This window comes from Lysobacter sp. HA35 (assembly GCF_054061195.1).
In genome coordinates, this window is sequence record NZ_JBSSDY010000001.1 from 1010171 (window position 1) to 1123176 (window position 113006).

105 protein-coding genes, 4 tRNA genes and 1 pseudogene (2 of these 110 running past the window's edge) are annotated in these 113006 nt (G+C 66.9%); 47 read left to right on the plus strand and 63 right to left on the minus strand.

Going from position 1 to position 113006, the window contains the following annotated elements; all coding sequences use genetic code 11:
- The 10 genes from ACVWZN_RS04970 to ACVWZN_RS05015 form a co-directional block, all read right to left on the minus strand.
- A protein-coding gene (locus ACVWZN_RS04970; protein ID WP_456952857.1) for a patatin-like phospholipase family protein crosses the window boundary here: on the minus strand, positions 1-152 show its beginning. It extends 2119 nt beyond the left edge of the window; the window shows 152 of its 2271 coding nt (coding positions 1-152); its start codon is at positions 150-152; its stop codon lies beyond the left edge, outside the window.
- An 18-nt stretch (positions 153-170) separates the two neighbouring features.
- On the minus strand, positions 171-686 hold the full coding sequence (locus ACVWZN_RS04975; RefSeq protein ID WP_456952858.1) for a hypothetical protein: 516 nt from the start codon (positions 684-686) through the stop codon (positions 171-173).
- Complete coding sequence (locus ACVWZN_RS04980; protein ID WP_456952859.1) at positions 683-1492, minus strand: DUF2092 domain-containing protein; 810 nt, start codon at positions 1490-1492, stop codon at positions 683-685. The genes ACVWZN_RS04975 and ACVWZN_RS04980 overlap by 4 nt, the downstream gene beginning before the upstream one ends.
- 52 nt (positions 1493-1544) lie before the next feature.
- Positions 1545-2297, minus strand: coding sequence for a hypothetical protein (locus tag ACVWZN_RS04985; protein WP_456952860.1), 753 nt, complete (start codon positions 2295-2297; stop codon positions 1545-1547).
- A 115-nt stretch (positions 2298-2412) separates the two neighbouring features.
- Positions 2413-3690, minus strand: coding sequence for a hypothetical protein (locus ACVWZN_RS04990; protein ID WP_456952861.1), 1278 nt, complete (start codon positions 3688-3690; stop codon positions 2413-2415).
- Positions 3691-3694: 4 nt separating this feature from the next.
- The gene (locus ACVWZN_RS04995) at positions 3695-4666 is read right to left on the minus strand and encodes a formylglycine-generating enzyme family protein (protein ID WP_456952862.1); all 972 of its coding nucleotides are present in this window, start codon (positions 4664-4666) and stop codon (positions 3695-3697) included.
- Positions 4667-4896: 230 nt separating this feature from the next.
- Complete coding sequence (locus ACVWZN_RS05000) at positions 4897-5358, minus strand: response regulator (RefSeq protein WP_456952863.1); 462 nt, start codon at positions 5356-5358, stop codon at positions 4897-4899.
- Positions 5359-5477: 119 nt separating this feature from the next.
- Positions 5478-6146: a response regulator transcription factor gene (locus tag ACVWZN_RS05005; protein WP_456952864.1), complete on the minus strand. Its 669-nt coding sequence runs from the start codon at positions 6144-6146 to the stop codon at positions 5478-5480.
- Between the two features lie 169 nt (positions 6147-6315).
- On the minus strand, positions 6316-7326 hold the full coding sequence (locus ACVWZN_RS05010) for a sensor histidine kinase (RefSeq protein WP_456952865.1): 1011 nt from the start codon (positions 7324-7326) through the stop codon (positions 6316-6318).
- Between the two features lie 438 nt (positions 7327-7764).
- Entirely contained in the window at positions 7765-8556 is a 792-nt protein-coding gene (locus ACVWZN_RS05015; protein WP_051234835.1) for a hypothetical protein, read from the minus strand.
- A gap of 124 nt (positions 8557-8680) precedes the next feature.
- On the opposite strand from ACVWZN_RS05015, the gene metX reads away from it, so the two are divergent.
- The 8 genes from metX (at position 8681) to ppk2 (ending at position 15011) form a co-directional block, all read left to right on the plus strand.
- Complete coding sequence (metX, locus tag ACVWZN_RS05020) at positions 8681-9850, plus strand: homoserine O-acetyltransferase MetX (protein WP_456952866.1); 1170 nt, start codon at positions 8681-8683, stop codon at positions 9848-9850.
- Positions 9847-10446, plus strand: a complete 600-nt coding sequence (locus ACVWZN_RS05025) for a cysteine dioxygenase (protein ID WP_456952867.1) — start codon at positions 9847-9849, stop codon at positions 10444-10446. Before metX ends, ACVWZN_RS05025 begins: the two co-directional genes overlap by 4 nt.
- Positions 10447-10448: 2 nt before the next feature.
- A complete protein-coding gene (locus ACVWZN_RS05030) occupies positions 10449-10901 on the plus strand; it encodes a DUF2214 family protein (RefSeq protein ID WP_456952868.1) in 453 nt (150 codons plus the stop codon).
- A gap of 24 nt (positions 10902-10925) precedes the next feature.
- A tRNA-Leu gene (locus ACVWZN_RS05035) sits at positions 10926-11012 on the plus strand.
- Positions 11013-11167: 155 nt separating this feature from the next.
- The gene (locus ACVWZN_RS05040; protein ID WP_456952869.1) at positions 11168-11881 is read left to right on the plus strand and encodes a hypothetical protein; all 714 of its coding nucleotides are present in this window, start codon (positions 11168-11170) and stop codon (positions 11879-11881) included.
- A 306-nt stretch (positions 11882-12187) separates the two neighbouring features.
- Positions 12188-12466: a hypothetical protein gene (locus tag ACVWZN_RS05045; RefSeq protein ID WP_456952870.1), complete on the plus strand. Its 279-nt coding sequence runs from the start codon at positions 12188-12190 to the stop codon at positions 12464-12466.
- Entirely contained in the window at positions 12463-14148 is a 1686-nt protein-coding gene (locus tag ACVWZN_RS05050) for a SulP family inorganic anion transporter (RefSeq protein WP_456952871.1), read from the plus strand. Before ACVWZN_RS05045 ends, ACVWZN_RS05050 begins: the two co-directional genes overlap by 4 nt.
- Positions 14145-15011 carry a polyphosphate kinase 2 gene (gene ppk2 / locus ACVWZN_RS05055; RefSeq protein WP_456952872.1) on the plus strand — a complete coding sequence of 289 codons (867 nt, stop codon included), beginning with the start codon at positions 14145-14147 and terminating at the stop codon, positions 15009-15011. The genes ACVWZN_RS05050 and ppk2 overlap by 4 nt, the downstream gene beginning before the upstream one ends.
- Before the next feature lie 41 nt (positions 15012-15052).
- Here ppk2 and ACVWZN_RS05060 read toward each other — a convergent pair whose 3' ends face one another.
- The 6 genes from ACVWZN_RS05060 to smc all read right to left on the minus strand — a co-directional run bounded on the left by ACVWZN_RS05060 (position 15053) and on the right by smc (position 20731).
- A complete protein-coding gene (locus tag ACVWZN_RS05060) occupies positions 15053-15268 on the minus strand; it encodes a hypothetical protein (RefSeq protein WP_456952873.1) in 216 nt (71 codons plus the stop codon).
- 71 nt (positions 15269-15339) lie between these two features.
- Positions 15340-15591: a hypothetical protein gene (locus ACVWZN_RS05065; protein ID WP_027082220.1), complete on the minus strand. Its 252-nt coding sequence runs from the start codon at positions 15589-15591 to the stop codon at positions 15340-15342.
- Between the two features lie 90 nt (positions 15592-15681).
- Positions 15682-16173, minus strand: coding sequence for a hypothetical protein (locus ACVWZN_RS05070; RefSeq protein ID WP_456954716.1), 492 nt, complete (start codon positions 16171-16173; stop codon positions 15682-15684).
- A 49-nt stretch (positions 16174-16222) separates the two neighbouring features.
- Positions 16223-16420, minus strand: coding sequence for a PspC domain-containing protein (locus ACVWZN_RS05075; RefSeq protein ID WP_456952874.1), 198 nt, complete (start codon positions 16418-16420; stop codon positions 16223-16225).
- 59 nt (positions 16421-16479) lie between these two features.
- Positions 16480-17208, minus strand: a complete 729-nt coding sequence (gene zipA, locus ACVWZN_RS05080) for a cell division protein ZipA (RefSeq protein WP_456952875.1) — start codon at positions 17206-17208, stop codon at positions 16480-16482.
- Between the two features lie 19 nt (positions 17209-17227).
- A complete protein-coding gene (smc, locus tag ACVWZN_RS05085; protein ID WP_456952876.1) occupies positions 17228-20731 on the minus strand; it encodes a chromosome segregation protein SMC in 3504 nt (1167 codons plus the stop codon).
- A 148-nt stretch (positions 20732-20879) separates the two neighbouring features.
- Between smc and ACVWZN_RS05090 the strand changes: the two genes are divergently transcribed.
- A complete protein-coding gene (locus ACVWZN_RS05090) occupies positions 20880-21635 on the plus strand; it encodes a 6-phosphogluconolactonase (RefSeq protein ID WP_456952877.1) in 756 nt (251 codons plus the stop codon).
- A gap of 34 nt (positions 21636-21669) precedes the next feature.
- On the opposite strand, the gene ACVWZN_RS05095 is transcribed toward ACVWZN_RS05090, so the two are convergent.
- The gene (locus ACVWZN_RS05095; protein WP_456952878.1) at positions 21670-21954 is read right to left on the minus strand and encodes a BolA family protein; all 285 of its coding nucleotides are present in this window, start codon (positions 21952-21954) and stop codon (positions 21670-21672) included.
- The gene (locus ACVWZN_RS05100; protein WP_456952879.1) at positions 21951-22250 is read right to left on the minus strand and encodes a YciI family protein; all 300 of its coding nucleotides are present in this window, start codon (positions 22248-22250) and stop codon (positions 21951-21953) included. Before ACVWZN_RS05100 ends, ACVWZN_RS05095 begins: the two co-directional genes overlap by 4 nt.
- 288 nt (positions 22251-22538) lie before the next feature.
- Here ACVWZN_RS05100 and ACVWZN_RS05105 point away from each other — a divergent pair, with 288 nt between their 5' ends.
- The 3 genes from ACVWZN_RS05105 to ACVWZN_RS05115 all read left to right on the plus strand — a co-directional run bounded on the left by ACVWZN_RS05105 (position 22539) and on the right by ACVWZN_RS05115 (position 26330).
- A complete protein-coding gene (locus ACVWZN_RS05105) occupies positions 22539-23456 on the plus strand; it encodes a segregation and condensation protein A (protein WP_456952880.1) in 918 nt (305 codons plus the stop codon).
- A 101-nt stretch (positions 23457-23557) separates the two neighbouring features.
- A complete protein-coding gene (gene scpB / locus ACVWZN_RS05110) occupies positions 23558-24565 on the plus strand; it encodes an SMC-Scp complex subunit ScpB (RefSeq protein WP_456952881.1) in 1008 nt (335 codons plus the stop codon).
- Complete coding sequence (locus ACVWZN_RS05115; protein WP_456952882.1) at positions 24558-26330, plus strand: pseudouridine synthase; 1773 nt, start codon at positions 24558-24560, stop codon at positions 26328-26330. Before scpB ends, ACVWZN_RS05115 begins: the two co-directional genes overlap by 8 nt.
- Positions 26331-26421: 91 nt before the next feature.
- On the opposite strand, the gene ACVWZN_RS05120 is transcribed toward ACVWZN_RS05115, so the two are convergent.
- Positions 26422-28206: a 3-hydroxybutyrate oligomer hydrolase family protein gene (locus tag ACVWZN_RS05120; RefSeq protein ID WP_456952883.1), complete on the minus strand. Its 1785-nt coding sequence runs from the start codon at positions 28204-28206 to the stop codon at positions 26422-26424.
- Positions 28207-28302: 96 nt separating this feature from the next.
- Here ACVWZN_RS05120 and ACVWZN_RS05125 point away from each other — a divergent pair, with 96 nt between their 5' ends.
- Both ACVWZN_RS05125 and ACVWZN_RS05130 read left to right on the plus strand, forming a co-directional pair.
- Entirely contained in the window at positions 28303-29082 is a 780-nt protein-coding gene (locus tag ACVWZN_RS05125; protein ID WP_456952884.1) for a 3-hydroxybutyrate dehydrogenase, read from the plus strand.
- Positions 29082-29747, plus strand: coding sequence for a response regulator transcription factor (locus ACVWZN_RS05130; RefSeq protein WP_027082210.1), 666 nt, complete (start codon positions 29082-29084; stop codon positions 29745-29747). The genes ACVWZN_RS05125 and ACVWZN_RS05130 overlap by 1 nt, the downstream gene beginning before the upstream one ends.
- Here the strand turns inward: ACVWZN_RS05130 and ACVWZN_RS05135 are convergent, their stop codons facing one another.
- Positions 29748-33068: a hybrid sensor histidine kinase/response regulator gene (locus tag ACVWZN_RS05135; RefSeq protein ID WP_456952885.1), complete on the minus strand. Its 3321-nt coding sequence runs from the start codon at positions 33066-33068 to the stop codon at positions 29748-29750.
- 166 nt (positions 33069-33234) lie between these two features.
- On the minus strand, positions 33235-35478 hold the full coding sequence (locus tag ACVWZN_RS05140; RefSeq protein ID WP_456952886.1) for a TonB-dependent receptor: 2244 nt from the start codon (positions 35476-35478) through the stop codon (positions 33235-33237).
- Between the two features lie 165 nt (positions 35479-35643).
- Here ACVWZN_RS05140 and ACVWZN_RS05145 point away from each other — a divergent pair, with 165 nt between their 5' ends.
- Positions 35644-37047: a GntP family permease gene (locus ACVWZN_RS05145; protein WP_456952887.1), complete on the plus strand. Its 1404-nt coding sequence runs from the start codon at positions 35644-35646 to the stop codon at positions 37045-37047.
- 12 nt (positions 37048-37059) lie between these two features.
- Here ACVWZN_RS05145 and ACVWZN_RS05150 read toward each other — a convergent pair whose 3' ends face one another.
- Both ACVWZN_RS05150 and ACVWZN_RS05155 read right to left on the minus strand, forming a co-directional pair.
- Positions 37060-37887 carry an amidohydrolase gene (locus ACVWZN_RS05150; RefSeq protein ID WP_456952888.1) on the minus strand — a complete coding sequence of 276 codons (828 nt, stop codon included), beginning with the start codon at positions 37885-37887 and terminating at the stop codon, positions 37060-37062.
- 7 nt (positions 37888-37894) lie between these two features.
- Positions 37895-39043: a pyridoxal phosphate-dependent aminotransferase gene (locus ACVWZN_RS05155; protein WP_456952889.1), complete on the minus strand. Its 1149-nt coding sequence runs from the start codon at positions 39041-39043 to the stop codon at positions 37895-37897.
- 56 nt (positions 39044-39099) lie between these two features.
- Between ACVWZN_RS05155 and ACVWZN_RS05160 the strand changes: the two genes are divergently transcribed.
- The 10 genes from ACVWZN_RS05160 to ACVWZN_RS05205 all read left to right on the plus strand — a co-directional run bounded on the left by ACVWZN_RS05160 (position 39100) and on the right by ACVWZN_RS05205 (position 46417).
- Entirely contained in the window at positions 39100-39585 is a 486-nt protein-coding gene (locus ACVWZN_RS05160; protein ID WP_456952890.1) for a DUF3293 domain-containing protein, read from the plus strand.
- A gap of 32 nt (positions 39586-39617) precedes the next feature.
- Positions 39618-40256: a heme ABC exporter ATP-binding protein CcmA gene (gene ccmA, locus ACVWZN_RS05165; protein ID WP_456952891.1), complete on the plus strand. Its 639-nt coding sequence runs from the start codon at positions 39618-39620 to the stop codon at positions 40254-40256.
- Positions 40253-40939 (plus strand): heme exporter protein CcmB, encoded by a 687-nt coding sequence (gene ccmB, locus ACVWZN_RS05170; protein ID WP_456952892.1) that lies wholly within the window; start codon positions 40253-40255, stop codon positions 40937-40939. Before ccmA ends, ccmB begins: the two co-directional genes overlap by 4 nt.
- Before the next feature lie 96 nt (positions 40940-41035).
- On the plus strand, positions 41036-41785 hold the full coding sequence (locus ACVWZN_RS05175) for a heme ABC transporter permease (protein ID WP_456952893.1): 750 nt from the start codon (positions 41036-41038) through the stop codon (positions 41783-41785).
- Complete coding sequence (gene ccmD / locus ACVWZN_RS05180) at positions 41782-41952, plus strand: heme exporter protein CcmD (RefSeq protein ID WP_456952894.1); 171 nt, start codon at positions 41782-41784, stop codon at positions 41950-41952. Before ACVWZN_RS05175 ends, ccmD begins: the two co-directional genes overlap by 4 nt.
- Positions 41949-42452, plus strand: coding sequence for a cytochrome c maturation protein CcmE (gene ccmE, locus ACVWZN_RS05185; protein WP_456952895.1), 504 nt, complete (start codon positions 41949-41951; stop codon positions 42450-42452). The genes ccmD and ccmE overlap by 4 nt, the downstream gene beginning before the upstream one ends.
- Before the next feature lie 12 nt (positions 42453-42464).
- Positions 42465-44432, plus strand: coding sequence for a heme lyase CcmF/NrfE family subunit (locus ACVWZN_RS05190; RefSeq protein ID WP_456952896.1), 1968 nt, complete (start codon positions 42465-42467; stop codon positions 44430-44432).
- Positions 44429-44980 (plus strand): DsbE family thiol:disulfide interchange protein, encoded by a 552-nt coding sequence (locus ACVWZN_RS05195; protein ID WP_456952897.1) that lies wholly within the window; start codon positions 44429-44431, stop codon positions 44978-44980. The genes ACVWZN_RS05190 and ACVWZN_RS05195 overlap by 4 nt, the downstream gene beginning before the upstream one ends.
- Positions 44981-44984: 4 nt before the next feature.
- Complete coding sequence (locus ACVWZN_RS05200; protein ID WP_456954717.1) at positions 44985-45422, plus strand: cytochrome c-type biogenesis protein; 438 nt, start codon at positions 44985-44987, stop codon at positions 45420-45422.
- On the plus strand, positions 45422-46417 hold the full coding sequence (locus tag ACVWZN_RS05205) for a tetratricopeptide repeat protein (protein ID WP_456952898.1): 996 nt from the start codon (positions 45422-45424) through the stop codon (positions 46415-46417). The genes ACVWZN_RS05200 and ACVWZN_RS05205 overlap by 1 nt, the downstream gene beginning before the upstream one ends.
- Before the next feature lie 69 nt (positions 46418-46486).
- Here the strand turns inward: ACVWZN_RS05205 and ppsA are convergent, their stop codons facing one another.
- Positions 46487-48862 (minus strand): phosphoenolpyruvate synthase, encoded by a 2376-nt coding sequence (ppsA, locus tag ACVWZN_RS05210; RefSeq protein ID WP_456952899.1) that lies wholly within the window; start codon positions 48860-48862, stop codon positions 46487-46489.
- A 130-nt stretch (positions 48863-48992) separates the two neighbouring features.
- Here ppsA and ppsR point away from each other — a divergent pair, with 130 nt between their 5' ends.
- From ppsR to ACVWZN_RS05230, 4 genes are all read left to right on the plus strand, one after another.
- Entirely contained in the window at positions 48993-49814 is an 822-nt protein-coding gene (ppsR, locus tag ACVWZN_RS05215) for a posphoenolpyruvate synthetase regulatory kinase/phosphorylase PpsR (RefSeq protein ID WP_027082195.1), read from the plus strand.
- 86 nt (positions 49815-49900) lie between these two features.
- Entirely contained in the window at positions 49901-50407 is a 507-nt protein-coding gene (locus ACVWZN_RS05220) for a DUF1249 domain-containing protein (RefSeq protein WP_456952900.1), read from the plus strand.
- Between the two features lie 43 nt (positions 50408-50450).
- Positions 50451-50526 (plus strand) — tRNA-Ala (locus ACVWZN_RS05225).
- A 78-nt stretch (positions 50527-50604) separates the two neighbouring features.
- Positions 50605-50680 (plus strand) — tRNA-Glu (locus ACVWZN_RS05230).
- 36 nt (positions 50681-50716) lie between these two features.
- On the opposite strand, the gene ACVWZN_RS05235 is transcribed toward ACVWZN_RS05230, so the two are convergent.
- A complete protein-coding gene (locus ACVWZN_RS05235) occupies positions 50717-51304 on the minus strand; it encodes a hypothetical protein (RefSeq protein ID WP_456952901.1) in 588 nt (195 codons plus the stop codon).
- A 60-nt stretch (positions 51305-51364) separates the two neighbouring features.
- Positions 51365-51934 (minus strand): oligoribonuclease, encoded by a 570-nt coding sequence (gene orn, locus ACVWZN_RS05240; RefSeq protein ID WP_456952902.1) that lies wholly within the window; start codon positions 51932-51934, stop codon positions 51365-51367.
- Between the two features lie 59 nt (positions 51935-51993).
- Between orn and ACVWZN_RS05245 the strand changes: the two genes are divergently transcribed.
- A complete protein-coding gene (locus ACVWZN_RS05245; protein ID WP_027082191.1) occupies positions 51994-52452 on the plus strand; it encodes a DUF2721 domain-containing protein in 459 nt (152 codons plus the stop codon).
- On the opposite strand, the gene tadA is transcribed toward ACVWZN_RS05245, so the two are convergent.
- From tadA to ndk, 12 genes are all read right to left on the minus strand, one after another.
- Entirely contained in the window at positions 52449-52931 is a 483-nt protein-coding gene (gene tadA, locus ACVWZN_RS05250) for a tRNA adenosine(34) deaminase TadA (protein ID WP_456952903.1), read from the minus strand. The two genes, ACVWZN_RS05245 and tadA, sit on opposite strands and share 4 nt — an antisense overlap.
- Positions 52932-53049: 118 nt before the next feature.
- Positions 53050-54618 (minus strand): glutamine-hydrolyzing GMP synthase, encoded by a 1569-nt coding sequence (guaA, locus tag ACVWZN_RS05255; protein ID WP_456952904.1) that lies wholly within the window; start codon positions 54616-54618, stop codon positions 53050-53052.
- A 94-nt stretch (positions 54619-54712) separates the two neighbouring features.
- A complete protein-coding gene (gene guaB / locus ACVWZN_RS05260; protein ID WP_456954718.1) occupies positions 54713-56170 on the minus strand; it encodes an IMP dehydrogenase in 1458 nt (485 codons plus the stop codon).
- Positions 56171-56302: 132 nt separating this feature from the next.
- A complete protein-coding gene (gene folD, locus ACVWZN_RS05265; RefSeq protein ID WP_456952905.1) occupies positions 56303-57178 on the minus strand; it encodes a bifunctional methylenetetrahydrofolate dehydrogenase/methenyltetrahydrofolate cyclohydrolase FolD in 876 nt (291 codons plus the stop codon).
- Positions 57179-57214: 36 nt separating this feature from the next.
- Positions 57215-58342, minus strand: coding sequence for a molybdopterin-synthase adenylyltransferase MoeB (gene moeB / locus ACVWZN_RS05270; RefSeq protein ID WP_456952906.1), 1128 nt, complete (start codon positions 58340-58342; stop codon positions 57215-57217).
- Positions 58343-58390: 48 nt separating this feature from the next.
- A complete protein-coding gene (gene der / locus ACVWZN_RS05275) occupies positions 58391-59788 on the minus strand; it encodes a ribosome biogenesis GTPase Der (protein WP_456952907.1) in 1398 nt (465 codons plus the stop codon).
- Between the two features lie 77 nt (positions 59789-59865).
- Positions 59866-61065 carry an outer membrane protein assembly factor BamB gene (gene bamB / locus ACVWZN_RS05280; protein WP_456952908.1) on the minus strand — a complete coding sequence of 400 codons (1200 nt, stop codon included), beginning with the start codon at positions 61063-61065 and terminating at the stop codon, positions 59866-59868.
- Between the two features lie 11 nt (positions 61066-61076).
- The gene (locus ACVWZN_RS05285) at positions 61077-61700 is read right to left on the minus strand and encodes a YfgM family protein (RefSeq protein ID WP_456952909.1); all 624 of its coding nucleotides are present in this window, start codon (positions 61698-61700) and stop codon (positions 61077-61079) included.
- Positions 61701-61787: 87 nt separating this feature from the next.
- Positions 61788-62564 (minus strand): helix-turn-helix domain-containing protein, encoded by a 777-nt coding sequence (locus tag ACVWZN_RS05290; RefSeq protein WP_456952910.1) that lies wholly within the window; start codon positions 62562-62564, stop codon positions 61788-61790.
- On the minus strand, positions 62564-63379 hold the full coding sequence (pilW, locus tag ACVWZN_RS05295; protein WP_456952911.1) for a type IV pilus biogenesis/stability protein PilW: 816 nt from the start codon (positions 63377-63379) through the stop codon (positions 62564-62566). Before pilW ends, ACVWZN_RS05290 begins: the two co-directional genes overlap by 1 nt.
- Complete coding sequence (rlmN, locus tag ACVWZN_RS05300) at positions 63366-64610, minus strand: 23S rRNA (adenine(2503)-C(2))-methyltransferase RlmN (protein WP_456952912.1); 1245 nt, start codon at positions 64608-64610, stop codon at positions 63366-63368. Before rlmN ends, pilW begins: the two co-directional genes overlap by 14 nt.
- A gap of 15 nt (positions 64611-64625) precedes the next feature.
- Positions 64626-65051, minus strand: coding sequence for a nucleoside-diphosphate kinase (ndk, locus tag ACVWZN_RS05305; RefSeq protein ID WP_027082179.1), 426 nt, complete (start codon positions 65049-65051; stop codon positions 64626-64628).
- 215 nt (positions 65052-65266) lie between these two features.
- Here ndk and ACVWZN_RS05310 point away from each other — a divergent pair, with 215 nt between their 5' ends.
- From ACVWZN_RS05310 to ACVWZN_RS05320, 3 genes are read left to right on the plus strand one after another with little or no spacing between them, the layout of a single operon-like run.
- Positions 65267-65905 carry a TetR/AcrR family transcriptional regulator gene (locus tag ACVWZN_RS05310; RefSeq protein WP_456952913.1) on the plus strand — a complete coding sequence of 213 codons (639 nt, stop codon included), beginning with the start codon at positions 65267-65269 and terminating at the stop codon, positions 65903-65905.
- A gap of 26 nt (positions 65906-65931) precedes the next feature.
- On the plus strand, positions 65932-68301 hold the full coding sequence (locus ACVWZN_RS05315) for a 3-hydroxyacyl-CoA dehydrogenase/enoyl-CoA hydratase family protein (protein WP_456952914.1): 2370 nt from the start codon (positions 65932-65934) through the stop codon (positions 68299-68301).
- 56 nt (positions 68302-68357) lie between these two features.
- On the plus strand, positions 68358-69569 hold the full coding sequence (locus ACVWZN_RS05320) for an acetyl-CoA C-acyltransferase (RefSeq protein WP_456952915.1): 1212 nt from the start codon (positions 68358-68360) through the stop codon (positions 69567-69569).
- A 76-nt stretch (positions 69570-69645) separates the two neighbouring features.
- On the opposite strand, the gene ACVWZN_RS05325 is transcribed toward ACVWZN_RS05320, so the two are convergent.
- From ACVWZN_RS05325 to cmk, 9 genes are all read right to left on the minus strand, one after another.
- Entirely contained in the window at positions 69646-69939 is a 294-nt protein-coding gene (locus tag ACVWZN_RS05325) for a hypothetical protein (protein ID WP_456952916.1), read from the minus strand.
- A 10-nt stretch (positions 69940-69949) separates the two neighbouring features.
- Entirely contained in the window at positions 69950-71245 is a 1296-nt protein-coding gene (locus ACVWZN_RS05330) for an NAD(P)/FAD-dependent oxidoreductase (protein WP_456952917.1), read from the minus strand.
- Between the two features lie 38 nt (positions 71246-71283).
- Complete coding sequence (galU, locus tag ACVWZN_RS05335) at positions 71284-72195, minus strand: UTP--glucose-1-phosphate uridylyltransferase GalU (protein ID WP_456952918.1); 912 nt, start codon at positions 72193-72195, stop codon at positions 71284-71286.
- A 30-nt stretch (positions 72196-72225) separates the two neighbouring features.
- On the minus strand, positions 72226-74133 hold the full coding sequence (locus ACVWZN_RS05340; RefSeq protein ID WP_456952919.1) for a polysaccharide biosynthesis protein: 1908 nt from the start codon (positions 74131-74133) through the stop codon (positions 72226-72228).
- A gap of 13 nt (positions 74134-74146) precedes the next feature.
- Positions 74147-74905 carry a hypothetical protein gene (locus ACVWZN_RS05345; RefSeq protein ID WP_456952920.1) on the minus strand — a complete coding sequence of 253 codons (759 nt, stop codon included), beginning with the start codon at positions 74903-74905 and terminating at the stop codon, positions 74147-74149.
- A 215-nt stretch (positions 74906-75120) separates the two neighbouring features.
- Complete coding sequence (gene lapB / locus ACVWZN_RS05350) at positions 75121-76296, minus strand: lipopolysaccharide assembly protein LapB (RefSeq protein WP_456952921.1); 1176 nt, start codon at positions 76294-76296, stop codon at positions 75121-75123.
- A gap of 78 nt (positions 76297-76374) precedes the next feature.
- Positions 76375-76677 (minus strand): integration host factor subunit beta, encoded by a 303-nt coding sequence (locus ACVWZN_RS05355; protein ID WP_027082170.1) that lies wholly within the window; start codon positions 76675-76677, stop codon positions 76375-76377.
- A 118-nt stretch (positions 76678-76795) separates the two neighbouring features.
- Positions 76796-78484, minus strand: coding sequence for a 30S ribosomal protein S1 (gene rpsA / locus ACVWZN_RS05360; protein ID WP_027082169.1), 1689 nt, complete (start codon positions 78482-78484; stop codon positions 76796-76798).
- Positions 78485-78672: 188 nt separating this feature from the next.
- On the minus strand, positions 78673-79344 hold the full coding sequence (cmk, locus tag ACVWZN_RS05365) for a (d)CMP kinase (RefSeq protein ID WP_456954719.1): 672 nt from the start codon (positions 79342-79344) through the stop codon (positions 78673-78675).
- Positions 79345-79572: 228 nt separating this feature from the next.
- Here cmk and ykgO point away from each other — a divergent pair, with 228 nt between their 5' ends.
- The 6 genes from ykgO to ACVWZN_RS05395 all read left to right on the plus strand — a co-directional run bounded on the left by ykgO (position 79573) and on the right by ACVWZN_RS05395 (position 83954).
- Positions 79573-79698, plus strand: coding sequence for a type B 50S ribosomal protein L36 (gene ykgO / locus ACVWZN_RS05370; RefSeq protein WP_010342887.1), 126 nt, complete (start codon positions 79573-79575; stop codon positions 79696-79698).
- A 176-nt stretch (positions 79699-79874) separates the two neighbouring features.
- Positions 79875-80198 (plus strand): hypothetical protein, encoded by a 324-nt coding sequence (locus ACVWZN_RS05375; RefSeq protein ID WP_456952922.1) that lies wholly within the window; start codon positions 79875-79877, stop codon positions 80196-80198.
- 11 nt (positions 80199-80209) lie between these two features.
- Entirely contained in the window at positions 80210-81241 is a 1032-nt protein-coding gene (locus ACVWZN_RS05380) for an agmatine deiminase family protein (RefSeq protein ID WP_456952923.1), read from the plus strand.
- Positions 81241-82131 carry a carbon-nitrogen hydrolase gene (locus ACVWZN_RS05385; RefSeq protein ID WP_456952924.1) on the plus strand — a complete coding sequence of 297 codons (891 nt, stop codon included), beginning with the start codon at positions 81241-81243 and terminating at the stop codon, positions 82129-82131. Before ACVWZN_RS05380 ends, ACVWZN_RS05385 begins: the two co-directional genes overlap by 1 nt.
- A 1-nt stretch (position 82132) precedes the next feature.
- On the plus strand, positions 82133-82681 hold the full coding sequence (locus tag ACVWZN_RS05390; RefSeq protein ID WP_456952925.1) for an N-acetyltransferase family protein: 549 nt from the start codon (positions 82133-82135) through the stop codon (positions 82679-82681).
- Positions 82682-82733: 52 nt separating this feature from the next.
- Positions 82734-83954, plus strand: a complete 1221-nt coding sequence (locus tag ACVWZN_RS05395; protein ID WP_456952926.1) for a TraB/GumN family protein — start codon at positions 82734-82736, stop codon at positions 83952-83954.
- 54 nt (positions 83955-84008) lie between these two features.
- On the opposite strand, the gene ACVWZN_RS05400 is transcribed toward ACVWZN_RS05395, so the two are convergent.
- From ACVWZN_RS05400 to ACVWZN_RS05410, 3 genes are read right to left on the minus strand one after another with little or no spacing between them, the layout of a single operon-like run.
- Positions 84009-87116 (minus strand): efflux RND transporter permease subunit, encoded by a 3108-nt coding sequence (locus ACVWZN_RS05400; RefSeq protein WP_456952927.1) that lies wholly within the window; start codon positions 87114-87116, stop codon positions 84009-84011.
- Positions 87113-90805, minus strand: coding sequence for an efflux RND transporter permease subunit (locus tag ACVWZN_RS05405; protein ID WP_456952928.1), 3693 nt, complete (start codon positions 90803-90805; stop codon positions 87113-87115). The genes ACVWZN_RS05400 and ACVWZN_RS05405 overlap by 4 nt, the downstream gene beginning before the upstream one ends.
- An 11-nt stretch (positions 90806-90816) precedes the next feature.
- Entirely contained in the window at positions 90817-91929 is a 1113-nt protein-coding gene (locus tag ACVWZN_RS05410) for an efflux RND transporter periplasmic adaptor subunit (protein ID WP_456952929.1), read from the minus strand.
- 279 nt (positions 91930-92208) lie between these two features.
- Between ACVWZN_RS05410 and ACVWZN_RS05415 the strand changes: the two genes are divergently transcribed.
- A complete protein-coding gene (locus ACVWZN_RS05415; protein ID WP_456952930.1) occupies positions 92209-92586 on the plus strand; it encodes a c-type cytochrome in 378 nt (125 codons plus the stop codon).
- 8 nt (positions 92587-92594) lie between these two features.
- Positions 92595-93044, plus strand: coding sequence for a c-type cytochrome (locus ACVWZN_RS05420; RefSeq protein ID WP_456952931.1), 450 nt, complete (start codon positions 92595-92597; stop codon positions 93042-93044).
- A gap of 406 nt (positions 93045-93450) precedes the next feature.
- On the opposite strand, the gene ACVWZN_RS05425 is transcribed toward ACVWZN_RS05420, so the two are convergent.
- Together ACVWZN_RS05425 and ACVWZN_RS05430 are read right to left on the minus strand one after the other, a co-directional pair.
- A complete protein-coding gene (locus tag ACVWZN_RS05425; protein WP_456952932.1) occupies positions 93451-95190 on the minus strand; it encodes a hypothetical protein in 1740 nt (579 codons plus the stop codon).
- 16 nt (positions 95191-95206) lie between these two features.
- Positions 95207-95803 carry an NfuA family Fe-S biogenesis protein gene (locus ACVWZN_RS05430; protein ID WP_456952933.1) on the minus strand — a complete coding sequence of 199 codons (597 nt, stop codon included), beginning with the start codon at positions 95801-95803 and terminating at the stop codon, positions 95207-95209.
- A 131-nt stretch (positions 95804-95934) separates the two neighbouring features.
- Between ACVWZN_RS05430 and ACVWZN_RS05435 the strand changes: the two genes are divergently transcribed.
- Both ACVWZN_RS05435 and ACVWZN_RS05440 read left to right on the plus strand, forming a co-directional pair.
- The gene (locus ACVWZN_RS05435) at positions 95935-96270 is read left to right on the plus strand and encodes a 4a-hydroxytetrahydrobiopterin dehydratase (RefSeq protein ID WP_456952934.1); all 336 of its coding nucleotides are present in this window, start codon (positions 95935-95937) and stop codon (positions 96268-96270) included.
- Complete coding sequence (locus tag ACVWZN_RS05440) at positions 96254-96691, plus strand: energy transducer TonB (RefSeq protein WP_456952935.1); 438 nt, start codon at positions 96254-96256, stop codon at positions 96689-96691. The genes ACVWZN_RS05435 and ACVWZN_RS05440 overlap by 17 nt, the downstream gene beginning before the upstream one ends.
- A gap of 15 nt (positions 96692-96706) precedes the next feature.
- On the opposite strand, the gene ACVWZN_RS05445 is transcribed toward ACVWZN_RS05440, so the two are convergent.
- Positions 96707-97654: an RluA family pseudouridine synthase gene (locus tag ACVWZN_RS05445; protein WP_456952936.1), complete on the minus strand. Its 948-nt coding sequence runs from the start codon at positions 97652-97654 to the stop codon at positions 96707-96709.
- Between the two features lie 419 nt (positions 97655-98073).
- On the opposite strand from ACVWZN_RS05445, the gene ACVWZN_RS05450 reads away from it, so the two are divergent.
- The gene (locus ACVWZN_RS05450; protein WP_456952937.1) at positions 98074-101493 is read left to right on the plus strand and encodes an Rne/Rng family ribonuclease; all 3420 of its coding nucleotides are present in this window, start codon (positions 98074-98076) and stop codon (positions 101491-101493) included.
- Between the two features lie 315 nt (positions 101494-101808).
- Here the strand turns inward: ACVWZN_RS05450 and ACVWZN_RS05455 are convergent, their stop codons facing one another.
- From ACVWZN_RS05455 to ACVWZN_RS05470, 4 genes are all read right to left on the minus strand, one after another.
- The gene (locus ACVWZN_RS05455) at positions 101809-102465 is read right to left on the minus strand and encodes a response regulator transcription factor (RefSeq protein ID WP_027082154.1); all 657 of its coding nucleotides are present in this window, start codon (positions 102463-102465) and stop codon (positions 101809-101811) included.
- A 77-nt stretch (positions 102466-102542) separates the two neighbouring features.
- Positions 102543-103466: a DUF4097 family beta strand repeat-containing protein gene (locus tag ACVWZN_RS05460; RefSeq protein ID WP_456952938.1), complete on the minus strand. Its 924-nt coding sequence runs from the start codon at positions 103464-103466 to the stop codon at positions 102543-102545.
- Positions 103467-103477: 11 nt separating this feature from the next.
- Complete coding sequence (locus tag ACVWZN_RS05465) at positions 103478-103969, minus strand: hypothetical protein (RefSeq protein ID WP_456952939.1); 492 nt, start codon at positions 103967-103969, stop codon at positions 103478-103480.
- Positions 103966-104550 (minus strand): sigma-70 family RNA polymerase sigma factor, encoded by a 585-nt coding sequence (locus ACVWZN_RS05470; RefSeq protein ID WP_027082152.1) that lies wholly within the window; start codon positions 104548-104550, stop codon positions 103966-103968. Before ACVWZN_RS05470 ends, ACVWZN_RS05465 begins: the two co-directional genes overlap by 4 nt.
- Before the next feature lie 128 nt (positions 104551-104678).
- Here ACVWZN_RS05470 and ACVWZN_RS05475 point away from each other — a divergent pair, with 128 nt between their 5' ends.
- Entirely contained in the window at positions 104679-106409 is a 1731-nt protein-coding gene (locus ACVWZN_RS05475) for a putative bifunctional diguanylate cyclase/phosphodiesterase (RefSeq protein WP_456952940.1), read from the plus strand.
- Between the two features lie 79 nt (positions 106410-106488).
- On the opposite strand, the gene ACVWZN_RS05480 is transcribed toward ACVWZN_RS05475, so the two are convergent.
- Positions 106489-106578 (minus strand) — tRNA-Ser (locus ACVWZN_RS05480).
- 81 nt (positions 106579-106659) lie between these two features.
- Positions 106660-107655, minus strand: coding sequence for a LysR substrate-binding domain-containing protein (locus tag ACVWZN_RS05485; RefSeq protein WP_456952941.1), 996 nt, complete (start codon positions 107653-107655; stop codon positions 106660-106662).
- Between the two features lie 111 nt (positions 107656-107766).
- Between ACVWZN_RS05485 and ACVWZN_RS05490 the strand changes: the two genes are divergently transcribed.
- Positions 107767-108339, plus strand: coding sequence for an FMN-dependent NADH-azoreductase (locus ACVWZN_RS05490; RefSeq protein WP_456952942.1), 573 nt, complete (start codon positions 107767-107769; stop codon positions 108337-108339).
- A gap of 64 nt (positions 108340-108403) precedes the next feature.
- Here the strand turns inward: ACVWZN_RS05490 and serS are convergent, their stop codons facing one another.
- A complete protein-coding gene (serS, locus tag ACVWZN_RS05495; protein ID WP_456952943.1) occupies positions 108404-109684 on the minus strand; it encodes a serine--tRNA ligase in 1281 nt (426 codons plus the stop codon).
- A 116-nt stretch (positions 109685-109800) separates the two neighbouring features.
- Here serS and ACVWZN_RS05500 point away from each other — a divergent pair, with 116 nt between their 5' ends.
- Positions 109801-110436, plus strand: coding sequence for a TonB family protein (locus ACVWZN_RS05500; protein ID WP_456952944.1), 636 nt, complete (start codon positions 109801-109803; stop codon positions 110434-110436).
- Here ACVWZN_RS05500 and aroA read toward each other — a convergent pair.
- The 3 genes and pseudogenes from aroA to pheA all read right to left on the minus strand — a co-directional run.
- On the minus strand, positions 110420-111733 hold the full coding sequence (gene aroA / locus ACVWZN_RS05505) for a 3-phosphoshikimate 1-carboxyvinyltransferase (RefSeq protein WP_456952945.1): 1314 nt from the start codon (positions 111731-111733) through the stop codon (positions 110420-110422). The two genes, ACVWZN_RS05500 and aroA, sit on opposite strands and share 17 nt — an antisense overlap.
- Positions 111730-112857 (minus strand): histidinol-phosphate transaminase, encoded by a 1128-nt coding sequence (gene hisC, locus ACVWZN_RS05510; protein WP_456952946.1) that lies wholly within the window; start codon positions 112855-112857, stop codon positions 111730-111732. The genes aroA and hisC overlap by 4 nt, the downstream gene beginning before the upstream one ends.
- Positions 112854-113006 (minus strand): annotated as a pseudogene (gene pheA / locus ACVWZN_RS05515) (prephenate dehydratase); its annotated part runs 915 nt beyond the window's last position; the annotation flags it as partial. The gene hisC and the pseudogene pheA, both read right to left, overlap by 4 nt.

Here is a 113006-nt window from a genome sequence, read left to right on the forward strand (position 1 = left end):
TCGCCGGGCTGACGTTCGCCACAGGCCTTGCCGCGCTCCGGCGGCGCCTGCACAGCGGCCGTCGCCGTCGATGCGCACATCGACAACGCAAGCCACAGCAACGCGATCCGCCATGCGCCGCGCCGCCGACCACGGGCGAGACGCGCGCGCACGGCATGTCGCGCCTGCGGCTACGGGTTCACGACGACGTAGACGACGTCGTCGCCCTGCATGCGCTGCTCGTAGTACACGCCATTGCAGTGGTAGTACGGTACCGAATACGTGTTGACGATCGGACAGCCTGCAGGAACCGACGGATAGAACGAGCCGACGACGGCTGCCGTCGTCGCTGCCACAACTGCAGTCGCAGCCAAGGGGCGATCGATCTGCCCGTTGCCCCAGTTGCTGTCGTTGCCGTCCATGTCGATGTTGACGTTGGTGTTGTTGTTGATGTTCGTCTGGCGCGTCGTCGAGCGGTCTCCGTTCCCGTTCGGGCGCGTCGCGGTGCTGTTGCGGCCCGACGACGGCTGCGTGCGCGCCGCGTTCTGGCGGCCCTTGTCCATCGCCATCTGGCTCGACCTGTTCGACGCGCTGACCGAACTGCGCGCCATGCCGCCGCCGCGTTGGGCATCGGCGAACAGGGGAACGAGTACGAGTGCGAGCAGGCTCCAGCGCGCGCGGCGTGCCCAGCGGTTCGAGGTGTTCATGGCGTGCCTCCTGCCGTGGTCGTCGCGACCGCCGGCGTCGTGTTGAACGGAATCTCGTGCATGCCCTTCGACGGCGTGAACTTGAACGTGTTTGCGCTCACCGACGGCGTCGTATCCCAATGCATCACCGCCTGGTACTGCGGGTCACCGACTTCGTAACGCGTGGTGATCACCATCTTTCGCGGCTGGCCTTCCTTGGTGATCCAGATCTGCCAGTCGACGTTCGCCTGACGGAACAGCACCTGGTCCGTCATTACGCCTTCGACCGGGCTCTGGCCGGCGACGAGGCCGACGCGCACACCGTCGAGCAAGGTGCCGCCGAAGCCCTGCCGCAGCACGTCGACGAGCGGCATCTCCGCGCCCATGTCGAGCAGCTTGGTGACCACGCCATTCACCGAATCCGGCGCGGCGAATTTCGCGTACGCGTCGGCGTCGGGCGCAACGGTCGTGAGCGTGGCGCCGTCGTAGTAGTACTCGCGATGGCGCAGGTCGCCGTCGACGTCGATACGGAAGCGGTTCGGGCGCTGCACGATCAGCCGCGTGCGCTCGTTGTGCTGCAGCTTGTAGCCGTACGGCAGCACCTCGTCACGCGAGATGTCGGCGTCCACCTGGAACGATTGCTGACGCGCGAGGTACGCCTTCATCCGCTCGAGCGCGGCGCGTGCGTCGGCCGAAATCGCGCCGGGTGCCGGCGCGACCGCGGTGCTTGCCGCAGCGTCGTCCTGCGGTGCAGCTGCGCCGAGTTGCGGAAGCATCGCAAGCGCGGAGACAGCGGCCGCTAGCGACGTCATGCGAAGTGCTTTCATGTCGATCTCCTTGGGAACGCAACCGGGGCAGCGACGCCGCTTCATGGCGCCGCTAGAACGTGAATCCGTAGCCGACGATCGGGCCGTTGAGGGTGATCCGCGTATCGATGTCGCCGTCGCCGAAATCCGCGTCGAGATAGCGGTAGCCGAACACCCACTGGCCGACGTTCATGCGGTACTGACCCATCGCGCTCGCGCTCCACGTGCCGTTGGTCGAGCCGCTCGATCCGTCACCGCGCACGCTGAAGCTCCAGCGGTCGCTCGTATGCCACGTGTAGCGCGCGCCGTAGAGGAAGTCGCTGAAGCTCTTGCTGACCTTCAGCGAGCGCGTCTGCAATGCGGGATTGGTCGGAATGATCGACGTGGTGAAGTCGGCATCGACATAGCGCAGGCCGGCGATGATGTCCCAGCCGTTGAAGCGGTCGTCGCCCGGGCTCCATACCGCCGCCAGGTCGAACAGGCGCGCGTCCAAGTCGGTTTCGCTGCGCAGGCGCGTGCCGTCGCGGTCCTGGGAAAGGCCGAGGAAGAGGAAGTCGGTGAGCGCGCCGAAGTGATCGCCCTGCCCTTCGGCGTGGATCATGAAGGCGCCGTCGAACTTGTCGAGCACGTCGCTGAAGTGGTTGTCGGTAATGACGGAGCCCGACGGCGGCGGGCCGTTGTCGTTGATCTCCGCGTTGAACGAAGCCCCCCAGACGTAGGGCGTGACGGTGAACGTCCACGGGTCGCCGTCTGCGGCAGATGCGATCAGCGGTGCGGTGGCCAGCGACATTGCCGCGATGGCGAGAATGGAGGAATGGCGTGTCATCGTGGGTCTCCCGAAAGCCCGTGGATCGGCGGAACGAATGCCTCGCGACGCTTGGCGGCACGATGCGAAGCCGCGGTCGCGGCGGAACTGCACGAACGGATGAGGGCGTGCGCGGTCACAGCAGCAGCCTGAAGACGCGCTCGACAAGGTCGGCGAACGGAATCACCGTCAGCACCAGCGGGCTGAAGGGCACGAGCGTGATGATCACCAGCCGCGCGATGGCGCGAAGGTCGATCGGCAGTGGACGCATTTCGGTGACGACCGAGTTCGCGTTGGCGAGATCAGCGAGCGACTGGATGTCGCCGCTGCCGATCAATGCTTCGTCAGGTCGCGCATCGTCGAGCCACTTGCGCTCGAATTCGGTGACGTAGCGCATGGAGAGTTCGCCGTAGCGACGCAGCCCGCGACGTCGTTCGTCGAGCAATGCCTTCGCGAAGAACACCAGCGGAAATACGACCATCGCGACGAGCACCGCGACCACCACGCCGATCTGCGCGCGGTATTCCATGAACTTGTGCCCGCCGCTGAGCACGCGGCTCGCCAGTACGCCGGATGACACGACGCCCTGAGCGAACAGCAATGGCGCGAACGCGAGAACGCTTCCGCCGAGGAAGCCGAGCCCGCCCGCGCGGTCCGGATGCAGCGCCTTGAGATTCAGTGGCAGGCGCGACGTGCGCCACAGGAAGATCCACCAGATGCCGATGCGGAACCACCAGCGCAGCACGATGAACTGGAAGATCGGAATGCTGACGTGCGCCATCCACCAGCCCGCGCCGCTGAGCACCGTGCCACCGGGCGTGATGCTCGCGTACCAAGTGTCGATCGGCAGCGCTAGCGCACGCGACGAGAGCGTCGGCGAGAGCACGAACACGCCGAGCAGCAACGCAACTTCGACCAAGATCGAATTGCGCAGCCGGCGCGCACTGGTGATCGCGGCTTCGAAACGCGGTACGGCGGCGGCTGCCACGATCGAGCGTTCGCGGAACTGGTCCACCGCGACGCCGATGCGCTGATGCACTGGAATTTCCGCGAAGATCAGCAGCGGCAACGCGACCACAAAGCGTGCGTACGCTTCGACGTCATGCAGGAACGGCAGGCGCACGCCACCGAACGCGGTTCCTTCAGCGAGGCACAGCAGCAGCAGAGGCAACCACGCCACCAGCGAGATCACGACCATGCGCCGCACTACGCCGTGCAGCTGCGCGTCGGCCATCCGTGCCTTGAGCATGAGCTGGTACAGCGGTCCGCCGACCACCAGCGAGAAATCGGCGTGGTAGTGCGACGGCGCCGCAGCGCCCACGTGCGGCGGCGCTGCGGTCACCATGCGAGGATTCCGTTGCGCGGCGTCGACGCTGTAGACGTCGCCCGCCCAGGTCGCGTTCGCGGCGGCCATCGCGTCACGCCACACCGATCCGCACCACGCAGCGGAAGCCCAAGTGCGACATCGATGTGTCGACCGGAAGCGAGAAGCGCGACGCGAACTGGTCGTGCGGCGAATGTTCCGCAGGCCCCGGGCGCGAGCCGCCCTTGGTTACGTTACGCGGCAATCCATCGATCGACGCACCGCTGAATTGCGCATCGACGAGCCGATCCAACGCGCGGCGTGGCACGGTACACGCCGCGCGTGGATCGACTCTTGAACGCAGTGCATCCCGGTCACACGTCCATTCCCAGACGTTGCCGAGCATGTCGTACAGGCCGAACGCATTCGCGCCGCCCTCGCCCACCGGTGCGGTGTCGATATGGTGTTCGTCGGGAAGGCCGGCCCAGCGGCGATGGTCGACCCACGCCCCCGCGGCGCTGCGCACGTCATGCAGGTGTTCGCTGGACCACGCGTCTTCTGCGTCGTCGCTGCCACCGCGCGCCGCGCGTTCCCATTCCGCTTCGCTCGGCAGCGCCTTGCCGGCCCATTCCGCGTAGGCCTCGGCGTCTTCCAGCGTGACGTGCACGACGGGATGGTCATCCAGCCCTTCGATTGAACTACCCGGCCCGCGCGGATGCCTCCAGCACGCCCCGGCGATAAGTCGCCAAGGCGAACGCGCCGCGTCGTGCAGCGTCTCGTCGAGGATGCATACGGCCGACGCCGGATACAGCTGGCCTTCGCCGGACCGTGGATGCAACGTCGCATCGAGGCCGCGCTCGCACTGCGTCACGTAATGCGTGCTTTCGACGAAGCGCGCGAACTGCGCGTTGGTGACCGGCGTGGCGTCCATCCAGAAGCCCGCGATGCCGACGTAGCGCGCGGGCATCTCGCCGCGGCAGGGATGTTCTGCGCCCATGCGGAATACGCCACCGGGCACCCACGCCATTCCGGGCGTCGCGGCTGGTGGCAGCCAGCTGTTGGTTTCCTGTCGGGAGGTGATGGTCATCGACGTCGTCCCCGCATCTGGCTCGCATGGGCCGAGTCGCTGCAAGTGCGATGGCACGTCGTGTCATGACGCATGGCGTCGCACCCGGCGCGGGCGCTCGACGACGGCGACGGTATGCGTCGCGCCACGGCATGCATGACGGCTCCTCGGATCATGGATCCACTCGTGATCGAGTCTGCGCGTGCGTCAAAACACCGAGAATTGGACCTCGGTGTACGCGTTCTTGCCCTTCAGGGCAGCTGCGTCGGCGCCGCGACGCGCGCCACCATCGCCAGCAACGTGCGCCCTTCGAACGGCTTCATCAGGTACGCGGCGTGGATGCGCTCCGCGTGTTCGCGAACCGACGGTGCATCGTGCGAGGTGATGATGATCCACGGCGACATCGGCCCGCGCAGCGCGAGGTCACGGTAGAGCTCGAAGGCCGACGCACCCGGCAGGCGAACGTCGCAGATGCAGCAGCGGATGGCCGGCCACCACGTGGCGTCGCGCAGCTCGGCAAGCAATGTCTCGGCGGATTCGAACGCGCGGACCGCGAACCCGGAACCGGACAGGACGCGCGCGAGCGCCTGTCGCACGGCGCCATCGTCTTCCACGAGCACGATTTCCTGCTGCATGTGCACGATAGCGGCCGCGGTGTCGCCCGAAGGCACCAGGTCGAAAGTGCATCGATGGTCCACGCCGCGGCGCGACATGCGTAAGTGGTCGTTGGGGAACGCGGCCTGCCCTTGTGGGCATCGGCGGAAAACGCATGACGCGACGCACCGGGCACGGGCCCGGTGCATTCAGCGCATAGCTGTTTCGTCGTCGCAGCTCAGCTCGCGAGCGCGACTTCCGCGTGCAGTCGCCGCGGCGCATCCTGCGGATGTTCTTCCGCTTCAAGATGCACGGCGAGCTGCACGAGCTCGGCAACGGTGCGCACGCCCATCTTTTCCATCACGCGTGCACGGTGCGCCTTGACCGTTCGCTCGCACATGCGCAGCGAGTCGGCGATCTGCTTGTTGAGCCTGCCGGCGATGACCTGGTCGAACACCGCGTGCTCGCGCGGCGTCAGCGACGCGAGGCGATCCCGGCCCTGCTGCAGATGCTGGCGATGCTGCCGCCGCTGCACGTCGCATTCGAGTGCACTGGTGATCGCATTGATCAGCGTTTCCTTCTCGACGGGTTTGGTGAGGAAATCCACCGCGCCCTGCCGGATCGCCTGCACGCTGGTCGGGATGTCGCCGAATGCGCTGAGGAAAATGATGGGCGGTGCATCCTCGCGGCGCGACAACGATCGTTGCAGGTCGAGTCCGCTTGGGCCGGGCATACGGATGTCCAGTAACAGACAACCGGGCGCGTCCATGGGCGGCCAGGACAGCAGGAAGTCGCCGGCCGATGCGTACTGCCTCACGTCGAAATCGAGGGCGCCGAGCAGGCGTCCCAGCGCATCACGCATCGAATCATCGTCATCGACGATATGGATTACGGGAGCGATTGCCATGTCGTGTCTCCTGCTGCGCGAAACCGGAAGTCCATTCCTTTGAAGCCGACTTGCGTGCCTGAATGTAGGCCTAATTGCCAGATAGAGAAGCGGTGAAGAAACACCTTCTGATAAACGGTCGTTTCACGCCCAATGCGCTTGCGCGTCGCGTTGAAACATAAATGTCACATCACGCGTAAGGCGGGAACGTCACCCGGAAAGTCGCGCCACCGCGATTGTTGTTTTCTGCACGAATCGACCCGCCATGCGCTTCGGCGATCGATCTGGAGATCGACAGACCCAGCCCCATGCCGTGCGGCTTGCTGCTGTAGAACGAATCGAACAGGTGCGCGAGGCGCGATTCGGGGATCCCGCCGCCGGCATCCGACACCTGGAACTGCACCTGCCCGCCCTCGAGTTCGCGCACGTCAAGCAGCACTGCGGGTCGCGTGGCACTCAGGTCGCCCGACGCGAAGCGCGCTTCCACCGCGTCCATGCCGTTGATCAGCAGATTCAGCAGCATCTGCTGCAGGTAGAGGCTATCGCCGCTGAGCAATGCGGGGTCGCGCCACCTGGCGAACTCGACCGGAATGCCGCGGCCGCGCACGTCGGTATCGAGCAGCTTCACCGTTTCCGCCGCGAGCGTATTCGCATCGATGCAGACGAAGCTGATCTTTCGCTGCCGCGCGAGCGTGCGCACGTTGCGTATGACGCCGCCCGCGCGCAGCCCGTCGCGGCGGATGTCACGAAGGATCTGGCGGATGTCGTCGAGCGGCGGCGATGGCCGTTCCAGCAGGATTTCCGCGGCGTCCGTATTGCTGAGGATGGCGCCGAGCGGCTGGTTGATCTCGTGCGCGATCGATGCGGTGAGCTCGCCTACGACTGCAAGGCGCGGCGCACCGCCGACGTCATCGCGTCGCTCGTGGCCGGAGTCGCGCCCCGCAGCCCATGTGCGCCACACGCTGATGATCAGTGCAACCAGCGACGGTCCGCTGAGCGCGCGCACGATGACCATCGCGACATGGTCGTTCGAATGTGACCACCCGGCGATGAGCAGCACGGAGATGGCGAACGCGAGGCAGGTCATGCCGAGCCACGCATCGCGCGACGCATCGACGCGGATCGGTCGACGCAGGTAGAGCACGCCGCCTGCAACCAGCCAGGCGAGCAGCAGCACCAGAGCAGTGACCGCTTCGATCATCGGGGGAGCGTCCTTGTAGCCGGTGGCGCAACACGGGCCGCATCCTGCTGCCCCGAACCACCGGTCGAACCGCGAGCGTACGCCTGTACCAAGAACCTGAATAGGGACTTGGCAGGCCGCCCTGTTTGAATCGGGAACCCACACCGGCTTTCGGGCCGGACCGTCACGACGACTCTACGGTGGCCTGCGCCCCGGTCTCGCCCGGGCGCGTACGTGGTCCACCGCTTTCGGAGTGCAGCACAGGTTCCGTTACGCGGTTGTTGCATGCGTCGCGCTTCGGATGCGCGGGCGCGAACATGCAGCGGGCCACGCCCATAGCCGATGCACCCGAGGCGGTAACCAGCACACGGATGTCTGTGCCGCCACGCAATCGAAACGGCACGCAAGAAAAAGGCGCCGTCATCGACGGCGCCTTCGTCCCTCACCCGATGCTTTTAATCAGCGGCCGTCGTGGTCCGCGTCGCCCGGAAGGATGCGTTCGACGCCATGCCAGGCGTCCTTCACCGCGCCCTTCGCGTCGGTCCATGCGAGGCGCGACGTGCCCTTCGCCGAATCCCAGCCACGCTCGAGTTCCTGCTCCGTCGAGGCGTCCCAGGTCGCGTTCTTCGACTGGCTGCGCGCGTACGTGCCGTAGCGGTAGGCCGGCTTGTAGTCGTCGAAGCTGTAGCCGGACTTGTAGTAGTCAGCCTGGTTGAAGCGCTGCTCGTAGTAGCGGTCGGTCGCGTCGTAGGTCTTGTACGTGCGATCGCTGCGGTCCCATGCGTCACGCACGGCGTCGCGCGCCTTGTCCCAAGCGAGGCGCGAATCGCCCTTCGCGTTGTCCCAGCCGGACTGCAGGTTCGTCTCCGCGCTGTCCCACGCCTGGTCGGCGTTCGTGTTGCGCGCTTCGGTGCCGTAGCGGTACGCCGGCGCGTAGTCGCGGTCGTAGTCGAGCTTGCTGTCGTAGTACGGGCGGTTCGTGGATTCGCTTCGCCACGCCTCGGTTTCACCCGTCGGGTCGACACGTTCCGCAGCCGAGTGACCGACGGACGCGCCAGCGATCGTGCCGATGGCGCCGCCGACCAGCGTGCCGATCGGTCCGAACGCGCTGCCGATGGCTGCGCCGATCGCCGCACCGCCCACGCCGCCGACGCCGGTGCCGACCGGGTGCGAGCCCGGCGCGCCGGAGATCGGATCGCGATTCATATCGGTGGTGTCGTTGTTCTTGTTCGCCATTGGGGAAAGCTCCATGCGGAAGGGATTTCGACAATGGGCGCGGGGGTGTGTAGCGCCGGTTCAAGCGGCCGTGACCCATACGCTTGGCGTTCAGGCCGCATCGACAGGCACAATCCGCGCTGCCGAATGGACTGACGCAATGACCGAATTCATCCCGCCCGGAACGCGCTTCGCCGAGCTGCCCTCGCCCTTCCCCACCCGTCGGGACGTTGCGCTGCATGGCGCGCGCATGGCTTACGAGACCTGGGGACAGCTCGACGCGGACCGGAGCAACGCGATCCTGATCGTCACCGGGCTCTCGCCGGATGCCCACGCGGCGTCGAACGATGCGGACCCGGCACCCGGCTGGTGGGGCGCGATGCTCGGCGCGGGCAAGCCGATCGACACCGACCGCTGGTTCGTCATCTGCGTCAACACGCTCGGCAGCTGCAAAGGTTCGACCGGCCCGGCATCGATCGACCCCGATACTGGCGAGCTCTACCGCCTCGCGTTTCCGCCGCTGTCGGTCGAGGACTGTGCCGACGCCGCCGCGCATGTCGTCCGCGCGCTGGGCATCGAGCAGCTCGCCTGCCTCATCGGTAATTCGATGGGCGGCATGGTCGCGCTCGCGTTCCTGCTGCGGTATCCCGGCCTCGCGCGCAACCACATCAACATCTCCGGCGCGGCGCGCGCACTGCCGTTCTCGATCGCGATCCGTTCGCTGCAGCGCGAAGCCATCCGTCTCGATCCGAACTGGAACAACGGCCAGTACGACGATTCGACGTACCCGGAGTCCGGGATGCGCATGGCGCGCAAGCTCGGCGTCATCACCTATCGCTCGGCGCTCGAATGGGACGGCCGCTTCGGTCGCGTCCGACTCGATTCCGATCGCCAGGACGGTGACCCGTTCGGCCTCGAATTCGAAGTCGAGAGCTATCTGGAGGCGCATGCGCGGCGCTTCGTGCGGCGGTTCGATCCGAACTGCTACCTGTATCTCAGCCGCGCGATGGACTGGTTCGACATCGGCGATTGCTGCGGTGAGTCTGCCGGTGACACGCGAAGCGATACGCGCTCCGCGCTCGCGTCGATCCGCCTCGACAAGGCGCTGGTGATCGGCGTGCACACCGACATCCTGTTCCCGCTACAACAGCAGGAAGAAATCGCGGCCGGGCTCGCTGCAGGCGGCGTCGATGCGCGTTTCGTCCCGCTGGAGTCCCCGCAGGGCCACGACGCGTTCCTGGTGGATTTCGAACGCTTCGGCCCCGCCATCCGCGGTTTCCTGGATGCGTTGGACCCGGTGCAGGACCGCGGGGCTAGAATCCGCGCATGAACGCCGCCGCCGCACTGCCTGACGTCCCTTTTCCCGGCCACGACAAGATGATCGCGGCGCTCGACGCGGCGGTCTGCGCCGGCGACCCGCAGGCCGTGACACGCGCCGTCCGCCAGACGCTCTGCGACCTGATCCGCGACCGTGACGTCCGGCTGCCCGATTGCGTCTACGAACCGATCACCGATCACTACGCGCGCCGCGAGCTCTATCGCAGCCCGATCCACGGCTACAGCGTGGTCGCCATGACCTGGGGCCCCGGCCAGGGCACCCCCGTGCACGATCATTCGGGCCTCTGGTGCGTCGAAGGCGTGTGGGACGGCGAACTCGAGATCACGCAGTACGAATTGCTCGACCGCGACGGCGAGCAGTTCCGCTTCCGTCCCGCTGGCGGCATCCAGGCCGGTCCCGGCAGCGCCGGCAGCCTGATCCCGCCGCACGAGTACCACACGATCCGCAACGCCAGCGACGACCAGGTCGCCGTCTCGCTGCACATCTACAAGGCGGAGATGCAGTGCTGCTCGATGTTCGCGCCGCAGAGCGAGCACGAGTGGTACGCGCGCGTCGACCGCACCCTGAGCACCGACGAGGCCTGCTGAGCGTGTGGCGTGATTTCCTGCTGGCGTCTGCCCACCACGTGCTGGTGGTCGGCCTGATCACGATGCTCGCGGCGCAGATGACGCTGCTGCGCAATCCGCCTGACGCCGCCACGGTGCAGCGCCTCTCGCGACTCGATCGCGGCTACGGCACCACCGCCGGCCTGCTGCTGCTCGTCGGCCTCGCGCGCGTTTTCCACGGCATGAAGGGCGCGGACTTCTACGCGCATAACCCGTGGTTCCACGCCAAGCTCGGCGCGTTCCTGCTCGCAGCGCTGATCTCGATTGTCCCGACCGTCCTGTTCGCGCGCTGGCGCAAGGCCTCGTCGACCGATGCTGCGTGGCGGCCGGACGACGCGGCGTGGTCCCGCGCACGCCTGCTGGTCCGCGTGCAACTCGCGCTGATCTTCGTGATCGTCATCGCAGCGGCCGGCATGGCGCGCTACGGCGGACTCTGATCCGCCGCTATACTTCGCGTCCGCGCCGGAATGGCGGAATCGGTAGACGCAGCGGACTCAAAATCCGCCGCCCTTAAAAGCGTGTGGGTTCGAGTCCCACTTCCGGCACCAGTACAAACGAGGGTTAGGCTTAGCGGCCTAGCCCTTTTTTGTTTTGCGCACTCGGTCGTCGCCGTGTCGACCATCGGCGGCCCTTGGTGCCCGCATGCAAATTCGTTTGCAAGCGAACCAGCTCGTCCCGCGCGCACAGCTCAAGGATTTGAACCGTGGCGACTTTCCTCCGTCTCGCGCTATTGCTTCTGACGTTTGCGCCATCGGCCGTGCTGGCCGCCGAACCACCAGTCGGCACGTACCACGCGTTGGGCGGTCACGGCGACATGGAGATTTCGAAGACACCTCATGGGACTCGCTTCGTGATCAGCTCCATGGGTGTGAACGGGCACTCCTGTGATCTCGATGGCAGCGTGCATAACGACACCGGCGTGGTGCCCAAAGATGGCGACAGCGGCGAGTGCCGCATCGCATTCAAGCCCGTCGCGGGCGGCTACGCGGTAGAGGCTCTGACGCCAGACGAATGCCGTCAGTGGTGCGGCGCGCGTGGGCGCTTCGATTACACGTATGGCCGCCGGCCAGCGACCTGCGCCGACAAGACATATCGGGCCGAGCACGATCGCTTCTACGGGCTGTACAAGGCTAAGCGCTATGGCGAGGCGCTTCCGGTCGCCATCAAGCTTCGCGACACGTGCGGACCGTTCCAATGGTTTCCGGACAAGGACGCGCTGACCAACGACATCGCGGTCACGCTGTATCACCTGCAGCAGCCCGGCAAATGTCTTGCAGAGCTTCGGACGACCATGGCGTGGGCGTGCAGGACGGTAGAGGACGCTCGCAACAGCCTGCCGCCTTTCGAAGCCGATAGTTACGAAACGGTGGCGAAATCGACCCTCACCAATCGCAAGCTGTGCGAAGCGGCCCGCTAACGGTTCGCTGAGTTTCCGCATCGCACGACGCCACGCGGATCGAGCTTGGATCGGCGTGCGATCCCCGCTCGGCTCAACTGTCCAGTCCGGTAGCAGACGTGGAACCGCTACGCGTCCCACTTCGCCGTTCTGCATTTACTGGCCGCGTGCTTGCACGGCCGCGTCCGCCTCGCTGTACGAACAGGCGGCAGGCCTGCCCCTCGGGACAATGTCGGTGATCGCGGCCGGCTGCGACGCTAGGCCGGTGCCGCGATCGATGCGGCGTCATGCCCGCTGCGCGTGCGCGGCGGCGTCGAGGGCCGACGAATGTCCGACCAGAACAGCGACCTGGGCACCGTCCAGGCGCTCCTCGACCGTCTGGTGAAGCAGCGGCTGCCGCGCCTGACGGACCTCAAAAAGCGCGTTGACGCAGGCGAGAAGCTCGGCGACACCGACATCGCATTCCTGCACAGCGCGCTGGTCGACGCGCAGGAAACCGCGCCCTACGTGGCGCGCCACCCGGAGTTGCACCAGCTCGGTGTCCGCATCGGCACGTTGTACGCGGAGATCATCCGCGTGGCGACCGAGAACGAGAACCGTGCGTGAGCATCGCATCCGCCGCGCTGTCGAGGCCGACACTGCGCGCGGACGTGGTCGCGGGCCTCACCACCGCGGCGGTCGTGATTCCGAAAGCACTCGCCTACGCGACCATCGCCGGCCTGCCGATCGAAGTCGGCCTGTACACCGCGTTCGTGCCGATGATCGTGTACGCGTGGCTGGGCACGTCGCGGCCGTTGTCGGTCAGCACGACAACCACCATCGCCATCCTCACGGGCGCGGAACTGGCGGACGTCGTGCCCGATGCCAACGTCGCCGGCCTGCTTGCCGCGACCTCGATGCTCACGGTGCTGGTCGGCGCATTCCTGCTGCTCGCTTCCGTCGCGCGGCTCGGCTTCGTCGCCGATTTCATTTCGACGCCGGTGCTCGTCGGCTTCAAGGCCGGCATCGGCGTGGTGATCGTGGTCGACCAGTTGCCGAAGATTCTCGGCATCCATTTCGACAAGGGTTCGTTCCTGCAAAACGCTGCGGAAGTTGTACGCGGCTTTGGGCATCTGTCATGGCCGACGGTAGCGGTCGGTGTCGGCGTGATCGTCGCGCTCGCGGTGATCGAACGGTTCCGACCGCGATGGCCTGCGCCGCTGATCGCGATTGCCGCCGCAATCGCCGGCGTCGGCCTGCTCGGATGGCAGGCCTATGGCATCGAAGTCGTGGGCGCGGTCCCGCAGCGACTGCCTGCCGTGACGATGCCCGCGCTGTCGCTGGCGCTGCAACTGTGGCCGGCCGCCGCGGGCATCGCGCTGATGAGCTTCACTGAAACCATCGCTGTCGGGCGCGCGTTCCAGGCGAACGACGAGCCGGTACCGACCGCCAACCGCGAACTGCTTGCGACGGGCGCCGGAAACTTGGCCGGTGCGTTCTTCGGCGCGATGCCGTCGGGCGGCGGCATGTCGCAGACCGCGGTCAATCGTCGCTCGGGGGCGCGGACGCAACTCGCGTGCGTGGTCACCGCGGCGACGGCGGTGGTCACGATGCTGGTTCTTGCGCCGATGATCGGTCTGCTTCCGCAGGCCGCGCTCGCTGCGGTCGTCATCGTGTACTCGATCGGACTGGTGAGCCCGGCGGATTTCCTCGACATCCTTCGCATCCGTCGCACGGAAGCGGTGTGGGTCATCGTCGCGTTCGCCGGCGTGATGCTGCTCGGCACGCTGAAAGGCATCGTGGTCGCGATCATCGTCTCGCTGATCGCACTTGCACAGCAGAGCGCCGACCCGCCGGTGCGCGTGCTGGTGCGAAAGCGCGGCACCACGTCCTTCCGGCCACGCAGCGACGAACACCCGGACGACGAACCCGTGCCGGGCCTGCTCATCCTTCGTCCTGAGGGTCGGCTGTTCTTCCTCAATGCCGAGCGCGTTGCCGCACGCATCCGTCCGCTGATCGCGCAGGCTCGGCCGCGCTACGTCGTGCTCGATCTGTCGGCGGTGTTCGACCTCGAATACTCCGCACTGAAGGCACTGATCGACGCCGAACAGCGCTCGCGAAGCGCTGGCGTCCTGCTTGCGCTTGCGGGACTCAACCCCGAGGTGCTGGAAGCCGTACGGCGTTCGCCGCTGGACGAGCACATCGGACACGAGCACATGTTCTTCAACGTGGAAACCGCAGTGGAGCGACTGCAGGAGGAGCTGGCGACGGCACCCCTGCCCGCGCAGCCCGAGGAGCAACCGACATGAAAGACGACACGCACGCGAAAACCGACCACGACGATGCATCGCCGGGCAACGGCAAGCGCAAGAACGGTGGAGGCAGCGAAGGCGCGCGCCCGCGGATGAAGCGCAGCGAATACGAAGCCGCGCTGGAGCCGCTGCAGGAAGAGTTGGTCAAGTTGCAGCAGTGGGTGGTCGCGAAGCAGAAGAAGGTCTGCATCGTGCTCGAAGGCCGCGACACCGGCGGCAAGGGCGGCACGATCAAGGCGATCACCGATCGTGTCAGCCCGCGCGTGTTCCGCGTCGTCGCATTGCCGACGCCGACCGATCGCGAACGCACGCAGATGTACATGCAGCGCTACGTGGCGCATCTGCCGTCGGGCGGTGAAGTCGCGATCTTCGATCGCAGCTGGTACAACCGCGCCGGCGTCGAACGCGTCATGGGTTTCGCTACCGACGCGCAGGTGCGCAAGTTCCTCGAGACCGCGCCGCTGCTCGAAAAAACGATGGTGGCGTCTGGCGTGCACCTGCTGAAGTACTGGCTCGAGGTGTCCGAAGAGGAACAGATCGAGCGACTGAAATCGCGCGCGACCGACGGCCGCAAGCTGTGGAAGCTGTCGCCGATGGATCTGAAATCATACGGGCGCTGGTTCGACTACTCGCGCGCACGCGACGCGATGTTCGAAGCCACCGACACCGAGCACGCGCCGTGGTATGTCGCCAATACCGACGACAAGCGACGCGGTCGCCTCAACATCATTCGCCACCTGCTTGCGAACGTGCCGTACGACGAGGTCGAGCGGGAGAAGGTGCAGTTCCCGAAACGCCAGAAGCGCGGCGATTACGTCGAGTCACGCCATCCGCTGCATTTCATCGAGCAGCGTTACTGACGAGGTTCGTTGCGACGTGGGGCCGACGTTGCGGCGTCGACCTACAATGCGTGCGGACGAAAGCCGTGTTCGCGCACCAGGCGCTCCGGTACCGACGCATGGTCGAACTCGGCGATGCGATCGATGAAGTCATCGTGCGCCGATGCTTCGCGATCATGGTGATGCGCTTGCTTGTACTCGTCCGCCATCACCCGTCGCTGGACGAGGATCGGTCGGGATGGATCGGTATTCGGGATCGCGTCGTCCGGAGTCCGCATGGGCCGCCTCGCCTGCCGCGTCGCGCGGCAGGCCGACCCTAGGCGCGAGGCGGTGAACGCGGGGTGCGCGCCTAGACCACGGCGTGCCCGGTGGCGAGGCGGATCAGCTGTTCACCGGTGTCGCGCCTCACCACCGCGTACGACTGGCGGTCGATGTCGGCCAGCACGCGATGCCAGACCGGATCGTCGACCGGGCAATCGATATCGAAGCGCGCGACGAGCGCGAGCGGTCCATGACGTCCCTGCGCATCCCGCGAAGCCACAAGGCAATCCGGGACGAGCACGTACGCGCCGTCCGGTCGACGATAGGCCTTGAACTCCACGCCGCCTCCATGTCGCCTCGTGCGACGCAGCAGCCCCTGCGACTGAAATTACGCGTCGACCCTCGTCACCGCGCGACCGCTCGTCGGCTTTTATTCACGCCCCGGCCACGGCGCGGGCCATGGCCACCAGCCCCGTCCGGTCGCCGCGAAACGGTCTGCCGCGCGTTCGAAACGGTTGCGCACGCCGACGCCGCCGCAGGCGAGATACATGGGCAGGAACAGCGGACCGAGGACGAGGTACTGGTAGACGTGCGCGCGCTCGTGCAGAGCAAGCGAGACCGCAGGCTCCGCGCCCCACCCTGCCGCATGCGCATACGTCGCGCACGCGACGTCGAGGTCGTTGCCGGTATGAAGGATGACGTTGCCGATCGTTATGGCACCGCCCGGGCCCCAGGGCCAGCGATGGAAGACGCATGCGAGGTCGTGGCGTCGCAACACGGGCTTCGCGCCGAACGCCATGCCGAGCGCACCCAGCAGCAGACCGATCAACGTGTTCGGCAACGCCCAGAGCATGCCGATTGCGACCGCGGCTTTCGGCAAGGGGACGGGCTCGACCGCAACGGGATGCGACGTTGCGCGCATCGGGCCGCGCACGCCCTCCGCGGTTTTCGCGGGTCGCCCCATCGGCGTGTCAGCTGCCCTCTTCGGGCATCACCAACCAGGCAATCAGGTAGACGAGGATGCCCGGGAACGCCACCGACATGACCGACACCACCACGTAGATCACGCGCAGCAGCGTCGCATTCCAGCCGTAGCGACGCGCAACGCCGCCGATGACGCCGGCGATCATGCGGTCGTGCCGCGAGCGGTAGAGTCCTGTGGTCGCCATCGTTCGCCTCGTTCGATGCGACGAAGTCTACGAATCGCCCGTGAGCGATCCGTCGCCGGTCACCAGCGCGACGGGCGCGTCAGCGGCGGTGCTTCGCGCTGGCGGTCGTAGGCGCGCAGTTCGTCGCGGATGTGCGCGATGCGCTGGCGCGCGATCGCGTTGCGCTGCTCGTCGAGCACCACGCCGTCCAGAAGCTCCGCCATGCGCTGCGCGGTCGGCAGCATCGTGTCCCAGGCGTCGAGCGCGGCGACCGGCGCCGGCAGCGTCAGGAAGAACGCGATCGCAGGGGTCTGCAGCTCCTGGATGTTCGCCATGTCGAAGCTGCCGGGTTTCATGATGTTCGCGACGCTGAAGACCGGGCCGCGCTCGGGATGGCCTTCGACCAGGCGGTGGAACACGCCCATGTGGCCGTAGACCAGGCCGGCACGCTCGGCCGCGACCACGATGTCCGAGCCGCTCAGCGACTGCCCGGCACGTGCGGCGAGGTAGAGCGTCACGATCTTGTCGAACTCGTCGGTGGTGCGCTTGCCGAGGTCGTCCTTCGGGCCCGATGACGCGGCGGGTTCGAGCGCCAGCGATTCCTGCGTCGGCTCGACCTCGCGATCGCCCTCCGCGAGTTCCGCGGCCAATTGCTCGCCCAGCGTGGGCTCGACGCGCCGCCCGTCTCCATCGCGCGGCACGCGACGCCCCTGCCCCGGCTTCTTCGGTCGGCCGAAGAACACGATGGCGGCAACGAGCACGACGCCCGCAACGAGGATCCAGATCCGCAGCATCGCCATGTCGGACATGCAGTGCTCCGTGGGTTGGTCAGGCCGCGCCGGCGAGGCGTGCGGCTTCGGCGAGGTCGACGGACACGAGTCGGCTTACGCCCGGCTCGCGCATGGTGACGCCCATGAGCTGCTTCGCCGCTTCCATCGTGACCTTGTTGTGGGTGACGAACAGGAACTGTACCTGCTCGCTCATCTCGTTGACCATCGCCGTGAAACGGCCGACGTTCGCCTCGTCGAGCGGTGCGTCCACCTCGTCCAGCAGGCAGAACGGCGCGGGATTCAGCCGGAAGATCGCGAACACCAGAGCGACCGCGGTCATCGCCTTCTCGCCGCCGGACAGTAGCGAGATGTTCGACACGCGCTTGCCCGGCGGGCGCGCCATGATCGAGACGCCGGTATCGAGCAGGTCTTCGCCGGTGAGCTCCAGGTACGCATGGCCGCCACCGAACAGGCGCGGATACAGCTCCTGGATGCCGGAATTGACGCGGTCGAACGTGTCCTTGAAGCGCCCGCGCGTTTCGCGATCGATCTTGCGGATCGCTTCCTCGAGCGTTTCGAGCGCGGTCGTGAGGTCGGTGTTCTGCGCGTCGAGGTAGTCCTTGCGCTGCGCGGCTTCGGCGTGTTCCGCGATCGCCGCGAGGTTCACCGGTTCGAGTCGACGCAGCTTGCCGTCCAGTTCGGCGACCGTCCGCTCCCACACCTGCGGCTCCATCTCGTCGGTGAGCGTGGCGGTGACTTCGTCGATCGAGAAGCCGGCTTCGACGATGCCTTCCGACAGCTGTTCCGCCTTGAGCGCGAGCGCCTGCAGTTCGAGTCGACGCTGACCGATCGCTTCGCGCTGCTGCAACGACTGCTCGTCGCGCTGCTGGCGGATGAGTTCGTGGCCGCGCAACTCGTGGTCGATACCGTCGAGCGCGGTGCGCGCAGCAGTGAGCTTCTGCTCGGCGAGCACGCGCTGCTCGAGCGCGACCTGGCGCTGCGTTTCGAGATCGCGCACCGGCGCATCGCCGTCGGCGAGCTGCTCGGCGAGTTCGCCGAGCCGTGAATCGAGCTGGCCGCGCTGGCCGGTCATGCGATCCAGGGCCTGCGTCAGCCCCGACAGCTGCGCACGCTGCGATTCGACCGTCAGTGCCAGGGCATGCGCGGCATCGCGCGCTTCGCGTGCGGCATTGCGCGCGGAATCACGGGTTTCGGTCAGACGACGACGCTCGTTCTCCAGTTCGATCCGAGCGTCTTCGAGCTCGGACATGCGGACGACCGCGTCCTCCTGGTTACTGCGCGCGAGTCGACCCTGTTCGCGTGCGGTGTCGAGCGTTTCGGCGAGCTGCGCGAGTTCCGCATCGATGCGCTCGATGCGCGTGCGCGCGGCGTCGACCCGACCTTGCTGGCTCTGCAGCTGCCCGCTGAGTTCGCTGACCGAACGATGCGCCATGTACAGCGAGCGCTGCGCGTCTTCGCGTTGCTGTTCGGCAACCAGCAACTGGTCGCGCAGTTCGACGAGCAGCGCTTCCAGCTCGCGCTCACGCGCCACCAGCGATTCGATTTCCTCGCGCAGCGACTGGATCTCGCGTTCGCGCAGCAGCGCGCCCTGCGTCGCCGTGTTCGCACGAACGACCTGCACCCAGCCGGCGCCGAGACGCTCACCGCCACGCGTAATGGCAATGTCGCCCGCCGGCAGCGTCTGCAGCAGGCGCAAGCCCGCTTCAACATCGTCCGCGCCGTGCACCTGCGACAGCATCGTGCGGATCGCGGACGGGCCTTCGATCTTCGCCGCTAGCGAGGTCGACGGCACACCGTTGCCGCCGCGATCCCTGCCGACCAGCGCGAGGCGACCTTCGCTCAGCTGGCCGACATCGGCCGCGAGGCTTTCCGGACGCTCGACGAGCACACCTTCGATCAGCTGACCCAGCGCGATCTCGACCGCGGTCTCCCAACCGCTATCCACGCGCAGCGCTTCACCGACACGGGTCGCGTCCTGCAGACCGTGCGCGCGCAACCAGTCCATCGCTCGGCCCTGTTCCTGGCCGAGCGCTGCAGCCTGCAGCGCTTCGAGGCCAGACAGTCGACCGCGCGCCGCCTGCGCCTGCTTGCGCACGTCGGCGAGCTGCGTCTGCGTTTCGCGCTGGCGTTCCTGCAGCGCCGAGCCGGCTTGCTTGCGGGTGTCGAGTTCGCCCGTCAGCGTGTCGACTGCGAGCTTCTGCGTTTCCAGTTGTTCGATGACCGACGACGCGGATTCGGCCAGCGCATCGATATCAAGGCTTGCGCGTTCGTTCGACAACGCCTCGCGACGACGGTCGGCGTCGAGCGCCATGCGGTCGAGGCCTTCGATCCGCGTGCGTTCGACGTCCGCCGCACGCGACGCTTCGGACTGCGCGCGTGCGTGGCCGTCCCAACGCTGCTGCCAGTCGGCGAGCTTGGTTTCGGCATCACGCAACGCATCGGTGCGACCGACTTCTTCTTCGCGCAGTGTTTCGAGGCGCGGCTCGTCGTTTTCCAGCGCATTGCGCAGCGCGTCGAGACGCGCCTGGTCGCTGCCGATGTGGTTCGCGATTTCGGACAGCTGCGCAAGCGCTTCGTCGCGCGCGCGTTGCAGGCGCGACGACATCTCGCGCTGGTGCTGGATCTGCTGTTCGACGCGGGCGAGCGCGCCGCTGACTTCGTAACTCTCGGCCTGCGCGCGCGACAGGTGCTCGGCGGCGTCCTCGCGCTTCAGGCGGCCTTCCTCGAGCAAGCGCTCGGCTTCGCGCTGTTCGGCGATGAGCTGCTGCAGCCGGGTTTCCTGCTGCGAAAGCTTCTCGCGCTGGACCTGCAGCTTGCGGTCGAGTGCGCGGAACTCCAGCGCCTTCCATTCGGCATCACGCACGCGGCGCTCGGCCTGGATGGCCTGGTACTGCTCGGCCTGTTTCGCCTGACGCGCGAGGTGTTGCAGCTGCTTGCCGACTTCTTCGCGAAGGTCGTTGAGGCGGTCGAGGTTCTCGCGCGTGTGGCGGATGCGCGTCTCGGTTTCCTTGCGGCGCTCCTTGTACTTGGAGATGCCTGCGGCTTCTTCGAGGTAGACGCGCAGATCTTCGGGGCGCGCCTCGATGATCTGGCTGATCATCCCCTGCTCGATGATCGAGTAGCTGCGCGCGCCGAGGCCGGTGCCGAGGAACAGATCGGTGATGTCGCGACGACGGCACTTGGTGCCGTTGAGGTAGTACTGGCTCTGGCCGTCGCGCGAGACCACGCGCTTGACCGAGATCTCGTTGAACGCCGCGTACTCGCCGGTGATCGTGTGGTCGCTGTTGTCGAACACCAGCTCGACCATCGCCTGCGACACCGGCTTGCGGGCCGACGAGCCGGCGAAAATGACGTCGGTTAGCGAGTCGCCGCGCAGGCGGCTGGCCGAACTCTCACCCATGACCCATCGAACTGCGTCGATGATGTTCGACTTGCCGCAGCCGTTCGGGCCGACGACGCCGGTCATGTTGCCGGAAAGATGGAGAGTGGTCGGGTCGACGAACGACTTGAAGCCCGACAGCTTGATCGTGGAAAGACGCATTCGGCGAAGCGGCCTCTGGCGTTGTCGGGCGCGCTCGAAACGGCGGCACCCACGCGGCCCGCGAGTATAGCGGCGGGAAAGCGGGCGGTCGGCGGCCCCTGCCGAGCTGCCGCATGCGCAGGGGGCACGAAAGCTGCATGATTCCGACATGGTCTTCGGAGCACCGGCAGGTCCGCCCCTTACCGAACGCCTGCCCGACCCGGCCGGCGGTGGGCCGCTGCACGTCCATCGCGACGCCCACGTCTGGACCTGGGCCGCCGCGGTGGCCATCGCCGGCGAGCTTCGACGCGACCTGGAATCGCATGCGCGCTGCCGGCTTCTCGTGTCGCCCAGCGATCGCGTCGCCCCTGTTTTCCACGCTCTGGCGCGCGCACCGCTGGCATGGGAGCGCATCGACGTCGGCCTGGTCGACGAACGCTGGCTGCAGCCCGACGACCCCGACAGCCATGCCGCGTCGCTGCGTCGGAATCTGCTCATCGACCACGCCGCGGCGGCGCGACTCGAGCCGCTGACGCTGGCCGGGCGTCGCGTCGAAGACGCCGTGGCGATCGCGAACGCACATGCGCGACAGCTGCCGAATGTCCTCGTCCTGACGATGGGCGACGACGGGCATGTCGCCGCGCTGTTCCCCGACTCGCCCGATTACGAGCGGGCGCTGGCTTCCAGGCAGGACTACATCAGCCTCGATGCGTCGTTCAGCCCGGGCGCAGGTCCATGGACGCGACGGATCACTGCGACGCCGCTGGGCCTGTCGCGCGGCCTGTCGCGCATTCTTCTATTGAGGGGCGAGGCGCAGCGCCGGCATCTCGAGGAAGCGATGGAGTCGAATGACCCGGCGACCTCGTCGCTGACCGCGGTGCGGATGGCGGGGGGCGAACCGCTGCAGGTTCATTGGTGTCCGTGATCGCTTCGAGGCGCTGGGCCGCGACGGCGTCGAGCTAGCGACGCGAGACCTCGGCCGGAGTTCGCGCCTCGATCGAAAGCGCGTGGATGTCGGTGGTCATCAAGTCGCCCAAGGCCGCGTAGACGGCGCGATGCCTCGCCAGCGACGCCATGCCGGCGAAGCGGTCACTGACCAGCGTCACCTTGAAATGCCCGCGACCATCGCGCGCACCGGCATGGCCAGCGTGCTTGTGGCTCTCGTCGATCACCTCAAGCGCGTCCGGTGCGAACGCGGCCTGCAGCGCGGCGCGGATCGCCTCGACGCGATCCGCAGGATTCACGGCAGCACCTTGCGGAACGGGCGGACATCGACCGACGCATAGACGCCAGCTTCGAAGTACGGGTCGGCCTTCGCCCAGGTCTGAGCCGCTTCGAGCGATTCGAACTCCGCGACGACGACGCTACCGGTGAACCCCGCCGGGCCCGGGTCTTCGGCGTCGATGGCCGGGCACGGGCCGGCGAGAAGCAGGCGGCCGGCATCCCGCAGCTCATGCAGGCGCGCGAGATGGCGCGGGCGCGCTTCGAGCCGGCGCTGCAGCACGTCCTGTCCGTCGCGTGCGTCGATCACGTACCACATGGCCCAGCTCTCCCGGCAAAGACGGCGATTCTACGGGTCGGGACCGGGCTCGCTGGACAGCACCGGATTGCCCCCGTAGGCTTAGCCCCGTCCGTCGACCTGCCCTGCAGGCGACAGCCGCGGTGGAGCCCCCGCTCCCACGTCCGGCATTCCGATCGCGCTTTCCGTCGGCCCGCCATCTGGCGCGCGACGCACCGCATCGTTTTCCGCAGTCCGCGTCACCGAAGGGCAGGCCCACGCCGCCCGACCCGCAGTGTGCTGTGCCAGGCCCGGAGGGGCCGGTCCCGAATGACCGACGATCTCGCGCCGCAGGCGTCCGAGGACAATCCGCCAGAACCGGCATCGCCGGCCCGACCGCAGCAGCAGGAAATGCCGCTCGCGGTGGTCCATGGCCAGCCGGTGCTGCAGATCCCGCAGGACCTCTACATCCCGCCGGACGCGCTCGAAGTCATCCTGGAAGCATTCGAAGGCCCGCTGGACCTTCTGCTCTACCTGATCCGCCGCCAGAACCTCGACATCCTCGATATCCCGGTTGCGGACATCACCAAGCAGTACGTCGAATACATCGGCGCGGTGCACGAAATGCGGTTCGAGCTTGCGGCCGACTATCTGGTCATGGCCGCGATGCTCGCCGAGATCAAGTCGCGCATGCTGTTGCCGCGCGTGGCCACCGAGGAAGGCGAGGAAGAAGATCCCCGCGCCGAGCTGGTGCGACGCCTGCAGGAATACGAGCGCTTCAAGAAGGCCGCGGAGGACATCGACTCCCTGCCCCGACAGGAACGCGACACGACGGTCGTACAGGCGCATGTTCCCGAACGCGCGTCGGTGCGACTGCCGCCGCCGGTCGATCTGAAGGAAATGCTGCTGGCGCTGCACGACGTGTTCAAGCGCGCCGAGCTGTTCACGCAGCATGCGATCAAACGCGACGCGCTCAGCGTGCGCCAGCGCATGGGCGAGTTGCTCGAGCGCCTGGCCGACGGCGGCTTCCATCGCTTCGAGTCGCTGTTCGACCCGGTGGAAGGCAAGCTCGGCGTGGTCGTCACGTTCCTCGGCATGCTCACGCTCGCCAAGGAACAGCTCGTCGAAATCGTGCAGGAAGAGGCGCTTGCGCCGATCTACGTGAAATCGCTGGCGATCATGAAGGACCCGGCGGAGATCGAACTCTCCAGCGAGTTCGATACCGACGCAGCGAACTACGGCGCATGACGGCCGACGTCGAAACACCTGTTGCACATCACGGCGACGCCGACGCGGCGCGTCACGGGGAAACCGGAGGCCGTGGCCTTCGCGAGTCACATGGACCCTCAATGGATCAGACGCTGATCAACCGGATCATCGAGGCGGCGCTGCTGGCATCGAACCAGCCGCTGTCGCTGGCGCAACTGCGCGACCTCTTTCCCGAGGACCAGCCGGCGCCGAACGACATGATCGAAACGGCGATCGAACACCTGCAGGCGGAAAGCGCGACGCGCGGCGTCGAACTCGTGGAGGTCGCCTCCGGCTTCCGCTACCAGGTGCAGGCCGACGTGCACCAGTGGATTTCGCGCCTATGGACCGAGCGCCAGACCCGCTACACGCGCGCCACGCTGGAGACGCTTGCGCTGATCGCCTACCGCCAGCCGATCACGCGCGGCGAGATCGAACAGGTTCGCGGCGTCACGGTGAGCAGCAACATCATCAAAGCGCTGGAAGAGCGCGAATGGATCCGCGTGGTCGGCCATCGCGACGTTCCCGGCCGCCCTGCCCTGTTCGGCACGACGAAGCAGTTCCTCGACTACTTCGGCCTGAAGCGCCTCGACGAGCTGCCGCCGCTGTCGGAGCTGAAGGACATCGGCGAGCTCGAGCCGCAGTTGCAGTTCGACGATGCGGCGGGTGTCGCGCCGTCGATCGCGGTCGGTGGCGTCGGTGATGACACGGCAGCCGACAACGATGCTGGTGAACCGGCGGATGCGGCGAACGACGACAGCGACGCCGGTGACGAGCGCAGCGCCGACGGCGCATCGGGCGATACCGTCAATGCGACCGATGTCGATGCAGACGATACCGACGACGCAGCCAACGAAAGCGACGAAGACAATGACGCGGACCTCGACTTCCGCAGCGAACGCCCCATCCAGTTCGACGACAGCGATGTCGAAGACGAAGACAACGAAACCTCAGACGGCGCCGATGGCGACGTCGATCCCGAAGCCGCGCCGGGCGAGCGCGCGGTACACGAGAACGATCACGAGCAAGACAACGCCGTCGAGACGACGACCGTTCCCGACATAACGACCGCATCGAACGATGCGGCGGAGTCAAACGAAAATGAGTGAAGAAAAGAATCGCAAGCTCACGCTGCGACGCGAACAGCCCACGGCGCCCGCGCCGCGAATGGAAGAGCGCCTGCACAAGGTGCTCGCGCAGGCCGGCCTCGGCTCGCGTCGCGCGCTGGAGCAGCGCATCGCCGACGGCCTGGTCAAGGTCAACGGTGAAGTCGCGACGGTGGGCATGTCCATCGGCGGCGGCGACAAGGTCGACATTGACGGCCGCCAGTTCGTCGCGAGCGCGCTGACCGAGCCGCCGCGCGTGCTGATGTACAACAAGCCGGAAGGCGAAGTGACCACGCGCGAAGATCCCGAAGGTCGCCCGACGATCTTCGAAGCGCTGCCGCCGCTGAAGGGTGCGCGCTGGATCGCGATCGGTCGCCTCGACATCAACACCACCGGCCTGCTGCTGCTCACCACCGACGGTGAACTCGCGAATGCGCTGATGCATCCGTCGAAGGAAGTGGAGCGCGAATACGTCTGCCGCGTGCGCGCACCGGAAGGCCAGGAGACCGTCGCCGACGACGTCATCGAGCGCCTCGCCAAGGGCGTGCAGCTGGACGACGGCCCGGCCAAGTTCGACGAGATCGAGAAGATCGGCGGCAGCGAGTCGCACGACTGGTACCGCGTCGTCGTGAAGGAAGGCCGCAACCGCGAAGTGCGCCGCCTGTGGGAATCGCAGGGTTGCCAGGTCAGCCGCCTCAAGCGCGTGCGCTACGGCGGTGTCGAGCTGCCGCGCGAACTGCTGCGCAGCCAGTCGCAGGAACTGCCGACCGCTCGCGTCGAACAGCTGCGCATGGATCTCGGCCTGGAAGATGGCGCGCCGTCGGCGCTCACGCTGCAGCCCGTCATCGGCCAGCGCCGTGCGGGCAAGTCGACCATCCATTTCTCCGGCGAGCGCACGCAGACCGGTTACGTCGGTGGCCACAACACGTCGGCCGATGAAGGCCGCGAGCTGCGTCGCTTCGACCACGTCCGCGAAGACCGTGGCCGCGGACGTGGCGGCCCGCGCAAGCACGGTGGCCTGACGGTCAGCGGCGAGGCGGCGGCCAAGCAGGCCAACAAGGCGTTCAAGCCGCGCTCCGACAAGGGTTCGCGCGCGCTGCCCGAGGGCAATCCCGCCGCGTTCCGCACGTGGTACGTGCCGGATGGCGTCGAGACCGGTCCGAGTGGGCATCGCAATCCGGACGGTGCCCGCCCGCGCAAGCCGTACGGCGCCAAGCCGGGCGGTCCGCGTCCCGGTGGCGCGCCGGGTGGCGGCTTCCGTAACGATCGCGCCGGCGACCCGTCGGGTGGTCGTCCGGGTGCCGGTCGCCCCGGTGGTGGCGGACGCCCGGGCGGTGGCGGCTTCGGCGGCGATCGCGCGGGTGGTGGCGGCGGTCCGTACGGCGGCGGCGGTGGCCAGCCGGGCGGTCGTCCCGGTGGTGGCCGACCGGGCGGTCCGCGTGACGATCGCGCCGGTGGCGGCGCGGCCGGTCCTTATGGTGCAGGCGGCGGGCGCAAGCCGGGTGGCCCGAAGCCGGGTGGCCAGCGCTCGCATCCCTACGGGCATCCGGGCAACGCGCCGAGCTTCCCGTCCGACCATGCGAATCCGGGCGCCGGCGGTTACGACCGTCCGCGCGGCCCGCGTCCGCAGCGTTCGGGCCCGCCGCGCTCCGGTCCGCCGGGTGGCGCTCCGGGCGGCCCGCGTGGGCCGCGACCGGGTGGTGGCGGTCGGCCTGGCGGCGGTGGTCGCCCGGGCGGTGGCGGTGGAAACCGCGGTCCGCGAACCTGAGTAACGAAAACGGCCGCCCCAGGGCGGCCGTTTTATTTGGTGCTTCAGAAGTTCGACGTGGGCGCGATGCGTCGTCGAACCGCCGATCCGGTTACGGCGTCGGCACCGCGAGATGTCGCGCGGTGAGTTCCGTATCCGCGCCGCGTGGCGTTGTCTGGATCAATGCATCGCCCGGCATCGGCGCGCCGTCGTACAGATGAGCCCAGGTGCGATCGAGCGCGGCGTAGACGTACGGCAGCAGCGGCACGTAGCGCGCAGCCACCGGCGGCAATTGCAGGAACGCATCGAAGTGCTGCGCGTTGCGCACCTGCCAGAAGCGGACGTCACGACCCGCCGCCTGGGCCGCCTTGACGTACGGCGCACTGGTGAACGCGACCGGGATCAGACCATCGTCCGTGCCGTGCACAACGGTGATCGGAATGCCGGCACGCGGCAGCGATGCATGCGTCTCGCGAATGCCGGCGCGCACGCGGTCGGCCGCGTCGCCGGTACCGGTCCATAGGCCGCGCAGGCAACGGAGCGCATCGATCGGCGCCTGCTTCGGCGGCAACAGCATCACGCCCACGCCCGGCGGAATGCCGGTGGCGTCGGCCCACCATGTGGCGCGTTCGACATCGGTCGCGGGACGCGGTGCGCCCGATGCGTCAATCGCGGAGAAGGTGAAACCGCAGGGATGCGCGTCCGGGGCGAATCGTCCGTACGACGAGGCATACGTCGCAGCGACCGCCTTCCACAGGTCGAACGCAACGCTGAGCCCGCCCGTGCGCATCGCGTCGTCGGTCCAGCCGCGAGCGTGCAGCTGATCGTAGGCATCGCGCGCGCGATCGGCGTCGGTCGCGCCTTTCACCAGACCGACTTCGGCGATCTCGCCGCACTTTGGCCCTGCCGTCGGCGGCAGCGGCACCTGCAGGTGCGAAAGCGCGCACGGCATCAGCAACGCGGCTTCCGTCGCGATGTCGTACAGCGGCGGCGCATCGCCCGCGTTGATGTTGGGTTCGCCGGCGACGACCGCGTCGAGCCAGTCGCCATCGAGTTCCGCGGCGCGCAGCACGGCGCCACCGCCGTTCGAGATCGAGACCGCGATGACCTTCGCGTTGTCGAAGTGGAACGGCGCCTGCTGCGGGAACGCGTCGTCGAGCGCGCGCAGTGCGAACTCGGCGGCCTGCTTCACGTGCAGGCCCCAGTCCTTCTCGGGGTTGTCGCCGGAATGCGCGTGCTTGAAGGCGACGCCGTGTCCGGTGCGCTGCGTCGGCTCGAACGCTAGCGGCGCGCTGCCGGCGGCCTGCACCGTGCCGTCGAGTGCAACGCCCTGCCCCGCGTCCAGATCGAAATAGTCGGTGCCGGCGCCCTTGTCGGTGTAGGCGATCGCGCAACCCTTCGGCAGGCCCCACGCGCCGGCGATGCTGATCGCGCCGTACACGCCGCGCGAACCCGATGCTGGCGCGACGACGATGCAGCGACGCTTCGAATCGAAGGAATCCGGCACCTGGACGGTGACGCGATGCGGCTGCGATGCGCCGGGCACGCGCGCGAACGTGGCGTACTCACGACCGGGCACGTTCGCGGTCGAGCCGTACAACGTTCCGTAACCACCCGCGGGCGTGAGATCGGCGATGCCGTGCCAGTTCGACCAGATCGCGCGACGGCGAAGTTCGGCCGGCGTCGGATGCGCGGCGTCGGCGAACGCGGGTGCGGCACCGCGCAGGCCGGTCAGGCCGAGGCCGGCGGTCAGCAGGTCGTCGCCATCGCGGTGCACGGTGACGCGGGGTTCGGCGAAGGCGTCCATCCGGGTGTCCTGTCGAAGGCTGGCGCAGCCGGCGGTCAGCGCCATGGCGCCCGCGCACAGCAGCGTCGCGAAAGATCGGGTCGTGTTCATGACGCCAACCCTAGCAAGCGGCCGACGCCGCGGCATCGTACGTTCGTACCACGCAGCAGGCACCGCGCATTGGTAGGCTGGGCGCAGGAGGACTCCATGACCCAATTCGCTTCCGCGCCGCGCTGCGTGCTGGTCACCGGCGCCGGCAGCGGCATCGGCGCCGGCATCGCGACGGAACTCGCGCGCGACGGCCACCACGTGATCGTGACCGATCTGTCGGTCGACGCCGCCAATGCGGTCGCCAAAGCCATTCGCGACGAAGGCCACGGTGCCGAAGCGCATGCGCTCGACGTGACGTCGGACGCCAGCGTCGCGGCCGTGATGGCTGCGATCTCGCGGCCGGTCGACGTGCTCGTCAACAACGCCGGTCTGCAGCACGTCTCGAAGCTCGAAGACTTCCCGATGGAGAAGTGGGAACTGCTCGTGCAGGTGATGCTCATCGGCGTCGCGCGCCTGACGCGCGCGGTGCTGCCGGGCATGCGCGAACGCGGCTTCGGTCGCATCGTCAACATCGGTTCGATCCATTCGCTGGTCGCGAGCCCATTCAAGAGCGCGTATGTCGCGGCGAAGCATGGCCTGCTCGGCTTTTCCAAAGTCATCGCGCTGGAAACCAGCGATACCGACATCACCATCAACACCATCTGCCCGACCTACGTGAAGACGCCGCTGGTCGACAAGCAGATCGCTGACCAGGCAAAGACGCGCGGTATTCCCGAATCGCAGGTGGTCAGCGACGTCATGCTCAAGCCGATGCCGAAGGGCGTGTTCATCACGTTCGAGGAACTGGCGGGCATCACGGCGTTCCTGATGTCGTCGGCCGCGCGCAACGTCACCGGCCACACGATCGATGTCGACGGAGGCTGGACGGTCCAGTAATGCCCGCGCTCCTCGTCGCCGACGACCATCCGCTGTTCCGTGCTGCGTTACGCGGCGCGGCGCGTGATGCCGTCGATGGTTTGATCGTGCACGAAGCGGATTCGCTCGACGGCGTGCTGTCCGTTCTCGAGCGTGAGCCCGACATCGACCTGGTGCTGCTCGACCTGCACATGCCGGGGAATCACGGGCTTGCCGGGCTTGCGGCGGTTCGTGCGCAGTATCCGCACGTCGCGGTCGTCGTGGTTTCGGCGAACGACGATCCGCGCGTGGTGCGGCGTGCGCTCGACCATGGCGCCGCGGGTTACCTGCCGAAGAGTTCGGGTCTCGACGAGTTGCGCGACGCGATCCGCGCAGTGCTGGCTTGCGAACAGTGGCTGCCTGCGGTGCTGCGCGCGTCGGTTGCGCGTACGCAGAGTTCGTCCACCGATGCCGACCTCGCGGCGCGGCTGGCGAGCCTCTCGCCGCAACAGTTCCGCGTCCTCACGCTCGTCGCGCAGGGGCTGCTCAACAAACAGATCGCGGATCGGCTCGATGTGCAGGAGCGCACCGTGAAAGCTCACCTGTCGGCAATCTTCGAACGGCTCGGCGTGCGCAATCGCACGCAGGCGAGCGTCGTCTTGCGCGAACTGGAACTCAGCGACCCTTCGCGACTCGTCGCGCCCTGATCAGTCGGCTGCGGTGACCGGACGTTCTCCGGCGACGACCAGACGATCCAGCATCGACTTCAACGCCAGCGGCTTGAGCGGCTTGGCGAGCAGGTGATAGCCGCAGTCTTCCACGCGGCTGCGCACGTCCGGACTCGCATCCGCACTGACGACGAGGGTGGGACGCGCACCGAATCGCCCTTCCAGCAGGCGCGCGACGTCGGGACCCGTGTCGCCGTCGTCGAGGTGGTAGTCCAGCAACCACAACGCGGGATCAATCGCCTCGCAGGCGGCGACCGCTTCGCGACGGTCGCGTGCTGCAGCGACTTCGCAGCCCCAGCGTTCGAGCAACGAACGCGTGGCAGACAGTGCTGCGGCGTCGTTGTCGAGTAGGAGCACGCGCAGGCCGGACAGACGCTGCGGAATTGCAGGCACCGGCGCACGTTGTGGCGTCGGCGTCGCGTCGAGCGTGATCGCGAACATCGTGCCGCGCCCCGGTGTGCTGCGCAGATCCAGCGGCACCTCGAGCAATGCGGCAATGCGGTCGGCGATGAACAGGCCGAGGCCAAGCCCCTGCCCCGGCGCATCGTCACCGCGGCGGAACTCCTCGAATATCTCGCGCTGCCGCGCCGCCGCGATTCCGGGGCCGGTGTCGTGCACTTCGATGCGAAGCGTGTTGCCGATGCGGCGCGCACCGAGCAGCACCGTTCCCTCCGGCGTGTAGCGCACCGCGTTCGCGAGGAAGTTCTGCAGCACACGGCGCAGCAATTGCGGATCGGTGCGAACCCAGATCGCGCTGCGCACGTATCGGTAGCGAAGGCCGCGTGCGGCGGCGATGGCCTGGAACTCCGACGCGAGCGGATCCAGCACATCGGCGAGAGCAAACGCACGCGGCTGCGGCACCAGCCCGCCCGCTTCGAGCCGCGACATGTCGAGTAGGCCGGACAGCAGTTCGACGGTCGACTCCAGTGCACCGCGAACCTGGGCGACGGTCGCGCGCTGTTTCGGATCGTCGAGGCCATCGCCCAGCGCGTCCACGAACAGCTGCGCCGCATGCAGCGGCTGCATCAGGTCGTGGCCGATCGCGGCGAGGAAACGACTCTTCGCATGGTTCGCTCGCTCGGCTTCGCGCGTCGCCACCTGCAACGCCGCCGTCCGTTCGGCGACGCGCTGTTCCAGCGTTTCGTTCGCGAGCAGAAGGCCTGCTTCGGCGCGGCGGAACGCGGTGACGTCGGTGAAGGTTGCGACGAATCCACCGCCTGGCATCGGGTTGCCGCGGATCTCGATGATGCTGCCGTCGTGCAGCACCCGCTCGGAAAGATGCAACGTGCCCGCGCGCATGAACGCGAGGCGTCGATCGAGTGCGCGTTCAATGTCGCCGTCGAACGCGAGCCCGCGCATCGCCCAGCGTGCAAGATCCGCGATGGGTCGTCCGACGCGAAGCAGCTCGTCCGGAAACGCGAACAACTGTGCGTAGCGACGATTCCACGCGACGAGCCGAAGCTCGGCGTCGACCACGCTGATGCCCTGGCTCATGTTCTGCAGCGCCGCTTCGAGCACACGCTGGTTGAAACGCAGGTCCGCCGAGGCTTCGCCGACGATGGTCGCGACGGTTTCGAGATCGCGCGATTCGCGACGCACGGCGTCGAGCAGCACGCGTGCCGACGCGGCACCGAGCACGCCGGCAAGTTCGCGTTCGACACGTTCTTCGACGGGAGCCGCCACCGGACCCGCACCCACGCCCTGCAGCAATTGTGCGACGCGCTCGCGCGGCAGGAAGCGAAGACCGGCGGCGCGCAATGTCGCCGCGTCGAGCCCGCGATACGCACGTCGTGGCGCGCCGCTCCACGATGCAGCGCCGATCAACGTGGCGCACGTCCCGATGAACAGGCTGGCGCCGACGGCGCGCCCGAGCCGAGTCCATCCGGTCAGGCCAAAGAAGCCATCGGGCGACAACCACGCGATGCCGAACGGGCCGTGCGCCACGGTGTCGGCATCGAGGAACGACGGTGCGACCAGCACCCATGCCCACGTCGCGAATCCCACGAGGATGCCGACCAGCGCCGCGCGCGGCGGCGTCTGCGGCCGCCACACGGCGAACGCGAGCGCGGGTGCCAACGTCGCGAGCGCAGAGAACGACACCGCACCGACGTCGGCCAGCGCTTCACTGCCCGCGATGACGCGGCTGTAGGCCCACGCAAGCAGCATCACCACCACGATGCCGGTACGTCGCAACGCGAGCACGCTGCCGCTGAGGTCGCCATCGCCACTGCGATTCCACGCGCCGCGCAGCAGTCCGGGGGCGAACCAGTGGTTGCCGATCATCAGGCTCAGGCTGAGCGTACTGACGACGACCATGCCCGTCGCAGCGCTGAGGCCGCCGAGAAACGCGGTGAGCGCAAGCCCCTCGTGCCCCTGCGACAGCGGCAACGCGAGCACGTAAAGATCGGACGGCACGCTATTGCCGAGTAGCGCCGCACCCGCACGCGCCAGCGGCAACACCGGCAGCGCGATCAGCAGCAGGTACAGCGGAAACATCCAGCGCGCGGCGCGGATGTGGCGGTCTTCCTGGCACTCGACCACCGCGACATGGAACTGGTGCGGCAGGATGAACATCGCGAGCGCGCCGAGCACCACCAGCGGCGCGAAGCCGCCGGACGCCGCAGGTTCGGTCGGCGGCGCAGGCAGATGCGCGCCATCGAGACCGAACAGCACATACGCGCCGACGGCCAGCATCGCGCCGAGCTTGAACACCGACTCGAGCGCCATCGCGAACACGAGCCCGCGGTTGTGTTCCGTCGCCTTCGCATGGCGCGCGCCGAACAGGATGGCGAACACGGCGAGCACGATCGCGACATACAGCGCGCTGTCGCGCCACGGCGGTCCACCGCTCGAGACGCGCCCGGCCGACAGCGTGGAAAAACTCATCGCGACGGCTTTCAACTGCAGCGCGATGTAGGGGACAAGTCCCAGCGCGACGACCAGGGTGACCGTCGCCGCGAGCCACGCGTCCTTGCCGAGGCGCGTCGCGATCAGATCCGCCAGCGATGCGGCATTCGTATCGCGCGCAAGCCGCGACAGCCGCAGCATCACGCCGATGCCGAGCCCATACAGAAGGATTGCGCCGACGAAGGTGGGCGGAACCGGCCAGCCATAGCGCGCCGCCTGCGTGACCGTGCCGTAGAAGGTCCACGACGTGCAGTGCACCGCGAGCGAGAGCGCGTAGACGTAGCGCCAGTGTCGCGACGCGAGCGCGGGCCGTCGCTCCGCCTGCAGCGCGGCGGCGAACATCAGGCCGAGCCATGCAAGGCTCGCGGCGGTGACGATGCCGGCGTTCAGCATCGCGATGACGTGGACATGTGTGGTGCGGACTCGCGTGCGTCGCGGGCGGTCGTCCCCTGCCCTGCGAGCTTAGTCGCGGCGCGGCGCGGCTGCACGCACGTCGCGCATAAAACAACGGCGGGCCACTGGGGCCCGCCGTCACGGTTCCGACCGCCTTCGGCGTCGGTCAGAAGTCGTACCTTGCGGTCAGCGAATACTCGCGCGGCGGGCCGTAGAAGCCGGTGAGGACGCCGTAAGCCGCGATGTTGTAGCCCGTGGTGCGGTACTTGGTGTCGGTCAGGTTCGAGCCCTGCAGCGACAGCGACCAGGCATCGTTCGCCTTCCAGATCACGCCGGCGTTGACCAGGCCGTACGCCCCCTGGCGGATCGCCGGGCTCAGGTCGGTCGTCGGCCATACGGCGGTCTGGTAGGCGTAGCCGAGGCGTGCCGACAGGTTGCCGCCGTTGTCGAGCGGCGTGCGCCATTCGAGGTTCAGCGCGCCCGAGAAATCCGGTGCGTTGGTGAAGCGCTGCGAGTCGGCGACGTTGACGCCGGCGGTGATGAACTCGTCGTACTTCGCATCCAGCCACGCGAGGTTGCCGCTGACCGCCCAGTGCTGCGTCGGCAACCACTGGTATTCGACTTCGAGGCCCTGCACCGTGCCCTTGCCGGCATTGGTGAAGTCGCCGAAGAAGCTCTGGCTACCGTTCGGCAGCGTGTACGAGGTGAAGACCGAGAGCTGGATGTCCTTGTAGCTGTTGTGGAAGTACGCGAGGTTGAGGAACAGCGACTCGTCGAGCAGCGACATCTTGCTGCCGAGCTCGAAGCTGTCGACCGACTCGTCGCCGAACGGTTCGCCCGAGCGCGGCACAGCGGTCGTGTTGGCGCGGATGTTGTAGCCACCCGACTTGAAGCCGCGCGATGCAAGCCCGTAGACCATGATGCCCGGCGTGATCTGGTAATCGAGCGAGACCTTCGGCGAGACGTTCTTGAAGTTGACGGTCTTGTCGAAGTTCGCCGCGGTACCCCACGACGTCGTGTAGTTGCCGTTGGTATAGAAGCGGTTGAGCGCGACGGCGTGCTTGTCTTCGTCGGTGTAACGAGCGCCGACGTCGAGCTTCAGCGCGCTGGTCAGGTCGAACGTCCAGTCCGCGTACACCGCGAAGGACTTGGTGTTGACGTAGCCCTGCGTGTCGCCGAACAACGGGTTGGTCAGTGACGTGGCGAGCAGCGGGTTGTAGAAGTGGTTGAGCACCTGGCCGCCGGCATCGCCGTTGAACCAGTACAGGCCCATGACGCCGCGGCTGCGCTTGCCCGCGTCGTAGTTGAGCTGCAGCTCATTGCTGACCTGGTTGTCGAAGTAAAGCGCATGCACGTCCACCAGCGGCAGCGGCGTGGTGTCGAAGTCGATGTTGGTGTCGGTATCGGACTCACGCTTCGCGGTGACGTACTTCAGCGCGAAGTTGTCGTTGAGCTTCCAGTTGACCGTGATCGAGCCGCCCTTCATCACCGTGTCGTTGACGTTGCCCATGCCGCTGCGGATGTCGTAGCGGCTGCTCATCGGCTGATACGCGGGTGCGAGCGGATTAGGTGCCAGCATCTGCGCACCACGCACGCCGGACTGGTCGTCCATCCAGTCGAATGCGAAGCGCACGTCAAAGTCGTCGCTGGCGAACGCACCGAGCTCGATGCGTGCCGCGTTGATCTCCTTGTCGCTGACGTCCTGGCCCGTGTAAAGGTTCGTGCCGTAGCCGTCGCGATTCATGCTGGCGACCGACACGCGACCGCGCAGGCCGCTGTCCTCGCCGAACAGCGGTCCGCCGATGCCGGCCTTCACGTCGAGCTGGTTGTAGTTGCCGACGGTGATCGAGCCGAAGCCGTCGAGCTGCTTGGGCAGGCCCTTCGAGATGTACTTGATCGCGCCGCCGATGGTGTTCTTGCCGTACAGCGTGCCCTGCGGGCCGCGCAGCACTTCGATGCGGTCGACGTCGAACACGTCGAGCAGCGCACCCTGCGGACGCGCGAGGTAGACGTCGTCGAGATAGATGCCGACGCCCGGATCGACACCCCAGAGCGGATCGGCCTGGCCGACGCCGCGGATATAAGCCGTCACGGTGCTGGTCGAGCCGCGCGCCGCGTAGATGGTGAGGTTCGGCACCTGCGCGTCGAGATCGCTGAGGTCGCGCACGTCGAGCTTGTCGAGCGCGTCCGCGGTGAATGCGGTCACGGCGACCGGCACTTCCTGCAGCGTCTCTTCGCGCTTGCGGGCAGTGACTTTGATGCGATCGAGCTGGCGCTCGCCATCGCTGTTCGTGGTATCGGACGCGGCGTTCGCGTTCGCGGTCGTGTCCTGTGCGTACGCGGCAGGCGCCAGCAGCGCACATGCGATGGCGAGGCACAGATGGGTACGGCTGACATTCTTGCGGCGCATCAAAGGACTCTCCCCAGTGACCGGATGGCGTGATCGAAGGGCGGACGCGCCCTGATGCGGTGCACGGTAGTCGGCGTCCACCGCGGCCGGCAGTTGTACGTTCGGACAATGCCGGTGGCGCGGGCGCTCCGGATACTGGCGCGCATCCTGGGGACGAGAGCCTAGATGGCCTTCCTGATCGTGCTGGCTGCGCTGGCCTTCCTGATGTTCGTGGCCTACCGCGGCCATTCGGTGATCCTGTTCGCGCCCGTCGCAGCGCTGGGCGCGGTGCTGCTCACCGATCCATCGCTGGTGCCGCCGATGTTCACCGGCCTGTTCATGGCCAAGATGGTGGACTTCCTGAAGCTGTACTTCCCGGTGTTCCTGCTGGGCGCGGTGTTCGGGAAGCTGATCGAACTGTCCGGCTTCTCACGATCAATTGTCGCGGCGACGATCCGCGTGGTCGGTGCGGGGCGCGCGATCCTGTCGATTGTCCTCGTCTGCGCGCTGCTGACCTACGGCGGCGTGTCGCTGTTCGTCGCGGTGTTCGCGGTGTATCCGTTCGCCGCGGAGCTGTTCCGCCAGAGCGACATTCCCAAGCGCCTCATCCCCGGCACGATCGCGCTCGGCGCATTCACGTTCACGATGGACGCGCTGCCCGGCACGCCGCAGATCCAGAACATCATTCCGACGACGTTCTTCGGCACGACCACCTGGGCCGCGCCGATTCTCGGCAGCCTCGGTGGCGTGTTCATCCTCATCGTCGGACTGGTCTATCTGGAATCACGACGTCGCAAGGCCGCTGCGGCCGGCGAAGGTTATGGCGACCCCGCGACGCTGGTGAACGAGCCGGTGCGCTTCGAAGGCGATCGTCTTGCGAGCGCATGGGTCGCATTGCTTCCGCTGGTGCTGGTCGGCGTCGCGAATCGCCTGTTCAGCGCGTGGATTCCGGGCTTCTACGGCAAGTCGACGTCGTTCGACCCTGCGGTGATCGGCGACGCCGCACCTGTCGTCCAGGAAGTGACGAAGGTCGCTGGCGTGTGGGCGGTCGAAGGCGCGCTGCTCATCGGCATCGTCAGCGTGCTGGTGCTCGCGTGGCGGCCGGTGACGTCGCGCTTCGTCGAAGGCAGTCGTGCTGCGATCAGCGGTGCGTTGCTCGCATCGATGAATACGGCGTCGGAATACGGATTCGGGGCGGTGATCGCCGCGCTGCCCGGCTTCCTCGTGGTGTCGAACGCGCTGTCGTCGATTCCGAACCCGCTGCTCAACACCGCGGTCACGGTGACGTCGCTTGCGGGGATCACAGGCTCCGCGTCCGGCGGCATGGGTATCGCCCTTGCGGCGATGGCGCAGCAGTTCATCGCGCAGGCGAATGCCGCCGGGATTCCGATGGAAGTGCTGCATCGCGTCGCCGCGATGGCGTCCGGCGGCATGGACACGCTGCCGCACAACGGCGCGGTGATCACGGTGCTGGCCGTTACGGGCCTGACGCATCGCCAGGCCTATCGCGACATTTTTGCGGTCACTTTGATCAAAACGGCTGCGGTGCTGGTCGTGATCGGGCTCTACTACGTCACCGGCCTCGTCTGAGGCCCGCGCGCGTTACAGCAGTTCGAAGCGGTCGGCGTCGAGCATCGCGGGGAATCGCTTGCGGTGCGCATGCAGTTCCTCGAGGAACAGCGTCGTCGTGCTGACCACTTCCATGTCCGCGCATTCGCTGAGCGGATTGCCGAGGAAATCGATCACCGCGCTGTCGCCGGCGTAGACCAGCCCGTTGCCGTCGGTGCCGACGCGATTCACCGCCGCGACATACGACAGGTTTTCCATCGCGCGTGCACGCAGCAGCGTGCGCCACGCATGGCCGCGCACGCCGGGCCAGTTGGCGACGTAGAGCAGCAGGTCGTAGTCGAGGTCTTCTTTCCGCTCGACGTCGAAACGGTTGCGCGAGAACACCGGGAAGCGCAGGTCGTAGCAAACCAACGGACAGACGCGCCAGCCGCGCCAGTCCAACGTTAGGCGGTCGCGGCCTGCGCTGTAGCGCTCGTGCTCACCCGCGTAACGGAACAGGTGGCGCTTGTCGTAGTACTGGACTTTGCCATCCGGTGTCACGAACAGCAGGCGGTTGCTGACGCCGTTGTCGGTGCGCAACTGCACGCTGCCGGTAACCGCCGCATCGAGATCCTTCGCCCAGTCGCGCATCCACTGCACGGTCGGGCCGTCCATGGTTTCGGCGCGGCCGATGGCGTCGTTGGAGAAGCCGCTGGTGAACGTTTCCGGCAACACGACGAGATCGGTGATGTTGTGCAGCGCGCCGATCAGGTCGCCGTAGTACTCGCGGTTTGCTTCAGGGTCGTGCCAGCGCGTCTCGCCCTGCACCAGGCTGACGCGGAGCGGGTTGCGTGCATCCGCGATGCGGTATTCGGTGGACATGTGGACCTCAGAGCGCCTGCAGACGCGCGATGGCGGCGTCGAGCGTGGTTTCGTTCTTGGCGAAGCACAGGCGCGCGAGGCGCTGCCCAGCCGGCGGCGTGCCGTAGAACGGCGAGAGCGGAATCGCCACGACGCCCTTCTCGATCGTCAGCCAGCGACAGAACTCGGCGTCGGGCAGATCGCTCACCGCGGAATAGTCGACCAACTGGAAATAACCACCGGGCACGGGCAACGGGCGAAGCTTCGTGGTGAGCAGCTGCTCGCGGAAACGATCGCGCTTGGCTTCGTAAAACGCGCCCAGCTGTTCGTAGTGCTCGGGCTCGGCCTCGATCATCTCGGCAAATGCGAACTGCGCCGGAGTGAACGTGCAGAAGGTGTTGTACTGATGCACCTTGCGGAATTCGACCGACAGCGCGGGCGGCGCGATGCAGTAACCGATCTTCCAGCCCGTGCAGTGATACGTCTTGCCGAAGCTCGACACGACGAACGCGCGCGAACGCAGCTCGGGATAACGCAAGGCGGATTCGTGCCGACGGCCGTCGAAGATGATGTGCTCGTACACCTCATCGGACAGCAGGTAGATCGACGTACGGTCGAGCAGCGCGATCAGCTGCTGCATGTCGTCGGCCGTCCACATCGCACCCGACGGGTTGTGCGGCGAGTTGACCATGATCATGCGCGTGCGCGGCGTCACCGCAGCGCGGATCGCGGCCCAGTCGGGCGCGAATGTTTCGGGATCGAGCGCGACATGTACTGCGATGCCGCCGGCAAGGTCGATCGCCGGCTCGTAGCAGTCGTAGCAGGGATCGAGCACGATCACTTCGTCGCCCGGCCGCACCACCGCATGCACGGCATCGAAGATCGCTTCGCTGGCGCCGGACGTCACCGTCACTTCGGCATCCGCATCGGGACGATATCCGTAGCAGCGCTCGGTCTTGTGCGCGATCGCAGCACGCAGCGGGGGCACGCCCGTCATCGGCGAATACTGGTTGCGACCGTCGCGCATCGCGCGTGCCAGCGCGTCGACGAGTCGTGCGGGAACATCGAAGTCGGGAAAGCCCTGCCCGAGGTTCACCGCGCCGTGTTCGACGGCCAGTTGGGACATCACGGTGAAGATGGTCGTACCGACCTTGGGCAGCTTGGTCTCGGGCGTCATTCGCGCGGGATCGTTCAAAGGGGTTTCGAGTTTACGTAATGGAGGTGGAGGACGGCATGAGCGACGACAGGACGAACGACGGCGTAGCGCAGGACGATCCGATCGAGCTTGCACGTGCGTTCGCGAGCGCCCGCTACCGCGCGGAGCTCGGCGGCGAACCCATTGAATTCGGCGTCGGCGAACGCGTGCCGGAGATCGAATCGCGGCTGCCGGCGTCGAGCTATGCGTTCATCACGGCATGGAATCCGGACGCCGAATCGCAGCCGGTCAGCGAGAACGCGGAGTCGGACGACGTGCTGGTCGCGCGCATGGACGCACTGGGCGTCGACTACCGCCGCACCTGGGCGCAGGCACCGGACGGCGGCCATCGCGAGGCCGGTTGGCTGATCGCCGGGCTCGACCCCGATCGCGCGGACGCGCTGGGTCGCCAGTTCGACCAGGCCGGCATCCTCGCGTGGCTGGCCGGCGAGGCGGTGCGGCTGCACATGCTGACGCCGCGCCCGTCCGGCGCCGATCTCGCGGACGTCGACTGGATAGAATGAGCGGCTGCGGCCATCGGCCGTCCGACACGCCGATGCCCGACGCCCCTCGCCCGCCGCTGCTCGACGCCACCGGCCTGTGCTTCTCGCGCGATGACGAGCCCGTCTTCGGGCCGCTGGACGTGTCGGTCGACGTCGGCGAAGCGTTGCTGGTTCAGGGCGAAAACGGCGCCGGCAAGACGACGCTGCTACGCGTGCTCGCCGGCCTGCTTCGCGCTGATGCCGGCGAAGTGCGCATCCACGGCCGCCATGCGACACCCGCGGAACGCGCGGGTGTGATCGGCTACGTCGGCCATCTGCCCGGCCTCAAAGGCGACCTTTCGACGCTGGAAAACCTCGATTGCATGGCGGGGCTGCAGGGCCGCCGCCCGGGGCTCGATGCGGCTGAAGCGCTCGATCTCGTCGGTCTGGCGGGTTACGAGGATCAACTCGCGCGCCAGCTCTCCGCCGGTCAGCGCAAACGTCTCGCGCTTGCCCGCCTGTGGCTCTCGCCCACGCCGCTCTGGTTGCTCGACGAGCCGTACGCGAACCTCGACCTCGACGGTATCGAGCTGGTGAACCGCCTGATCCGCGGGCATCTCGACGACGGCGGCGCAACGCTGCTGACCACGCACGGCGCCTATGCCGCACCACCCGTGCGCACGCGACTGCTGCATCTGGAGCGCGCGTCGTGACGCCGCGCCCGAGTCTTGCCACATCCGCAGCGGCGCTGATCCGTCGCGACCTCCGCCTGCTCTGGCGCCGCCGCAGCGACGCCCTCCAGCCCGCGATGTTCGCCGTGCTGGTCATCGTCCTGTTCGCGCTAGCCCTCGGCGCTGAGGACAAGCTGCTGCCGAAGGTCGCCAGCGCGGTGCTCTGGCTCGCGGTCCTGCTGGCCGGCCAGCTGTCGCTCGATAGCCTGTTCCGCTCCGACGCCGAGGACGGCTCGCTCGAACAATGGATGCTCGCGCCCGTCCCGCTGCCGTGGCTGGTACTGGTCCGCACCGCGATGCACTGGGCGACGTCCGCGCTGCCGCTGCTTGTCGCGACCCCCATCCTCGGCTTGCTGCTGCACCTGCCGTCGGCCCAACTGCCGATGCTGATGGCGTCGCTCGCGCTGGGCACACCGTTGCTGAGTCTCATCGGTGCGGTGGTCGCCGCGCTGACCGTCGGAATGAAGCGCTCCGGTATACTTGTGGCCCTGCTGGCGCTGCCTCTTTATGTGCCGGTGCTGGTCTTCGGCGCGGGAAGCGTCGTCGCCGCCTCGCAGGGGCTGGACCCGTCAGGCGCGCTGCTGCTGCTCGGCGCCGGACTGGTCGCCAGCCTGCTCCTCGCCCCGGTCGCCGCGGCCGCCGCGCTGCGGATCGCCCTGAACTGAGGCCCCCGAATTGAGTCCGATCAAGTGCTCGCCGGCGACGGTCCGGAATACTGCCCCGCACGCTTCGACCGGCACCCCGCACGCTCCGATGCCCGCATGAATCCGCTGGTCCGCTGGTTCCACCAACTCGGCTCGCCGCCCTACTTCGACCGCTTCGCCGCGCGATGGGCGCCGTGGGGCTATGGGCTCGGCCTGCTTGCGATGCTGGTCGGCATCTACGGCGCGCTGTTCACCGTGCCCGCCGACTACCAGCAGGGCGACAGCTTCCGCATCCTCTACATCCACGTGCCGTCGGCGTGGATGAGCATGGCCGTGTTCGCGACGATGGCCCTGTACGCGGCTATCGCGCTGATCTGGCGCATCAAGCTCTGCGAGATCCTCGCGATGGCCTGCGCGCCGATCGGCGCGGCGTTCACGCTGATCACGCTGGTGACCGGCTCGATCTGGGGCAAGCCGATGTGGGGCACCTGGTGGGACTGGGATCCGCGCCTGACGACGGAACTGATCCTGCTCTTCCTCTACCTCGGCGTGATGGGCATCTACGGCGCGATTGATGACCGTCGCATCGCCGCGCGCGCGGCATCGTTCCTCGCCATCGTCGGCGTCGTGCTGCTGCCGATCATTCATTACTCGGTGGTGTGGTGGAACTCGCTGCACCAAGGCCAGACGATCCGACTGTTCGGCAAGTCATCGATGGATGCGTCGATGATGGCGCCGCTGGTCTGGATGACGGTCGGCACGCACGTCTGGTTCCTCGGCGCACTGCTGGCGCGTGCGCGTGCGGACAACCTGCGTCGCGAGTCCGGCAAGCACTGGGTCGCACAGGCCGCGGGAGCTGCGCGATGACGTACGCGAACTACGTCGCCGCTGCTTACGCCGTCTTTGCCATCGTGCTCGGCTCGGACTTCCTGTCGACGCGCGTGCAGATCATTCGTCATCTCCGCGCCGCCAAGCGACGCGAATCACGCGACGCCGCCCGTGCGCGTCCGAAACGCTCCATGGAAACGCAATGAACCCGATCCGTCGCCGCCGCCTGTTGTGGCTCGTCGCGCTCGTGCTGGGCGCCGGCCTCGCGGCCACGCTCGTCGCGATGGCGCTGCAGCGCAACGTGGCCTACCTCTATACGCCGTCGGAAATCTTCGGCGGGCAAGCCGGTGCGCAGGTGCGCGATGGCGAGAGCAAGTTCCGCCTCGGCGGGATGGTCGCGCGCGGCTCGTTCAAGCGTGCACAAGGCTCGATGGAAGCGCACTTCGACGTCACCGACGGCGATCGCGTCATGCCCGTCGTCTACACCGGCATCCTTCCCGACCTGTTCCGCGAGGACCAGGCGGTGATCGCGACGGGCCATATGCAGGGCGACCGTTTCGTCGCCGAGCAGGTGCTCGCCAAGCACGACGAGACGTACATGCCGAAAGAAGTCGCCGAGAAGATGGGCAAGGCGCATCGCAAGCATGACGTAGCCGACAACACGGCGTCGCCTCCGCAGTCCGCGCCCGCCGAAGCGATGCAGTGACGGAACATTTCGATGCTGCCTGAAATCGGCCAGTTCGCGCTGCTGCTGGCGTTCGTCATCGCGATCGCGCAGGCGACGCTCCCGCTGATCGGCGCGCATCGCGGCATCGGCGCGTGGATGGATCTCGCGCGGCCGACCGCGTACGCGCAGCTCGGCTGCCTCGCGATCGCGTTCGGCGTGCTGACTTACGCGTTCGTGACGCAGGACTTCTCAGTCAAGTACGTCGCCTCGAACAGCAATTCGCTGCTGCCGATGCCTTATCGCTTCTCGGCGGTCTGGGGTTCGCACGAAGGTTCGCTGCTGTTGTGGGCCCTGGTGCTCGCGCTGTGGACCGGCGCGGTCGCGACGTTCTCGCGTACATTGCCGCGACACGTCGTCGCGCGCGTGATCGGCGTGATGGGCATCGTTGCGGTCGGCTTCCTCGCGTTCCTGATCTTCACGAGCAACCCGTTCGTGCGGCTGCTGCCGGCGGTGATCGAAGGTCGCGACCTCAATCCGTTGCTGCAGGACCCGGGCCTGATCATCCACCCGCCGATGCTCTACACCGGCTATGTCGGTTTCTCGGTGCCGTTCGCATTCGCGATCGCCGCCCTGCTCGAAGGCGATGTCGATACGCGCTGGCTGCGCTGGACCCGTCCGTGGACAAACATCGCCTGGGCCTTCCTCACCGTCGGCATCGCGCTCGGTTCGTGGTGGGCGTATTACGAGCTGGGCTGGGGCGGCTGGTGGTTCTGGGATCCGGTCGAGAACGCGTCGTTCATGCCGTGGCTCGCCGGCACCGCGCTCATCCACTCGCAGGCGGTCACGGAAAAGCGCGGCGGCTTCGTCGGCTGGACGCTGCTTCTCGCGATCGCCGCGTTCTCGCTGTCGCTGCTCGGCACGTTCCTCGTGCGCTCCGGCGTATTGACCAGCGTGCACGCGTTCGCCGCGGACCCGACGCGCGGCGCGTTCGTGCTGATCTTCCTCGGCATCGTGGTCGGCGGCTCGCTGCTGCTCTATGCGTTGAAGGCGCCCGACAACAGCGCCGCGCCGCCGCGCTACTTCGCTATGTACTCGCGCGAGACGCTGCTGCTGGTCAACAACGTCCTGCTCAGCGCGTCGTGCGCGATGGTGCTGCTCGGCACGCTGTACCCGTTGCTGGCCGACGCGCTGGACATGGGCAAGATTTCGGTCGGCCCGCCCTACTTCGCCTCGTTCTTCATTCCTTTGGTCGCGCTGCTCGCGCTGCTGCTGCCGTTCGGCCCGCTGACGCGTTGGCAGCGCGAGGAACCGTCGCGGCCTGCAAGGCTCCTTGCGCCGCTCGCGGTGCTCGCCGTGCTGTCCGGCATCGCCGCATTCGTGCTGCTGCCGCAGGGGGGATGGAAGTCCGCGCTCGCGCTCGTCGGCGTCGTCTGGGTGGTGCTCGGCACCGTGCGCTTCGTCGTGCAGCGCGTGCGCAATGCAGGCGGGCGATTCACAGGCGAAATGGTCGGCATGATCCTCGCGCACACGGGGCTCGGCCTGTTCCTCGCGGGCGCACTGCTTGTGGAAGGCATGGCGCAGCAACACGAACTGGCGTTGAAGCCCGGGCAGACCGTCGCACTGGGTCGCTATGAGTTCCGCTTCGACGGCGTCGAACGTCGCCAAGGCCCGAACTACGTTGCCGACCGGGGCACGGTAATCGTCTCCGACGGCGGTCGCGTGATCGACACCATGCATCCTGAAAAGCGCACCTACGCCAGCGGCGGACAGGTCATGACAGAAGCCGCGATCCGCCCGGGGGTTGCGCGCGATCTTTACGTCGCGCTCGGTGAATCGCTCGGCGGCGGCTCGTGGGCGGTGCGCGTGCACGTCAAGCCGTTCGTTCGCTTCATCTGGGGCGGCGCGCTGCTGATGGCGCTGGGCGGTATCGCAGCGGCGTTCGATCGACGCTTCCGCAGTGCGCGCGCGGCGGCTGCGGTACCCGCGGACAACGCAGCGACGGCCGGGGCCACGCCGTGACGCGTGCGCGCTGGATTCCGCTCGCCGTGTTCGCCGCGCTCGCCGTGCTCCTCGCCGCCGGCGTGTGGCTCAGCCGCAAGCCGGATCGCGAAGCACTGCCGTCCCCGCTGATCGGCAAGGCCGCGCCCGAGTTCGCGCTTCCTTCGCTGCATCAGCCGCAGCGCATCGTGCGCGCCGCCGACCTGCGCGGCGCGCCGTACGTGCTCAACGTCTGGGGCAGCTGGTGCCCCGCGTGCCGTGAAGAGCATCCGGTGATCACGCGCTTCGCCGAAACCAAGCGCGTACGCGTGATCGGTTACGACCTGAAGGACGTTCGCGAAGACGCCCTACGCTGGCTCGAGCAGTTCAACAATCCGTACTGGCTCGTCATCGCCGACGAAGCGGGGACCACCGCGATCGATTTCGGAATCTACGGCGCGCCGGAAACGTTCCTGATCGACGCGCAGGGCCGCGTGCGCTGGAAGCACGTCGGCCCACTCACCGACGCGATCATCCGCGACGAACTGCTCCCGCAGCTGCAAGGGCTGGAGACCGAACGTGGCGCGTAAGCTCATGTTCGTCATGCTTGCTGCGTTGCTCCTCATCGGCACAGCGACCGCGCAGGTCGCCGACCGTCGTCCGCTGCAGTTCCGTGATGCGGCCGAGGAAACGCGCTTCCGCGACCTCACGCATCAGCTGCGTTGCGTGATGTGCCAGAACCAGTCGATCGCAGATTCCGAAGCCCTGATTGCGATCGACCTGCGCCGCGAGATTCTTCAGCTGATGCGCGAAGGACGGAGCGACGACGAGATCCGACGCTTCCTCGTCGACCGCTACGGACAGTTCGTGCTCTACGACCCCGAAGTCGAACCGTCGACATGGCTGCTGTGGTTCGGCCCGGTGCTTATTCTGCTCGCGGGGGGCGGCATCGTCTGGCGCGTCGCGCGTGATCGTTCGCGTGCGCGCGTCGACACGACCGTTGCGGGTTCCGAGGACAACGGCGAATGGTGATGTCGAACGCTTTTATCGCCGCGGCGCTCGCGCTCGGCCTCGTCGTACTCGTCTTCGCGTTCTGGCCGCTGATCCGTCGACGTCCTATGGTGGGCGGTGTGGTTGCCGGCGCGGCGCTCGTCTCGGTGTCGGCCTTGTATCTCCTCGTCGGTACGCCGGCCGCGCTTGATCCGGCCAACGTGCATCCGGTCGACACGCTGTCGTCGGCGGTCGACCGCCTGGAAGGCGAACTGGCACGGAACCCCGCGCAGCCGGACGGCTGGCGACTGCTCGCCGATGCCTACCGCGCGGAAGGCCGGCCAGCCGACGTCGCGCGAGCCTACTCGCAGGCACTGCGCTACGCCCCAAGTGATCCCGACCTGCTCGCACAGGCTGCCGAAGCGCTCGCGATCGCTGCGCCGGGTCGACGCTTCGATGCGGAGTCGATCGCGATGCTGCGTCGTGCGCTCGAAATCCAGCCGGCGCATCAGCGGTCGCGATGGTTCCTCGGTGTCGCGCAACGCCAGGCCGGTAACGCCGCGGATGCGGCGGCAACATGGCAGCCACTGCTCGCCGCGGTCGACCCGGCCACTGCAGGCGCACTGCGCACGCAGATCGACGACGCGCGTCGCGAAGCCGGCCTGCCGCCGCTGCCGGAATCCGCGATTCCGAAGGCGCGCGTGCTGACGATTCAGCTCGACATCGCGCCGACGTTGCGTCGTGATCTTCCTGCGGCCGCCACCGTGTTCGTCCTCGCCCGCGAGCCCGGTGGCATGCCGATGCCGGTCGCCGCCAAACGAATCACGCTAGCCGAGCTGCCTGCGACGATCACGCTGTCCGACGCCGACAGCCCGATGCCGACGCGCAGACTCTCGCAGCTGCAGAAGGTAGAAGTCGTCGCGCGCGTATCCCGCAGTGGCGTCGCGAACGCGCAATCGGGCGACCTTGAGTCACCGGCGTTGCAGGTCGCCTCAGATGCGAAGACGGCGCTGACCATCGATCACGCGCGTCCCTGATCACCGCATTCGACGCAACGAAAAAGCCCCGCCGAAGCGGGGCTTTCTTATTCTCGACGACGCCGGGGCTCAGCTCGCGGCCTTCGCCTTCGCAAGCCGCAGCCACGTATCCACCACCGTGTCCGGATTCAGCGACACCGACTCGATGCCCTCTTCCATCAGCCACTGCGCGAGGTCCGGATGATCGCTCGGCCCCTGCCCGCAGATGCCGACATACTTGCCCTTGCGCTTTGCGGCCTGGATCGCCATCGACAGCAGCTTCTTGACTGCCGGATCGCGTTCGTCGAACAGGTTCGCGACGATGCCCGAGTCGCGATCGAGGCCGAGCGTCAGCTGCGTGAGGTCGTTCGAACCGATCGAGAAGCCGTCGAAGATCTCGAGGAACTCGTCCGCCAGCAGCGCGTTCGACGGAACCTCGCACATCATGATGATCTTCAGGCCGTCCTCGCCCTGCACCAGGCCGTTCTTGCGCAGCACGTCGACCACCTTGCGGCCTTCGTCCAGCGTGCGCACGAACGGGATCATGACCCAGCAGTTCTTCAGGCCCATCTCGTTGCGCACCTTGAGAACGGCGCGGCACTCGAGCGCGAAGGCTTCTGCGAACGACGGATCGACGTAACGGCTCGCGCCGCGGAAGCCGAGCATCGGGTTCTCTTCATGCGGCTCGTAACGCGCACCACCGATGAGGTTGGCGTACTCGTTCGACTTGAAGTCCGACAGGCGCACGATCACCGGATTCGGCGCGACAGATGCAGTGATCGTCGCGATGCCTTCCGCCAGACGATCGACGTAGAAGTCGACCGGACTGGAATAGCCAGCCATCTTCGCGTCGATCTTCTTCTTCGTTTCCGCGTCCTGGCGGTTGTATTCGAGCAGCGCCTTCGGATGCACGCCGATGTGGCTGGCGATGATCATCTCGAGACGCGCAAGGCCGACGCCCGCGTTCGGCAGCATCGCGAAGTCGAACGCGCGCTCGGGGTTCGCGACGTTCATCATCACCTTGAGCGGCGCCGGCGGCATGTGCTCGAGGTCGGCGACGTTGCGGTCGAACGGCAGTTCGCCGTCATAGATGAAACCCGTATCGCCTTCGGCGCAGCTCACGGTGACCTGCTGGCCGTCCTTGATCGTGTCGAGCGCGTTGCCGGTACCGACGACCGCCGGAACACCGAGTTCGCGCGCGATGATCGCTGCATGGCAGGTGCGGCCACCGCGATTGGTGACGATCGCAGCCGAACGCTTCATCACCGGCTCCCAGTCCGGATCGGTCATGTCGGCGACGAGCACGTCGCCCGGCTGCACGCGGCTCATGTCGTCCAGCGAACGCACAACGCGTGCGACGCCGGTGCCGATCTTCTGACCGATCGCGCGCCCTTCGCACACCACCGGGCCGCGCTGCATGAGCTGGTAACGCTCGATCTGCGTGGCATGCGCACGCGACTTCACCGTTTCCGGGCGCGCCTGCACGATGAACAGCTTGCCACTGACGCCGTCCTTCGCCCACTCGATATCCATCGGGCGGCCGTAATGCTGTTCGATGACGAGTGCCTGCTTCGACAGCTCCTGCACGTCTTCGTCGCTGACGCAGAAACCGTTGCGCAGTTCGTCCGGCGTCGGCTCGGTGCGCACGCGCTCACCCGCCACGTCGGAATAGACCATGCGCAACTGCTTCGCACCGAGCGTACGGCGCAGAATCGCCTTCTTGCCGTCGCGCAGCGTGGGCTTGTAGACGTAGAACTCGTCGGGATTCACCGCGCCCTGCACCACCATCTCGCCGAGGCCGTAGCTCGCGGTGACGAACACCACTTCACGGAAACCAGACTCGGTGTCGAGCGTGAACAGCACACCGGACGAGCCGACGTCCGAACGCACCATCAGCTGCACGCCGGCCGACAGGAACACGTCCTCGTGCTTGAAGCCGTGGTGCACGCGATAGGCAATCGCACGATCGTTGTAGAGGCTCGCGAAAACTTCCTTGACCTTGTGGACGACGTCGTCCTCGCCGGTCACGTTGAGGAAGGTTTCCTGCTGGCCCGCGAAGCTCGCGTCCGGCAGGTCTTCCGCGGTCGCGGACGAACGAACCGCCACGGCGACATCACCGCCGCCGTTTTCGCTGCACAGCTGGCGATACGCGTCGCGAATGTCGCGATCGAGTTCGGGTTGCAGCGGCGCATCGATCACCCAGCCACGGATCTCGCCGCCCGCCGCGGTCAATGCGTGCACGTCCTCGACGTCCAGCGTCGCGAGTCGATCGAAGATGCGCTGGTGCAGGTCGTTATGTGCGATGAAATCCTTGAACGCTTCCGCGGTGGTCGCGAAGCCGCCGGGCACCGACACACCGAGCCCGGCCAGGTTGCCGATCATCTCGCCGAGCGAAGAGTTCTTGCCGCCGACGCGCGCCAGGTCCGACAGGCGAAGCGCGTGCAACCACAGGATGTTCTCGTTCAAGACCGTCTCCAAGGGTGTTTTCGGGCGCGACCGCCGGCGAATAGCGGATATGATCGCCGCTGCGTCCCGCGCATACAAGCTTGATTTGCCGGGGTTTTTCCTGTCCGACCAACGTCTGGCGCGTATCTCGATGAGCGAAGTCCGCCCCGTTTTCTACGTCTCCGACGGCACCGGCATCACCGCCGAGACCATCGGCCACAGCGTGCTCACCCAGTTCACCGAGACGCGGTTCGACACCACGCGCATTTCGTTCGTCGACTCACTGGAGCGCGCGCAGGACACGGTGGCGCGCATCCGCGAGGCCGGAGCCCGCCATGGTGTCCGACCGATCGTGATCAACTCGTGCGTGGACCCGGAAATCAGTGCCGCACTGATCGAGAGCGGCGCGCTGATGCTCGACGTGTTCGCGCCCTTCATCGAGCCACTGGAGCGCGAACTCGAGCAGACGCGACAGCGCCACGTCGGCCGCGCCCACGGCATGGTCGACTTCGAGCGTTACCACCGCCGAATCGACGCGATCAATTTCACGTTGACGCACGACGACGGCCAGAGCCTCGACTACGCCGATGCGGATCTCGTGCTCGTCGCGGTGTCGCGCGCAGGCAAGACGCCAACCTGCATCTACCTCGCGCTCCATTACGGCGTGCGTGCAGCGAACTATCCGCTGACCGAGGAAGACCTCGAGCACGACCGTCTTCCGCCGCGCCTGCGCCCGTATCGCCACAAGCTTTTCGGCCTGACGATCGATCCCGCGCGCCTGCAGCAGATCCGCCAGGAACGTCGCCCGAATTCGCGCTATGCGCAGCTGGAGACCTGCCGTCGTGAAGTGGCCGCGGCGGAAGCGATGTTCCGCGCCGAACGCATCCCCACGCTGAGTACGACGCACACCTCGATCGAGGAGATCGCGAGCAAGGTGCTGACCACGCTCGGCCTGCAGCGCGAGATGTTCTAGCTGCGCTGTGACGGTGTTCCCGTCGCTCGCTGAACGGGTCGGACGCCGTCGCACTCTCGTGGACAACGGGCGTGTAGAGTCGATCCATGTCCCAGCTCGTCGCCCGCAAACGCCTCGTTCCGCGACTCAGCCGCTTCGCCTGGCTGATGGCCCTGTACGCCGAAAACCACGGCCGCCTGGGGCGGCTTTTCGATATCCGTAACCTGGGCGAAGGTCGCTGGGTTTCGGACATCGGCGACGGCGTGCCGGTGCGTGTCGACGTCATCGGCCAGCACCCATATACGAGCGAGGTCCGCCTGACCTACGCCATGCGCGACCCGGTCACCGGCGAATCCGATCCGTCCGCCTACGTGCGGCTCTATCACGACGCCAAACAAGCGGAAGCGACCCATTGCTATGTCGGTCGCCGCTGGCAGGACGTGATCGGGCTCAACCCGACGCCCGAACGGCTGCTCGGTCACCGCATGCGGATGAACACGTTTCTCGGCAAGTGGCTGCAGTACCTCGGCGAACGTGGCCATGGCCCGACGACGCTGCGATTCGAAGGCGCGATTCCGGTCGAAGAACGTGAAGAAATCGTCGACGATGCTTGACGGTGCCGGGGTCGCTCACTAATATGCCGGCTCTCCAGCGCGTGGGGCCATAGCTCAGCTGGGAGAGCGCTACAATGGCATTGTAGAGGTCGCCGGTTCGATCCCGGCTGGCTCCACCATCTGGAAGTAAAAATTAGAGGCCGGGCATAGGCCGATGTCACACGCCCGGTGTCGCGCCTAGCGAAGTTTGCTACAGCGTCCCCATCGTCTAGAGGCCTAGGACATTACCCTTTCACGGTAGCGACCGGGGTTCGAATCCCCGTGGGGACGCCACTATCTCGAAGCCCGCGAAAGCGGGCTTCGCTCGTTTCAGGGGTGAATCGGCGCATCTTCCGGCTCCGGAAGGCAGTTCGGCTTGCGGAGCCGCCGCTCGACTTCACTGCAATGGCGCGGCGGCCCGCCGAACAGCGACGTTGCGATGCGCACGACGCCTGATCGCGCCCGCGCCTCGTCCAGCAGCGTACCGCCGCCTTGCCACGAATCCGCAAATCGGGTTCGTCTCGCGTCGATCGGCGGCGCTCTGAGTTTCTCGCGCGTCGCGAAGTGATCCGTCACCGGCGGCGGCTCTGGAACACGTAGGTCAAGCGGCGCTGCGACGGTTGCGCCCTTTTCGCTGTCGCGTGCGGCCGGGACGCGCCGCGCATCAAATTCGACGGTGACCTGGGCGGCATGCCTGTGACGGGCGGTCACGAAGGATGCGATCTCGTCTGATGCAACTTCTCGCGCGATGGGCACACGCTCTTTTCGCGGCAGGTATTCGACGACCAGCGCATCGTCCTTCGTGGCCCGCACATTCGCCATCGGCACCAAGCGCAGCAGCATCACCACGAATGCAAGCTGCGCCAGCGCAGCGAGCACCAGCGCAACCAGACGATCACGTCGTTCCGTTCGCTCCATCGCCACATCCCTGCAACGAATCCCGCGGGTTCGATGCGATGCGGCGGCGGAAGTTCCGCGTTACGCGGCGTTGCCGCCGAGCGGCCCCATGAACTGACGGTAATGACGCAGCTCTGCGATCGAGTCGCGGACGTCGCTCAGCGCGGTATGCGCGGATTCCTTGTGGACGCCGGACGAAACCTGCGGCGCCCAGCGGCGCGCGAGTTCCTTGATCGTGCTGACGTCTAGGTTGCGATAGTGGAAATGCTTTTCCACGCGCGGCATTAAGCGATGCAGGAAGCGGCGATCCTGGCAGATCGAGTTGCCGCACATCGGCGAGGCATTCGGTGCGACCCATTGCGCGAGGAACTCGACCGTGCGCGCTTCCGCGTCGGCCATCGATACGCCCTGCGTAACCACGCGCTCCCACAGCCCCGAGCGTCGATGCTGGTTGCGATTCCAGTCATCCATGCCTTCAAGGCGCTCGACCGGATGCGCGATGGCCAGTTCGGGCCCTTCGGCGAGGATGTTGAGCTCCGCATCGGTGACGACGGTGGCGATCTCGAGGATCGAATCGTTGTCGGTGTCGAGGCCGGTCATCTCGAGGTCGATCCAGATGAGGCGCTGGCCCTGGGTGCGGAGATCGCTCATGCGCGTGGTCCTTGCGGTGTCGTGCGCATCATAATCCAGCGATCACGGAGCACGACGCGATGAACCCGATCCTCAACGCCGGCCACTACGCGATCCTGACCACCATGCTCGCCCCCGCGCTGCTGATGACAGCCACGGGCTCGATGCTCGTATCTGCCAATGCGCGGCTCGCGCGGGTCGTCGACCGCCTGCGCGCGCTCATCGTCGAATGGCAGCACGTTGCGCCCGATCCTGCGGCGCGGGACCTGCGAGTTCTGCGTCATCGCCGCCGCGCGCACCTGGTGTTGCGTGCGTGCCAGATGCTCTACGTCGCACTCGGCTGCTTCGTCGGCACCAGCCTCACGCTCGCGATCGACGCGTTTCTGCGTTACCACCTCGACGTGTTGCCGACGGTGCTGGCGATTCTCGGCGTCGCGTTCCTGCTCGGCGCGAGCCTGCTACTCGGCATGGAGGTCAGCCTGGCGGTGCGCAGTTTCGACGAGGAGCTGGACCACGAGATCCAGCGTCATCGCACCTAGGTCGCGGGGCGTCCGCGCTTCGCGCGAAAGTATGCGGTGAGCATGCTGCCGGCTTCGTCGGCGAGAACGCCGCCGGTGACGTCGATGCGGTGGTTGTGTCGCGGATCGGCCAGCAGGTCGAACACGCTTCCTGCAGCGCCGGTCTTCGGATCGAATGCACCGAACACGACGCGCGCGATGCGTGCATGGATCATCGCCATCGCGCACATCGCGCAGGGCTCAAGCGTCACGTAGAGCGTCGCGCCGATCAGGCGATGGTTGCCGACCGCCCTGCCCGCTTCGCGCATCGCGACGATCTCGGCGTGCGCGCTGGGGTCATGATCGTTGATGTTGCGGTTGAAGCCGCGGCCGATGACCGCGCCGGATGCATCGACGACGAGGGCGCCGACGGGGATTTCGTCGTGGACGTCGCGGGCGTGCGTCGCAAGGGCGAGTGCTTCGCGGAGGAAGTGTTCGTCGGTGGTGGCCGGGGTGGTCATGCGGTGCGGGGAGTGTTCAAAGGCGTTGCGTCGCGCACCGGATTTTGCGAACTCCCGGCCCGGCCCAGCGGGCCGGGCAATGAACCGCCTGCGAGCCGATGGCTCGCAAGCAGGCGGTTCATTCCCATTCGATCGTGGCCGGCGGCTTTCCGCTGATGTCGTAAACGACGCGCGACACGCCACGCACTTCGTTGATGATCCGGCTCGACACATGACCGAGAAACTCGTGCGGCAGATGCGCCCAGTGCGCGGTCATGAAGTCGATCGTCTCGACGGCGCGTAGCGAGATCACCCATTCGTACGCACGCGCATCGCCGACGACGCCGACCGATCGCACCGGCAGGAACACCGCGAACGCCTGGCTCACCTTGTCGTAAAGATCGTGGCGACGCAGTTCGTCGATGAAGATGTGGTCGGCCTTCGCGAGGATCTCCGCGTATTCCGCCTTCACTTCACCGAGGATGCGCACGCCGAGGCCCGGGCCCGGGAACGGATGGCGGTACACCATCTCGCGCGGCAGCCCGAGTTCGAGGCCGAGGCGGCGCACTTCGTCCTTGAACAGTTCGCGCAGCGGTTCGACCAGGCCGAGCTTCATATGCTCCGGCAGGCCGCCGACGTTGTGGTGGCTCTTGATGACGTGCGCCTTGCCGGTCTTGCTGCCCGCGGACTCGATGACGTCCGGGTAGATCGTGCCCTGCGCGAGCCAGCGCGCGTTCGTGAGCCGCGTCGATTCCTCGTCGAAGATGTCGACGAACAGGCCGCCGATGATCTTGCGCTTTGCCTCCGGGTCGGCCACGCCTTCGAGCGCAGCGAAATAGCGATCGCGCGCGTTGACGCGGATCACGCGCACGCCCATGTGCTCGGCGAACATCGCCATCACCTGGTCGCCTTCCTCGAAGCGAAGAAGTCCGGTGTCGACGAAGACGCAGGTCAGTTGATCGCCGATCGCGCGATGTAGCAACGCTGCTACCACCGACGAATCCACGCCGCCCGATAGCCCGAGAATCACTTCATCGTTGCCGACCTGCGCTCGCACGCGCGCGATCTGGTCTTCGATGATGCCGGCCGCGGTCCAAAGCGTCGCGCAGCCGCAGATGTCGACGACGAAACGCCCCAGCAGCGCCTGCCCCTGCTTCGTGTGCGTGACTTCCGGATGGAACTGCACCGCGTACCAGCGCTTCTCCTCGTTCGCCATCGCGGCGACCGGAATGCGGTCCGTGCGTGCGGTAACCAGGAAACCCGGCGGCGCCTTCGACACGTGATCGCCGTGGCTCATCCACACGTCGAGACGCGGCGGTGCCCCTGGATGATCCTTTAGGTGGCCGAACAACGAATCGGCTGCGACGAGTTCGACGGTCGCGTGCCCGAATTCGCGCGCATCCGCGGCTTCGGTCGCGCCGCCGAGCTGCGCAGCCATCGTCTGCATGCCGTAGCAGATGCCGAGGATCGGCAGGCCCGAGTCGAACACCTGCTGCGGTGCGCGCGGCGCGCCCGGAAGCGTGGTCGATTCCGGCCCGCCGGACAGGATGATGCCCTTCGGTGCGAACGCTGCGATCTCGGCCGGATCGTGGTCCCACGCCCAGATCTCGCAGTAGACGCCGAGCTCGCGCACGCGGCGCGCGATCAGCTGCGTGTACTGCGCGCCGAAGTCGAGGATCAGGATCTTGTCGCTGTGGATGTCGTGCACGCGCTCGGTCTTCCGGTGCGTCCCGGCACGCGGGACGGTGAACTTCGACGGCGCGACATCGCGGCCGTCGACATCGTGTTGCGGCCGCTGCGAACTACGAACGGTAGTTCGGCGGTTCCTTCGTGATCTGCACGTCGTGCACGTGGCTCTCGCGCGTGCCCGCGCTGGTGACGCGTACGAAGTTCGGCTTCTTGCGCATCTCTTCGATCGTCGCGCAGCCGACATAACCCATCGTCGCGCGCAAACCGCCCGCGAGCTGATGGACGACGCCACGCAGCGGGCCGCGATACGGCACGCGGCCTTCGATGCCTTCCGGCACGAGCTTGTCGGCGTCGCTCGCGTCCTGGAAATAGCGGTCCTTCGACCCCTTCTCCATCGCGCCCAGCGAACCCATGCCGCGATAGCTCTTGTAGCTGCGGCCCTGGAACAGTTCGGTCTCGCCCGGCGATTCCTCGGTGCCCGCGAACAGCCCGCCGATCATCACGCTCGAGGCGCCCGCCACGATCGCCTTGCCGATGTCGCCCGAATAGCGGATACCGCCGTCCGCGATCAGCGGAATGCGGTCCTGCAACGCCTCGGCAACCATGTCGACCGCGGTGATCTGCGGCACGCCGACGCCGGCAACGATGCGTGTCGTGCAGATCGAACCCGGCCCGACGCCGACTTTCACCGCGTCCGCGCCGTGGTCCATCAGCGCGAGCGCCGCGTCGCCGGTAACGATGTTGCCGCCGATCACTTGGCACTTCGGGAACTTCGTCTTGACCCACTTCACGCGCTCGAGCACGCCCTGCGAATGGCCATGCGCGGTGTCGACGACGATTACGTCGACGCCGGCTGCAACGAGCGCTTCGATGCGCGCTTCGGTATCACCACCGACACCGACCGCCGCGCCGACGAGCAGTCGCCCGCCCGCGTCATAACCCGCGCTCGGGTTGTCGCGCTTCTTCTGGATGTCCTTGACGGTGATCAGGCCGCGCAGCGCGAATTCGTCGTTGACGACGAGCACCTTCTCGATGCGGTTGCGATGCAGAAGACCGAGTACTTCGTCGTCCGTGGCGCCTTCGCGCACGGTCACGAGCCGATCCTTGCGCGTCATGATGTTGCGCACCGGATCGCCGAGCTGCGTCTCGAAGCGCATGTCGCGACTGGTGACGATGCCGACCAGCTGGCCATTCTCGTCGACCACCGGCACGCCCGAGATATTGCGCGCGCGCGTCAGCTTCAGCACTTCCGCGATGGTCGTATCCGGGCCGACTGTAAACGGCTCGCGGATCACGCCCGCTTCGAAGTTCTTGACCTGCCCGACCTGCGCGGCCTGCTGCTCGACCGACATGTTCTTGTGGATGATCGAGATGCCGCCGAGCTGGGCCATCGCGATCGCGAGGCGGGCTTCGGACACGGTGTCCATCGCCGCCGAAACGATCGGCAGGCGGATGGTGAGGTCACGGGTAAGGCGGGTCGCGAGCGAGACGTCCTTGGGCAGGACTGTCGAGTGCGCGGGGACGAGCGAGACGTCGTCGAAGGTGAGCGCTTCAGCCTGGATGCGCAGCATGGGCGGCCCCGGGAAGATGAAGCGCGTCATTGTACCGCCGCCGCGCTCGCCTTCACAGGCGAATAATTGGAACGCGCCGGCGCGCGGGAGGAGTTCCGAGTTGCCAGCTCTCCGCCAGCACTTCGATCGCCGTCAGGGATCGAGCGCTTCGGCCGCGTCCAGCGTGTTTTCCATCAGCGTGGCGACCGTCATCGGCCCCACGCCGCCCGGCACCGGCGTGATCCAGCTCGCGCGCTGCGCGGCGGCGTCGAAACCGACATCGCCGACAAGGCGGCCGTCGTCCAGCCGGTTGATGCCGACGTCAATGACCACCGCGCCCGGCTTTACCCATTCGCCCGGAATCAGGCCGGGTTTGCCGACTGCGACAACCAGAACGTCCGCGCCGCGCACCGCGGCCTCGAGCGTTTCGACCGGCGTGAATCGGTGGCAGCACGTCACGGTGCAACCGGCGATCAGCAACTCCAGCGCCATCGGCCGGCCGACATGGTTGCTGACGCCGACGATCGTCGCGCTGCGGCCGCGGACGGGCTGGTCGGTATAGCCGAGCAGCGTGGTGATGCCGCGCGGCGTGCACGGCCGCAGCCCGAACTCGCGCAGCACGAGGTGCCCGACGTTCTGCGGATGGAAGCCGTCGACGTCCTTGCGCGGGTCGATGCGGTTGATCAGCGCGGACGCATCGCGACGATCCGGCAGCGGCAGCTGCAGAAGGATGCCGTGGATCGCGGGGTCGGCGTTGAGCCGATCGATCAGTGCGAGCAGGTCGGTGTCCGACGTGTCGGCCGGAAGGTCGTGGTCGACCGCCCGGATGCCCACCTTATGCGCGGCGCGGCGCTTATTGCGCACGTAGACCGACGAGGCGGGATCGTCACCAACGAGGATCACCGCGAGCCCGGGCGCGCTCTTGCCGGCCGCGAGGCGAACGTCGACGCGCGCCTTCAGCTCATCGAGCAGCGTCTCGGCGATGCGCTTGCCGTCGAGGATGCGGGCGGTCGGGCGATCGTCGGTCATCGGCGCGCGGCGTGGGAGCGGGCGCGCATTATCGCCTCAGCCCGCGCAGAACCGGGCGTAGTCGATGTAGCCGGTGAAGGGGCGGCCCGGCGCGCAGACGGCGCAATCGGGGTCGGGCCGAAGCCGTGTTTCGCGAAAGCGCATGGCCAGCGCGTCGAAATGCAGCAGGCGGCCCGCCAGCGGCTCGCCGATGCCGAGCAGCAGCTTGATGGCTTCGGTCGCCTGCAACAGGCCGATCACGCCGGGCAGCACGCCGAGTACGCCCGCTTCCGCGCAGTTGGGCGCGGCTTCGGCGGGCGGCGGTTCGGGAAACAGGCAGCGATAGCACGGGCATTCGCCGCGATGGCGGCCGGCGTCGAACACCGACAACTGGCCCTCGAAGCGATGCACCGCGCCGTAGACGAGCGGCTTGGCGTGGCGGACGCACGCGTCGTTAAGCAGGTAGCGAGCGGGGAAGTTGTCCGCGCCGTCGATGACGACGTCGACGCCATCGAGCAATGCGTCCACGTTCTCGGACGTGACGCGGGCAATCTCACCTTCGATCTTCAGTCGTGGATTGAGCGCCTGCAGCGCAACCGTCGCGGACTCGACTTTCGGCACGCCGACGCGCGCATCGGTATGCAGGATCTGTCGCTGCAAATTGCTGCGATCGACGACGTCGTCGTCCGCGATGCGCAACGTGCCGACACCGGCGGCTGCGAGGTAATACGCGGCGGGCGAACCGAGTCCACCCGCACCAACGACGAGCACGCGCGACCGCTGCAATCGCTCCTGTCCATCCACGCCCACTTCTGGCAGGCGCAGATGCCGCGAATAGCGATCGAAGAAATCGGCATCGCCTTCGGGCTGTGTCAGCGGCAAACCATCCGCGCGCCAGCGACGCGTGCCGCCGTCGACCGAGAACACGTGCGCATAGCCGAGGTCGAGAAGTTCCGCCGCTGCCTTCGCCGAGCGCACACCCGATTCGCAGATCACGCCGATCTCGCGCGTGCGATCCGTGACGGTCGATGCGATGTCCGCGGACGCGCATGCGATCGCGCCGGTTGCCATGCCCGACGCGCGCTCGTGCCGCTCGCGCACGTCGACCAGCACCGCGCCTGCGCGCTGGCGGTCGAGAGCTTCGGACGGAGCGATGGTCGGGATCATGTGTACATTGTCGCGCAATGCGCGACGCGGCTCGCGTCGCGGCCGGAACTACGTGTCGCGAGCGGATTACTTCCGCTTGACGTGCCGGATCAGGCGGCGCTTCTTCGCGACCTGCCGTTCCGACAACGGGTTCTTCTTGCCTTCGTACGGGTTGTTGCCTTCGCGGAAGATGAATCGCACCGGCGTGCCGACGAGCTTGAATCGCTTGCGGAAGAAGTTCTCGAGATAGCGACGATACGTGTCGCTGATCGTGCGAAGCCGCGTGCCGTGGATGATGAAGGTCGGCGGATTGCTTGCACCGGGATGCGCGAACCGCATCTTCGCGACGTGCCCGCGCACCACCGGCGGCGGATTCGTTTCGTAGGCGATCTCGACCGCCTGCGTCACTTCGCTCGTGCTGAACTGGCGCGTGGCCGACGCGTGCGCGCGGTGCACGGCGGCAAACAGTTCGCGCATGCCGGTGCCGTGCTTGGCACTGATGCGCACGGACTCCGCCCACTCCACGAAGCCGAGCTTGCGTGACAGCACGCTCAACGCCTGCTCGCGCTGGTAGTCGGTCAGGCCGTCCCACTTGTTGAGCGCGATGACGAGCGCACGACCCGCGTCGAGCGCGTAACCCAGCACCGTCGCGTCCTGATCGGTAATGCCTTCGGACGCGTCCAGAAGCACGACCGCCACCTGGCACTGTTCGATCGCCGCCAGCGTCTTGAACGCCGAGAACTTTTCGACCGCTTCATCAACGCGCGACCTGCGACGCAGCCCCGCCGTGTCGATCAAACGATAGCGCCGACCGTCGCGCTCCATGTCGATCGACACCGAATCGCGCGTGGTTCCCGGCACTTCGGACGCGATCATGCGTTCCTCGCCCAGCACGCGATTCACCAGCGTCGACTTGCCCACGTTGGGGCGACCGATAAACGCGACACGCACGCGCGTCGGATCGTCATCGAGGATCGGCGTTGCGCCCTCTTCCGGCAGCTTCTCGTAGACGCGCGCGAGCAGCGTGTCGACGCCATGGCGATGCGCGGCGGCGACGGCGATGCTGTCCTGCAGGCCGTATTGCACGAATTCGTTGAGCGACTGCTGCGCGTCGATGCCGTCGGTCTTGTTGACGACGAGCAGCGTCGGACGCCCGATGCGACGCAGCCACGCGACGATCTCGTCGTCCAGCGACGACGGGCCTTCGCGGCCGTCGACCACGAACAGCACGAGATCGGCTTCTTCGGCCGCGGAACGCGCCTGACGTGCGGTGGCGCCTGCAAGGCCTTCGTCCTCGCCCGCGATGCCGCCGGTATCGACCACGGCGAACGGCGGACGGCCTTCCGGGCGTGCGACGCCGTAGTTGCGATCGCGCGTCACGCCGGGCTCGTCATGGACGAGCGCGTCGCGCGTGCGGGTCAGCACGTTGAACAGCGTGGATTTACCGACATTGGGACGACCGACGAGGGCGACGAGCGGGAGCATGGTGCGACCTCGGATGGGCCTGGAAAACGAAACGGGCCGCGCGGTGGCATCGCCACCTGCGCGGCCCGCTGCAAAGGTTACTGCGCGCGGAACGCGGTCAGGCGGCCGTCGGTGTTCTGCACGAGCACGATGCCGTCGGAGACCACCGGCGCCGCGAGGATCGCGTCACCGCCGGCGCGCATGCGGGCGGCGAACGCGCCGTCCGACAGTCGAAGCCAGTGGACATAACCGTCGAGGTCGCCGACGACTGCCGCGTCACCCGCGATCGCGGGGGCCGTGACATCGCGACGCAGGAGCGCCGGCTGCTGCCACAACGCGCCGCCGCTCTGCTTGTCGAGCGCGAACACGCCACCGTCGGCCTCGGTCACTACGACGCGATCGCTGGCGACCGCCGGACGACCCGGGCCGCCGTGCTCGGCGCTCCAGATCGGGCGACCGTTCGGTGCATCGATCGCCGCCGTCGTCTTCTTCATGCTCGTGGCGTACAGGGTGCCGCCTTCGAGCACCGGGGTGCCGTCGACGTCGGCGACGCGCTCGAGCTCGTTGCGGCCTTCCGGCTGCGCGATCGGCAGGCTCCACAGCGGCGTGCCGTCGGTGACCGACAGCATGGTCAGCGTGCCGTCGTCGTTGCCGACGAAGACCACGCCCGGGCCCGGGGCAACGCCGTCGTTGCCGCGCGCGGTGAGCGTCGGCAGATCGTGGTTCCAGAACCAGCGACGCTCGCCGGTGGCGGCGTCGAATGCGGTGACGCGGCCGTCGACCGAGCGCACGAACACACGGCCCTGGTTGATCGTCGGCGCGGCGATGACTTCATTGCCGACTTTCGCGTGCCACTTTTCGGCGCCGGTGGTGGCGTCGAGCGCGATCACTTCACCTTCGAGGCCACCGACAACGACGAGACCTTCGCCGACGCCCGGGCCGCCCGACACCTGAATCTTGGTGTCGTGGTGCCACAAGGCCTTGCCGGTCTGCAGGTCGAGCGCGTAGACGCCGCCCTTCACCGCCGCCGCGTAGACGTGGCCGCCCTCGACGACGGGGCCCTGCTTCAGGCCGAGATGACCTTCGCCACCGCCGACCGAGGTGCTCCACAACTGCGCGATGGTCATCGTCGGCGTGATCGCGACGAGTTCGGTCGGCTTCGCAGCCTTCTTGCTCGAATCCTTGCCACTGAACCAGCCACCGATCGTCGAGCAACCCGAGATCGCAACGAGCGCGGCCGTCAGAAGCGCGGCGCGAACGACGGGACCAGACGGGGAAAAGGTGCGAACGGACTTCATCAAATGGGGCCTCACGGTGTCTGCGACGGGGCGGGCTCGCCACCGACCTGGGTGTACTTGAGTTCGATCAGCTTGCGCTCGGGCGCGCCAACCTCGGTCAGCGCGAGCGCCTTACGGTACGACTCGCGCGCCGCGTCGACCTGACCGAGAGCGAACTGCGCGTCACCGCGGAGCTCGACGGTCGGGCCGTCGTTGGCGGCCAGCGATGCGAGCGCGTCGGCGGCCTTACCCGACTGGATCTGCAACTGCGCGATACGACGCTGCGCGATCGCCCGCAACGACGGGTCGTCCGGCATCGATGCGCGAAGCGTGGCAATTGCGCCCGCCGAATCCTTCGCGTCGGCCTGCGCCTTGGCGAGGCGCAACGCCGCGAGGCTGCGGTAGATGCCCTGCGGCAACGCGTTGACGCGCGATGCGGCCTTGGCGCCGTCGCGATCCACCGCATCGTTCGCAGCCTGGTAGCTGTCGGCCTGCTTCATCCTGGCCTGCGCTTCGCGCTGCTGCCAGAACTTCCAGCCGCCTACTGCGGCCAAGCCGAGGAGGACGCCGCCGATCAGGCCACCGCCGTTACGGCGAAGCCATTCCTGGACGCGCCGGCTCTGTTCGTGTTCGTCGAAAAGTTCGTCGATCGCCATGCTGTCTCGCCCTGCGCCGGGCGCAAGGACCGCTGGAGGACTGGGCCTCGCGCGGTGTCGGCCGGATGATCCGGCCGAATGGCGGAATCAGGGCGCGGACGGCGCGAGGGAACCGTCAGAGGATAACGTAAAGCGCGCGACGTTCGCTCGGATATACGGCGTCAGGTCGACGGGCTGGCCGTGCAGCGTGACCTGTACGGCCGACGCGTTGCCCAGCACGAGGCGCGCGATCTGGTTCGGCTCGACGTCGCGCGACTCACCCGCGTGCAGCAGGCCCTTCTCGACGACGGCCCCGTCGGTGCCGAACAACTGCACCCAGCTGTCACCGCTGACTTCGACGCGCAGCGGCGCGATGGCCTGCGTCGGCTGCGCGATCGGTGCCAGCGAGGCCACCATCGGCGTGCGTGCGGCGGGATCGGCGGCCTGCGCCTGCGAAGGCGAGACATCCAGCGATTCGACCGGCGGGATGCCGTCGGTATGGCTGCGCGTGGCGAGCCAGACCGGCACCACCAGTGCGACGGTCAGCACGGCGTACACCGCCCGGCGCGCGAGGTTCTCGGCGACGTAGCGGTAGCGCGGCACATGGGCGTGGCTGACCAGCGTCGGGATCTGCGTCGTCGTGAACGGACTCGGCAGGGTCTCGTCGTCGATGCAGATGCCCAGCGCGCGGGCGTAGCCGCGGGCCTGGCCCCGAACGAACACGGGCGGACCAAGGCGATCCCAATCGCCGGATTCGAGCGAGGTAAGGACATGCAGCGGAAGCCGCGTCCGTGCCGAAATCTCGGCCAGACTCGATCCGCTCGCTTCACGTGCCCGCTTCAAACGCTCGCCGGCGGCAGTGCCGGCCGAGTGCGTAGTCGTCATCATTTTTCCCCAACGGGACGGGAGTCCGGGGGAAACTCCGTCCGCAGGCGTTGACCGTAGCGCGCGGCTGCAGCCGTGTCGCCGAGGGATTGTTCAATCTGTGACGCGAGCTGCAACGTTTCCGCGTCCGCCGGGCCGGCGGCGAGGCGCCTTTCGATGAAAGCGCGCGCTTCCATCGCATGCCCGGACGAAAGCTGGATGCGCGCGAGGGTCTGCAGCGCCAAGGGATTGGCCGGCGCGACCGCGAGCGCCTGGCGTGCGTCCTTCTCGGCGCGGGCACCCTGCCCGGCCTGCAACGCACACGCGGCGGCATTCGCGAGCGCGGAGTCCGGCGTTTCGTAGCCCTGCGCGACCGCGGCGCGATCGAACCAGTCCAGCGATGCCGCGGCCTGCCCGTTCGAGCACAGCCAGATGCCGTAGTTGTTGAGCAGCGCGCCGCGATCCGGGGCGAGCTCGGCGGCGCGCTTGTGATGCGGGCCGGCTTCACCGCTGCGCCCAAGCATGTCCAGCCCGAGCGCAAGAAGACTATGCGCGTCGACGGAATTCGGATCGGCCTTGAGCGCGCGCGACGCGGCGTCGACGGCGCCTTGCGCGTTGCCGCTGACCAGTCGCGACTGCGCGACCTGCGTCATCGTGTACGCGGTATCGCGCGCGTTGTTCTTGGGATCGATGTGGACTTCCGGCGCGATCTGCTCGTAGTGACCGCGACCGGTGTCCTGTCGGATGAAGGTGAGACGACTGCAGGCGGATGCGAAGACGAGCGACCCGAGAACCACCAGGATCGTCGTCGCCTTCAACAACTCACGCTGCGGCATCACCACGCTCCTTTTGAGCCAGTTGCTTGCGGAATTCCGCGTTGCGACGCGTGCGATCCATCACCTGGCCCTTCAACTGGCCGCAGGCCGCGTCGATGTCGTCGCCGCGCGTGCGGCGCACCGGCGCGATCATGCCGGCTTCGTTGAGCAGCTTCTGGAACGCACGAATCGCCTGGTCCGTGGGGCGCTCGAAACGCGTGCCCGGGAACGGGTTGAACGGAATGAGGTTGACCTTCGCCGCGCCCTTCATCTGCACGGAGCGATCGAACGCCTTCATCAGCTGCACGAGCTGGCGCGCATGTTGCGGCTGGTCGTTGACGCCCTTCATCAGCGTGTATTCGAAGGTGACCGACGTGCCGGGCTTGCGCAGCGCGTAACGCACGCAAGCATCCATGAGCATTTCGATCGGGTACTTCTTGTTGAGCGGTACGAGTTCGCTGCGCAACTCGTCGTTCGCCGCATGCAGCGACACCGCGAGCGATACGTCGCTGAGTTCGCCGAGCTTGTCGATCATCGGCACCATGCCGGCGGTCGACAGCGTGACGCGCTTGTTCGCGAGGCCGTAGCCGAGGTCGTCGCGCATGATGCTCATGGCGCGCACGACGTTGTCGAAATTCGCCAGCGGCTCGCCCATGCCCATCATGACGACGTTGGTGAGCTTGCGCTGCTGGTGCGGCACGTTGCCGAGATGCCGCGCCGCGACCCAGACCTGGCCGATGATCTCGGCGGTCGACAGGTTGCGGTTGAAGCCCTGCGTCGCAGTCGAACAGAACTGGCAGTTGAGCGCGCAGCCCACCTGCGAGGACACGCAGAGCGTGCCGCGCCCCTTATCCGGGATGTAGACCGTCTCGATCGCGTTCTTCGGGTCCATGCCGAGCAGCCACTTGTGCGTGCCGTCCTCGGAGGCCTTGTCGAACACCACCGACGGCGCATGGATGTGCGCGTGCTGCTCCAGCTTGGCGCGCAGCGCCTTGCCGAGGTCGGTCATGTCCGCGAAATCGGTGACGTAGCGGTGGTGGATCCACTTCATCACCTGGTGCGCGCGATAACGCTTCTCGCCCAGCACCTGCTCGAAGAAGTCTTCGAGCTGCACGCGTTCGAGGTCGAAGAGGTTCGTCTTCTTCGACCCCGACGCGGCGACCGCCACGTCCGCGCGCGCAGCCGCGCTCGTCGCCACGGCGGGTGCCGTTTCGATGAGCGTTGCGTCGATGTTGCGCGGCGTGTCGGTCATTTCACTCACTTCAAATCAGCGTGCGGAGACTTCGGTCTGCGCGAAGAAGTACGCGATCTCGATCGCGGCGTTCTCCAGGCTGTCCGAGCCGTGCACAGCGTTGGCGTCGATGCTGGCGGCGAAGTCGGCGCGGATCGTGCCCGGCGCGGCGTCCTTCGGATTGGTGGCGCCCATCAGCTCGCGGTTCTTGGCGACGGCGTTGTCGCCTTCGAGCACCTGGATCATTACCGGGCCAGACACCATGAACTCGACGAGCGCGTTGAAGAACGGGCGCTCGCGGTGGACGGCGTAGAAACCTTCCGCTTCCTGGCGCGAGAGCTGCTTCATCTTGGCGGCGATGACCTTCAGGCCGGCCTGCTCGAAGCGGGTATAGATCTGGCCGATCACGTTCTTGGCGACCGCGTCGGGCTTGATGATCGAAATCGTGCGCTCCAGCGCCATGTGAATCTCTCCGGGTTGGCGGGCGCGATCTGTCTCGACGCCCAAGATAACAAGAAAAACCCGCGTAGTTACGCGGGTTTAGCCGAACTGGCAGCCGTAGATTCTACGCGTTCAGGCCCTATCGATGAAAGCGGCGGGAACCTCCGGCCGCTGGACCATTGACCCCCGTATGGTCCGGGTCTACCATCAAACAAGCGTTTGATTCGGTAGTGCTCATGTCCACCCCCGCTCCCTTCTCCACCAAGGACCGCATTCTCGGCGCTGCCGAGGAGCTGTTCGCCCAGTACGGCTTCGCCGGCACCTCGCTGCGGCAGGTCACCAGCCGCGCGGACGTCAACATCGCGGCCGTGAACTACCACTTCGGCAGCAAGGAGAACCTCGTCAACGAGGTCTTCCGTCGCCGCATGGACGAGATGAGCGAGCGTCGGCTGGATGCGCTGAAGGTTGCGGTTGCGTCCGGCACGAGCGATCTCGAACCGATCCTCGGCGCGTTCGTCGAGCCCGCGCTCGCGATGGCGCAGGACCGCCACGGCGGTGCGTCATTCATGCGCGTCATCGCCCGCGCCTACGCCGAGAAGAACGACGCGCTGCGCAAGTTCCTGTCCGACCACTACGGCCACGTGCTGCGCGAGTTCGCCAAGGCGATCTCGACCGTGGTGCCGGAGCTGACGAAGGAAGAGCTGTACTGGCGCCTGGACTTCCTCGCCGGCGCGCTGACCTACGCGATGTCCGATTTCGGCCTCATCAAGCGGCCTTCGGGCACGTCCGAGGCTGCCCACCGTGCCCGAGCGGCGCGGGAACTGATCCGTTTCGCCGCCGCCGGCTTCCGCTGCCGTCCGGCTGAAATTTCCTGATTTCCCCAACCCGGGACCGAATCGACATGTCGAAGAAACTGCTCGTCCGCCGCGCCGCCGTGCTGGGTGCCGGTGTCATGGGAGCGCAGATCGCCGCGCACCTCACCAACGCCGGTGTCGACACCGTGCTGTTCGACCTTCCCGCGAAGGAAGGCGACCCCAACGGCGTGGTGACCAGGGCGATCGCGAACCTCGCCAAGCTCAGCCCTGCCCCGCTTGCCGACAAGGCGCTCGCCGAGCGCATCACGCCGGCGAACTACGAGACCGGCCTGGAGCTGCTGCGCGGCTGCGACCTGGTGATCGAAGCGATCGCCGAACGCATGGACTGGAAGCAGGATCTCTACAAGAAGATCGCGCCGTTCGTGCCGGCGCATGCGGTGCTAGCGAGCAACACGTCGGGCCTCGGCATCAACGCGCTCGCCGGCGTGCTGCCAGAAGAGATGCGCCATCGTTTCCTCGGGGTGCACTTCTTCAATCCGCCGCGCTACATGCATCTCGCCGAGCTGATTCCGGCGACGACGACCGACGCGGAAGTCTTGGAAGGTCTCGAAACCTTCCTGACCACCACGCTCGGCAAGGGCGTCGTGATCGCGAAGGACACGCCGAACTTCATCGGCAACCGCATCGGCGTGTTCTCGATGCTGGCCGCGATGCACCACACCGAGCGCCTCGGCCTCGGCTTCGACACCGTCGATTCGCTGACGGGCCCGGCGATCGGCCGCCCGAAGTCGGCGACGTACCGCACCGCGGACGTCGTTGGCCTCGACACGATGGCGCACGTCATCAAGACGATGGCGGACACGCTGCCCGACGACCCGTGGCATGCCTTCTTCAAGGCACCGGCGTGGCTGACCGGCCTCGTCGAGAAGGGCGCGCTGGGCCAGAAGACCGGCGCCGGCTTCTACACCAAGCGCGGCAAGGACATCCTTGTTCTGGACGTCGCGGCGCGCGATTACCGGCCGACTGCGGGTGATCTGGATCCGGACGTCGCAGCGATCCTCAAGGAGCGCGACCCGGCAAAGAAGTTCGCCGCGCTGCGCGCGAGCGACAACCCGCAGGCGCAGTTCCTGTGGTCGGTGTTCCGCGACACGTTCCATTACAGCGCCTTCCATCTGCAGGACATCGCCGACACCGCGCGCGACGTCGACTTCGCGATGCGCTGGGGTTACGGCTGGTCGCAGGGCCCGTTCGAGACGTGGCAGGCCGCGGGCTGGAAGCAGGTCGCGCAATGGATCGCGGAAGACGTCGCCGCGGGCAAGACGATGGCGAATGCGTCGCTGCCGGCTTGGGTCGCATCGCGCGATGGCGTGCACGAGGCAACGGGCAGCTTCAGCCCGGCGCAGAACGGCGCGGTCGCGCGGTCGTCGAACCCCGTCTATGCGCGCCAGCGTTTCCCCGACGCGCTGCTCGGCGAGAAGTTCTCGCCCGGCAAGACGCTGTTCGAGAACGACGGCCTGCGCCTGTGGGCCGACGAGGACGACATCGCGGTCGTCAGCTTCAAGACCAAGTTGCACACGGTGTCCGACAAGGTGCTCGACGGTCTGCAGGAAGCGATCTCGATCGCCGAGCGCGACTTCGGCGGGCTGGTGATCTGGCAGCCGAAGGAACCGTTCTCCGCCGGCGCCGATCTCGCCGGTGCGCTCGGCCTGCTGCAGGCCGGCAATGTCGCCGGCTTCGAAGCGATGGTCGAGAACTTCCAGCGCACCAGCCAGCGCATCAAATATTCGCTGGTGCCGGTGGTCGCGGCGGTGCGTGGCCTCGCGCTCGGTGGTGGCTGCGAGTTCCAGATGCATGCGGCGCGCACGGTGTTCGGGCTTGAGAGCTACGTTGGCCTCGTCGAAGCCGGTGTGGGCCTGCTGCCTGCAGGTGGCGGCCTCAAGGAGTTCGCAGTGCGCGCGTCGCAGGCTGCCGGCCCGGGCGGTGACGTGTTCGCGCATCTGAAGGCGCCATTCGAAAGCGTCGCAATGGCCAAGGTGTCGACGTCCGCGTTCGAGGCTAAGTCGCTGAAGCTCGCGCGCGAAAGCGACACCGTGACGTTCAACAGCCACGAGCTGCTGCACGTCGCCAAGGCGCAGGCCCGCGCGCTGGCCGAAGGTGGCTATCGCCCGCCACTGCCGGCACGCAACGTCGTCGTCGCGGGTGACGTCGGCATCGCGTCACTGCAGATGATGCTGATCAACATGCTCGAAGGCATGTTCATCTCCGCGCACGACTACGAGATCGCGACGCGCATCGCCACCGTCATGTGCGGCGGCATGGTCGATCGCGGTTCCGTCGTCGACGAGGAATGGCTGCTCAAGCTCGAGCGCCAGCACTTCGTCGAGCTCGCGCAGATGGAAAAGACGCAGCAGCGCATCGCGCACATGCTGCAGACCGGCAAGCCGCTGCGGAACTGAGGTTCGAAGGCACGTCCTTCCGAATCCCCTTCGACCTCGAACCGAGAAAAACAGACATGAGCAAGCAGATTCAGGACGCCTACATCGTCGCCGCCACCCGCACGCCGGTGGGCAAGGCCCCGCGCGGCGTCTTCCGCAACACCCGCCCCGACGACATGCTCGCGCACGTGCTGCGCAGCGTGGTCGCGCAGGCGCCGGGCATCGACCTCGGCCAGATCGACGACGCCATCATCGGCTGCGCGATGCCCGAGGCCGAGCAAGGCATGAACGTAGCGCGCATCGGCGTGCTGCTGGCCGGCTTGCCGCACACCGTTGCCGCGCAGACCATCAATCGTTTCTGTTCGTCAGGCCTGCAGGCCGTCGCGCTCGCTGCCGACCAGGTGCGTCTCGGCAATGCCGATCTGATCCTCGCGGGCGGCACCGAGTCGATGTCGATGGTGCCGATGATGGGCCACAAGATCGCGCTCAATCCGCGCGTGTTCTCGAAGGATGAGGACCAGATCGCGATCGCTTACGGCATGGGCATCACCGCCGAAAACGTCGCCAAGGAATGGAACATCTCGCGCGAAGCGCAGGACGAGTTCGCCGTCGCGTCACATCGCAAGGCGCTGGCTGCGATCGCGAACGGCGAGTTCCGCGACGAGATCACGCCGTACGAAGTCGTGTCGCACGTGCCCGAGCTCGCGGGCAACACGATCCAGCTGCGCAAGCGCCTGATCGACACCGACGAAGGCCCGCGCGCGGATACGTCGATGGAGGGCCTCGCCAAGCTCAGGCCGGTGTTCAAGAACGGCCAGTTCGGCGGCTCGGTCACTGCCGGCAACGCGTCGCAGATGAGCGACGGCGCGGCGGCGGTGCTGATCGCGTCGGAATCGGCGATCAAGCAGTACGGCCTCACGCCCCTCGCCCGGTTCGTCAGCTTCTCGGTCGCCGGCGTCCCGCCGCACATTATGGGCATCGGCCCGAATGCGGCGATTCCGAAGGCACTGAAGCAGGCCGGCCTGACGCGCGATCAGATCGACTGGATCGAACTCAACGAAGCGTTCGCCGCGCAGGCACTGGCGGTGATCAAGGATTCGGAACTCGATCCGTCCAAGGTCAACCCGCTCGGCGGCGCGATCGCGCTCGGCCATCCGCTCGGCGCGACCGGTGCCGTGCGCACGGCGACCATCGTGCACGGCATGCGTCGTCGCCAGCAGAAGTACGGCATGGTGACGATGTGCATCGGCACGGGCATGGGCGCTGCGGGGATTCTCGAAGCGGTGTGACGTTGTCGTGCGGCCTTCGTGCCGCGTCGATGAAAAAAGGGCGGCTCGTTGCCGCCCTTTTTCGTGTTCGCGATGATTACGCGTTGCACGCGATGAACTTGCCCTTGGCGTCGCGGCAGCTGGCCTTCTTCGCCGGCGCGGCCTTCGCGCACGCGACGAACTTGCCCTTCGTGTCGCGGCACTGGGCGGACGTCGCCTTGGGTGCGCTTGCATGAGCTGTCGTCGGCGCAGGCGCGGCCGCGACGGAGAAGCTGACGGCGAGCAGGCAGGCGGTGGCGGTGAGCAGGCGCATGGAGACTCCGATCGTGATTGGCGGATCGCCACGGTCCAGCATCCGCCGGTTGCGCGTCCGGCGGCGTTGCCGGCGCATTACCGATCCGTCATGAACGCGGCGTCGTTCGGCGATCCTTCCAAGCGTCTTTCGCCCCGGCCCACCAATAGCTCGCCTGTGCGGCGGCGAAGCCGAACGGCTTGAACGCCGGCTGCAGGCCGTAACGCGCGAGATGGCGGTAATGCGTATCGCCTTCCGCGATCGCAGACGCAACGAGTTCACCCGCAGCCGTTGTCGGCGCAACACCATGCCCGCCGAACGCCTGCGTAATCCACAGGCCAGGCTCGGCCTCCATGACATGCGGCATCTCGTGCGGCGCGTAGCTCATCAGACCCGACCAGGCGTAGTCGATGGCGGCGCCGCGAAGCTGCGGAAACACGCGCAGCATGTCGCCGACGAGGAGCTTCTCGACCTCGCCCGGCGCGCGGTCGCGGACGGAGATGCGTCCACCCCAGAGCAGCCGCATGTCTGGCAGCGGGCGGTAGTAGTCGAACGCGAAACGCGTGTCGTACACCGCAGCCTGCGTGCGCAGCACGTCTTGCATGCGGTCGCCGAGTGGCTCCGTGACCATCACATACGTGGCGATCGGCAGCACGGCAGCGTCAACGCGACGACGCAACTTCGCGAGGTAGCCACCGCAGGCCAGTACTACTGTCCGTGCGCGAACTTCGCCGTTCGGCGTGCGCACATGCCAACCCGCGCCGTCCTGATCGAGTGTAAGCGCTGGCGTCGATTCGTGGATTCGAACACCCGCGTCTTCCAGCACGCCGGCGAGCCCGCGCGCGTAACGCAGCGGATGGAAGTGGAATGCGGCGCCTTCGTAAAGGCCTCCGGAGTAGCGCTCGCTCACGATGCGACGACGAATTTCTTCGCGGTCGAGCCACGCCCAGTCGATGCCGTACTGACCTGCAAGCAGCGACTGCCGCGCCTTCAGCGGCGCCGGATCACCGAACCAGTTCGCCCAGATCACGCCGCCGTCGACGACGTCGCAGGCGATGCGGTAGTGGTCGATGCGTGACCGGATGCTGCGGACGGCGTCGAGCGTCCAGCCGTAGACGTCTCGCGCGACGTCTGGGCCGAGGTCCGCGAGCAGCCGATCCTCGCCGCGCGAATAGCCGCCGAATACAAAGCCGCCATTGCGACCGGACGCGCCGTAGCCGACATGCTTGGCTTCGAGCAGAACGACGTCGCGATTTCCGCGCTCGACGAGCCCGAGCGCTGTATTGAGTCCCGCAAAACCGCCGCCTACGACGCAGACGTCGCAGTCGATGGGCCCCGACAAAGGTCGTGCTGCCGGCGGCGGGCCGGCACTCGCGTTGTAGTAATCGCCTGAATATCGCGGCATCGCGCCAGCGTGGCGCGACGCGTGCGGGCTGTCCAGCGTCAGCTGATTTCGACGACGCCCAGTTCGACCAGCGCGCTGCGCATCATCTCGGCCGCGGCGTCGCTCAACTTCTCGTGGTCGAGTGCGTAACGGATCGTCGCCTCGATCAGGCCGATGTGCGTACCGCAGTCGAAGCGCGTGCCGCGGAAACGGTAGGCGTCGACGCATTCCTCGGCCAGCAGGCGCTCGATAGCGTCGGTCAGCTGGATCTCGCCGCCCGCCCCCGGAGTCGTCGATTCGAGCAGCGAGAAAATGCGCGGCGACAGCACGTAGCGACCGACCACCGCGAGGCTGCTCGGCGCATCCTGTGGCGCGGGCTTCTCGACGATGCGCGTGATGCGGCCCTGGCGATTCGCGAAATCCTGCGTCGCGACGATGCCGTAGCTCGCCGTCTTTTCCGGCGGCACGTCCTGCACCGCGATAACGCTGCAACCGGTCTGCGCGGATGCGTCCGCCATCTGCCTGAGCGCGCCGGGGCCACGGTTCCAGATGAGGTCGTCAGGCAGCACGACCGCAAACGGCTCGTCGCCGATCACTTCTTTCGCGCAGAGCACAGCGTGACCGAGCCCGAGCGCTTCGGTCTGCGTCACGAAGATCGTCTTGACGCCCGCCGGCAGCACGTGGCGCACGAGATCGAGCTGCTCGAACTTGCCCGCACGCTCGAGCTTCTGTTCGAGCTCGTAGGCCTTGTCGAAATAATCCGCGACGGCGTGCTTGTAGCGGTTGGTGATGAACACCAGCGTGTCGCAACCGGCTTCGATCGCTTCATCGACCGCGTACTGGATCAGCGGTTTGTCGATGACCGGAAGCATCTCCTTCGGCACCGTCTTGGTCGCCGGAAGGAATCGGGTGCCGAGCCCGGCAACGGGGAATACGGCTTTGCGGATGCGACGCGGGGACGTGGATGTCATCGAGATTCGAATGTGGGAGCCGGAAACCGATCAGATTTTCCGGGAATGCCGTGCAGGAAATGCGACGACAGTCGCGTTCGACGTGCCATTGGCGGTCGTCGTCAGCGGTTCGAATTCGGGCACCGCGTCGCGCAGCAATCGCGCGAGCGCCACGAGATCGTATCGGCCGCAGGCCTCGTTGAACATGTTGACCGCGTCGATGACGTTCGTTGCAACGACCTTGCGCGGCTCGGCCTGCAGGATCTTCGGATGTTGCGTCGGGCGGTAGCGCTCGTCCGCGTGGAAGAGCGTCTCGTGCAGCTTTTCGCCAGGACGTAAGCCGGTGTACACGATCGCGACGTCGCGACCGGGCTGCTTGCCTGCGAGCCGGATCATCTGCTCGGCGAGAAGACGGATCGGCACGGGCTCGCCCATGTCGAGCGTGTACACCGCTTCGTGCGTACCGATCGCGGAGGCCTGCAGGATGAGCTGGCAGGCCTCGGGAATCGTCATGAAGAAGCGCGTGACTTCCGGGTCTGTGACGGTGACCGGGCCGCCCGCGCGAATCTGCTCGCGGAACAGCGGAACCACGCTGCCTGCCGAATCGAGAACATTGCCGAAGCGCACGGTAACGAAGCGAGTCGGGCAATCCGCGAGCGCCTGGCAGATCATTTCCGCCATGCGCTTGGTTGCGCCAAGCACATTGACCGGATCGACCGCCTTATCCGTCGAGATCAGTACGAAGGTGCCGACCGACGAATCGCGACATGCGCGCGCGACGTTATACGTCGCCACGATGTTGTTGCGCACGGCCTCGCGCAGCTGCGATTCGAGCACCGGAACCTGCTTGTAAGCGGCGGCGTGGAATACCGCTTCGGGCTGCGCACGGTCGATTGCGTATGCGATCACCGCGCGATCGCCACAGTCGCCGAGGATCGGAATGATCTCGATTTCGGGGAAGTCACGACGAAGCGCGGCTTCGGTCGTCATCAGTGCGAGCTCGTCCATTTCGACGAGCGCGATACGTCGCGCGCCATGGCGTGCGCACTGCCTGCAGAGTTCGGCGCCGATGGAACCGCCTGCGCCGGTCACCAGCATCGAGCGACCGCCGAGCCAGCTGCGGATCGCCTTCCAGTCGGGAAGCACCGGCTTGCGTCCGAGAAGGTCCTCGATCGCAACCTCTTTGAGCTCGCCCGGCATCGACCGGCCTTCGAGCACGTCCTGCAGGCGCGGCACCATGCGGAACGGCAGGCCGCTGCGCTCGCAGATGGTGACGATGCGCTGCAGCTCCGTGGCGTCCGCCGACGGGATCGCAATGACTACGAGTTGTGCCGCCGTTTCGCGCGCGATCGCCGGGAGTTGCTCGATCGCGCCGAGCACCGGAACGCCATGCATCTTCGAGCCGCGCAGGCGCGGTGCGTCATCGAGGAAGCCGACCGGTTGATACGTTCCGAAGCGGCGTAGGTCGCGCACTAGTGCTTCTGCCGCCTGACCCGCGCCGAGGACAAGCACGCGCGTCGACGAAATGCGCCGACTATCGGACTGCGCGTCCTTCCAGGCGCGATAGATCAGGCGCGGCGCCCCGAGCATCGCAGCTAGCACCACCGGATAGAGCACCAGCACGACGCGCGGCACGGTATCCATGCGGTTGTAGAGGAACAGCGCGGCGACCACGCCGATCACGCCGATGACCGCAGCCTTCAGGATGTTCCAGAGATCCGGGACGCTCGCGAACCGCCAAAGCCCGCGGTAGAGACCGACGTGCCAGAACGCAGCGCCCTGCACGAGCAGTACCAGCGCCGTCTCGATCGACCACAGCGGAAGGCTCGGCGGATTCGGCTCAACGGCATACCGCATCCACTGCAGTCCGTACCAGACGAACCACACCATCGAGAGGTCATGCGCGGCGATCGCGACGCGTGGCAGGCGGGCCTGCCATGGGGACAACGTTCCGGCCATCGATCCTTCTCGGTTATTCCCTGTCGGCCGCGTGTGCGATCCAGCGTTGCGCCAGCAGCCACGTCACAGCCGCGCCCGTATACCACAGGGCTACGGACGCCATGGTAAAGCCCGAGGCCCGTGAAGACACCCCATATGCGACGGCCGAAGCAGAAACCGTGAACAGTGCATAGCCGCTCGTGACCCGGCCGTGCCTGTAACGCCGTGCCAGCGCCTGATACAGATGTTGCGCATGCGCCTCCCACCATCGCTCGCGCCGGATCATGCGACGAGCGAGCGTCAGGCCGGCATCGACCAGGAACGCCGACATTGGGAGAAACATCCACAGCGCAGGCGTCATCGACTGGTGAGCAGCGCTGGCGACGATCCACGCCAACGCGAAGCCGAGAGCGCCACTACCCACGTCGCCAAGGAATATTCGGGCGCGCGGCAGGTTGAATGGCAGGAAGCCGGTACATGCGGCTGCGACGACGAGCGCGAAGGACATCGGTGCTGCGACGCTGATAACGACGGTCGCGAGCGCGACAAGCAACGCCTGCGACGCAGCGATTCCGTCGATGCCGTCCATGAAGTTCCACACGTTCACCAGCACGACCGTAAGCCCGACCGTTGCGACGAACAGCAGGGGCTCGACTGACGGATCGAACATCGCGAAGCCGAGCAGCACTGCAGCGATCGCGTGTACGCCCAATCGCAATGACGCCGAAAGCGGCCGATGATCGTCCCACGCACCGATCGCCGCGACTGCAATGAAGCCCGCAAGCGCGAGCAATGTCTCGCCGGGTCGCGAGCTACGAGCACCGATGACCACAGCGCCGACCGCGATCGCGACGACCGGACCGGCACCACCACCACGCGGCGTCGCCACCGTATGACTTCGCCGCGCGTCGGGTTCATCGACCAGGCGACGTCGCAGCGCATACGCGCGCGCCAGCCACGTGCCGGCTGCCGAGACCACCAGCACGACGAGGAGCAGCAACACGCCGGTCACACCACCGCGTAGTTCAGAAGCGGCTTGACCGAGCCCCATTCCTTGCAGCTGGGGCACTGCCAGTGATGACTGCGTGCGCCGAATCCGCATCGCGTGCAGCGATAGCTCGGATTGCGTACGAGCAACTGGTCGGTGATGTTGCGAAGGTCGACGAGCGTCGCGGTCGAGTCGGCCTCTTCCGCCAGCGACAACTCGATCAGTGCCGCCTCGCCGCGCACGGATGGACGATTCTTCAGCTCCTTTGCGAGGTAGGCACGCGCCGCACCAACGCCCTCCTCCCGTTCGATCATGCGCGTGAGCGCAAGCACGGGCGCGATGCCGCGATAGTGCTCGCACATCTCCGCAAGGAACTTGCGCGCGCCCGGCACGTCGCCGACCGCGTCATACGCCTCGAGCAACTGCGGCATCACTTCGGGCAGATAGTCGGGATCGCTGCGCGCGACACGCTCGAACGAACGGATCGCAGCAGCGTGACGGCCAGCGTCCATCTCCATGCGACCTTCGAGCATGCCGGCACGCACGGAGTTCGCATCGGCCTGATAGGCGCGTGCGACCGCTGCCGCAGCGGCTTCGACGTCACCCGCCGCGCGATAACGATCCGCGAGTTCGCATTCGAAATGCGCGATGAGCTTGCCCATCGGCTCGCCAGTGGCGGACTCGAAACTCTGCGCGTTCTCGATCGCCTTCGCCCAATCGCGCTCGGCCTGGTAGATGCCGATGAGATGACGCAATGCCAGCGGCGAAAGATCGAGCGCGACAAGTTCGGCAAACACGGTCTCCGCGCGATCGAGCAGACCGGACTTCATGTAGTCCTCGCCGAGCGCCAGCAACGCCTGCACGCGCTGCGCATCGTTGAGGTCATTGCGCTGCACGAGCGCCTGGTGCAGACGGATCGCACGGTCGACCTCACCGCGACGCCGAAACAGGTGTCCCAGCGCGACCTGCGTTTCGAAGGTTTCCTTGTCGAGCTCCGCGATATGCAGGAACAGCTCGATCGCCTTGTCCGGCTGCTCGTTGAGCAGGTAGTTGAGGCCGCGGAAATAAGTCGTGGAAAGCCGGCTGACCTGGCTTTCGCTGTGCAGCTTTCCGCCGCGACGACCGATCACCCAGCCCGAAAGCGCGGCGAACGGAAGCAGCAGGAAGAACCACAGCCATTCGTTGATGAACGCCATCGTGGGCTCCGTCGATGTCGGCGGGAGAGTCACCCAGCACAGGCCGGGATGGCAAGGCACACGCCCTGCCGGTGGACGTCAGACGTCCTCGTCGATCGGTTGCACGCCGCTTACGCGTTCGCGCAATTCCTTGCCCGGCTTGAAGTGCGGCACGTGCTTGCCACGCAACGCGACGGACTCGCCCGTCTTCGGGTTGCGACCCACGCGCGGCGGCCGGTAATGCAGGCAGAAGCTGCCGAAACCACGGATCTCGATGCGCTCACCGCCGGACAGCGAGCCGCTCATCATGTCCAGCAGCGATTTCACCGCCAATTCGACGTCCTCGGCCTTCAGATGGGCCTGGCGCTGGGCGAGGATTTCGATGAGCTCGGACTTGGTCATGAACGGCCGGGTTCGGGAGCGCGAAGTGTTCGCAATGCGCGGACGCCGAAAATCACGGTCCCCGCATAAAAAAGGACGGCCCGACAGGGCCGGGCCGTCCCGGTTTTACCGCTGGCGATTACTCGCCCTTCTTACCGAGCTGCTCGCGGAGCAACGCGCCGAGGCTCATGTTGCCGGCAGACGCTTCGCTCGCCTGACGGTTGTAATCCGCCACCGCCTCGCTCTCTTCCGCGTAGTCCTTCGCCTTGATCGACAGCTGCATCTGGCGCGACTTGCGATCGTTGCCGATCACCTTCGCTTCGACCTGGTCGCCGACCTTCAGCTTGGTCGTCGCATCGTCGACGCGCTCACGCGCGATGTCGCGAGCCTGGATGTAGCCCTCGACGCCATCGGACAGCTCGACGGTCGCACCCTTCGCGTCGACGTTCGTCACCGTGCCGCGCACGATCGAACCACGCGAGTTGGTGGCGACGAACGAACCCATCGGGTCCTGCTCCATCTGCTTGATGCCGAGCGAAATGCGCTCGCGCTCCGGATCCACCGCCAGGACCACGGCTTCCACCGTATCGCCCTTCTTGTAGTTGCGGACCACGTCTTCGCCCGTGGTGTTCCACGAGATGTCGGACAGGTGCACGAGGCCGTCGATGCCGCCGTCCAGGCCGATGAAGATGCCGAAGTCGGTGATCGACTTGACCTGGCCTTCGACCTTGTCGCCCTTCTTGTGGAGGACGGAGAACGTCTCCCACGGGTTCGACGTGACCTGCTTCATGCCGAGCGAGATGCGGCGACGGTCTTCATCGACGTCGAGCACCATGACCTGCACTTCGTCACCGACCTGCACGATCTTGGACGGGTTGACGTTCTTGTTGGTCCAATCCATCTCGGACACATGCACCAGGCCTTCGACGCCCGGCTCGATCTCGACGAACGCGCCGTAATCGGTGACGTTCGAGACCTTGCCGAACACGCGGCTGTTGGCCGGGTAGCGACGGGCGATGTTGTCCCACGGATCTTCGCCGAGCTGCTTCAGGCCGAGCGAAACGCGGTTGCGCTCGCGGTCGTACTTGAGCACGCGGACGTCGAGTTCCTGGCCGACTTCCACCACTTCCGACGGGTGACGCACGCGCTTCCACGCCATGTCAGTGATGTGGAGCAGGCCATCGATGCCGCCGAGGTCGACGAACGCGCCGTAATCGGTGAGGTTCTTGACGACGCCCTTGAGCACGGCGCCTTCGACCAGCTTCTCCATGAGCTGCTCGCGCTCTTCGGAGTGCTCGCTCTCGACGACCGCGCGACGCGACACGACGATGTTGTTGCGCTTGCGATCGAGCTTGATGAGCTTGAACTCGAGTTCCTTGCCCTCGAGGTAGCTCGAATCGCGCACCGGGCGCACGTCGACCAGCGAACCGGGCAGGAAGCCGCGGACGTCCTTGATGTCGACAGTGAAACCGCCCTTGACCTTGCCGCTGATGCGACCGGTGATGGTCTCGTTCTTCTCGAGGGCTTCCTCGAGTTCGTCCCACACCATCGCGCGCTTGGCCTTCTCGCGCGAAAGGACGGTTTCGCCGAAGCCGTTCTCGATCGAGTCGAGGGCGACCTTGACTTCGTCGCCCACGCCAACGTCGATCTCGCCGGCGTCGTTCCGGAACTGTTCGATCGGCACGATGCCTTCGGACTTCAGGCCGGCGTTGATCACCACCACGTCGCCGCGGACTTCCACGACGATACCGGTGACGATGGAGCCCGGCTTCAGCTTCGCCAGATTGGTCTGACTGGCTTCAAACAGTTCGGCAAATGATTCGGTCATTGGAAAATTGCTCAGTTGGACACACAGGCTCTGCACGCGCCTTTCGGCGTAATGACAGGCCCACCCGTTGGGGGTGCGGGAATCGCACCGTGCTGTTTTAGATCCGTCGCGCAGCGCGACGGGCCGGCTCTGCAGGCCGGACGTTTACGGGCTCTGGTTCGGAACGATTCCGGACGGAATCGCGAGCGTTACCGCTGGACCAGGGACAGCACGCGTTCGACCACCGCCTCGATGCCGGTGCCGGTGGTGTCGATGCAGACGGCGTCGTCGGCCGGCCGCAATGGCGCCACCGCGCGTGAAGCATCGCGGGCGTCGCGGGCAAGAATCTCCCGCAGCAGATCGCCCAAGTTAACGGAAACTCCCTTTTCCTTCAACTGTTTATAGCGCCGTTCGGCCCGTTCCTCGGCGCTGGCCGTCAGGAAGACCTTGGTCGCCGCGTCGGGGAAGATGACCGTGCCCATGTCGCGGCCGTCGGCCACCAGGCCCGGTTGCTGGCGGAAGACGCGCTGGCGCTCCTTGAGCGCGGTTCGGACCTCCGGAATCGCGGCGATCGCCGAAGCGGCGGCGCCGGCGGTCTCGGTCCGGATCTCGTCCGTGGCGTCGCGGCCGTTCACGAGGATGCGCAGCTCCTGGCCGGCCACCTCGACGAACTCGATGTGGCTGTCGAAGCAGCAGCGCACCAGCGCACCGGGGTCGCTGAGGTCAAGGTCGTTCCAGCCTGCCGAGACGCCCACGGCGCGGTAAAGCGCGCCCGAGTCGAGGTAATGCCAGCCCAGGCTCTGGGCGACGAGGCGGCTGATGGTGCCCTTGCCGGAACCGGAAGGGCCGTCGATGGTGAGCACGGGAGCGGTGGGATCCATGTCGCCATTCTCGCCGTTTAGCGCGAAAATGCCCATGACGGATGTGGTGCCGGGCCCGATCGGCGCCAAGTTCGAGGGCTCGGCCGCGCCTGCCGACGAACTGGCGTCGAGGCGCCGACGCGGCCTGATCACGCCATCGCAACATCCCATTGTTTTTCAAAATGTTAGCCCGCTATAATGCGCGGCTTCGTTTGCCCGTCTTCTTTCTTTTTTGCCGAGGTTTCTCTCATGAAGGTCCTGTCCTCCCTGAAGTCGGCGAAGGCCCGTCACCGTGACTGCAAGGTCGTCCGCCGCCGCGGCAAGGTCTTCGTGATCTGCAAGTCGAACCCGCGTTTCAAGGCTCGTCAGCGCTAATCGCGCGGCACCTTGCCGGTTCGCCGAGAAGCCGCCGCAAGGCGGCTTTTCGCGTTCTGGGACGTGCGTTCCGGAGTGCCGCCTTCACCGTTCGCCTCAACGGCGCTTCGGACAATGCGGCCGCTGCATACAATCGCCGCTTCATCCCGCTCCGGGCGCCGCCCGAGGAAGACACCATGGTTCGCACCGTTCTGGCCGTCACCGCCCTCGCCCTGCTGTTCGCCGGCAGCGTCCATGCCGAAACCCTGCTCATTGATCGCGTGAAGCAGGAAAGCGGCGCCCTGCCCGCGCGCGGCATGCGCGTCGCGGATGTCGAGAAGCACTACGGCGCCCCGAGCCAGCGCCTCGATCCCGCCGGCGGCCAGAAGCGCCAGTGGCCGGCGATCCAGCGCTGGGTGTACCCCGCCTTCACCGTCTACTTCGAACACGGCCGCGTGATCGACGCCGTCGCCAACAAGGTCGACGCCGAAGAGATCGGCCCGAAGCCGGCGATCCGCTGACAGGATTTTCGATGACCGAAACCGATCTCCGGCTCCCGGCCGAATGGGAGCCGCAGTCCGCCGTCCTTATCGCGTGGCCGCACGCTGAAACGGATTGGGCCGAACGCCTCGCCGACGTCGAGACGACCTACGTCGCGCTCGTCGCGGCGATCGTTCGCTTCGAACGCGCGATCGTCTGCGTCGCGGACGACGCGCTGGAATCGCATGCCCGCGCGCTGCTCGAAGGCGCGGGCGTGGATCTTTCGCGCGTGCGCTTCGTGCGCAACGAATACGACGACACCTGGCTGCGCGATTCGGGCCCGATCACGCTACGCGGTCGCGACGGTTTCCGTCTGCTCGATTTCCGTTTCACCGGCTGGGGCGGCAAGTTCGAAGCCAGCCGCGATGATGCGCTGGTCGAATCGCTCGAACGCGGCGGTCTGTTCACACGCGCCGAGCGCACGTCGATTCCATTCGCACTGGAAGGCGGCGCAATCGACACCGACGGCGACGGCACGCTGCTGACGACGTGGCAGTGCCTCAACCATCGCCACCCCGACGCGTCGCGCGAGGAGCTGTCGACGAAGCTCGCGGATTGGCTCGCGCAGGATCGGGTGCTGTGGCTCGACCACGGCTACCTCGAAGGCGACGACACGGACGCGCACATCGATACGCTCGCGCGCTTCGCGTCGGTCGATTCGATCGTGTTCCAGGGTTGCGACGACCCGTCGGATTCGCATTACCCGCACCTGCGTGCGATGGCGGATGAACTCGCCGCGCTGCGCACGAAGGACGGTCGACCGTATCGACTGTTCGAGTTGCCGTGGGCGAAGCCGATCGTAGATGACGGGCGTCGCCTCGCGGCAAGCTACGCGAATTTCCTGATCGTCAACGGCGCGGTACTCGCACCGTCTTACGGCGACGACGCCGATGCGCGTGCGCAGGCCGTGTTGCGCGAAGCGTTCCCGGGCCGCGAGATCGTGATGGTCCCGTGCCGTCCGCTGATCTGGCAGAACGGCAGCCTGCACTGCATCACCATGCAGCTGCCGGAAGGAGTGGTCTGATGTCGAAGAAGAAGGTCCTGCCGGTTGCGCTGGTGCAGGAGAAAAATCAGGGCGACGCGCAAGCGAATCTCGATGTGATCGAGCGCCGCATCGGCGAAGCCGCCGGCAACGGTGCGAAGCTCGTGCTGCTGCAGGAACTGCACAACGGCGCGTACTTCTGCCAGCACCAGTGCGTCGACGAGTTCGAGACCGCGGAATCCATTCCCGGCCCGACGACGGAACGCCTGTCCGCACTCGCGAAGAAGCACGGCGTCGTGATCGTTGGCTCGCTGTTCGAGCGCCGCGGCCCCGGCCTGTATCACAACACCGCCGTGGTGCTCGACGCGGACGGCTCGCTCGCGGGCAAGTACCGCAAGATGCACATTCCGGACGATCCGGGTTTCAACGAGAAGTTCTACTTCACGCCCGGTGACATCGGCTTCCATCCGATCGATACGTCGGTCGGCCGTCTTGGCGTGATGGTTTGTTGGGATCAGTGGTACCCGGAAGGTGCGCGACTTATGGCGCTGGCCGGTGCCGAAATGCTGCTGTATCCGACGGCGATCGGCTGGGATCCGAATGACGAGCAGGACGAGAAGGATCGCCAGCGCGGTGCGTGGATCCTGTCGCATCGCGGGCATGCGGTGGCGAACGGACTGCCTGTGCTGTCGTGCAATCGTGTTGGCCACGAGCCGTCGCCGGTTGGTCGCAGCGGGATCGATTTCTGGGGTTCGAGCCACGTGCTCGGGCCGCAGGGCGAGTTCCTCGCCGAAGCATCGATCGACACACCGGAAGTGCTGATGGCGGAGGTCGACCTGCGCCGCAGCGAAGACGTGCGCCGCATCTGGCCGTTCCTGCGCGACCGTCGTATCGACGCATACGGCGACCTGCTCAAGCGCTATCGCGACTGACATGGCGCCCGTGATCCGTCCCGTCCGCGAGACGGATCTCGAAGCGGTCTATCGCATCTACGCGCACGAAGTCGAGCACGGCACGGCGACGTACGAATACGTCGTGCCGCCGATTGACGAGTTCGCGACGCGTGTCCGCGCCGTCGTCGACGCGGGCTATCCCTACCGCGTCGCGGAGATCGATGGCCGCATCGTCGGTTATGCATACGCCAGCGCGTATCGCGGGCGCGAGGGCTACCGTTGGACGGTCGAAGACAGCGTCTATATCGACGACTCGGCGCGTGGCGCGGGTATCGGCCGCGCCCTGCTCACGACGTTGATCGACGACTGCACGGCGCTCGGCTATCGACAGATGATCGCGGTGATCGGCGACGGCGCGAACACGGCGTCGATCGCATTGCATGAGCGGCTCGGCTTTCACGTAGCCGGACGATTCGCCGGCATCGGCCGAAAGCACGGGCGCTGGCTCGAGAGCGTGCAGATGCTACGCGCGCTCGGTGCTGGCGATCGCAGCGACCCCGAGTCGCCGCCGTTGCCCGACCGTCGCTGACTCCCTACCCTGCTCGCACGGCGCCATCGGGCGCCGACGTTTTAGAGGCCCCATGGATCCCACCGACGCCCTGCCCGACGCGCTCGCCACGCAACCCCACGCCATCGTCGAACGCGACGGCGTGCGCTACACGTTGCTGGGCACCGCACACGTCTCGCGCGCGAGCGTCGACGCCGTGCGCGACGCGATCGCGACCGGCGAGTACGACCATGTCGCGGTCGAGCTCGACAGCGGGCGTATGCAGGCGCTGGTGGAGCCCGATGCGATGGCGAAGCTCGACCTCGTCGAAGTGATCCGCACCGGTCGCACGGCGATGTTCGCCGCCAACCTCGCGCTCGCCGCGTACCAGCGCCGCCTTGCCGAACAACTCGGCATCGAACCCGGCGCGGAACTCAAGCAGGCGGTGCTCGACGCACGCGACCGCGGCGTGCCGGTGTCGCTGATCGATCGCGACGTCGGCCTGACGTTCCGTCGCGCGGCCGCAAGCCTCGGCTGGTGGCAGCGCATCAAGCTCGGCAGCGGCTTGGCGATGTCACTGGTGGCCAGCGATGAAGTGCCCGAGGACGAGATCGAGAAACTGAAAGAAGGCGACATGCTCGAATCGAGCTTCGCCGAGTTCGCGAGCCACAGCCCGCAACTGTACGAGACCGTCATCGCCGAGCGCGACCGCTACATGGCGGCCGGGCTGCGCGCGACGGCGGATGCGGACGTTCGCCCGACCAATGTGCTCGCGGTCGTCGGTGCCGGGCACCTCGCGGGGCTGTCGAAGGAACTCGCGTCGCAGACGGCCGATCCCGCCGACGTTCGCGCGTCGCTCGAGACCACCACCAAGAAGCGCAAGATTCCGTGGTTCACGCTGCTTATCGTCGCGCTGCTGATCGGCGGCGTCGCGTGGGGCTTCCACAGCGGCGGCATGGCGAAGGCGTCCGGCGTGCTGGTGCAGTGGTTCGTCGCGACGACGCTGCTGGCCGGACTCGGCGCGCTGCTCGCGGGCGGCCATCCGCTCAGCATCCTCGCCGGCGCGCTGGTCGCACCCTTCAAGCCGTTCCGTCCGGCCATTCCTGCGGGCGCGGTGAGCGCACTGGTCGAGGCGCGCCTGCGCAAGCCGACCTATGCCGACTTCATCTCGCTACGCGAAGACGTTCGCACGCTGGGCGGCTGGTATCGCAACCGCGTTGCACGCACCTTGCTGGTTTTCATCCTGACCAACTTCGGCACGATGGCCGGCGAATGGATCGCGATCGCGCGGATCGTCGGCCACCTCAGCCACTGACCCGACATCGATCCGGCGTAACGAAGAAGGGGCCTTGCGGCCCCTTTTTCGTGATCAGTCCACCAGCATCGCGGCGACCGTCGCGCCTGCCACCGGTGACGCGGGCTTGCCGCGTGCCTCGCGCCAACGACGCGCCGTCGCATTGCGGAGGTCGTCGAGGATCGAATAGATCGTCGGCAGGAACAGCAGGCTGACGATCGTCGAGAACGCGAGGCCACCGGCGATCGCACGCGCCATCGGGTAGTACGGCGGGCCGTCGCCGGCCATCTGCGTATGACCGACACCGATCGGCACCATTGCGAGGATCGCCGTGCCCATCGTCATCAGGATGGGACGCAGGCGTTCGCGACTGCCTTCCACCAGCGCATCCGTGCGTGACAGGCCCCGGCGGCGCAGGTTGTTGATGTGTTCGATCATGACGATGCCGTTGTTCACCACCACGCCCATCAGAACCAGGATGCCGATGAAGGCCATGATGTTGAACTCGGTACCGGTCAGCCAGAACAGCCAGAACACGCCGAACACCGAGAACAGCACCCCGGACATGATGGCCGACGGGAACAGCAGCGACTCGAACACGGCCGCCATCACCACGTAGATCATCACTAGTGCGAGCGCGAGGTTGAGCATCATCTGCGACGTCGCTTCGTCGTCGTCCTCGAACGCGCTGCCGTCGAAGCTGTACGTGTAGCCCGGCGGGAACTGCACGCTCTTGAGCGTGTCCTCCATCGCCTTCTTCGCCTTGTCCGGCTCGACCTTGTCCGCCAAGCTCGCCTGAATGGTGATCGTGGTCTGGCGATTGGTGCGCTGGATCTGACTTGCGGAGGGACGCACGCTCACATCGACCATCGCGAGCAGCGGTACCGCGCGTCCATCCGGCGAGCGCACGGTGAAGCCCGCGATGTCGTTGACGCCGAATGTCTCCGCACCGGCGAACCGCACCCACACCGGCACTTCGGTATCGCCGCGACGGAACTCGCGTAGCGGCGCGCCGCGAAGCGCAAGGCCGACGAACTGCGAGACCTGCTGCGCGGTGAAGCCGAACGACGCGGCACGCTCGCGATCGACGCGAACGGCAAGCTCGCTGTTCTTGTCGCCGGTATCGACATGCACATCGCGCAGTTCCGGGCGCTTGGCGAGGATGGGCACGATGTCTGCGCCGAGATCCTCCAGCGTCTGCGTCGAATCGCCGACCAGCTGCACCTGCACCTTCTGCCCCGGCCCGCCACCGTTGTTGCCACCGTTGTTACCGATGTTGAGCTCGGCACGAGCCGACTTCGGCAACTCCTTGCGCAGCTTCTCGATGAACTGCTTGAGGTTCGGCACTTGCTTGGTGTCGACCGTCAGGCGCGTCATCGCACCGCCCTGCTCGCTGTAATACGAGTAGATCTGGGTGACGCCGTAATCCTTGCGATGCCCGTCGACGAAGTGCTCGATGCGCGTCAGCTCGTCGGACATCTGCTCCTTGGTGTACGCGCCCTTCCACTGGTAGTTGATGTTGACTTCCTTGCCTTCATCGCCGCCGAACATGTTCTTCTTGGTCAGCATCATCGGAACGATGCTGATCACGACGATGAGCAGGATGCCGGTCACGCTGGCGCCGCGATGGTCGAGCGTCCAACGCAGCACCTTGGCGTAGCGACGCTGCAGGCGCGGGATGATGCCGTTCTCGCTGCGTACGGCCGGCGGCGTCTTCATGCGCGCCGACAGCATCGGGATCAGGCTGACCGCAACCAGCCACGACGCCAGCAGCGACACCGAGATCGTGATCGCGATCTGCGAGAGGTAGATGCTGAGGAAGTTGCGCTCACCGAACAGGTTCGGCAGGAACACGATGCAGTGGCAGAGCGTGCCGGCCGACAGCGCGATCGCCACATGCTTGGTGCCAACGATCGACGCGCGCACCGGGCTGCCCGGCATCTTTTCGCGTTCCTGGTAGATGCTCTCGACGACGACGACCGCGTTGTCGACCAGCATGCCGATCGCGAGCAGCAGGCCCATCATCGACAGGATGTTGAGCGTGACGCCGGCGAAGTACATGAAGCCCAGCGTCATCACGAAGCAGATCGGGATCGCCAGCGTCACCATGGCTGTCGATGCCCAGTGACGCAGGAAGAAGAACAGCACGGCAATCGAGAGCAGCAGGCCGATCGCGCCGGCTTCGGCGAGTTCCGTCAGCGAATTGGTGACGTTCTCGCCTTGGTTGTTGATGATCTTGACCTGCACGTCGCGCAGGATCGGATCCTTGCGGATCTCCTCGACTTCCTTCAGCGCGCGGCTCGACACATCGACGAGGTTGGCGCTGCGCTCCTTGAAGATGTCGAGGCCGACCGCGGGACGCCCGTCCAGACGGCGCCCGTAGTCCATGCGCGCAGGCTTCAGCCGCACTTCCGCGATGTCGCCCAGACGCGTGCCGTTGCGGTCGATCACCAGCTGGCGCAGCTGATCGAGATCCTGCAGTTCACCGACAGGCTGCACGCGAACGCGCCGACCTTCATCGTTGATCTCGCCGCCCGAGACCGAGAAGTTTGCAGTCTGCAGTCGCGTGGTCAGGTCGTTGAGCACGACGCCACGTGCAGTGAGCGCATCGGGATCGATGGCGATCTCGACTTCGTTCGGCGCCGCGCCAGACACATCGACGCGCGCCACGCCCGGAATGCGCTCGAGTCGACGCTTGAACTCGCGCTCGATCAGGTCGTACGCGCCGGTGAGGTCCCGCGAGCCCGCGAGGCGGATCTGCAGCACCGCCTGGTCGGACGTCGAGAACTTGTTGACGCTGTAGCGCTTGAGGTCGTCAGGCAGTTGGTCGCGGATGGCGTCGATGCGTTCGCGCGCTTCGGATGCCGCGATCGAAACATCGCGGCTCCAGTCGGAGAAGAACACGGCGACGCTCGCGCCTTCCGAGCGCGCGTTCGACTCCATGCGCTTGACGCCGGTGAGCGTCGACACCGCTTCTTCGGTCGGGCGCAGCACGGTGCGCTCGACCTCTTCCGGCGTCGAACCCGCATACGGCATCTCGATGAAGATGCCGGGGAACGTGACCTCGGGAAACGCTTCCAGCGGCAGGCGCACCGCCGCGATCAGGCCGATCACGAACAGCGAAACGAAGAACATGATCGCCGTGACCGGCCGGCGGATGCTCAGTTCGGCGACGCTGCTCATGCCGGCTGCACCTCGGCGTCGTCGATGCCTGCATCGCGCTCGGCGACACGGCGTGCACGACGTACGTAATGCTCGTCGGCACGACGGTCCAGCAGGTCGTAAACCACCGGGATCACCACCAGCGTCAGTAGCGTTGACACCAGCAGCCCGCCCATCACCGTGATCGCCATCGGCGAGCGCACTTCCGCGCCTTCGCCGAATGCGAGCGCCAACGGCAGGAAGCCGAACAGCGTGCAGAGCGTGGTCATCGCGATCGGGCGCAGTCGTGAACGCGCGCCTTCGACCAGCGCCTCACGCTTGGGAACGCCGGTTTCGCGCAACTGGTTGACCTTGTCGATCAGGATGATCGCGTTCTTCACCACCAGGCCGACCAGCAGGATCAGGCCGATGAACACCACCACAGACACCGGCGAACGCGTGAGCAGCAATGCGCCGACCGCGCCGACCATCGCCAGCGGAATGGTGAAAAGAATCACGAACGGGTGCAGCAGCGATTCGAACTGCGACGCCATGACGAGGTAGACGAGGAAGATCGCGAGGCCGAACGCGAACAGCAACGAGCGCACCGATTCACCGAGCTCCTCGCCCTGCCCGCCGATGTGCATCGAGATGTCGGTGCCCAGCGGGTTCGCCGCGACGAGGTCGTCGACTTCCTTGATCGCCGCACCGAGATCGATGCCGCGCAGGTTCGACGACACGATCGCGACGCGCACCTGGTCCGCGCGATGGATCTCGCTCGGCCCGGTGGTTGACACGACGTCCGCGACCGATTCCAGCGTCACCGGCGCGCGGCCGTTGCCCGGATTAACGATCAGGTGACGGATGCTATCGACCGACGCACGATCGTTCTCGCTCGCACGCACGAGCACGTCGATCTTGCGATCGCGGAAGCTGTAGCGAGTGGCGACGTCACCGCGCACCTTCTTGACCACTGCATCGGCGATCTGTCGCGTGGTCAGGCCGAGCGCGGCGGCGCGTTCCTGGTCGAAGCGGATCTGCACTTCGGGGAAGCCCTGCTCCACCGTCGACTTCACGTCGGCGTAGTGCGGGTTCGCGCGCAGCAGCTTGGTGAGCCGATCGCCCGCGCCACGCAGGCTATCGAGATCATTGCCACGCAGTTCGATTTCCAGCGGTGCGGAGAAGCTGAAGAGCTGCGGGCGACGGAAGTCGACCTGTGCCTGCGCAGTACCCGCGATCGACGCACGCAACTTCTCGGTCTCCGCGGTTTCGACTTCGCGGCTTCCGCCATCGGCCATCACCACGGTGATCTTGCCGATGTTCTCGCCGCTCTCGGTCGGGTTCGCGTCCAGGCGGGTACCGCTGCCGCTAACGCCGAACAGCGAACGGATGCCAGCGTCCTTCTCGTGCTCCTGCTGCAGGCGGCGCACGATGGCGTCGGTCTCGCGCAACGGCGTGCCCGGCGGCATCTTGACCGTCATCTCGAAGCGGTCCTGCGCGAGCTGCGGGATCAAGTCCGCACCCAGCATCGGCACCGCGGCGAGCGTCAGCCCGAACGCGACGGCCGCGAAGCCGAGCACGAGCACCGGGCGTTCCAGCGCGGCGGGCAGCATGCGGATGTAGCGACGCTCGGCGCGTTCGTACACCGACATCGCCGCATCGCTCGCCGTGTACATCACCGGCCCGACGACACCACGGCCGACGAGTCGCGCGGTGCGGATGCCCGCAAACGACGTCCCGAAGAACAGCGGACCCGCGAGCGACCGGATGATCACGCCGAGCATCCAGAATGGCAGCGCGACAAGACGCACCGGGAGCAACAGCACCCACAGCGGGATCGCCGCGGCGCTGCGCATCTTTGAGCCCAACGGCCAGCGATAGAGATTCGGACGACTGCGGATCACGCGATACGTGCCGAGAATCAGCGTCACCGGTAGCGCGATCGCCGTCAGCAGCGCGCCGACGAAACGGTTCGACGCACGACGCCACGGCATCGCGAGCGTTTCGCGGAACAGCACAACGTCGGCGGTGTGCTCCGGCGGCGGCTCGACGTCATCGAGTTCGCTCGCACGGGCCTTCAGCGCGCTGAGCATGGGGATCAGCGTCATCGAGACGACCAGCGAGATCGCGATCGCCACGGCGACCGTCAGCGCCTGATCACGGAATAGCTGGCCCGCGATGCCCTGCACGAACACGAGCGGCAGGAACACGGAGATCGTGGTCAGCGTCGACGCGACCACCGCCATGCTCACTTCGCGCGTGCCTTCGATCGCCGACTGCAACACGCTGAGCCCGCGTTCGCGCGCCTTCGCGATGCTTTCGAGCACGACGATCGAGTCGTCGACGACGAGGCCGGTCGCGAGCGCGAGACCACCCAGCGACATCACGTTGAGGCTGAGCCCGAAGCGGCCCATGAAGAAGAACGTGGTGATGATCGACACCGGCAACGACAGCGCGACCACGAAGGTGCTCCAGCCGTCGCGCAGGAACAGGAAGATGATCAGCACCGCGAGCACGCCACCGATCACCGCGTCTTCCTTGACGCTGGAAATCGCGCTGCGGATGAACTGCGACTGGTCGTCGATCGTCGTCAGTTCGACGTCGGACGGCATGTGTTCGCGGATTTCCTTGAGCTTCTTTTCGATGGCGTCGGCCGTCGAAACAGTGTTCGCATCGCCTTCCTTGTAGACCGCGAGTTCCACGGCTTCGCGCCCGCCGAGGCGGATCACCGACTCGCGTTCCTTGTAGCCCTGTCGAACGGTCGCGATGTCCTTCAGCCGCACAGGCATGCCGCCCGCTGCAACGGACGAAGACGACGATGCGTTCTGCACCGAAGCCGCGGCCGCCATCGCATTCGCATCGCCCGTGGCCGCAGCAACGCGCGCCATCTGCTCGGCCGCGGACTGCGCCGCGCCACCGCCGGCGGATGCCGTCGTGACCAGCATGTCGCGGATCTCGTCGACCGTCTGGAACTGGTTGACCGTGCGCACGAGGTAGCGCTGCGTGCCTTCTTCCAGGCGACCGCCGGAGACGTTGACGTTCTCCTGGCCGAGGCGCTGGATGACCGTGTCGATCGACAGCCCGAGCTGCGCGAGCTTCTGCTGGTCGATGTCGACCTGGATCTCGTCTTCCAGACCGCCGCCGACCTTCACCGCGGCCACGCCGTCGACGGGTTCGAGTTTCTTCTTCAGGTCTTCGTCGGCGTAACGGCGCAGCTCGGTGAGCCGGCGCACGGAGTCGCCTTCAGCCGGATTCTTCGCCGTCAGGGCGAGGCGCATCACCGGCTCGGTCGACGGATTGAAGCGCAGCAGCACCGGCGGCTTGGCTTCCAGCGGGAGCTGCAGCGTCTCGATCTTGTCGCGCACCTCCAGGCTGGCCTGGTCCATGTCCGTGCCCCACGCGAACTCGAGCACGATGTCGCTCTGCCCGGTGCGCGACACGCTGCGCAGCTTGCGCAGGTTCTTGACCACGCCGAGCGCTTCCTCGACCGGCTCGGAGATCAGCGTCTCGACTTCCGCCGGCGCGGCACCTTCGTATTCGGTGCGGACGGTGAGCGTCGGATAGCTCAGGTCGGGCAGCAGGTTGACCTTGAGGTCGTGCAGCGCGATCAGGCCGAACAGCACGAACGTGATCATCGCCATGAAGACGGTGACGCGACGACGTACCGCGAACTCGACGATGCCGCCCTTCGACGGGGCGTCGTTCGGCGGCGAATGCACAGGCTCGGACATGGGCCGTCTCCTCAGCGTGCGGCGAGCGATGCGCCGCCGGCGCTCGGCGTCGACGCAGGCAACACCTGCACCTCGCTGCCTTCGCGCAACGCGGTCTTGCCGGCGACCACCACCTGCTCACCGCTCTTCAGGCCGGAACGGATCTCCATCCAACCGCCTTCGGTGTAGCCGAGCTTCACCGGCACGCGCACGGCTTTCTTGCCACGCACGACGTAGACCGCGGGGTCGGCATCGTCTTCAAGCAGCGCGACGCGCGGCACGACGAGCGCGTCCTTGCGCTGGTCGTAGTCGATGCGGATGCGGCCGAACATGCCCGGCTGCAGCGATCCGCCGCCTTCGAATGCACAGATCACGCGGAACGTGCCGCTGCCGGAATCGACGACAGGCGCGACGCGATCCACCTTGCCCGTGAACGGGCGGCCCGGCAGCGCGTCGACCTGCAACTGCACCGGCAGACCCGCCTTCAATGTCGCCATTTCGCGCTCCGGGACGTTGAGCACCGCTTCAAGACGCGAGGTGTCGACGATGCGGAAGATCGGCGTGTTGATCTGCACGAAATTGCCCGCCTTGATCGAGCGCTGCGCAATCACGCCGGAAATCGGCGCGACCACGTTCGCGTACGAAAGCTCGAGGTTCGCAAGGCGGTTCGCCGCGCGAGCGTTCTCGACGTCATAACGCAGCTGGTCGATCTCGTTCGCGCTGATCAGCTTCTGCGCCGACAGCTGCTGCGAACGCGCGTAATTGGCTTCGAGCTTGCGCATCTGCGAGCCCGTCTGCGCGGCCTGCAATGCGGCGCGCGAAGCGTCGAGGCGCACGAGCGTCTGCCCGGCACGCACCGCCTGCCCTTCCTCCGCGAACACGGACAGCGCGACGCCGGACGTCTTGGCGACGACCTGCGCCTCGCTGCGCGGCTCCAGCGGCGCGGTGCCGGTGTAGCTGGCGGCGATCGGGCGCGTGGTCACCAGCGCGACTTCGACCGGAATGGCGTCCGGCCCCTTCTTCTTGCCGTCCGGGCCGTCGCCTTCCGTCTTGGCGCCCCCTTTGCAGGCCGCCAGCACGAGGCACGGCAGAAGGACGAGGGCGAGGCGAGCCGTACGGGCGCTCGGTGCGGAAAGGGTGCGCATCGGGTGGAGTCCTTCGAGGCGATGACGATGAATACGGGGCGGTACGCCGGTGTTGTACATAGGTATATCACCAGCGTTCACGCCGCCCATGCGCCGAAGGTCACGGGTGCTGACGACCTGCTTCCAGAACGGAGCCTCGACGGTTGCAATAGCACCATGCAGGGGCCCGATCGACGCCGACCGTCGTCGAAATCGGGGCTGCAGGCTATACTCGGCCGCTTGTGCGCACGCCTCGGCGTCGCATTTCCCACCGCCCGTACGAGAACCGCGGACCCCACCATGCGACCGCTGACGATCGCCGCACTTGCCCTCACCACGCTGCTCGCCGCCGGCGCGCATGCCCAGCAACCCGCCCCGGCCGCGACGCCGGCTACCCCCGCCGCCGCCCCGGCTGCCGCGCCCGTGAAGGGCGACGCCGCCCGCGGCCGCGAGCTGGTCTACACCTGCAAGGGCTGCCACGGCGTCACCGGCTACAAGAACGCGTACCCGAACTACCACGTCCCGCGCATCGCCGGTCAGAACCAGCAGTACCTGATCAACGCGCTGACCGGCTACCGCCAGGGCACGCGCAAGCACCCGACCATGGAGGCGCAGGCGCAGAGCTTCTCCGAGCAGGACATCGCCGACATCGCCGCCTACATCTCGAGCCTGAAGTGAGCCCGACCATGACGATCAACCGACTGCTGCCGGGCAGCCTCGCCCTCGCCATCGCCCTGCTCCTCACCGCCTGCGGTCCGCAGAAGACCGAGGAAGGCAAGGCCGCTGAAACCGAAACGCCGATTTCCGAGCATTCGTCCGCGGGCCTTCCGGACGGCGATATCGCCGCCGGCGAGAAGGTCGCGAACACCAAGCAGGCCGGCACCGGCCAGGCGTGCATCGAGTGCCACGGCAAGGACGGCGCCGCGCCGATCGACGCGAGCTACCCATACCTCGCCGGCCAGTACGCGGATTACATCGCGAACGCGCTGGAGATGTACCGCGACGGCCGTCGCCAGAACACCCTGATGGCCGCGCAGGCGAAGGAACTCAAGGATCAGGACATCGCCAACCTCGCCGCGTACTTCGCATCGCGCGATCGCAAGGTTTACGACCTGCACGAGCACGAAGGGAAGTAAGCCGCAACGATCGACCAAGCCGACGGCCCGCTGATGCGGGCCGTTTGCGTTTTGGCGTCGCGTGGTTGGGTCGACCTGCATACAGACCCAAGTCGCACTGATGACGCTTGGTCTATCGCGTTGCAAGTCGCGCGCTTTCGTCGACGTTACGCGGTTGCGAGACCGACGATCGCAGCTATCGTAAGTGCGATCGCCAAGCCGGCGAACGCACGACGCGCACTGCGAAGCACGACTACTCGATCGTCGGCGCGACGGCGCGACAGCGCGAGTCATGGGCGCACACGCGCGACGAATCTCAAGCGACGACGCGCAACGGCGCCAAGCGACCAACGCGGGTCGTGCGCAATGTCTGCGGCGCGCGTACCGACGCATCAACGCGCACTACGTCCCCGCGAATCGCCGCGATCTAACCGCCGTCGTTCTTCGCCGTACCCGGCGGAACGCCAGACTTCGGCGGCGCGAACAATCCGGGCAGCGGAGGCGGTGGCGGCGCCTTGCCGTCCTTGTCCCAGGTCGCGCCATTGTTTTCCTGCAGCGCGGGCTTGAACGGCACGTCCGGCGGCGGACGCGCGACCGCGGGCTGCTCGTTGAGGTTCGGATCGGAGATGTCGCACCCGCCACCGAACTGCAGGATCGAAATGATGCAGACGATGCGCTTGTTGGTGCCCGGAATCGGGATGCCGACTTGCTTCACGCCCTTGTCGACCCAGTCCTCGAGCAGCGTCGCGTTCGGCCGCCACACGCGATCCCAGCGCGTCGGCTCGTACGGCGACGGCTTGCGTTTGAGCCACGTGCCCGCGCGATCGAGATCCTTGATCTCCGCGGTGATCATGCCCGGCGGATGTCCCGCGGACGCCGAGCCAGGCCCTTCCGCGAGGCGCGGCCGGCCATCGCCGTCGTAAAGGCTGTTGCCGGGACGATTGCGATTGGAATCGCCCCAGTCGTCGCCGCGCTTCTGCGTCACCCATGAACCGGGTGTCGGAGTCGCTTTCGGACCGGTGCCGACGCCTGCGCTCGGGCTCGAACTCGTCGGTCCCGCCGCTGCTGCACCGGGCGCGCTGGATGTGGCAGCCGATGCACTCGAACTCGCTGCCGTGCCAGGCGTGGCCGCGGTCTGCGTTCCGGTGGTCGACTGCGCAGCGCTCGGCGCGGTCGTCGTCGAGGCAGCGTTGCTCGGTGCGGTCGACTTCGACGGGATATCGCGCGCCTGCACATCGACCGACTGCGCCGCCGCGCGCGGCACTTCGACGGCCGGCGTGACCGTCGTGCTCACCGATGGCAGGCGCACGGCTTCGGGAATGTCGCGCGTCACGACCGTCGGCGTCGCGGCGCGTACCGGTTCCACGTCGACACGCGGCGTCGGCACGTTGAGTTCGGGCGCACGCGCGAGTTCGGGAATCGGCACGACGCGCACTTCGGGCACCTGCGCCGGCTGCGTTTCGACTGCATGCGTCGGCAGCGATGTCGGCGGCAACGTAAACGTCGGCGGCTCCTGCGACACCACCTTCGACGTTTCGACCGGCTGCGGTGGAGTGGCGGCGGGCGATGTCGGTGTCGTATCGGCCGGCGCGTTCGCCGTGCTCGACGGCGCTGCCGGCGCGGGCGCGGGCGCGGGCGCGGCGGATGCCGCGGACGACGCAGCGCCTGAAGCCGCACGCGAAGGCGATGCCTCAGCCTGCGACGCAGCAGGCGACGGCGCGGGCCCACCGCCCTCCTCCGCCGGCGTGCCCTGGCCGATGTATTCGACCTGCACCACCTCGTCCGGCTCCGGCACAGGCGGCTCGATCCGCAGCGCCGTGATGACGAGCAAAAGCACGATCAGCAGGATGTGCCAGACGAAGTCGACGCCGCCCGCGATCCAGCGCCAACTGCGTTCGTCCTTCGACGCCGGCTGCCAGTTCTGACGCCACAACGTACTGAAGGCCTGCCAGCGATTGAGTGCGATCGCGCGCGCAGGTGGGGATGCGAGTTCGCGCGCGGCTAGCACCGCGACGATCGAATCGACCGGCGCGCCGCTCACGTTTCCCGGCTTCTGCGCCCACCGATCCAGCCAAGCGTTCCAGCTGACGCGCGCAGCCGCGCGCAACCGGCTCGACGGCCCGGCGCGCGAGTTGAGTGCTTCGATGATGTCGGCGGCGGTCGTCACTGCCGGCGCGCGAAGGTCAGGCGGCCGTGTCGCGCGGGATGTACGGTGCGTCGCCGGTCGCGTGGTCCGTGGCGTCGCGCACCGCGGTCACGCCGGGCACCTTCTCCATCAGCGTGCGTTCGATGCCCTGCTTCAACGTGACGTCAGCCATTCCGCAACCATGGCAGCCGCCGCCGAAGCGCAGGTAGACGGCGCCGTCTGCATCGATCGATTCGAGCGCCACGTGGCCGCGATGCGACGCGAGCTGCGGATTCACTTCGTTGTCGATGACGTAGCGCACGCGCTCGACGAGTCCAGCACCCTCGCCCGGCGCCTGGCCCTTGATCTTCGGTGCGCGGATCTGCAACTGGCCACCGGTCGCCTTGGTTTCGTAGTCGATCGTTGCGCCTTCGAGGAACGGAACGCTCGCCGCGTCGAGCCACAGTGTGAAACCGTTGCAGTCGACCGCCCACTCGTCGCCGTGCAGGTCCGCCGGCTCGGTGAACTCCAGGCGCACGTCCGCGCGCGGCGTGCCCGCATCCGATGCCGACAGCCGCACGCCGAGGCCGGGAATGGCTTCGCGTTCGATCAGGCGACGGAAATGGGTCTGCGCGGATTCGGAAATATCGATCATCCCGCTATTCTAGACACGCTTCCTGCCGCTTCTTCGCGCCGCTTTCACGACTCGACCGGTGGCAGACGGTCCCGATTCAGTCATTCTTCGCTGCAACGCGCGATGCGCGACGAACCCGACAGGAGTCCGCCATGCCTTCGAATCTCGCCCAGCAACGCTGCACGCCCCGACGCGGCGCCGAACATCGCATCGACGCGGCACGCGCGGCGGAGTTCCTCCGCGACCTGCCTGATTGGACCGTGGTCGAGGACGGCCAGGCCATCACGCGTACGTTCCGCTTCCCCGACTATTACCGGACGCTGGCTTTCGTCAACGCGCTGGCTTACATCGCCCATGAGCAGGATCACCATCCCGACCTCGGCGTGCATTACGACCGCTGCGTCGTCCGCTATTCGACGCACGACGTCGGCGGCCTGTCCGACAACGACTTCATCTGCGCCGCCAAGGCTGATGCGCTGGTCGGCTGACGTGCGCGTCGCGGCGCTGGGTTTCGTCGTAGCGACACTGACCGCGTGCAGCCAAGGGGCAGCCCCACCGACCGCACCGGTCGGCCAGAGCGCGCCGCCGTCTGCAGTGAGCACGCCGCCGCCGGGTTATCCCGAAGCGCTGGCCTGTGCGGGCGTCGGCGGAACCGTGCAGATGCGCGTGCTGATTGGTACGGATGGTCATATCAGCCAGACCGAAGTGGTCACCGGCAGCGGCAATCGCGATCTCGACGCGGCGGCGCAGGCCGCGGCGCGCACTTGGACGTTCAATCCAGCGCTGCAGGCCGGCAAGCCCGTCGCCCAGTGGATCGCGGTGCCGATGACCTTCCACGTGCCGACCGAACGCCCAGAAGCCTGCGACGCGCAGGAACAGGCGGCCGCCGAGGCACTGCAGAAGAAGTAATCCGGGCGAACGCGCTCAGCGCAGGCGGTCGAGCACGTCGACCAGCTCGGGCGCCAGCGGCGCGTTGAGCAGGTACGGCGCGCGGCCGGCATCGAGCGCGAACTGCAGCGTCGATGCGTGCAGGAACATCCGCTTCAGGCCGATCTGTTCGCGCAGCCGCTTGTTGACGTCCTCGTCGCCGTACTTGTCGTCCCCCGCGACGGGATGACCGATGTGCGCGGAATGCACGCGGATCTGATGCGTGCGGCCCGTCTCGATGCGGACCTCGCAATACGAATGCCCGCCACGGCGCTCGAGCACGCGGAAGTGGCTCAGCGACGCCTTGCCGATCGCATTGACCTGCACGTGCCGCTCGCCGCCCTGGCGCAGGCCGATGTGCAGCGGCGCATCGACCGACATCGTGCCGTCCGGCATGCGGCCGACCAGCAGAGCGAGGTAGCGCTTGGCGATGCCGCCTTCCTCGCGCATCAGCGCCTGCAGCTCGGTGAGCGCCGAGCGCTTCTTGGCGACGACGAGCAGCCCGGAGGTGTCGCGATCGAGACGATGGACCAGTTCCAGCGTCTGTCCCGGGCGCAGTGCGCGAAGCGTCTCGATCGCGCCATGGCTGATCCCGCTGCCGCCGTGGCTGGCAACGCCGGACGGCTTGTTCAACGCGAGCAGGCGCGCATCTTCGTAGACGATCGCGGCGTCGAGCGCGGCCATGAGGCCCTTCGCGGGCGGTGCGGTCTCGCCCGGCTCGGCGACACGGACCGGCGGAATCCGCACCTCGTCCCCCGCCTCGAGCTTGCGGTCCGCCTTGGCGCGGCCGCCGTTGACCCGCACCTGGCCGGAGCGCACCAGCTTGTAGACGAGCGAACGCGGCGCGCCCTTCAGCTGCCCCAGCAGGAAGTTGTCGAGGCGCTGGCCGTCACGGTCCTCGGGGACGCGGACGGTCTTCGCGCCGGGCGTGGCCGGCTGGGTCATGAACACGTTATCTGTTAAACTCGCGTCGCGAGATAAGGTTTTGATTTCGCTGGAAGATGTGTCGCTTACCCCCGCCTGGACGGCGGGTGCGGCCCGGGCCGAAAGCCCTCTTCCGCGATGCGGCGCGCGCCTGACCACGACCCGCGGGGTCGGCCATGTTAGCAGCGCGCGCTGGCAACACCCGCCCTCGCCCGACGGTTCGCCGTCGCGCAATGACATCCGACCCGTGCGACGCCGAAGGAAAACCCTGACGCGGCCGCCGGCCCACGTTTCACAACAAGTTTCACGAACAAGCGCTCCCGCGGCCCGCCGTGGTGTGCAGCGCTGGAAGTCAGGCCCACCCGCGCATCGCGCGACGGGCCCGTACCCAGACGGACGCCACGGCGCCGTCGCGCGGATGCGCGCGAGGACGCCAACCAATGAAGCGAATGCTCATCAACGCGACGCAGGCGGAAGAACTGCGCGTGGCGATCGTCGACGGCCAGTCGTTGTACGACATCGACATCGAACAGCCGTCGAAGGAACAGAAGAAGTCCAACATCTACAAGGGCCGCATTACCCGGCTCGAGCCGTCGCTCGAAGCGGCCTTCGTCGAATACGGCGCCGAGCGCCACGGTTTCCTTCCACTGAAGGAAATCTCCCGCGATTACTTCCAGGCAGGCGTCGACCCGAACAAGGCCGGCCTGAAGGAACTCCTCAAGGAGGGCCAGGAAGTCGTCGTGCAGGTCGACAAGGAAGAACGCGGCAACAAGGGCGCCGCGCTGACGACGTTCATCTCGCTCGCCGGCCGCTACATGGTCCTGATGCCGAACTCGCCCACCGCGGGCGGTGTGTCGCGTCGCATCGAAGGTGACGACCGCGCCGAGCTGAAGAAGGCGATGGACGCGCTGACGATCCCGGACGACATGGGGGTCATCATCCGCACCGCCGGTGTCGGTCGCGATGCCGAAGAGCTGCAGTGGGACCTCGACTACCTGCTGCAGATCTGGCGCGCCGTCTGCGAGGCTGCACTCGCCAAGCCCGCGCCGTTCCTGATCTACCAGGAATCGCGCCTGATCATCCGCGCGCTGCGCGACTACATGCGCCCGGACATCGGCGAAGTGCTGGTCGACACGCCGGAGATGTATGCCGAAGCGCGCGAGTTCGTGCAGCAGGTGATGCCGCACAACGTCCGCAAGCTCAAGCACTACACGGACGATGTTCCGCTCTTCAATCGCTACCAGATCGAGTCGCAGATCGAGAACGCGTACGAGCGCACGGTGAAGCTGCCGTCCGGTGGCGCACTGGTCATCGATCAGACCGAAGCGCTGACCGCGATCGACGTGAACTCGGCGCGCGCCACCAAGGGCGGCGACATCGAAGAGACCGCGTTCAACACGAATCTGGAAGCGGCTGAGGAAGTCGCGCGCCAGATGCGCCTGCGCGACCTCGGCGGCCTGGTGGTGATCGACTTCATCGACATGTCGTCGACCAAGCATCAGCGCGAAGTCGAGAACCGGCTGTCGAGCGCGCTGCGCCACGACCGCGCGCGCGTGCAGATCGGCCGCATCTCGCGCTTCGGCCTGCTTGAAATGAGCCGCCAGCGCCTGCGTCCGTCGCTGGGCGAATCCAGCCAGATCGTCTGCCCGCGTTGCGAAGGCCACGGCCGCATGCGCAGCGTCGAATCGCTCTCGCTGTCGGTTCTGCGCCTCGCCGAAGAACACGCGATGAAGGACAACACCGGCCAGGTGCTGGTGCAGGCGCCGACCGAGATCGCGAACTACCTGCTCAACGAGAAGCGCCGCGCGCTGGCCGAGATCGAATCGCGCCATGAAGCGCCGATCGTGATCATCGCCGACGACCAGCTGGAGACGCCGCACTTCGAAGTGACGCGCATCCGCGAGAACGAGATGGGCGAAGAGACGAGCAAGCCGAGCTACCAGCGCGGCACGCCGCGCAAGGTCGCAACGCATGCATTGACCAAGGCGCACCTCAACATCCCGCCGCCGCCGGCCGTGACCAACGTCAAGCCCGCGACCCCGGCGCCGCTGCGCGAGCCGCGAGAAGCGGTCGTCGCCGCTGCACCAGTTGCCGCGCCCGCGCCGACGCCGGCTCCGACACATTCGGTCGGTCTGGTCGAACGCATCTTCCGCTTCTTCCGTGGGCAGACGCCGACCGCACCGCCGCCGGCGCCCGCGCCGTCGCAGCGCGAAGGTCGTGGTGACCAGGGACGTCGCGATCGCAACGATCGCAGTGGCCGCCGCAACGAAGCGCGTCGCGACGAGCGCCCGAGCGGCCGCCCGCAGGGCCAGCCGCAGAACGGCAAGGGCGCGCAGCCGCAGCAGAACAAGCCGCAGCAGCAGGGCAAGAACCGTCCACAGCAGAACGGCGAGAAGCAGCAAAACGCCGACAAGGCGCAACAGCCGAAGCAGCAGACCCAGCAGCAACCGCAGCAGCAGAACCAGCCGCAGCAGCAGAACCACAACCGGCCGCCGCGTGGTGAGCCGCGTGACGTCACGGCTGTCGAAGCACCCGTCGTCGCGCGCGAGCCGAAGCCGCAGCGCCCGCAGCCGCAGGCCGACGTGGCTCCAAAGCCCGTCGTCGCTGTGCCGGTGGGTGCCGCCGAGTCGCTGCCGACCAATGAACTGACTGCCGCACCCGCGCCGGTCGAGACGATGGACGCAGCCGCCGTCGCGGTCGAACAGATCGACGGCGGCGATGCAGCGAAGGCCGAGGGCGCACGTCGTCGTCGCGGCCGTCGCGGTGGCCGTCGTCGTCGTCGTGGCGGCGCCGAAGGCAACGAGTCGATGGACGCGCTGGACGCTGCGGATGCGCAGGACAGCGAAGACGGTTTCGACGACGAGCCTGGCGAGGCGTCGACGGAGGTCGCATCGGGCGATGGTCGTCCGCAACCCGAGTTCGAGTTCGACGACATCCCCGCTACGCCGCGTCCGGCTGCCAAGCCGCGTGAGTCGTTTGCGCAGGTCGCCGCGCAGACCGCCGCGCCTGTCACCGCGATCGCTATGGCGCAGGACGTCGTTTCGACGGCCGGCGCTGAAGCTCCGCAGCATGCAACCGAAACGGTAGTGGCGACTTCGCCGGCGGCCGTTGCAGCACGCGAGGAATCGCATGCGGGTATCGGCGCTTCTGCATCGACTGGTTCGGGCGCCAATGCGTCAGAGCGATCGGCGGAGACGTCGGATGTGCCGCCCGTAGCGCGCCAGACGGTGTCGAGCGACGTCACGCTGCAAGCGGAGCCCAAGGGTCTGGCGGAAAAGTCGGAAGTGGCTTCCGACGCGCCGACGCGCAACGACGTCGCGGCGAAGTCGGCGGAACCTGCGGCTCGTTCCGAGCCGACGGGTTACGCCTCGGTACCGACGGCGTCTGCGCACGAGGCACCGCGCGCGCCTGCGCCCGAAGCCGTGTCGGCATCGGTACAGGACGTCCAGACGTCTCGAGACGTGGCGCCGGTTTCGTCCAACGCGATCGAGACCTCTGCAATGCCGGTTCACACCAGTGTCGCCGAGACGGGCGGTACGAACGCGGTCGGTACGTCCGCTAGCACGTCGTTTGCGTCCATGAATGCTCCCACGGCAACGCCCTCTGCGCCCGTCGCGCTCGAGCCGGGTGCGGAATCGATTGATGAGTCGGGTGATACCGTCGAGACGTCGTTCCTCGCCAACGCGACGTCGACCAACGAGACGGTCGTCGACAGCGGTGCATCGGAGGACGTCGAGCACGGCGCCGCCGGCGTGTTGAACTCGCGCGATGCCGCGAGCGTCAATGCACTGCCGGGTGGTATCGGTTCGGCGCCGTCGCAGGGTGACCTGCTCGGCAACGGAGACTCGCGCGACAGTTGACGTCGCGCACCGGCTTACGGTGCATCGTCATGGAAAGGGCCGCGAAAGCGGCCCTTTTTATTTACACATCGTTGTCCGCGCTCGTTGTCCGCTGACAGAAGGATCGACCACAGAGCGAATCAACGGGCGCGCAGCCTCAGCATGATCGCGACGAAGCAGCCTGCGACAAGGAACGCGAACCGAGAGCGCGCGAAACCGCGCACTCCGAGCGCACATGCCGAAAGCGGCGTGGTCGCGATTGCAGCCGAGCACCGTTCTCACGGTTCAGCAGCTCAGCAGCTCAACCTCTCGACGGCAATCGCAACAACAACCCGCCTACTGCACCACCGTCGACGGATCCGCCAACCCGTACTGCGCAACGAGCCGCGCAAGCCCGACCGTGTCGCTGATCGACAGCCCGAGCTTCTCGAACATGCGGCTCTTGTGCGTGTTGACCGTCTTCGGGCTCAGGCTGAGCCGACGCGCGATCTCCTGCTGTGGCAGGCCCTGCACGAGTAGCAACGCGATCTCGACTTCGCGCGGCGAGCAGTCGTCAAATGGCGACGAGCCGCCGCCGATGCCCGCAAGCGCGAGATTCTGCGCAACCGACGGCGCGAGGTATTTGCGACCGCGCGCCACGTCGCGGATCGCGCGCAGCAGTTCATTCGCATCGCCGGCCTTGCCCACGTAACCCGACGCGCCCGCTTCGATCATGCGTTTCGGCAGCGGGCCGTCCTCCATGACCGACACCGCGATGACGCGTGCGCCGTAATCGCCACGCACGATGCGCTCGGTCACTTCCAGCCCGCTGAGCCCCGGCAGATGCACGTCGCAGAGCACGACGTCGGGCTTGAGCTGGCGGATCTGCGGCAGCGCCTGGTCGCCGCTATCGGCTTCGCCGACGACTTCGATATCGGTCTGCGACGACAGGATCATGCGCATTCCGGTGCGCACGATCGCGTGGTCGTCGATGATGAAAACTCGGATGGACATCCTTTCCCCCGGTAGATTTGAAATTTCCCCGGGAAAAAGGCTACTGGTGAGCGGTTGCCGACGCAACCAGCCGTCGATCAGTCGAGCTTGAGGTCGGCGTCGCCCGAGAAGGTTTCGATCGAAACTTCCGCATCGCCGCCGCCATAACGCTGGCGGAAATTCGAGCCGGGGCCGTGCTCGGGCCGTTCGATGGTCGCGCCCGGTGCGCGCAGCGTGCCGCTGAAGCTTTCGCCGCGTACCTCTGCGGAAACCGACTTCGGCAGCCGCAGGCGCACGTCGCCGCTTACCGTTTCGAGCTTCATGCGTGCATGCGGCGCGAGTGCGGTGCGGATGTCGACGTCGCCGCTGACGCTGGTGCCTTCGAAGCGTTCGACCTGCGTGTCGACCACGTCGACATCGATTCCGCCCGACACCGATTCCACGCCGACGCCGCGCCCCAGGCGACCGCTCAGCTTGATGCTGCCACTGACGCTTTGAACATCCACGTCCGCGCGGTTGATGGTGAGGTCGACATCGCCACTGACGCTGTTGACGTCGACGCGATCCGCCGCTGCAGCAACGGTCGTATTGCCGCTGACGTTGTCGATGCTCAGCTTGGACGGTGCCACGCCCCAAGCGGTGACGTTGGCCGACACCGCGGAGATGTCGAGGTCGGCGCGCACCGGCACGGTGACCTTCAATGTCGTGGGCTCAGCGCTACGTCCGCCCATCAGACGACCGAAGCCGTGGCTCTCCGGATACTTCACCGAGATACGCAGCGAATCGCCGTCGCCTTCGATCTCGAGCTTCTCGACGCCAGCGCCGAGCGTGCCTTCGATCTTCACTTCCGGACGGTCCCAGGCGCGCACGTCGATGCTGCCCTTCACGTTCTCGATCTCGACGCGACCGCGGGCATCCAGTGCTCGAGTCTGGTTGATGGGCGTGCCGGCGTAGGCCGGAACGACGGCGAGCGCGAGCGCGGTGGCAAGCGCGAGTGAGCTGATGTGCATGGCGGCCTTCATGGTGTCTCCGGTCAGCCCACGACCGCGCGCTGCGAGAGCGAGAGGCGGAGCGCATAGGTGCGACGCAGCTGGTCGAGCAGCAGTCGCGAATCGGGGTCGCGCTCGAGGGCGCTGCGGATCTGGCGGGCACTGCGGTCGAGCTCGCCGATCGCCGGCGCAAGTTCGGTGGACGACGCGGTCGCGTTCGGCATCGAACGCAGCGCGCGGTCGTATTCCTTCGTCAGCTTCTGCGCTTCGCGGTGCACGGGTTCGACGGTCGGCGGCGAGAGGCGCTGCACCAGCGTGCCGGCGCCAATCGCGAGCAACACGGTTGCAGCCATCGCAAAATAAGGCGTACGTCGCGTCGCACGCGGCGCAGGTGTCGACAGACGCGCCGAGATGTCGGGCCAGAGATCGGTCGCCGGTGCGATGTCGCGACGTTGCGCGCGCAACTGCCAGCGCAGTGCATCGGGCAGCGCGCGATCTTCGTCGAGCGGGATGCGATCGTTGTCGTCGTGGTTCATGCCGTTTCTCCCAACCGTTCGCGCAGAAGACTGCGCGCGCGATGTAATTGCGCTTTGGAACTGCCGACCGCCATGCCGAGTTCTTCGGCGATTTCCTCGTGGCGCCAGCCTTCGATGTCGTAGAGGACGAGCACCGCCCTCGCCCGCGGCGGCAAGCTCGCCACCGCTTTCTCAAGGTCCATTCGCAGCGCGGTGCCGCTACCCGCCGAGTCCTGCAGGCCGACGAACTCCAATCCGTCTTCGTCGCCCTGGTCGTGTCCGCGAACGCGGCGGCTGCGCATCTCCATCAACGTGGTGTTGACCGCGAGCCGGTGCAGCCACGTGCTGAAGGAGGCGTCGAAACGGAAGTCGTGCATGGCCTGCCACGCGCGGACGAAGGTTTCCTGCGTCAGGTCCTCGGCGCGCGTACCCTGCCCGCCCACGAGGCGGCAGATGACGCCGTGCACGCGGCCCGCGTGGCGGCGGTAGAGCGATTCGAATGCCGCGGTGCTCCCCGACGTGGCCGACGCGATGAGCGCGCGCTCCTCGTCCACGGGGGATATGGCGGCGTTCGGGGGCGTGTCGAGCACGGCGGTGAGCATACCCTTCGGATGCGGCGGGACGGCTCGGGGTTTAAATGCCCACCGTCACGGTGTTTCGATCCGCCGGGTGCCAGCTTGGCCCACGGCGCATTACCCCGCGCCCCGTGTTCCAGCTTGGAGCCCACGGCATGCGCCTCGAACCCGACAGCCCGGGCCTGCTGTCCGCCCTGCTGGAAAGCATGGCCGACTACGCAGTCGTCCTGATCGACCCCGACGGGATCGTGCGCCTGTGGAGCGTCGGCGCCGAGCGCCAGTTCCAGTACACGACCGACGAGATGCTGGGCCAGCCGGTCGTGCGCCTGTTCACCGAGGTCGAACGCGATGCCGGCGCGCTCGACGCGACCGTGCACGCAGCTCTGCAGGAGGGCCGAGCCTGGGACATCCGCTGCATGGTGCGTCGCGACGGCACGCACTTCTGGGCCGAATGCCTGGTTTCGCCTTTGCGCGACAGCAGCGGCCGACTCATCGGCTTCCTCAAGGTTGCGCGCGACGCGACGGCGCGCAAGCGAGACGAGGAAAAGATGATGCTCATGGCGCGGATGGATCCGCTAACCGGGCTTGCGAACCGCACCGCGCTCGACGAGAGACTGGTCGCCGCCGCGCAATCGGCTGCGCGTTCGCGACGCATGATGGTCGTGCACATGATCGACCTCGACCATTTCAAGGTCGTCAACGATCGATACGGGCATGCTATGGGCGACGAGTTGCTGCGTCGCGTCGCCAAGCGCATCACGCGCGTCGTTCGCGCGACGGATTTTGCCGCGCGACTCGGTGGCGACGAGTTCGTGTTGCTGCAGACCGAGGTCGACGACCCGACGATTGGCGGACGCGTCGCCGCGCAGATCGTCGACGCGCTCGCGAAGCCGTTCCGGATCGACCGCGCGATATTGCACATTGGCGCAAGCATCGGCATCAGCGTGTTTCCGCGTGACTCGGTCGACACCAAGCAGTTGCTGCGGATGGCCGACGTCGCGCTCTACAAGGTCAAGTCCGACGGGCGCGGCGGCTATCACTACTTCACTGAGGACATGGACCGTATCGCGCACCGGCTCGGTACTGATCGAGCGATGCTGCGCGAGGCGCTGGACTGCAAGGCATTCGTCCTGCACTACCAGCCACAGATCGACACCCGCGACGGTCGCGTCGTCGGCATGGAAGCGCTGTTGCGCTGCGAACATCCGGCGCTTGCCGGCTATCCGGTGCAGGACCTGATCGCGCTTGCGGAAAGCTCCGGGTTGATCCGCGACCTCGGCGTCTGGTGCCTGGGCGAGGCGTGCAGGCAGGCGCGTGCCTGGCGCGAGGCCGGCATTCCGCCGCTGCGGATGTGCGTCAATTTCTGCGCGGGCGAACTCAACGACCCGCACCTGCTCGAGCGCGTGGCGGAAGTGTTGGAAACCACGGGGCTGACATCGGGCGACGTCGAGATCGAGATCACCGAGCAGCAACTCGTCGACTACAGCCGGCCCGGTTTCACCGTGCTCGACGACCTGCGTGCGATGGGTGCGTCGCTGGCGATCGACGACTTCGGCACGGGCTATTCGTCGCTCGGCTATCTCGCGAAGCTGCCGGTGGATCGCATCAAACTCGACCGTTCGTTCGTCGAGCGCGTGCCTGACGACCCGCTGAGCTGCACGGTCGCGCAGGCAGTGGTCAACCTCGCGCATACGCTGGATCTCGGCATCGTGGCCGAGGGCGTGGAGACCGAAGCGCAGTCGCGCTTCCTAGAAGACACGCATTGCGAGGCGCAACAAGGCTTCTTCTTCAGTCGGCCGCTGGATCCGAAGACGATGACGAACTGGCTGTTGCGGCGATGCGAGACGAACGCGGCGGTGATCGCACGCGAGGCGTTGCGGCACTGAGGCGGCACTACGATGCAGTGGTCGGGGCGCGTCTGCGTCGTGCAAACAAAAAGGCTTCCTTCCGGAAGCCTTTCGTATTTGGCGGAGAGAGTGGGATTCGAACCCACGGAAGGTTTAACCCTTCGGCGGTTTTCAAGACCGCTGCCTTAAACCACTCGGCCACCTCTCCGATGTGCAGACGCCGGCGTTCGGCGCCGGCGTCGTGACTCGCTGATTCCGTCGCGACGCCGCGCGGAATTGTGCCACGGCGTCAGGCTGTCGCGGTTTCCTTGCGACGCGCAGCCGCAGCACTTTCCTGCTCGGTGCACGGGCGGCCGTGGATTTCCGAGCACTGCAGCCGCGCGGATTCCACCATCGCGGGCGCGCGATCGGCGAGGAAGTCGATGAACACGCGCACGGCCGGCAACATGCCGCGCCGCGACGCGAACACCGCATGGAAGATGCCCTGCGGCAGGCGCCATTCGGGCAGCACGACTTCGAGCTCGCCACTGCGCACGGCTTCGGCGCAGATCGTTTCCGGCAGCAGCGTGATGCCGATGCCCTGCTTCGCGAGCTGCATCAACATCGGGAAATCGAAGCCCATGATGCGCGGCTTGAGTTCCATGCGGCGCACTTCGCCGTTCGGGCCGTGCAGCTCCCAGCGCTGGCGCGCTTCGTCCTCGCTCATCGACATCGTGACGTGGTCGGTGAGCTCGTCCGGTGTCTTCGGGCGGCCCATGCGCTTGAGGTACTGCGGGCTGGCGACGAGCAACTCCTGGATCTGGCCGAAGCTGCGCATCACCAGGCTGCCGTCGTCGTCGAGCTTGGTGCGCACGCGCAGCGCGACGTCGAAGCCTTCGTTGATGACGTCCACGCGGCGGTTGCTGATGTGCATCTGCACGCGCACCTGCGGGTATAGCGCAAGGAATTCGGGAAGCAGCTTGGGCATGTGCTGCTGCGCGATCCCGACCGGCACGCTCACGCGGATGACGCCGCGCGGTTCGGCGCTCAGGCGATCGACGACTTCGCGCGCAGCCTTGGCTTCTTCCAGCATCGACTGCGCGTGGCGATACACGCTCTGGCCGACGTCGGTGACCGCGAAGCGGCGGGTCGAGCGCTGCAGAAGGCGCACGCCGAGGTCGGTTTCAAGCTGGCTGATGCGTCGGCTCAGGCGCGACTTCGGGATGCCGAGCGCGCGTTCCGCCGAGGCGAAACCCGAGTGCTCGACGACAGCCGCGAAGTAGTACAGGTCGTTCAGATCGTTCATGACGACAGTTCCATGACCGCAACGGTACGTGACATTAGACCACCTTAATTCTATTGGCGCAACAACCTACGTTGTTTCCAACACGGCGACGCCGTCGATAGGACAACGCAAATGAAGCTTCTTCACCTCGATTCCAGCGCTCTCGGCGCCAATTCCGTCAGCCGCGAACTCACGGCCGCCATCGTCCGCCAGCAGCAGCGGCTCGATCACAAGGTCGAGGTCGTCCGTCGTGATCTCGATGCCGACGCCCTGCCCCATCTCTCGGCCTCGACGTTCGCCAGCGCCGTTGCCGCCGCGCAGTCGGCAGCCGTGCTCGACGAGTTCCTCGCGGCGGACACCGTCGTGATCGGTGCGCCCATGTACAACTTCTCGATCCCGTCGACGCTCAAGGCGTGGATCGACCGCATCAGCGTCGCGGGCAAGACGTTCCGCTACGGGCCCACCGGCCCGGAAGGCTTGGTTCGCGGGAAGACCGTGATCGTCGCGATCGCATCCGGCGGTTCGCATGCGGGCCAGCCGACCGATTTCGTCGAGCCCTATCTGCGCCAGCTGTTCGGGTTCCTCGGCGTGCGCGACATCCGTTTCGTCCGCGCGGACGGTATTGCGCTTTCGCCGGAACACCGTCGTGCGGCGATCGATGCCGCCGTTGCTTCGCTTGACGTCGAGCTGGCTCGAGCAGCGTAAGGCTCTCAAACGAAACGGGCCCGCCGCATTACGCGACGGGCCCTCGATGTCGCGAAGCAACCGATCAGCGCAGGACGTCGATTCCGCCCATGTACGGGCGCAGCGCGTCCGGCACGACGATGCTGCCGTCGGCCTGCTGGTAGTTCTCCATCACCGCGATCATCGCGCGGCCGACGGCGACGCCCGAGCCGTTGAGCGTGTGCACCGATTCCGGCTTGCCGGTTGCGGGATTGCGCCAACGCGCCTGCATGCGCCGCGCCTGGAACGCATCGCAGTTCGAGCACGACGAGATCTCGCGATACGTGTTCTGCGACGGCAGCCAGACCTCCAGGTCGTACGTCTTCGACGCGGAAAAGCCCATGTCGCCGGTGCAAAGCAGCATGCGGCGGTACGGCAGGCCGAGGCGCTCGAGTACCACTTCCGCCGCGCGCGTCATGCGCTCGTGCTCGACTTCGCTTTCGGACGGACGCGAGATCGAAACCAACTCCACCTTTTCGAACTGGTGCTGGCGGATCATGCCGCGCGTGTCGCGACCGTGGCTGCCTGCTTCGGCGCGGAAGCACATCGAATGCGCGGTCATGCGCATCGGCAGCTGCGCGTCCTCGATGATCTCGTCGCGCACGATGTTGGTCAGCGGCACTTCCGATGTCGGGATCAGATAGCGCTTCGATTCGCCGACCGCCGTAGTGAACAGGTCGTCCTCGAACTTGGGCAACTGCCCGGTGCCGCGCATGGAATCGGCGTTGACGATGACCGGCACGTTGACTTCGAGATAGCCGTGCTCGCCCGTGTGCAGGTCGAGCATGAATTGCGCGAGCGCGCGATGCAGTCGCGCCAGGCCGCCGCGAAGCACGGTGAAACGTGCGCCCGAAAGCTTCGCCGCAGTGTCACCGTCGAGCCAGCCGTTGCGCGCGCCGAGCTCGACGTGGTCGAGCACCGTAAAGTCGAACGTGCGCGGCGTGCCCCAGCGGGCCTGTTCGACGTTCGCGCTTTCGTCGCCGCCCAGCGGCACGGTCTCGTGCGGCAGGTTCGGGATGCCGAGCGCCAGCGATTCCATGTCCTCGCGAATCGCTTCGAGGCGAGCCTCGCTGGACTTCAGCTCGTCGGCGATGCCGGCGACTTCCGCCATCAGCGGTGCGACGTCCTCGCCCTTCGCCTTGGCCTGGCCGATCGCCTTGCTGCGCGTATTGCGCAGGTTCTGCAGCTCCTGCGTGCGGGTCTGGATCTGCTTGCGCTCGGACTCCAGCGCTTCGAACGCGGACGCATCGAGCGCATAACCACGCGTGGCGGCGAGGCGTTCGGCGACTTCGGCGGGGCGCTGGCGCAGCAGGACCTGATCGAGCATGGGAGCGTTCGTCGAGCGTGGAAAGACGGCATTATCACCGCACCGCGCGGCCGGTGCGCTTCTTCCCGGCGCGTTAACGGCCCTGTGCCAGCATGCCCACGATGGATACGACACGCATGGCGACTTCCCCCGCGCCGTCTGGTGAACGCCCTGGACGTCCGCCCTTCCGCTTCAACCGCAAGCTCGCGCTGTGGATCGCGCTGGCGTTCGTCGCCGGTTTGATCCTGTTCGCACTGGCGATCCGGCATTCGAACCGAACGGATTTCTATCGCGCAGGCGAGGTGCCGCCGTCCACCGCCGAACCGGACTACACGCCGCTGCCGGCACCGCAGGCGGGCGACAGTGGATCGGGCATCGGGTCGCTGGAGCCGCCTCCGCCGCCGGTGGCCTCCGAAGCGCCGGTCGCGCGACCGGTCCCGGCACCTGCGCCGATCGAGCGACCCGCGCCCGAACCACGCCCCGCCGCGGTCGCCGACCGCAAGGCGCGCCCGATCCCCGGCCAGACGCCCGCACCGGATTACCCGATGCGCGCACTACGCGACGGCGAAACCGGCACGGTGCTGGTGCTGGTGCACATCGGCCCGGACGGCGTGCCGACCGCGACGGAACTCGCGCAGTCGAGCGGCTCACGCGAACTGGATCGCGCCGCGCTGCAGGGCGTTCGCCGCTGGCGCTTCGAGCCGGCGATCGGCGACGGCCACCCGACCGTGGGCGACGTCGTAGTGCCGATCGACTTCAAGCTGTCGGACTGACCGGTTCGATCCGCAGGCCGGCATTGCCGGCCAGTTCGACGAAGCCGGGAAACGACGTCGCGACGTTGGCGACGTCGCGGATCCGAACCTCGCCGCTTGCGCGCTGTGCGAGTACCGCCAGGCTCATCGCGATGCGGTGATCGCCGAGGCTGTCGACGTCGCCGCCGTGCGGCTTTCCGCCCTCGATGTTCGCGCCGTCGGGTCGCTCGTCGACAGCGATTCCCAGTGTGCGCAGACCCGCAGACATCGCGGCGAGGCGGTCGGACTCCTTGACGCGCAGTTCGGCCGCGCCGGTCACAGTCGTGCGGCCTTCGGCGCATGCGGCGGCTGCGAATAGTGCGGGGAACTCGTCGATCATGTCCGGCACGAGAGCAGTCGGGACGTCGATGCCGTGCAGCGTTGCCGAACGCACGCGCAGGTCGGCGACCGGTTCACCGCCCTGCTCGCGGGGTGATTCGACAGTGATGTCGGCGCCCATGAGCCGCAGAGCCTCGAGAAGCCCCGTGCGTCGCGGGTTCATGCCGACGGCTTCGATCAGCAGGTCGGAGCCCGGGACGATGGTCGCGGCAACGAGAAAGAATGCTGCCGACGAGAAATCCGCAGGCACGTCGACGTCGATCGCCCGCAGCGTCTGGCGGCCAGTGAGCGTGGCTTCGCCCGGCGCGAATTCGATGTCGGCGCCGAATGCGCGGAGCATGCGCTCGGTGTAGTCGCGGGTCGGGTGCGGTTCGACAACGCGCGTTTGCCCATCGGCGTACAGGCCGGCGAGCAGCACGGCCGACTTCACCTGCGCACTGGCAACCGGCGACGCGTAGTCGATCCCGCGAAGCGCAGAGCCGCCATGGATGCGCAGCGGCGGCAGGCCGTCAGCCGTGTCGATGCGCGCACCCATCTGCGACAACGGATCCGTGACTCGACGCATCGGTCGCTTCGACAGCGACTCGTCCCCGACCAGCACGCTGTCGAACTGCTGCCCGGCGAGCAACCCGGCGAGCAGGCGCATGCCGGTGCCTGCGTTGCCGCAGTCCAGCAGTGCGTTCGTCCCGCGCAAGCCATGCAGCCCGACACCGTGCACGATGCGCTCGCTCGGCGCCGGCGATTCGATCTGCACGCCGAGCTGTGCGAACACGCGCGCCGTCGCACGCGTGTCCTCGCCTTCGAGGAAGCCGGTGATGCGACTCGTGCCGTCGGCGATCGCAGCGAACATTACCGCGCGATGCGAAATCGATTTGTCGCCCGGCACGCGTATGCGGCCGCGTAGCGGCGCGCCAGACGATGCGAGCCAATCGAGACTCACGACAGCACCTCGTCCAGCGCTTGCAGCAGGCGACGGTTCTCGTCGGTGGTGCCGACGGTGATGCGGCTGTATGCCGGCAGGCCGTAGCCACGCATTGGTCGCAGAACCACGCCACGTTCGAGAAGCGCAGCTTCCACAGCTGCGGTGCGCTCGCCGAGGTGCACGAGGACGAAGTTGGTCTGCGACGGAAGCACGCGAATGCCACGCGCCTGCAATGCAGCGGAAAGCAAAGCTCGCTCGCCCGAATTGCGACTACGCGACCACTCGAGATGCTCGCGGTCGCCCAACGCCGCCTCGCACGCCGCCAGGGCAAGCGAATTGACGTTGAAGCTCTCGCGCACGCGTTCCATCACGGCCACGAGGCCTTCCGCTGCAATCGCGTAGCCACATCGAAGCCCCGCAAGCGCATACGCCTTGCTGAAGGTACGCGTGACGACGACATTGCGGCGGTCCTTCGCGATCGACAGCGCGCTCGCGTAGTCCGGTGTGTCGGCCATTTCCGCGTACGCCTCGTCGACGACGACGATGACATGCGGCGGTACGGCGTCGAGAAAGCGCGCAAGCGTCGCGCGGTCGAGCCAAGTTCCTGTCGGATTGTTGGGGTTCGCGATGTAGAGCAGCTTCGTCGAAGGCGTGATCGCGCCGAGCAGTGCGTCGACATCATGGCCGAGCGGCATCGCAGCATCGTCCGCCAGCGCGGGTGCGACGCGTGCATTCGCAACGGATGCGCGCGTCGCCAGCGCGAACACCGCGAAGCCGTATTGCGGGTAGACGACGTCATCGGCCGCGCCAGCGAATACTTGTGCGAACTGCATCAGCAATTCGTGCGAGCCGTTGCCCAGCAGGATGCGCGATGCGTCAACGCCGTGCAGCTCTGCAAGCGCCGCCTTCAACGACGCGCCACGCGGATCGGGATAGCGATGCATCAGATGCAACGCATCGAGCACCGCTGCACGGGCAAGCGGCGACGGTCCGTAAGGATTCTCGTTCGATCCCAATTCCACAAGCCATGTCGTGCGCGCACGCATGCCCACCACGTCGTGCCCCGGGTCGTACGCCTTCAAGCTCTGGATGCCCGCGGTGCTGCGCGACGCGAACCAGGCTTCGTTGTACGCCGGCGTCATCCGATCGCCACCGGGTACGAACCGAGTACGCGAACCTCCTGCGCGAACTCGCCAAGGCCCGACAGCGCCTGGGTCATCGCGGGCTGGTCGACGTGCCCGTCGATATCGATGAAGAACGCGTACTGCCACGGCTGCGCATGACCGGGACG

What these genes read in the sequence shown, in the direction of transcription:
- ACVWZN_RS04990 (WP_456952861.1), bottom strand. Translation starts at nt 3,690, where the DNA reads ATGGCCGCCGCGAACGCGACCTGGGCGGGCGACGTCTACAGCGTCGAC.
- cmk (WP_456954719.1), bottom strand. Translation starts at nt 79,344, where the DNA reads ATGGATCCCACCGCTCCCGTGCTCACCATCGACGGCCCTTCCGGTTCC.
- ACVWZN_RS05235 (WP_456952901.1), bottom strand. Translation starts at nt 51,304, where the DNA reads ATGGAGCGAACGGAACGACGTGATCGTCTGGTTGCGCTGGTGCTCGCT.
- ACVWZN_RS05290 (WP_456952910.1), bottom strand. Translation starts at nt 62,564, where the DNA reads ATGACGACTACGCACTCGGCCGGCACTGCCGCCGGCGAGCGTTTGAAG.
- ACVWZN_RS05355 (WP_027082170.1), bottom strand. Translation starts at nt 76,677, where the DNA reads ATGACCAAGTCCGAGCTCATCGAAATCCTCGCCCAGCGCCAGGCCCAT.
- ACVWZN_RS05220 (WP_456952900.1), top strand. Translation starts at nt 49,901, where the DNA reads ATGTCCCAGCTCGTCGCCCGCAAACGCCTCGTTCCGCGACTCAGCCGC.
- galU (WP_456952918.1), bottom strand. Translation starts at nt 72,195, where the DNA reads ATGACATCCACGTCCCCGCGTCGCATCCGCAAAGCCGTATTCCCCGTT.
- rlmN (WP_456952912.1), bottom strand. Translation starts at nt 64,610, where the DNA reads ATGACCGACACGCCGCGCAACATCGACGCAACGCTCATCGAAACGGCA.
- serS (WP_456952943.1), bottom strand. Translation starts at nt 109,684, where the DNA reads ATGCTCGATCAGGTCCTGCTGCGCCAGCGCCCCGCCGAAGTCGCCGAA.
- ACVWZN_RS05010 (WP_456952865.1), bottom strand. Translation starts at nt 7,326, where the DNA reads ATGATCGAAGCGGTCACTGCTCTGGTGCTGCTGCTCGCCTGGCTGGTT.
- ACVWZN_RS04995 (WP_456952862.1), bottom strand. Translation starts at nt 4,666, where the DNA reads ATGACCATCACCTCCCGACAGGAAACCAACAGCTGGCTGCCACCAGCC.
- ACVWZN_RS05100 (WP_456952879.1), bottom strand. Translation starts at nt 22,250, where the DNA reads ATGTGGTACGTGATCGACGCACGCGACGGACAGGACGTGCTGCAGCGC.
- guaB (WP_456954718.1), bottom strand. Translation starts at nt 56,170, where the DNA reads ATGCTGCGCATCCAGGCTGAAGCGCTCACCTTCGACGACGTCTCGCTC.
- ACVWZN_RS05135 (WP_456952885.1), bottom strand. Translation starts at nt 33,068, where the DNA reads ATGCTGAACGCCGGCATCGTCACCGCCGCGAGCCTTGCATGGCTCGGC.
- ACVWZN_RS05440 (WP_456952935.1), top strand. Translation starts at nt 96,254, where the DNA reads ATGCGCTGGTCGGCTGACGTGCGCGTCGCGGCGCTGGGTTTCGTCGTA.
- ACVWZN_RS05070 (WP_456954716.1), bottom strand. Translation starts at nt 16,173, where the DNA reads ATGCGCGCAACGTCGCATCCCGTTGCGGTCGAGCCCGTCCCCTTGCCG.
- hisC (WP_456952946.1), bottom strand. Translation starts at nt 112,857, where the DNA reads ATGACGCCGGCGTACAACGAAGCCTGGTTCGCGTCGCGCAGCACCGCG.
- ACVWZN_RS05320 (WP_456952915.1), top strand. Translation starts at nt 68,358, where the DNA reads ATGAGCAAGCAGATTCAGGACGCCTACATCGTCGCCGCCACCCGCACG.
- der (WP_456952907.1), bottom strand. Translation starts at nt 59,788, where the DNA reads ATGCTCCCGCTCGTCGCCCTCGTCGGTCGTCCCAATGTCGGTAAATCC.
- ACVWZN_RS05430 (WP_456952933.1), bottom strand. Translation starts at nt 95,803, where the DNA reads ATGATCGATATTTCCGAATCCGCGCAGACCCATTTCCGTCGCCTGATC.
- ACVWZN_RS05115 (WP_456952882.1), top strand. Translation starts at nt 24,558, where the DNA reads ATGAGTGAAGAAAAGAATCGCAAGCTCACGCTGCGACGCGAACAGCCC.
- ACVWZN_RS05060 (WP_456952873.1), bottom strand. Translation starts at nt 15,268, where the DNA reads ATGCGGACTCCGGACGACGCGATCCCGAATACCGATCCATCCCGACCG.
- ACVWZN_RS05205 (WP_456952898.1), top strand. Translation starts at nt 45,422, where the DNA reads ATGTCGAACGCTTTTATCGCCGCGGCGCTCGCGCTCGGCCTCGTCGTA.
- ACVWZN_RS05460 (WP_456952938.1), bottom strand. Translation starts at nt 103,466, where the DNA reads ATGAAGGCCGCCATGCACATCAGCTCACTCGCGCTTGCCACCGCGCTC.
- ACVWZN_RS05380 (WP_456952923.1), top strand. Translation starts at nt 80,210, where the DNA reads ATGACCGAAACCGATCTCCGGCTCCCGGCCGAATGGGAGCCGCAGTCC.
- ACVWZN_RS05075 (WP_456952874.1), bottom strand. Translation starts at nt 16,420, where the DNA reads ATGGCGACCACAGGACTCTACCGCTCGCGGCACGACCGCATGATCGCC.
- ACVWZN_RS05015 (WP_051234835.1), bottom strand. Translation starts at nt 8,556, where the DNA reads ATGGAGCTTTCCCCAATGGCGAACAAGAACAACGACACCACCGATATG.
- ACVWZN_RS05045 (WP_456952870.1), top strand. Translation starts at nt 12,188, where the DNA reads ATGTCCGACCAGAACAGCGACCTGGGCACCGTCCAGGCGCTCCTCGAC.
- ACVWZN_RS05245 (WP_027082191.1), top strand. Translation starts at nt 51,994, where the DNA reads ATGAACCCGATCCTCAACGCCGGCCACTACGCGATCCTGACCACCATG.
- ACVWZN_RS05340 (WP_456952919.1), bottom strand. Translation starts at nt 74,133, where the DNA reads ATGGCCGGAACGTTGTCCCCATGGCAGGCCCGCCTGCCACGCGTCGCG.
- ACVWZN_RS04985 (WP_456952860.1), bottom strand. Translation starts at nt 2,297, where the DNA reads ATGACACGCCATTCCTCCATTCTCGCCATCGCGGCAATGTCGCTGGCC.
- ACVWZN_RS05390 (WP_456952925.1), top strand. Translation starts at nt 82,133, where the DNA reads ATGGCGCCCGTGATCCGTCCCGTCCGCGAGACGGATCTCGAAGCGGTC.
- ACVWZN_RS05025 (WP_456952867.1), top strand. Translation starts at nt 9,847, where the DNA reads ATGAACGCCGCCGCCGCACTGCCTGACGTCCCTTTTCCCGGCCACGAC.
- ACVWZN_RS05455 (WP_027082154.1), bottom strand. Translation starts at nt 102,465, where the DNA reads ATGTCCATCCGAGTTTTCATCATCGACGACCACGCGATCGTGCGCACC.
- ACVWZN_RS04975 (WP_456952858.1), bottom strand. Translation starts at nt 686, where the DNA reads ATGAACACCTCGAACCGCTGGGCACGCCGCGCGCGCTGGAGCCTGCTC.
- metX (WP_456952866.1), top strand. Translation starts at nt 8,681, where the DNA reads ATGACCGAATTCATCCCGCCCGGAACGCGCTTCGCCGAGCTGCCCTCG.
- ACVWZN_RS05140 (WP_456952886.1), bottom strand. Translation starts at nt 35,478, where the DNA reads ATGCGCCGCAAGAATGTCAGCCGTACCCATCTGTGCCTCGCCATCGCA.
- ACVWZN_RS05005 (WP_456952864.1), bottom strand. Translation starts at nt 6,146, where the DNA reads ATGGCAATCGCTCCCGTAATCCATATCGTCGATGACGATGATTCGATG.
- ndk (WP_027082179.1), bottom strand. Translation starts at nt 65,051, where the DNA reads ATGGCGCTGGAGCGCACGATTTCGATCATCAAGCCCGACGCGGTCGCC.
- bamB (WP_456952908.1), bottom strand. Translation starts at nt 61,065, where the DNA reads ATGAAGTCCGTTCGCACCTTTTCCCCGTCTGGTCCCGTCGTTCGCGCC.
- ACVWZN_RS05160 (WP_456952890.1), top strand. Translation starts at nt 39,100, where the DNA reads ATGAGCGACGACAGGACGAACGACGGCGTAGCGCAGGACGATCCGATC.
- ACVWZN_RS05120 (WP_456952883.1), bottom strand. Translation starts at nt 28,206, where the DNA reads ATGAACACGACCCGATCTTTCGCGACGCTGCTGTGCGCGGGCGCCATG.
- ACVWZN_RS05500 (WP_456952944.1), top strand. Translation starts at nt 109,801, where the DNA reads ATGGCGACTTCCCCCGCGCCGTCTGGTGAACGCCCTGGACGTCCGCCC.
- ACVWZN_RS05395 (WP_456952926.1), top strand. Translation starts at nt 82,734, where the DNA reads ATGGATCCCACCGACGCCCTGCCCGACGCGCTCGCCACGCAACCCCAC.
- ccmD (WP_456952894.1), top strand. Translation starts at nt 41,782, where the DNA reads ATGACGTACGCGAACTACGTCGCCGCTGCTTACGCCGTCTTTGCCATC.
- zipA (WP_456952875.1), bottom strand. Translation starts at nt 17,208, where the DNA reads ATGTCCGACATGGCGATGCTGCGGATCTGGATCCTCGTTGCGGGCGTC.
- ACVWZN_RS05105 (WP_456952880.1), top strand. Translation starts at nt 22,539, where the DNA reads ATGACCGACGATCTCGCGCCGCAGGCGTCCGAGGACAATCCGCCAGAA.
- scpB (WP_456952881.1), top strand. Translation starts at nt 23,558, where the DNA reads ATGGATCAGACGCTGATCAACCGGATCATCGAGGCGGCGCTGCTGGCA.
- ACVWZN_RS05175 (WP_456952893.1), top strand. Translation starts at nt 41,036, where the DNA reads ATGAATCCGCTGGTCCGCTGGTTCCACCAACTCGGCTCGCCGCCCTAC.
- ACVWZN_RS05285 (WP_456952909.1), bottom strand. Translation starts at nt 61,700, where the DNA reads ATGGCGATCGACGAACTTTTCGACGAACACGAACAGAGCCGGCGCGTC.
- smc (WP_456952876.1), bottom strand. Translation starts at nt 20,731, where the DNA reads ATGCGTCTTTCCACGATCAAGCTGTCGGGCTTCAAGTCGTTCGTCGAC.
- ACVWZN_RS05125 (WP_456952884.1), top strand. Translation starts at nt 28,303, where the DNA reads ATGACCCAATTCGCTTCCGCGCCGCGCTGCGTGCTGGTCACCGGCGCC.
- ACVWZN_RS05410 (WP_456952929.1), bottom strand. Translation starts at nt 91,929, where the DNA reads ATGCGCACCCTTTCCGCACCGAGCGCCCGTACGGCTCGCCTCGCCCTC.
- ACVWZN_RS05385 (WP_456952924.1), top strand. Translation starts at nt 81,241, where the DNA reads ATGTCGAAGAAGAAGGTCCTGCCGGTTGCGCTGGTGCAGGAGAAAAAT.
- ACVWZN_RS05315 (WP_456952914.1), top strand. Translation starts at nt 65,932, where the DNA reads ATGTCGAAGAAACTGCTCGTCCGCCGCGCCGCCGTGCTGGGTGCCGGT.
- ACVWZN_RS05200 (WP_456954717.1), top strand. Translation starts at nt 44,985, where the DNA reads ATGTTCGTCATGCTTGCTGCGTTGCTCCTCATCGGCACAGCGACCGCG.
- ACVWZN_RS05470 (WP_027082152.1), bottom strand. Translation starts at nt 104,550, where the DNA reads ATGCTCACCGCCGTGCTCGACACGCCCCCGAACGCCGCCATATCCCCC.
- ccmE (WP_456952895.1), top strand. Translation starts at nt 41,949, where the DNA reads ATGAACCCGATCCGTCGCCGCCGCCTGTTGTGGCTCGTCGCGCTCGTG.
- ppk2 (WP_456952872.1), top strand. Translation starts at nt 14,145, where the DNA reads ATGAAAGACGACACGCACGCGAAAACCGACCACGACGATGCATCGCCG.
- ACVWZN_RS05155 (WP_456952889.1), bottom strand. Translation starts at nt 39,043, where the DNA reads ATGACGCCCGAGACCAAGCTGCCCAAGGTCGGTACGACCATCTTCACC.
- ccmA (WP_456952891.1), top strand. Translation starts at nt 39,618, where the DNA reads ATGCCCGACGCCCCTCGCCCGCCGCTGCTCGACGCCACCGGCCTGTGC.
- pilW (WP_456952911.1), bottom strand. Translation starts at nt 63,379, where the DNA reads ATGCCGCAGCGTGAGTTGTTGAAGGCGACGACGATCCTGGTGGTTCTC.
- ACVWZN_RS05400 (WP_456952927.1), bottom strand. Translation starts at nt 87,116, where the DNA reads ATGAGCAGCGTCGCCGAACTGAGCATCCGCCGGCCGGTCACGGCGATC.
- ACVWZN_RS05330 (WP_456952917.1), bottom strand. Translation starts at nt 71,245, where the DNA reads ATGCCGCGATATTCAGGCGATTACTACAACGCGAGTGCCGGCCCGCCG.
- lapB (WP_456952921.1), bottom strand. Translation starts at nt 76,296, where the DNA reads ATGGCGTTCATCAACGAATGGCTGTGGTTCTTCCTGCTGCTTCCGTTC.
- ACVWZN_RS05090 (WP_456952877.1), top strand. Translation starts at nt 20,880, where the DNA reads ATGGTCTTCGGAGCACCGGCAGGTCCGCCCCTTACCGAACGCCTGCCC.
- ppsR (WP_027082195.1), top strand. Translation starts at nt 48,993, where the DNA reads ATGAGCGAAGTCCGCCCCGTTTTCTACGTCTCCGACGGCACCGGCATC.
- ACVWZN_RS05420 (WP_456952931.1), top strand. Translation starts at nt 92,595, where the DNA reads ATGACGATCAACCGACTGCTGCCGGGCAGCCTCGCCCTCGCCATCGCC.
- ACVWZN_RS05450 (WP_456952937.1), top strand. Translation starts at nt 98,074, where the DNA reads ATGAAGCGAATGCTCATCAACGCGACGCAGGCGGAAGAACTGCGCGTG.
- ACVWZN_RS05150 (WP_456952888.1), bottom strand. Translation starts at nt 37,887, where the DNA reads ATGTCCACCGAATACCGCATCGCGGATGCACGCAACCCGCTCCGCGTC.
- folD (WP_456952905.1), bottom strand. Translation starts at nt 57,178, where the DNA reads ATGACCGACGATCGCCCGACCGCCCGCATCCTCGACGGCAAGCGCATC.
- ykgO (WP_010342887.1), top strand. Translation starts at nt 79,573, where the DNA reads ATGAAGGTCCTGTCCTCCCTGAAGTCGGCGAAGGCCCGTCACCGTGAC.
- ACVWZN_RS05445 (WP_456952936.1), bottom strand. Translation starts at nt 97,654, where the DNA reads ATGACCCAGCCGGCCACGCCCGGCGCGAAGACCGTCCGCGTCCCCGAG.
- ACVWZN_RS05475 (WP_456952940.1), top strand. Translation starts at nt 104,679, where the DNA reads ATGCGCCTCGAACCCGACAGCCCGGGCCTGCTGTCCGCCCTGCTGGAA.
- orn (WP_456952902.1), bottom strand. Translation starts at nt 51,934, where the DNA reads ATGAGCGATCTCCGCACCCAGGGCCAGCGCCTCATCTGGATCGACCTC.
- ACVWZN_RS05190 (WP_456952896.1), top strand. Translation starts at nt 42,465, where the DNA reads ATGCTGCCTGAAATCGGCCAGTTCGCGCTGCTGCTGGCGTTCGTCATC.
- ACVWZN_RS05145 (WP_456952887.1), top strand. Translation starts at nt 35,644, where the DNA reads ATGGCCTTCCTGATCGTGCTGGCTGCGCTGGCCTTCCTGATGTTCGTG.
- rpsA (WP_027082169.1), bottom strand. Translation starts at nt 78,484, where the DNA reads ATGACCGAATCATTTGCCGAACTGTTTGAAGCCAGTCAGACCAATCTG.
- ACVWZN_RS05310 (WP_456952913.1), top strand. Translation starts at nt 65,267, where the DNA reads ATGTCCACCCCCGCTCCCTTCTCCACCAAGGACCGCATTCTCGGCGCT.
- ACVWZN_RS05130 (WP_027082210.1), top strand. Translation starts at nt 29,082, where the DNA reads ATGCCCGCGCTCCTCGTCGCCGACGACCATCCGCTGTTCCGTGCTGCG.
- ACVWZN_RS05405 (WP_456952928.1), bottom strand. Translation starts at nt 90,805, where the DNA reads ATGTCCGAGCCTGTGCATTCGCCGCCGAACGACGCCCCGTCGAAGGGC.
- ACVWZN_RS05490 (WP_456952942.1), top strand. Translation starts at nt 107,767, where the DNA reads ATGAAGCTTCTTCACCTCGATTCCAGCGCTCTCGGCGCCAATTCCGTC.
- ACVWZN_RS05375 (WP_456952922.1), top strand. Translation starts at nt 79,875, where the DNA reads ATGGTTCGCACCGTTCTGGCCGTCACCGCCCTCGCCCTGCTGTTCGCC.
- ACVWZN_RS05485 (WP_456952941.1), bottom strand. Translation starts at nt 107,655, where the DNA reads ATGAACGATCTGAACGACCTGTACTACTTCGCGGCTGTCGTCGAGCAC.
- ACVWZN_RS05435 (WP_456952934.1), top strand. Translation starts at nt 95,935, where the DNA reads ATGCCTTCGAATCTCGCCCAGCAACGCTGCACGCCCCGACGCGGCGCC.
- ACVWZN_RS05325 (WP_456952916.1), bottom strand. Translation starts at nt 69,939, where the DNA reads ATGCGCCGGCAACGCCGCCGGACGCGCAACCGGCGGATGCTGGACCGT.
- ACVWZN_RS05465 (WP_456952939.1), bottom strand. Translation starts at nt 103,969, where the DNA reads ATGAACCACGACGACAACGATCGCATCCCGCTCGACGAAGATCGCGCG.
- ACVWZN_RS05000 (WP_456952863.1), bottom strand. Translation starts at nt 5,358, where the DNA reads ATGTCGCGCCGCGGCGTGGACCATCGATGCACTTTCGACCTGGTGCCT.
- ACVWZN_RS04980 (WP_456952859.1), bottom strand. Translation starts at nt 1,492, where the DNA reads ATGAAAGCACTTCGCATGACGTCGCTAGCGGCCGCTGTCTCCGCGCTT.
- tadA (WP_456952903.1), bottom strand. Translation starts at nt 52,931, where the DNA reads ATGACCACCCCGGCCACCACCGACGAACACTTCCTCCGCGAAGCACTC.
- ACVWZN_RS05415 (WP_456952930.1), top strand. Translation starts at nt 92,209, where the DNA reads ATGCGACCGCTGACGATCGCCGCACTTGCCCTCACCACGCTGCTCGCC.